Origin of the sequence: Bacillus cereus group sp. MG16, from assembly GCF_040459875.1 — a bacterium.
Taxonomy (GTDB): domain Bacteria; phylum Bacillota; class Bacilli; order Bacillales; family Bacillaceae_G; genus Bacillus_A; species Bacillus_A paranthracis.
In genome coordinates, this window is record NZ_JARVHE010000001.1 from 2,165,108 (window position 1) to 2,280,450 (window position 115,343).

Below are 115,343 nucleotides of genomic sequence, written 5' to 3' on the forward strand. Positions count from 1 at the left end.
CAAAACTTTCGTAGTTTTAAAAGCCTACTTGTGGGAGTAGGCTTTTTTTATGTTGAGAGTGTAATGAAGGTTTATGGGAATCATAATGAAAAAGGATGGTGATAAAAATGACAATCGATCGAATTTGTACAATTGGGCCAGCAAGTAATAATAAAGAAACGTTAGCGCAGTTAATAAGCAATGGTATGAAAATTGTTCGGCTAAATTTATCACATGGGACGCATGAAAGTCATAAAGATATCATTCGTTTAGTGAAATCGTTAGATGATTCTATTAAAATTTTAGGCGATGTACAAGGTCCTAAAATAAGATTAGGTGAAATAAAAGGAGAACAAATTACACTTCAGGCGGGAGATTCTTTTATTTTGCATACGCAACCAGTTACAGGGAGTAGTACGGAAGCAAGTGTTGATTATGAAGGAATCGCGAATGATGTGAAAGTCGGAAGTAGAATTTTAGTTAATGATGGTGAAGTTGAGTTAATCGTTGAGAAAGTAAGTACGGATAAAATAGAAACGAAGGTGAAAACAGGTGGTAATATCTCATCTCATAAAGGGGTGAACTTACCAGGCGCAATCGTTCGTTTACCAGCTATTACAGAGAAAGATAAAAAAGATATTCAGTTTCTTTTAGAAGAAGGTGTTGATTTTATCGCATGTTCTTTCGTAAGAAAACCTAGTCATATAAAAGAAATACGAGATTTTATACAACAGTATAAAGAAACGTCACCTAATTTAATTGCAAAAATAGAAACGATGGAAGCGATCGAGAATTTTCAAGATATATGTAAAGAAGTAGATGGAATCATGATTGCAAGGGGAGATTTAGGAGTTGAGTTACCGTTTCAATTTATTCCGCTCTTGCAAAAAATGATGATTCAGGAATGCAATCGAACGAATACATATGTTATTACAGCGACACAAATGCTTCAATCTATGGTAGATCATTCTATTCCAACAAGGGCTGAGGTAACGGATGTGTTTCAAGCTGTACTGGACGGAACGAATGCCGTTATGCTTTCTGCTGAAAGTGCATCAGGCGAGCATCCGGTCGAGAGTGTAAAAACATTACGTCTCGTTTCTGAATTTGCTGAGCATGTGAAAATAGACGGTCCTTTTGTGATGAAAGATGTACTGGAATTACTACATAAGTCTTTGGATGCGTGATAAATAAAAAGAGGGCGGATATGCATCCGTCCTCTTGTGTTTCATTTCTATTCTTGCTCTTGCTCATCCAAAATCTTTTCAAATGCAGCAGATACTTTTTCAAATTCCTCGTCATTCTCAATATATGAGAATTCACTATCTTCTTCTACTTTTAAAAAGAAAATATCAATGTCTTCCTCGGTTTCTGTTTGAATGTCTTCAACAAAGGCAACTGCAATATATTCAGCACCTTCGACATCCATCGCTCCAAGCACTTCTACTTCTTGCTCTTCGTTATTCTCATCACTAAGAGTAAACACTTCGCCAACTTCAATATCAGACATATTCATTCTCCTCCTGTCCAACTCTAATAAATAGAGTGTTTCAACTGCATACATACTAATATATCTTTCCATGAAAAACCAATTTCATACATAGGAAAAATCAAATTCTACTTCTTTCGTATGGGTATGCAGCTATAAGGAGCGCATGTTATCTTATAAAATCCATTCAACAATTGCATCCATAGTCTGTCTTGTTTTATCACGTTTTGGCTCTTCTTTACGGTAACCAAAGGCAACCATTACAGATACTTCAAAATTATCTTCTTTAATAATGCCTTCTTGACGAAGTAAAGAATCTACTTTCTCTTTATCAAATCCTTCTATTGGACAAGAATCAATGCCAATTTGAGCTGCGCTCGTCATCATATTCCCTAAAGCAATATAAGTTTGCTTAGATGCCCAATCAAATACAGCACGGTCGGATTGTAATAAGTTAAAATCTGTTTCTTGGAACTTTTTGAAGAATTCATATCTAATTTTTTGCGCGTCTTCAGGTAATTCAATAATATCATTCATCATATGTTTAATATAATCTGCATTATAATGCATATCTTTAATATTTCTTGAAAGAACAATGACAAAGTGGCTTGCTGTTGCAAGTTGCCCACCAGCACCCCATGAATATGGTCGTAGTTTTTCTCTTACTTCTTTATTTTGTACGACAACAAATTTCCAAGGTTCATATCCGAAAGAAGAAGGAGATAATCTGCCTGTTTCTAAAATGAATTTAAAGCCTTCTTCTGAAATTTTGTGCATAGGATCGAACTCTTTACATGCATGTCTGAAATGAAAAGCATCCATAATTTTTTCTTTTGTAGTTTGATTTGTATTTGTCATAAAAGTTCCTCTTTTCATTAATTTATTTTGTAACCAAATTATATTTTTAAAGTAACATAGAAACAAGTACGCACATTTATGTGGTATAGTATCAAAAAAGATACTAATGTTAAGGGAAGGGATTTATTATGGATTGTTCAAACGAAAATAATGTAAATTACCCATTTTTAAATAAATATTCTTGTCCAGTGGAAGCGATGGTTGAGGTCATTGGAGGGAAATGGAAAGGGGTAATTTTGTATCATCTATTAGATGGGACAAAGAGGTTTAATGAATTAAAAAGATTAAAACCTAATATCACGCAAAGAATGTTAACATTACAGCTGAGAGAACTTGAAGCAGATGGCATCATACATCGTGAAGTGTACCGTGAAGTACCTCCAAAAGTAGAATATTCGTTAACGGAGCTTGGTGAATCGCTTCGTCCAATGATTCTATTAATGATGGAGTGGGCGACTCATAATATGGAGAAAGTTTTGGAGAGTAGGAATGCACAAAATAATAGTAAATAGTTGAATTTGGTATAGTAGAGAGAACGGATGAGAAGTGATGTTAAGAAATAATATTATTGCACTGCTGATTCCTCTTTTTATTGGCGTTTTCAGGTGGTTATTATCAAATAAATATATTAAATACGCGTAGTTTTGAGTAGAGTGTAATTGTTTTATGTAAACTAATTATTGAGTTGCTCTCATCTATATAAAAACTTGTATACGTGATTCTATAATGGTAGGAAGGCACTTTTAGTTTAATACATAATACATCCATTGCTTTTAGGGAACAGTAATTCAAAACTTAAAACAATGGAGGTTATACTAATGCAAAAAGTACTTTTTTCTTTCTTTTGTATATTTTGTTTCGTAATTGGAAGTTCTTTCACTGTTCATGCTTTTTCTCCAAAGCATTTACCGATTTCTCAAACGTCAGATCGATGGAAAATAGAAATTAAGCAACCTGATAAAAAAACTGGTTTAGTTACATATAAAAAGGATGTTTTTGATACGTATGGTTTCGAGGTTCAAGATATTGGGAAGGACGCTTATCATGTAACCGTTGAAGTATTTCGAAATGAACCAGATTCTCAAACGAAGTATGAACTTTTCACTTCTAAAAAAGATCATGTGTTAAGTAAAGAAATTGCTTTTAATCATGCGAATTTTCCTATATCCGTTCAGTCTAATGAACTTGAAGTTATTATAACTTGGCAAGAAAAGCCTTCTAAAGTGTTGGAAAATGGACAAAAAGACTGTGAGGCGGAAAGAAAGTATAAACAGACATTTATATTTAAACAAAATTAAATTGTGCGAAAAAACTCCATTAAAAATAATGGAGTTTTTTATTATAACATTTACATTTTGAAAACACTTCACAATCATAACGTAGTAGGCGTATTAAAATACTTATTTAGTGTATTGTCTTTTAAAGAAGAAAGCGGAACCTTCACCTCACTACCTTCCTTCATATTCCGCAGCATAGCGGTTTCTGTACTAAGTTCTTCTTCTCCAATAATAAGCACATAAGGGATATTTTCTTTATTGGCATAATTCAGGGCACGTTTTAATTTGCGTCCTGCTAGTTCGAGTTCGATTTTTAAGGAAGTGGTAGAACGTAATTGCTGGGCAAGTTGTAAGCATTGTAATTCTGTCCCGAGCGGGATGATAAATACATCCGCTGTAGATGATATCGTTTCTTTCTGCGCTAGTGCTGTATAAATAACGTCTAAGCCGAATGAAATACCGACTGTTGGATAGTTCATATTATCACCGCGGAAAGCCCCAATAATATTATCGTATCGCCCTCCGCTACCGATGCTGGATGTAATTGATCCATCTTTTAAAAAGATTTCATATACGGTACCTGTATACATTGTGAGTCCTCGCGCTAAAAACGGATTAAATATAGCATTTTCATTTATTCCAAGAGCGATTAAATATTGCTGTAATTGTTGTAATTCGTTTACCCCATCTGCAACGAGTGGATTATTGAAAGCTTCTTTAAAGTCAGCAATTGAAAGCTGTAGACAAGATAATACGGTATTACATATCGTATCAGCCATTTCTTCAGAAATTCCGCGCTCTAATACATCTTTTCGTACGCCATCAATCCCAATCTTTTCGATTTTATCTAATGATAAAATGACGTCACTTGTTAATTCAGTAGGGATGTTAATGACCTGAAGAATACCATTTAACAATTTGCGGTTATTATATTGGATTGTTACTTCTAAGTTTAACGTTTGGAACAGCTCAAACGCCATACTCATAAGTTCAGCTTCTGCCATGACAGACTCAACACCGACTATATCAACGTCACATTGTATAAACTCACGAAATCTCCCTTGTTTAATAGGGCCATCTCGAAATACTTTCCCAATTTCATACCGTTTAAAAGGAAGGCGGATATTCGGATTCATTGCCACAACTTTTGCGAATGGAATGGTTAAATCGTAGCGTAAGGCAAGGTCACGTTTTCCTTGATCCTGAAGTGTATATATTTCTTTTAATATTTCATCACCACCGCCGTACTTGTATGACATAAGCTCATACATATTTAACGTTGGTGTTTCTAACGGTTTACAGCCATAACGTTCAAACGTATCCTCACACGCTCTTTTAATTTTATTTCGCAGTACTTGTTCCTCTGGTAAATAGTCTTTCGTTCCTTTTACATTTCTCATTTCCATCATAATCACTCCTTTTTAAATTAAAAAAAGCTATGCAGGTATAAAAATACCCACATAGCTTTATGAACGCTTCGTGGGTCAACAGGAAAAGCCCTGTACCCACGAAGAAAAATTTTTCTTCGGATACACGGCGTTACGTATGATGATGAAGTTGGAAAGAAATATTAAAATTTTGCATTACAAATCTCTCCTTAACATAAGTTTTTCCAAATTATATCAAATGATTTTTGAATTATCAATATTTTTAGTTTTGAAATATACGTGAAGTTATGTAGGAGAAATGGAAAAGGGTGTATAATAAAACTTAATAATATGAAATAACTTTTTTAAGGAGAACGCTATGAAAAAAGATAAAACAAATGCGATGCGAATATTAGATAAAGAAAAAATTGAATATTCGATGATGACATATGATCCAGAAGATGGGAAAATTGATGGCGTATCAGTAGCTGAGAAAATTGGACGAGAAGTGAGAGAAGTATATAAAACGTTAATCGCTCAAGGGAATAGTAAAAATTATCATGTGTTTATCATCCCGGTAGATGAGGAACTAAATTTAAAAGCTGCCGCAAAAGCAGTAAGTGAAAAGAAAATTGAAATGATTCCTGTTAAAGATATTACGAAAGTGTCAGGATATATTCGCGGTGGTTGTTCACCAGTCGGAATGAAGAAGTTATTTTCTACATGTATCGATGCGAGTGCCCAATTACTTGAAACGATGATAGTAAGCGGCGGGAAGGTAGGTATACAAATTGAGCTGAAAGTGGATGACTTGGCGAAAGTGACGAGAGCGCAGTTTGGTGAGGTAACGAAATAATGATACATAGGGAAAGAAGTTTTAGTTTTATTAAGTTTAGATAAAGATTTATAGGATAGTTAGTCCATTATGAGGGCGGATTATCCTTTTTTATTTACAAACTGGATAAACCAAATAAAGATTGAATGTTCAGTTTGATATAAACATATAATCTGAATCGTTTGTTTGGATTTTTGGGGACGACAAAGCCTCGGTGCGAGGACTTTAAATAAACAAGCAGAGTTACTCTTAAAGATAGACAAGTGACGGGAGAGTGTTTAATAGGGGTTCAAGAAATACTCAATCTTAGCTAGATGGGCATGGGGTGCTACCCTTGAAAGAGGATGTAGTGATTAATCATAGTTTATTGGGTTCTTCTTGGTTGATAGTAGTATAACATTATCATTAGTGATTCTAAATGTGATTATTCGTATATATTACTTTGGTTTTGTTATGTTTATATCTATGTTTTCTCTGCTTATAGATGGTGCATAACTTGAAATTGTATAATGTCTTTCCATAAATATTCCCTCATTGAGTAGAAGGAACGCCTATACTAGGAAATGAAAAAAAGGGATATTTTAACAATGTAACCGGATTTTATAGTAAAATAGGTATCATGGTATAAATGTACGTTTTAGATATGAGCCCAATGAAACATAGGCTTATAGAATTGAGAAAGACCTAAAAACAAATAAGTTATATATTTTAAGACGGTAATACTTTAAGTGGTATATTTAGGGAATTAAGTAACTTAAATGATTTAAAATTCAAACTATATAAAAGTTAAAGTATATGACTAAGGAAAAGAAGGTTTTGTAGTGTGCCACACATTCAAGAATTAATTCTTACATAGGAGTGCTTATATGAAAACTTTGAAGCATGTAATATTAGTATTATGTTTCTTATGTCTAAATGGTTGTAATCAAGAAAATGGAGCTGAGGTACAAGAATATATAAAAGAAAAACACGGTATTGATGTTGTTGTAACAGATTGGAGCCCGATAAATGAAAATAATGGTGGTAATACCTACCATACTGTACAAGAAAAAAATAACAAATATCTAAAATTTCGAGTAAAGGTACAAGGTCTCCTCTATTCGTATCTAGTAGGTGATGAATACCAATATGGGAAAAAAACATTTGAGGAATATAAGAAATTCAAACCAACTCTAGAAGAAATAAAAAAATTAGGATACGTGGAATCTGAAACGGAAAATCCTCTTCAATATATATTAGATAATAAAGATCCAGATGAAGGAAAACCTACTAATGAATTATTATTAACTTTGCAAATGAGTAACGAGATTGACTTTAGCCAATTGAATTCCGTAGAATTAGATCGTTTATATGCTCTATTTCTACTCATTCAGGAGAATAATAAAAAGATAACAGAACTAGAGATTAAGGATCAAAATGGTAAATCTTTAGGTGGTCCTTTTAAAAATGTGCAAGAAAAGATAACAAAAGAAGAACTGTTACGAACAATGAAATCTACGATGTCAGATGTCATAAACAAATATTAGTAAAATTGGATTAGAGTGCACAGCACAGTAGGGGTAAGATTATATGAAATGCAAAACGATTGATTCGCAATTAATAAAATCACTCTATAATCTGGCCCAATTGCTGAAAAATATGACCGGTATTTTTATAGCACTCTATTATTTCTGTACAAAAGGAGATTTTATGAGAGGGATATCGTCAGGTTTTTAGAAAATTCCCAGGTTAAGAATATGCAAATTTTTATGTGGATTTTCAGCTAATTCAGTAACAAACGAGAATTTTAAAACTGAGCTAGGATAGGAATGTATAAAAAATACATGGATCCATGTAAAAAAGAAGGTTCTCTTGTGAGAATATGTTTTCCTCTTTTCATTGACGCCGATAATGAGACGTTTTGATAACCTCACATGAATACTCCATTCATGTGAGGTTATCAAAATTGTTTTTGCTGATGGTATAATCAAAATCATGGAGGGATATTATGTTGATTTTTTATGTAATACCATTGTTTCTTATATCCGGTATTTCAATATTTTTATTTTTCTTATCTGTTTCACCAAAAATTAAGGCTAAAAATTTATCATTGATAATAATCTGTTTAGCGATAAATGTACTTACAATTCCAATTTCTTGTTTGGTAGGTTCGTTTGTTTCTTATAAACATGAGGCGTCAACAGAATTTATATATAATAATCCACTTTATTTTTGGAAAGGATTTTTCTTTATTCAAATAATACCGTTTTTCGTGCTATTTGTGGCTTTGATATGGTGGTTTATCCGTAAGGGTAAAGAAAAAATCGAAACATAGAATTTTAAAATAACTTCCGCTTTCGAAAACTATATAAATAAGCTGTTCAATGGATTCCCATAGAAAACTATGGTGAGATGAAATGTTTGATTTTGCAGTACTTCAAAATCTTAGCTAGATGGCTATGTATCGGTACCCCACAATAAAAAGGCAGGGACATATCAAATATGTCCCTGCCTTTGATTTTAGAGACATGTTTCCTAACAGTTGATTTTGTTAACGAAAGTCGACTTCAAATCCATATTTTGTTTGAAATAAAAGCATATAATAAAAGTATGAGGTGATGATGTGAAGGAGATAAACATTCATAAAAAAATTGCGGATAAGAGAAAAGAAAAGGGAATTACGCAGGAAGAGTTAGCGGCGTATATCGGTATTACAAAAGCGTCTGTTTCCAAATGGGAGACGGGGCAGAGTTATCCGGATATTACATTTTTACCACTGCTAGCATCGTATTTTAATATAAGTATAGACGAACTAATCTGTTATACACCGCAAATGGAACAGGAAGATATTAAGGATTTATATCATAGACTAGCGGAAGCTTTTAGTGAAGAACCGTTTGATGAAGTAATGATGGAGTGCAGGGGAATAATCAAAAAATATTATTCTTGTTTTCCGTTAATACTTCAAATGGGACTACTTTTTATTAATCACCATATGTTAACAGAGGATACGGATAATAGAATTGAAATTTTAGAAGAGGCAATGTCTCTCTTTAGCCGAGTGCAGGAAGAAAGTGATGATGTGTCTCTTGTGAAAGAGGCGGTATCGTTTCAAGCAACTTGCTATCTTATACTCAATAAACCGAATGAAGTATTGCAATTGCTTGGCGAAACGATACGTCCTAACGTTCCAGAGGAAGATTTAATCGCACAGGCGTATCAAATGCTTGGAAATACTGAAAAGGCGAATGAAATAATGCAAATTAGTATGTACCAACATTTAATACAACTCTTTGCGACCATACCGAATTATGTAGTAGTAAATGCCTCAAGAGTTGAAAAAGTAGAGGTGATTTTAAATAGAGCTTTTATGTTAATAGACATATATGAAATAGAAACATTACATCCTAATATGACTTTAAAAGTATACTATGCTGCTGCGCAAGTATATTGTATGCAAGGCAATTTTGAAAGAGCCTTAAAAATGTTACGGAAATATGCAGCGGTTTGTGCGGCGAGCTTTACAGTAAATAGTCTACATTTACATGGGGATTCCTATTTTGATGCGATTGATGAATGGTTTGCAGAGTTTCCACTTGGTGCTAAAACAGTTAGAAATGAAGAGATTATAAAGCGAAGTATGTTACAAAGTATTGCAGAGAATCAAGTTTTTGCTCCAATGAAAGATGTAAGAGAGTATAAAAATATAATAACGAGTTTGAAATTTAAATTGGATATAAAAGAATAGGGGGACAAAATGATGACTTTTGATGAATATGAAGTAGCGATTAATAGTGAGTTTACTTTGCAAGGTACACTCACTAAACCGAAAGCTGACGGGAAGTATGCGGCTGTTGTCATTATCGCGGGATCTGGAGAAATTGACCGTGATGGAACAATCGTACCGCTAAAGCTTGAGGCGAACATATATAAAGATTTAGCGCATGTAATGGCGAGACTTGGGGTAGTGACGCTCCGCTTTGATAAGCGCGGAGTAGGAAAGAGTGACGGAGAATTTCTGAAGACTGGAATGTGGGATTTAGTTAGTGATATAGAGTCTACGATTACGTATTTAAAAGAACAACCATTTGTTAATCCGGAAAATATCATTTTAGCTGGTCATAGTGAAGGTTGTATGTTAGCAACTGTAGTAAACGCAAGAACACCAGTAAATGGACTCATCCTTCTTACAGGAGCTGCGGAATCGTTAGAAGAAGCTACGAAAAGACAAAGAGAGATTGCTTATAAAGAATTAAAAGAACAAAAAGGAATAAAGGGAAAACTAATGCGCCTTCTCAATGTGGAGAAACGTGGAGAAAAGCAGATGGAAAAAATAAAAGAGAAAATGATGAATACAGAAAAAGATACGATTAAAGTTGGTTTTAAACCGATGAATGCAAAATGGTTTAGAGAGCATTTTCAGCATGACATTTATAAAGACTTACAACAAGTAACATGTCCAGTGCTAGCTATCGCTGGTGATAAAGATATTCAGGCTGACCCTGAAAGAGCTAAGCGGATCAGTGATTATGTGAAAGGTGATTCTGAAGTATATGTAATAAAAAATATGGATCATAGTTTGAAAGTTTTTGAAGGTGAGTTTAAAGCATTAGATTTTAAAAAGAATTATGAAGAAGGGGCAAGAAAACCACTTCATCCAGAGCTGGAAGAAATAATTATAAATTGGCTGGAATCATATTTTATCCCCGGTAGTAGGACTCTTACATCAAAATTAGGTGAATATGAGGAAGATGGAAGGGAGAGTAACTGCCTGTAAAAGACAAACTGGTGTGGGGGAATGGTAGGTGTAAGTACTTCTGTAGTTTCAAACATATTCCCCTGAGTGTAGGTTCTATAAATACCCTATAAATAATCCAGGCTATTTAATATTAGGAGGAAGCCAACTATACACATAATCCATGATAGGACTGATCCTGTACTATTAGCAATTTTCATTCGAAGCCTCTCGAGAGGTTTTTGCATCCACCGACCAAATAGGAGATAGAAGAGAAACAGCAGGAGAGAGGGCAGTACCATGATCAAGTTGTATCCCGCTAAAATAGAAGACCATTGTATCAAGGATAGATTAGAAGTAGTAAGTATACCAATTGCTGCAAAATAAGGAAATGCAGTACCCACTTCAATTAATGTAGTAGTGAATCCTAGCGCGATCATTGAAAAAATGTTTTTTGATTTTGGTAAGGGGATCTCTGAATTTTTCTTTGGTGGAATATAGAAGCTTGCAATGAATAATATGACACCAATAATGAAGAACGACCAGCTTACGATTCGGTTTTGAAGTAAGCCAGAAATAAACTTAAACAAAAAATCTAATCCTAACATGAGTGAAACGCCAACAGCAAAATAAAAGCCTGCTACCGTCAATAAATAAACGAATAAACGTTTCGTGAGACGCTCTTTATCTGTTAAAAGTAGATATATTGTTACTCCTATTGTAGTAGGGCTTAGCGTGTCTAAAATAGCTAAGCCGCCTATTAGGAGAAGTTGCTCTGTACCCATTGTGCCTTCCCCCTTATTCCGGCTCAGGATTATTTTTTTTAGTCATAAAAATGGCATATGCCTCGTTCATAAACTGAAGCACATCTTGATCAATTGGATATAAACTTAGCTTCTCTGATTGTTTTGGGGACATTCGTATCTCCCAAAGCTTATTTAGAAATTCATCCTCACCTTCAAATTCTTCTAAGCGTTTTTCCTCCATTCGTCTTATGATATTTTGAACTTTCGTTGCTTTTGGGCCATCCTTCATATAACGCTTTAACTGGCCGATGAGAGCAATCCATTCAAGTGAATCAGAACAGTCACTTGCCATTTTAGGAACCTTTTCCAATAGTTTTATTTCTTTTTCTTTAAATACAGATTCGCGATAATACTGTTGTATATCTTTATCTTTGCTGGATAATTGCATGATTTTTTGAATCGCGATCCAGCTTTCTTCTCCCTCTAACGCAATTCCATTTATCATTTCTCGTAAGGATAATTCTATTTTCTTTAAATTTTTCTGCTCATTTATTACATAAGATAATTGGCTCTTTAAACTATCCGACCAATCCCACTCATTGAAGTCGAGCATATGTTTAATCTCTTGTAACGGAAATCCAACCTTTTTTAAAAATTGAACTTGCTGAAGTTTTTTTATTTCTTCATTTGTATATAAACGATGGCCACCCTCTGTTTTGGATGCTGGTTTTAATAATCCGATTTTATCGTAATAACGCAGTGTCCTTACTGTAACGCCTGTCAGTTCTGCAACTTTATTAATGTGTATCAACTGATAAACCTACCTTTCTGTACGTTAAGATTTTATCTTTAACGATTATTTTCTTATTTCGCATCTAACCTTCTTTACTAAGAAGATTTTTAAGTAAGTAGCCTGCTCCTAATCCAATTAGTGCACCAGGAAATGCATGATCCAGTAGCAGTCCAATACCTGCACCTATAATGACACATCCATAAATAATAATATCGCCCTGTTTCATATGAAAACCTCCTATTTTTCTAATTTCTTTTATGAAATTGCTAAATAGTAGCTACTTAACAGTATATAAAATGACCCAACGTCAACTTCAAGTGTTTTTGATTATTATTAATACATTTATATAAACCTTTAAAGCGCCCTCTAACGGAAGATTTAATTTCAAAATATTTTGCGGGCTTATCGTTCCAAAATATTTATACTAAAATATATAATACGGGGGTGTGGTTAATGGGTAGAAAGATTAGTTTTAATAAAGAGCAAGCTTTAAATAAAGCTATGTATTTATTTTGGGAGAAAGGTCATAAGCCGAGCTACTCTCTACGATAGTTTTTGAGGTAAGGATGCACTATTTAAACTAGCTGTGGAACATTATAAAAACTTTGGTGCCTTAGCATACAAAATTCACGTATTGTTCTTGCTATCCTGAGGTGAAATGGGAGGGAATGTCTTTTGGGAAGCATGCCTGTAAAGTTATTTTTTAAATCAATCCTATTTTTTTTCTTATGCGGTATTGTTGTTTATTCTATATTTCAGATTATGTTTGTCTGGAGTGCTTCGACAGGATTAGGAAGGGATGATATAGTCGGATTTTCTGATAATAAGTATGTAATTGGTCGTCCACCTGTTAGCTATAATTTATATAAAAAAGATAGTGGGGAAACTATATTAGATAATGTTATTGGTTATAAAAAAGGAAAAACGAAAAGCTATGTTCGGAATGAAATCGAATTTGTAGTGATAAATGAGATAAAGGGTAGCTATGAATTGTATAAAATAGAAAAGGCTTCAGAAAAGGATATAGAACGGCTGAAAGAAATGCAGAAATTGGAATGAAAGAGACTATTTGAAGGATAAAAATGCTATTGGGTTGAAATAAAATTTAATAAAATACTAACTTCAGGATTTTTCATTTTTAACAAACTTAATTGGAATTTTACAAATGCACACATGTTATTGTTAAATCTAAAAAATGGTTTAGACTGATAACTGAGTTTTATTTCATGAAAAAAGTCAGCATAAAAATAAAGCATTAGGAGTTCAGTCCCATGTCTATCAAACTAATTAAAGTTTTTTTTTCAGAGATAGAAAGGAAATGAAATCATGGAAAAATCAATAAAAAGTGAATTAATTGGAATGTTTATCTTTAATGAAACTTTACATACATATGTACAAAACGAAGGAAAAGTACATTGGGAATTGGATGTTAGAAATGAGCATGTACAAGTACATGAAATGCTGAAAAGAGCAGAAAAGCTTTATGTATATTTAGAGGAATTTGATAAAAAAGCTAAGCTTGCTATAGCGGAAGAATTAATAGAGTATAAAAATGATTTTTGGCCTGAATATGATGAGAATGATGAACATTTAGATTGGGATGCTGTAGATGCAGGAGAATATGATATGACGAAAGAAACATTTGAGCAATCTATTACTCTTATGGACATTGTAATGAGAGAAAATGATATATATTGCGAATACAATGATGGAGATGTATTTGGTGGCCATAGAATCCATGCTTCTTTTGACAATGAGTACAATTTATTAGCTGCAGAGATTTAGCTTTGAGAGATGCAAGTGAAAAGGATTGATTACTATAATCAATCCTTTTTTTCATTATTATAAGATAACGGTGAAATCATAGGGAGAAAGTTTCATAGTTTTAATACGGTCCCCACTCAATATTCACGCCAACAATAAGAAAAATAAGTCCAATAATAAACCAAATGAATGCAAGTGGAGCCATAAATCGAATCCATTTTCCATAAGAAATACCGCTCGCTGCGAGAACGCCCATTAAAACACCGGAAGTTGGATTGAGGCAGTTCACTACACCTTCGCCGAGCATAACAGCTTGTACTGTAACTTGGCGTGTAATGTGCATGAAATCAGCTAATGGAGCTAATATCGGAATGAAAATCACAGATTCACCTGTTCCGGATGAAATAAGGAAATGTAATGCAGCACTACTTACATACATACCGATAACGCCAAATACAGGGCTTTGTCCTTCGAGAGACTGTGCGAGTTGGTTAACGATTGTATCAAGTAATTTTCCCTGTTCCAAAATGACTGAAATACAGCGAGCCATTCCGACGATTAAAGCACCGTATATGAGATTTTGGCAGCCTGTTAGAAAAGTAAAAGCGATATCGTTTGCTTTCATGCCACCTATGATTCCCGCTGTAATTGCTATGAAAATAAAAGTGGCAGTCATTTCTGCGTCTGTCCAATGTAGACGAAAAGCGCCGATTAAAAATGCAATTAACGATAAAGCTGAAACGAGTAAAATTAATTTATGACGTATTGTCCAAGGAACTTCTGTTTTCTGCGCTTCTTTTCCACTTGAAAGAGCATTACTTGGAAACCAGTTATCTCCGAGTATGCTTCCTTTATTCGAATTTTTTAAGCGTTTTACGTACCAATTAATATATAGAATGGTAGCAAGTAAAAAAGAGAGATAAATTGCTGTGCGTAAACCAATTCCTGAAAACATTGGGAGTTCCGCGATTTTTTGTGAAATGCCTAAAGGTGAAGGAGATAATATAGTAGCATTAAAACCAGCATAAGTCCCTAAATAAATAATTGCTACGCCGACGATAGCGTCCCATTTTAATGTGCGTGCAACGATGATGCCGATGGGGATAAAGCCGATAACCGAGTTAACGATAATACCAGTCGTTCCGAGAATAGAAAAGAGTGCGGCGACAATACATATGAAAAGTAATTGCTGATTACGAAATTTGTTAATAACATGATAGATTAAACCGTCAAGAGCACCTGTTTTTTCAAGAATAGCAATAGCGCCACCCGTAAATAAAATTAAGAAGATGATCGGAGCAGCAAGTGTCATTCCTTTTTCAATAGCGGTAAAAAAAGAAACAAACCCTACCGGTGATTGCGGAACAGAATGATAACTTCCTGGTATTGTCGTTGTAACAGTCCCGTTTGTAACTCTTTTAAATTCTCCAGCAGGAACGAAATAAGTAGCTATTGCACATAGTAAAGCAATAAAAAATAGTAGTACATACGCATCAGGCATTTTAAACTTTCGTTTACTAGGTTGTTTTTTTACTTCAGTTTGTAATTGCATAAAACCCCTCCTTTTTCACCTAATTAATTTTTAATATTCTGAAATTTATCTGTGAAATAGATTATAATAAAGGTGGCTTCTTAAGGCAATAGTTTTTGTGTCCTTTTCCTGCATATATAAATTATCGCAACAATAGACAGGGAAACGAAAATAATCCAAGAATATGTTAAATAGAAAGTAAAAAGAAAAGAGGGAAAAAGATGTGGAAAACTACAGATCTATGTGATGAGTTTGAAAATGAATTACAAATATGTCGCCAATCTTTTCGGTCTTTTGGGAAGAAAGAACAATTCCACGGGAAAATTGCAACGGTAAAAGTGAAGGATGATAATGTACTAGTGAAGGAAGGATTGCAAACATTACCAGAAGGAACGGTATTAGTTGTTGACGGTGGAGCCTCTACGAATTGTGCGTTACTCGGTGGTAACTTAGCAGCTATTGCAGAGGAAAGAAAGTTGGCAGGGATTATTGTGAATGGATATGTTCGTGATTCTAGTGAACTAAAGAATATAAATATAGGTATTTTAGCGTTAGGAACAATGCCGAATAGAAGTGTTAAAGAAGGGAAAGGAGAACGAAATATTTCATTGCAATTTGGACAAGTAGAATGGAAGCCGGATGAATATGTGTATGTGGATGAAGATGGCGTCATTATTAGTGAAAAGAGTTTGCATCGTTAAAGGTTAGTAAGTTACTATTCTTAGAAAATAAATCCGATAAAGCATGGACAAAATTCTTTGTCAATAGTAAAATAATACAGAAATTTAAAATTAACAGAATGTATAGGTTTATCGTTTTACGATAACTTAAATGGAAGTAAGTTGTGCCTAGAAAAGTGAATGTTATCACAATGATACGTTCATGAACAAAATTATTTTTCCTATACAAATATAGCCGCGAATGATGCGGGTAGGAGGTGTTGCACAGTTTGTTCGACACTTACAAAAAAAGAGTGTCAATTGCACGCCCTTGAAGGGCCTTTTTTTGTGTGAATAGTAGTAAGGGAGGGAATTTTGGGATGGCAATGTTAAAAAAATGGCTGCTTACGTCGTTAATGGCAGTTACACTTGTATTTGTTTCTTTTGCGAATACAGTACATATTACGTTTGCTGAAGGAAATACAGCAAAACTTGCAATTATTGGTGAATCACAAAAGGGCATTATGTTATGTCCGAAAGAAGAGCAAATTAAAGATGGGGAAACAGCTTTAAGCTTGCTACAAAAAGTCATGGGGGACAAAGTAGAAGCTGAAACGATGTCGTTTGGAACGTATGTAAAAGGCATTGATGGCTTAATGGCCGGGGCTACAAGCGGCTGGCTATATGATGTAAATGATCAATCTGCAGAAGTTGGAGCGGATAGTTATAAATTAAAATCTGGAGATGTCGTTGTTTTCCGATTTGTTTCAGATTGGAACAATATGAGTCAAGAAACATTACAACAAACATTAGATAAATTTGGTACTTGTAAAACTGTAGAAGAACCAAAAACAGATGATCCAAAACAAGAAAAACCAGAAGAACCAAAGACGGATGATCCAAAACAAGAAAAGCCAGAAGAACCAAAAACGGATGATCCGAAACAAGAAAAGCCAGAAGAACCGAAGACGGATGATCCAAAACAAGAAAAACCAGAACAACCAAAGCAAGAAAACATTCAAGTTCCAGCAGCACAAGTAAATGACGCGATCTCTAAAACATCTGAAAAAATGTTACAAGATGGAATTGAAAGTGATTGGGTAGCGCTAGGTCTTTCTCGTTCTGGAAAGGATATACCAATCGAGGCGAAATTAAATTATGTTAAGGCTGTAACTGAAAAGGTAGAAAAGCGCGTTAATCGTTTTTCAGCGACAGATTTAGCTAGAACGATTATTATGATGAATGCAATGAATGCAGACCCAAAAATGGTAGGCGAACATAATTTAGTTCAAAAATTGTACGAATCAGATAAAGTGAATTCTGTTACAGGTTATACATTTGCTTTACTTGCATTTGATACGAAAAAATATGAAATTCCAGTAGATTCAAAATGGAATCGAGTTGCTTTAGTAGATGCACTTTTAAACGCGCAACATACAGATGGCGGCTGGACTTATGATAGCGCAAGCAGTAAAGACAGCGCGAGTAGCGTTGATGTAACAGGTATGGTTTTATCAGCATTAGCTCTTTATCAAGACCGAGCAGATGTGAAACCAGCAGTGCAAAAGGCTGTCGCATACTTATATAATGAACAACTAGAAAATGGCGGTTTCTCTGCTGATGGACAAGAAAATTCTAATAGTGCTGCGCAAGCTATTATTGGATTATCCCTTGTGAAAGATGTAGATCAAAACCGTCTTCATAAGGCAGTGCAAAATCTATTGTCATATCAACTTCCAAATGGTGAATTTAAATGGTTACCAGGCGATCAAACCGGTAGCGGAATGGCAACAGAGCAAGCATTATTAGCTTTACTTCAGTTTAGAGACCTTGGAAAATCGATTTATGACTGGTCAACTGAATCTGTTATTGAAATCGATAAGAAACCAAATGTAGATTCAGAAAATGTTGTAGTAGAAAAAGAAGTTACTGAACAACCAGAAGAACAAAAACAAGTGCAACAAGAAACAAAAGATGACAATTTAAAAGTTGTTGTTGATAACGAACCGGTTAAACATAAAAAATCCGGAAACGGTAGCACATTACCAAAAACAGGAGCATCTTCTCATAGTGCAGCGACAGAAGTAGGTATGGGTGTATTATGTATTGCTTCTGCATATGTATTATGGAGACGTAAAGCAGCTTAACAAAAATTAGGAGCAATCATTTGCTCCTAATTTTTAATATGAAAGGTGAGAGACAACATGAGTAAGATGAAGTGGTTTATTTCTTTACTGCTTTCACTTGGGTTACTTGCCGGATGTGAAGAGGCAGCTGTAAAGCCTGAGAAGAAAGTAGAACCGAAGCAAGAAGAGGTAGCAAAACAAGAAGAGAAAAAAGATGAAGCGAAACCGGAAGAAAAGCCGGAGGAAAAACAAGCTGAACAAGAGCAAAATAAGCAAGAAGAGCAAAAAGAGCAAAAAGAGCAAAAAGAGAAACAAGAACAAAAAGTAGAAGAGAAGCTAAAAGAAGAAAAGCCACAGACACATCCAGAAGTAAAGAAGGAAGAAAAACCTCAGGAACAGACTGCTGTTAATAAACAACCAGAACAGCAAAAAGCACAAGAAGAGAAACAACAAGAGCAACAACCGAAAGCACCAGAAGTAAAAGAAGAAGCGAAGGTTGTAAATCAGCCGAAAGAAACACCGAAGCAGGAGCAAAAGAAAAATCCAGAAGAGAACAATAGTGTACCAACTCCGCCAACACCGGTACCACCACCAAAGCCAGTACCACCAGTACCACCAGAACCTAAAGCAAAACAAGTCACTATCTCAGTAAAAGGTAATGAAGGATACTTATTGGCTGCGAAAAAGGTTGATGTACAAGAAGGTGATACTGTTTATAAAGTATTGCAACGTACAGGTTTAGATGTGGATGCGAATGGATCTAAAGGCGATATTTATGTAAAAGGGATTAATGATTTATATGAAAAAGATATTACCGCTACTAGTGGATGGAAATATCGTGTGAACGGTGCATTCCCAAACCATAGTGCAGGTGTAGTTACAGTAAAACCAGGCGATACAATCGAGTGGGTGTTTGTATTAAAATAAGAAAGGCATTCGGTAAAGGACTATGAAAATAAGTTTTTCTTCTTTACATCCTTTTGTGAATTTTTCCTATTATATCGGGGTGATGATACTATGTATGATGTGTCTTCATCCTCTTTTTTTAATTGGAGCAATACTATTAATCGTTATTTTAAATGTGATGCAAGGGAATAGCGAAAAGATAAGAAAGATGTTACCGAGCACAATTGTATTCTTTTTTATGGTCATTTTATTTAATTCGTTATTAACGCATAGAGGGCGAACTACATTATTTTGGTTAGGTGATAGTCGTATTAAACTTGAGGCAATTATGTTTGGGCTAGTAATGGGGTTATTACTAGTGGCGATTATGTTTACGTTTGCTTCGTATAATGATATTATTTCAAGTCATAAATTTTTATATTTGTTTTCTAGAATTTCACCAAAAGTAGCACTGTTAACGATGATTACAGTGAGGTTTGTTCCTTTGTTTATGAGGCGATTACAGAAAATAACACTTGTCCAAAAAACGAAAGGTGTACAAGTAGATGCAGGTTTCATTGTGGAACGCGTGAAAAATGGTATGCAACTATTGCAAGTATTATTAATTTGTTCGTTAGAAGATGCACTGCAAACGGCAGATTCTATGCAAGCTCGTGGATTTTGTGTAACGAAGCGCACGACATATATTCGGTATAGAATGGAAAGACGCGATTGGTACACGCTCAGTTATTTAAGTATTCTATTTATAGCTGCTATTATATGTAGTACGTATGGCGGGGGAAAGTTAATCATTTATCCGAAAGTCGAATCTATTTTATTTCAGCAATACGATGGGATGATGTTTGTCGTATTTACTATGTTTATTAGTTTACCAATTATAATGGAAGGACGGGAATGGATATGGTGGCGCATGCAGAAATAAACAATTTATCATTTGTATATGCTGATGAAAACGAAAAAGCGTTACAGCATATTTCTCTTTCTGTTCAAAAAGGAGAGTTTATTGTACTTGCTGGAGGATCAGGATCCGGGAAGACGACTTTATTAAAACATTTAAAAAAAGAATTACTTCCAATTGGTAAGCGTACTGGGGATACATATTATGATGGTACTTTATTAGAAAATGTACCGGATTTGTTATCTGCCCAAGAAATTGGCATGGTATTTCAAAATCCAGAAAATCAGCTCGTAATGGATACAGTTATTCAAGAATTAGCATTTTCTTTAGAAAATATCGGGTTACCATCACATATTATTCAAAAACGAATAGCAGAGCTCATTAGTTTCTTAGGATTTCAAGATTTATTGCACCAATCTGTTCATACGTTATCTGGCGGACAGAAGCAACTTGTTAATTTAGCTGCCGTATTAGTGATGCAACCGAAATTATTATTATTAGATGAACCGACAGCGCAGTTAGATCCAATTGCCGCAAAAGAGTTTTTAGGATTGTTAAAGCGTATTAATGAAGAACTTGGAATTACAATCGTTTTAAGTGAACATCGTTTAGATGAAGTAATACCACTTGCAACGCGCGTTATTTGTATGAGTAACGGCCAAATCGTGTATGACGGTAGTCCGAAAACGGTTGTAGCAAATATGTGGGAAGTAGAAAAGTACCGGCCATTTATTCCGCAAATTCCAAGATTGTTTTTAGAGTGGAATGCGAAAGATATTCCGTTTACAGTGCGAGAAGCACAAATGAAAATGAATGATTTTTCAGCGATATCATATGTAAATGAGCCAATAGTACAAAGTGAAAAGCAAGAAGTCATTTTAAGTGCCGAGCATATTTCGTTCCAATATGAAAAGAATAGTCCGCTCATTTTACGAGATTTAACAGTATCGATTGAAAAAGGAAAATGGGTAGCTCTCGTTGGAAAAAATGGTACAGGGAAGTCTACACTGTTAACGATTTTAGCAGGGTTACAAAAAGTGAGAAGAGGGAAAGTAAAGTGGAATGGGAAAGTGATACATAAAATTGATTCGAAAGAACGATTTAAAAGTATTGGGTATGTATCACAGCATCCGTATTATCATTTTACATTTGATACAGTGTGGGGCGAGGTGTATGAACGAGCACGTGAATTATATGGAGAACAAGGAAAAGAAATAGCAGAACATCAGCTTAAAAAGTTTTGGCTATATGCACTTAAAGAACGCCATCCACATGATTGTAGCGGGGGAGAGCAACAACTACTTGCATTATGTACAACGTTATTATCAAAGCCGGCGTTATTATTACTAGATGAACCGACAAAGGGACTAGATCCGTGGAAGAAAGAAAGAGTAGGAGAGCTATTTAGAAAACTGCAAAAAGAAGGTACAACAATTGTAATGGCAACGCATGATATTGAGTTTGCAGCGAAATACGTGGATCAATGTATGATGTTATTTGATGGAGCAGTCATTATGAATGATGCACCGAAAGAATTTTTTAGTGGCAACTTCTTTTATACAACATCTATCAATCGATTCATTCGAAAACAATTGCCATATGCATTAACGTGGGAGGATGTGTACGAAGCGTGTCCAAACGATATGTTGCATTCATAATATGTATTTTTGCAGTAATAATAGGCACATTACTCTTTACTACACTTATCATGGATGGGTATTACATGTTAAGTAGTTTGTTTTTATTAGTCGTTATTATGTTACCTTTCTATATCCGCTTTGAAAGAAAGGCATTTGTTTCACGTGAAATTGTTCTCGTTGCTGTGTTAGCGGCAATTGCAGCAGTAAGCAGAGTACCATTTTCTATTTTACCAAGTGTACAACCAACTTCTTTTGTTATTATCGTTTCTGCGATCGTCTTTGGAAGCGAAACTGGTTTTATGATCGGTGCAACAGCAGCTATCGTATCTAACATCTTTTTAGGACAAGGTCCATGGACGCCGTGGCAAATGTTTTCATGGGGTATGATTGGTTTTATAGCTGGATTATTACGTAATACATTTTTAATGAAAAAGCTATGGGGAATACTACTATACGGATTGTTTGTTGGATTTTTATTTGGCTGGATCATGAATTTCTGGGGGCTTCTCGGTTTTATACGAGAGGCAACGTGGGAAACAGTCATTTCGTATTATATCGCAAGTTTTTATTTCGATTTGAGCCATGCAATTTCGAATGTTGTTTTCTTACTATTATTTAGTACGTCTTGGATTACGATTCTTACAAGATTTAAAAAGAAATATGGCATATTGGATAAGCATAACATGGTATAGAAAAGCATACTCATATAAGGTAGGGTCGCGACTTACATATTCGTTTGCCTCTTTCATGCTTCTTACATATTGTAAGGAGCATTTTTTATTGTCAAAAAATAGTCCAATATATATCCGTTACTATATAAAATTATTTGTATAATAGTAGGTGAGAATTATTTTCAAAAGGGAGGTGTATAGTTAATGAAGTTAGTTATTCCGAAGCAACATGGTGCATGGGCGATGCTTGTTATACCATTTCTATTAAGTGTCATACTTGGGAAACCTACTATGTATCATATTCCATTGTTTTTAGCTTGGTTCTTTATCTATTTAGCTACGTATCCATTTCTTATGTACATAAAACAAAAACGGAAAAAAGAGTATTTACATGCTTCAATTGTATATTTTATTATTGCGTTCATATTTGGGATGATTTCTCTATTATATGAATGGCGCATTCTTTTATTCGTAATAGTCATGATTCCATTCTTTATAGTAAATATGTATTACGCTCGTCAAAAAAATGAAAGAGCATTATTAAATGACGTTAGTGCAATTATTGTTTTCTGTATAGGTGGTTTAGTTAGTTATTATTTTTCAATGAAACTGATAGATAAAACAGCATTATTTATTGTGCTTATTTCATTTTTATATTTTTTAGGAAGTACGTTTTATGTGAAAACGATGATACGTGAGAAAAATAATCCGAAGTATCGTTATATATCTTGGGGTTATCATATCATGTTAACGGTCATCGTATTTGCTATTAATCCGTGGTGTTCTCTTATTTTTATACCAAGTGTCATTCGAGCCATTATATTGTATGGCAAAAAAATTTCAATTATAAAAGTAGGGATTTTAGAAATTGTGAATTCTGTATATTTTTTAATCATAACGGCAATAATTATGAAGTATGCCATTTGAAAAAACTTCCCACCTTATGATGGGAAGTTTTTTCAATCTTGTTCTAAAATGTGAACGGTGTAGTCGCAGCGTTGAATAGCTTGTTCGATTGCATAAAGAGATTGTTCAATACGAGCGCGATTAAAATCTTTTTCAACAGTCTGTAGTGCTGCTTCTAAACAATGTTTTGCTTCTTGTAATGATTGAAAAGAGTCTTGGACATATCCGCGGGCATTTTCGTGCATTTCATAATCCTCCTTGCATATTCATATATGTATAGTATGAACAGTAAAGAAGAAAATATAATTTGTTATATTTGTTTGACAATTAAAATGAAATTACGTATAGTAAGAATTAAGTGAATATTTTCTTATCCAGAGAGGTGGAGGGACTGGCCCGATGAAACCCAGCAACCGCGATGCAGGTGCTAATTCCAGCAGAACATATTTGTTCTGGGAGATAAGACGAAGATATACGTAACTTCTTCTTATCGGAGAGGTTTTTTTATTGCAAAAAAACCGATTACGAAAATTTACATTAAAAAGAAAGGGGTTGCGCATTACTGTGACACTCGAAAAATACGTAAAACTGCGTAGTACAGTTTATGAATATATGATAGAGCAAGATAAGCCAATATCATTGTTAGATATTCAAGAACATATCGTTTCGCATCATGAAGGAAAATTCACGAAAAAGATGTTACATCAATTTTATTTATCAAGATTATTAGATGAACTGAAACTGGATGGGAAAATTACATTAGCTGATGAATATCTCTATACTGAAAAAGGGGTATTTTATAAAGCGAGAAAAGGGAGCTAAGCTCTCTTTTTTTGAAGTATGTAGAGTAAAAGACTGCTTAAGCAGCCTGATACAGGGAATGGTGTTGAGTGTGTAGTGTCAAAAATTGAATGTGCCTGAAAGAGGCAATTCATATCGGCTGCAAATGAAAATAGACACCTTCGCCGAATAGGTGTCAGTCGTTTTGTCACATAGACTTGCTATTTGACAGTTATTAGAATAACATGCACAGGTTTGGAAGTCAAAAGGGAATTAAAGGAAGAGGTGTTGTTATGTACGCTTATTTAATAAAAGAACTATATAGGCATATTCCGAAATATATTATTGATAGAGGATATGAATATTATGAAGATGGACATGTAGAAGATGTTGAAATACATGATAATAAAGTATTTGCATTTGTAACTGGAAATGCAGGGAATTATGAAGTGGTCATCGATCTCGAAGATTTTTCAGAAAGTAATTGTGAATGTCCATATGAAAATTATTGTAAGCATATGGCGGCAGTTGTTTATGATATGCAAGATGCTGGTGAGAGTAAGGTGAAAGAGAAACTGAAAGATTTAGAAAAGGAAGAGTTACTCACAGTATTAAATCGTTTATTGCAAAGTTCAAAAAACGTACAAATTGTAGAGAAGATGTTAAAGAAGGGGAAACTTTAACTTATAGAGGGAGTTGTTTTGTAGTGAATGTACTCATTGTATACGCTCATCCTAGTCCTTCAAGTTTTAACGCGGCAATTTTAAATCATGTGCAAAAAGGACTACAGGAAACAAATCATTCAGTTACCGTACTTGATTTATATAAGGAGCAATTTGATCCAGTCCTTGTATTTAATGAAGAGAAGAAAAGACGTGATTTAGTAAATGAAGAAGAAACAGCCAGGTACAGAACATTAGTAGAAGAAGCAGATATGCTTCTATTCATCTATCCGATATGGTGGTGGGGGATGCCAGCTATTTTAAAAGGGTTTATTGATCGCATTTTCGTAGCTGGATTTGCTTATAAATATGAAGGGGCCCTGCCGAAAGGCTTATTGAAAGGTAAGAAGGCATGGGTAATTAATACGTTAGACTCACCGTTATGGTACGTCGCATTACTATATCGATCAGCAGATTGGATTATAATGAAGAGAGGTGTTTTACGTTTTTGCGGCATTCGCGATATAAAACGGTCAGTATTTCAATCTGTGAAAACGAGTAAACGAGAGAAGCGGGAAAAGTGGTTATTACAAATAGAAGAAAAGGCTCGTACATTATGAATGAAATCGATCGAATTATAAACTGTTGTGGGTATGATAACGAACTTTTTCGAACGTATATTACATGTTTACTTCAATTGAAGAAATGTAGCGAAACATTTCAGCAAATTCAAATACAATTAAGAAATGATTACTTAATAAGAGGAATTTGTGAAAGAGAAGTTGATGAAGTAGTAAGGGGAAGTAAGGAGTATGAAATGCATTTTCTTCCTAAAGCTTTACAGTGGAACTTCTTGAGGGAAAATCCACATCAGATTGAAAAAGTATGTGAAGACTTTTTTGCATTTGAGGCATTACATCTTACAGAGATAGAGTGGAAGACCATAATAAATTGCATGGGAAATAAATGATTTATTATATAAAAAAGCTAGTATAAAACTAGCTTTTCGTTTAAATAAATAAGAAACATAGACTAATGATAAAACCTGCATATAGTAAGTTCACAACGCAAAATCCCATAATATCACGAGCGCCTAAACCTGCTATCGCTAATGCCGGTAATGCCCAGAATGGTTGAATTAAATTCGTCCAAGCATCTCCCCAAGCAATGGCCATCGCTGTTTTTGCAGCAGGTACACCAAGTTCAGCGCCAGCTGGAATCATAATGGGTGCTTGCACAGCCCATTGACCGCCACCAGATGGAACGAAAATATTAACGATGCCAGCACTTAAAAAAGTAAAGAGCGGGAAAGTTGTTTCGTTTGAAATGCTAATAAAGAAATTCGAAATAGCTCCTCCAAGTGAAAGGCCTTCACTATTTGCTCCAATCATCATCCCCATAATTCCTGCGTAAAATGGAAATTGAAGTAGAATGCCAGAAGCGCTTTTCGTAGAGTCTGAAAAAGCGCGAATATATTGAATCGGAGTACGGTGGAAAACGAGTCCAGCAATTAATAACATAAAAATAACGATGTCTAGCGTAAGGTTAAAGCCTTTCGTATAAAAGTAGTTGAAAATATAAATGAGACCTAACAATCCAACGCAAAGTGTAATAATGATACTATTTTCCATTTTCTCAGCGAACGTATTTTTCCCTACCTCTTGAGCGGCAGCTTCTTCATGGAACACGCTAGGGTCTACTGTAATCGTATGTTTTTCATCTGGATGCATTGCCTTATTAATGAGAGGCATCGTAACTAAAAAGATAATAACTGGAACTAGGGCGTATGGTGAGAATAACGTTTCAGTGATTGGAATCGCTTCTTTAATACTTCCAGCTGTCGTTTTCATTAACGTTTCTCCGCCTGTTGCTAACGTAAGAGGGATAGAAGCAGAAAGCCCCGCATGCCAAATAAGAAATCCAGAGTAAGAAGAGGCAATGGCTAGCCTATAATCTAATCCTTCCAGCTGCCTTGCTACTTCTTTTGCGTATAAAACAGATACAACAATACCAAATCCCCAGTTTATGTATGCCCCTAGTAAACTTACAATTGAAATGGCAATAATACCTTGTCCATTCGTTTTTGGTAGTCTTGCCGCTTTCGTTAATCCTTTTTTAATGAGTGGCGCGTTTGCTAAAGCAGATCCTGTCACGAGTACAAGTGCCATTTGCATAGAAAAGGCGAGAAGTCCCCAAATACCATTACCCCAGTGATTAATCATTTCCACAGGTGTTTGATGCGTTGCAAACATACCAAAGAAGATAACGAAAACAGTTAATAAACATGATAAAATAAACGGTTCTGGTAAGAAACGTTGCACTAAAGCGACGCAACCATTTGTAAAAGAACGAAACAAAATAGATCAACCTCCTTATGTATATGTATTACAATTATTCGAGATTGTTTCGTTCATAACCTCTCAAAAATAGAAAATTCTGATATTTTTTAGAAGGATTGAAATATGTTCAAGAAGAGTGGTAGCATCATCACCCTGACAGAAAAAGTTGCTTTTTCCCTAATATGAAATATTGCATATAAAAATGAATTGATGCAAATGTAAAAGCTTATTATAATGAAAGCATAAATATACAACACATTTTAATACAGCAAAGAGGAGGAAGGAATATGGAAATCGCAATGGCAGTTTTAAAATTTTTAGGTGGAGTAATTCCTTTAGTTCAAGAACTTTTAAAAGCGTTTATGTAAGTTTATTCGTTAGCTATCATGTATCAATCTATTATTATATCTTATTAAAAATAGAATGGGGTGATTTTTCTGAATAATAAGAAAAATTCCAAGAGAAGAAAGTTCCTTACATGTGTATTAGTTAGTCTATGCACTCTTAATTATTCATCTATTTCTTTCGCAGAAACACAAATCGGTCATGCAAATGATATAAATAAAAATGCTCGTAGCATTGATACTGGTATAGCAAACCTTACATATAATAATCAAGAGATTTTAGCTGTAAATGGTGATAAAGTAGAGAGTTTTGTTCCGAAAGAAAGTATCAATTCAAATGGTAAATTTGTAGTAGTGGAACGTGAGAAAAAATCACTTGCAACGTCACCAGTCGATATTTCGATTATTGATTCTGTAGCGAATCGTACATATCCAGGAGCTGTACAACTTGCCAATAAAGCTTTTGCAGACAATCAACCGAGTTTATTAGTGGCTAAGAGAAAGCCTTTGAATATTAGTATAGACTTACCTGGTATGAGAAAAGAAAATACAATCACTGTCCAAAATCCGACATATGGTAATGTGGCTGGAGCAGTAGATGATTTAGTATCTACTTGGAATGAAAAGTATTCCACAACACATACGTTACCTGCAAGAATGCAGTATACAGAATCTATGGTTTATAGTAAAGCACAAATCGCAAGTGCTCTTAATGTTAATGCTAAATATCTTGATAACAGTCTAAATATTGACTTTAATGCAGTTGCAAATGGAGAAAAGAAAGTGATGGTGGCGGCATATAAACAAATATTTTATACTGTAAGTGCTGAACTGCCTAATAATCCATCTGATCTCTTTGATAATAGTGTTACTTTTGATGAGCTAACTCGTAAAGGAGTAAGTAATTCGGCTCCACCTGTTATGGTTTCAAATGTAGCTTATGGTAGAACGGTTTATGTAAAATTAGAAACAACATCTAAGAGTAAAGATGTACAAGCTGCTTTTAAAGCTTTACTTAAGAATAACAGCGTCGAAACGAGTGGACAGTACAAAGATATTTTTGAAGAAAGTACCTTTACTGCTGTCGTATTAGGTGGAGATGCGAAAGAGCATAACAAGGTTGTTACAAAAGATTTCAATGAAATCCGAAATATCATTAAAGATAATGCTGAATTAAGTTTTAAAAATCCAGCACATACCCAATTTCATATACAAGTACTTTCTTAAAAGATAATGCAACTGCTGCTGTTCATAACAATACAGATTATATCGAGACGACAACTACAGAATATTCAAGTGCAAAAATGACACTTGATCATTACGGTGCTTACGTTGCGCAATTTGATGTATCTTGGGATGAATTCACATTTGATCAAAATGGGAAAGAAGTACTAACACATAAAACATGGGAAGGTAGTGGCAAAGACAAAACAGCTCATTACTCTACAGTAATCCCTATTCCACCAAATTCAAAAAACATAAAAATCGTAGCAAGAGAATGTACAGGTCTTGCATGGGAATGGTGGAGAACAATTATTAATGAACAAAATGTTCCATTAACAAATGAAATAAAGGTTTCAATTGGAGGAACAACATTATACCCAACTGCTACTATTATTCATTAGGTTGGAGCAAATTGCCCTGTTTATAGGGCAATTTTTTTACTTAAGTGAAAGTAGATCGGCGTTTCTTAAATACATCATAATCAATTCGCAAATCTTGTCACCATATTTTTAAATGTTATCAGTTTTCATTATTAATTTATTGCGCATCAGCATTTGGATATTTTTATTGGGAATAGTAAGGGTGAGAGGAGGTGCATTACATATGGGAAAAGGTAGAAGTAATAATGCTGGTAAAAAGCAGCCAAATTTCGATGATTCATCTAATTTCGCTAAACAAAGTCAACCGACAGAAAAGAAGAAGAAATAAAAAAAGGAGCTCTCTTTATGAAGAGAGCTCCTTTTTTTAGATATATTGATGTTTCAACACAACAGATTGTGTGTTCAATCAAATAGTCATACATGTAAGGTTTAAACTCCTGCTTCCACTACTGTGGAAGCTTCTCTAAATGATGTGCAATATCAATATACATATTGGAGTAAACGGAATGGATTTCATTACTTGGCGTAGCGTTAGAAGAGAAGTGGACAATTACCATATTCGCTTTCGGATCGATGTAAAGTGTTTGTCCGTAACTACCTAACACTTCAAAAGCACCTTGTTCATTGTGCGGAATCCACCATTGATTATGATAAGAAATGGAAGCGCCAGGGCCAACTGCAAGTTCACCTTCTTGCACATTTTTTATATCTTCAGTAATAGAAGAAGGGAGAATTTGTTTTCCGTTATAATCCCCGTTATTTAATAATAATTGCCCGAATCTCGCCATATCTCTAGCAGTTGCATTTAAACCAGCGCTTGCTTGTTCAACTTTTGTTTCATCTGTTACGTAATACGCGTTTTCTTCCATACCAATTTGAGACCATATGCGCTCGCTAACATTTTCAGCTAATGATTTACCTGTGATCGTTCGAATCACCCAAGCGAGTGTTTCTGCTGATCCGTTATCGTAAGAAAAATCGGAACCAGGCGGTGCAGTTTCTTCTGCTTCTCGTAACATATCATAAATTTTCATCGGGCCATCGTAATTTTTACCTCGAGGTAAAATATTGCTCGCTAAATATAGTTGTGCATCTTGATTTTCTAACGCTGGGTGTTCATAGCCGTGAGTGGGGTATTCCACAGAAACTTGCATGTCCATTAATTGCTGTAGTGTTGCTTTTCCAAATGGTGTATTTTTTAATTCTTTTATATATGTGTCAGCTGTTTTTTCTAAATCAATACGGTTTTCTTCAGCGAGAGATTGTATTATTGCTCCGGTAAATACTTTTGCTAATGACGCCATACCATGCGGTTCGCTCTCGTTATATCCATTGAAATATCGTTCATAAACAAGTTGTCCATTGTGTACAACGACAAAAGCATCCGTTTTGTTATCGTCTAAAAGTTTTTTTAGAGGAGTTGTATTTCCAAATCTACGCTCCACAGCAAAATCGTCTAAGTTTTGCAATGCGGTAGAGAAGTGAAAAACGTGATCCGGGTTATTTTTCACCTCGTTAATTAAAGTGAATTCTTTCATATGTGTATACGACCAACGCAAGTACGGGTCATCTATCCAATTTTTCTTCGTCACGTTATTTTTCGATGGAGTCGTTTTATTATGTTTGAAGTATGTAAAACCGAGCCCTGTAATTACAAATATGAATGTGATTATGAGTAAGAGTAGGGGAGATTTTTTAAGTTTCATATCGGTCCCTCCTTTTTATTCCTACTATTAGTATACGCGTCTATTGAAAGAAATACAAAATAAAGAAAGTAAACGGGGAAGTTTACTTTCTTTATTTATGTTAAGCGGAAACTTTTCCGTCTGTATGTTGTTTCTTGAATTTTTGTTTTCGTCCGTGTAATCCATAATAAAGAAGTAAAGTGAACGCAACGATAATAGCTGCGATGAAATACATATTATGGTAACTTGATTTCGCTGCGACGATACCTAAAATGAAAGAACCAAAACCGAGACCACTATCAAAGAATGAGAAGTACGTAGCTGTCGCAGAACCACGTCGATGGTTTGCAGCGGCAGAGATCGCAATCGTTTGGAAGCTTGGAATTAACGTTCCGTAACCTAAACCGATTAACATACCTGCGCCAAGGAACCAAAACGGGGTTTGCGCTTGGCTTAAAATGAACATACCAATTGTGAAAATAATGATAGCTGGGTAAACAAGTACATTTTCACCGAAGCGATCAAAAATCTTTCCTGTAAATGGACGAGAAATGACAACAACGAGTGCGTATAAAATAAAGAAGTAACTAGCAACTTCTCCTAAACCGAGCTCTTTCGCATAAATAGGAATAAAGGATAAAATACCACTATAAGAAAAGGCTAAAACAAATCCTGTCAGAGCAATCGGAATGGAAGCAGGTTCAAGTAAGTCTTTCCATTTCATTTTTTCTCGTTTTTGTTTGCTCACTGGTACTTCATGCGGAATATTTACAAGTAGTCCTAATAAAAATGCAAGCAATGAAAATACGGAACAAACGATAAATAGTACAGTGAATGAAAAATGAGAAATAATTGTTAAACCTAAAAAAGGACCAATTACCATTGGCAGACTCATAAATACGCCGAAATAGGCAAGTGCTTCGCCTCTTCTATGAGCTGGCGCAACATCTGTGACAATCGTACCAGTTGCAGTTGTTGCCATACCGAACCCAATACCATGTAAGAAGCGAAGGGCAAGTAATAAAAATAAACTTTGTGCACCGAAATACATAACGGTAGCAGCTAAAAATAATGAAAGTGAAATAAATAAAATTTTCTTTCTCCCTAATTCATCAAGCCATTTTCCTGTAAACGGTCTACATAAAACAGATGAAATAAGAAAAACAGTTGCAACTAAACCAATTTCCTCAGGTTTTCCTTTTAGGCCGTCTATTACATAGACGGGTAAAGTAGTCATAAGCATATAAAATGTTAAGAAGAGAAATAGACTACTAAAACAAGTTCCGAGGAAATCCTTCGTCCAAAGTTTTTCACTTTGCATCGTCATCCCTCCAATTTAATCTAAGTTTTTAATAATTTGTTGTAACACTTGAAATGCTTGATGTAAATCATCTTCGTTAATACCTTCTAGCGTCTTTTCTTCGAAAGTATCAACTTCTTCTTGCCATACCGGAATCATTTTTATCGCTGTTTCTGATAAAGAAATGAGCTTCTCACGGCGATCTTTTCCTTCAGTACGAATAATCCATCCCATCGTTTCCATACGTGTTAACGTACGAGTCATCGTTGGTGACTCAACATTTAAATACTGACATAATTCTGTTTGCGTACAAGAACCAGTTTGATTAATACGGAAAATTACAGCCCATTGCGCACTAAATAACCCAGTGGGAGATACGCGTTCATTAAATTTCTTCGTAAACTTGCGAGAAGTCTGGCTGACAATGTGAAAAAAATGTTGTTTTTCGTCCATGTATGTTGATCCTTTCAAATTAGTTACCTAGCTAACTATATACTTTTTTATTATAATTGTCTAGTAATAGACATGTTGATTTATGTAAAAATTTCGTATCGCTTTTTTGTTGAGAACATACATTCTGCGTGTTATTCTTTAATTAAATAAAGAATTTTCTTTCTATTAAAAAGAATGGGGGAACTTGTGATGATTAAGCCTGCAACAATGGAGTTTGTTTCACTATCGAACGGAGAAACGATTGCGTATCAGGAAGTTGGAAGGCAAAATGCAGAAATTCTTGTACTCATTCACGGAAACATGACATCGTCACAACATTGGGATTTAGTCATTGAAAAGCTGCAAGATCAATACCATATTTACGCTCTTGATTTAAGAGGATTTGGTCAATCAACATATAATAAAGCGATAGATTCAATACAAGATTTTGCAGAAGATGTAAAACTATTTATTGATCAATTAAAACTAGAGAAATTTTCATTAATGGGCTGGTCAATGGGCGGTGGTGTTGCGATGCAATTTACAGCGAATCATCCAACGTTTGTCGAAAAGTTAATTTTAGTAGAATCGGTGGGTATGAAGGGATATCCAATTTTTAAAAAGGATATAAACGGGCAACCAATCGTATCAAGCTTAGTAAAGACGAAAGAAGAAATTGCACAAGATCCCGTACAGATTGCACCAGTGTTAGATGCGATAAAAAATATGAATAAATTATATTACCGTACAGTATGGAATTTATTAATATATACACATAATCAACCTGAACCAGATCGTTATGAAAAGTATTTAGACGATATGTTAACGCAACGTAATTTCGTAGATGTGAATTATGCGCTCATTACATTTAATATTTCAGATGAACATAATGGGGTTGTAGAGGGAAGTAAGCAAATTCATCATATTAAAGCGCCAACACTCGTTATACAAGGTGACAGAGATTATGTCGTACCACAAGTAGTCGGTGAGGAGTTAGCAAAACATTTGCCAAATGCAGAGTTGAAGGTATTAGAAGATTGCGGTCATTCGCCGTTTATTGATTGTTTAGACGTATTTATAAAGCATGTAGAGGATTGGTTAGAACAGAAATAATCCCCGAAATGAAAGGTATTGCATATACTATAACATTGTAAGTAAAAGGGGAGATTATCCATGCACCATCCGTTCTTAATTGCGCATTCTCCATATAATCATCATGTGTATACAAAAATGATGATAGCTCCGCTGTATATGCAAGTTTCACCAGTTGTAGTTCCGTTACAAATACAACAGCCACCAATTGTTCATTCGCATCATTATTTGTATGAAACTGCTTTTTATAAACATCCGTATTTCAAGCAATTCCATAACAATGTGAAAGCACAAGTTTGGGAAGGATAAGAAGCTAAAAGATTCATTCTTTTAGCTTCTTTTTTATTGCGAATATTCGTACACGCATTTGCAGAAACAGTTTATAATGAAAAGTGGAAAGCGTGAGAAGGAGAGGGAAAGGGAATGTCAATGCGTTTTACTTTTTGGATTATGGTTGGGATTGTAGCAATCTCGGGTTTGTCACAAGGAATGCTTTTACCGGCCATTGCAATGATTTTTGAACAAGAAGGGGTTAGTTCAAGTATTAACGGTATTCATGCGACAGCACTATACATTGGGATATTAGTAATCTCACCGTTTCTTGAAAAACCGATGCAAAAGTTTGGAATGAAGCCAATTATCGTCATTGGTGGGTTTCTCGTTATCATTTCATTATTCTTTTTTACACAAACATTTTCGTTTTGGGTATGGTTTATCCTTAGATTTCTAGTTGGAGTCGGAGATCATATGCTTCATGTCGGAACACAAACATGGATTACGACAACAGCAGACCCGAGTAAAATAGGGAGACAAGTATCGATATACGGTGTATTCTTCGGAATTGGTTTTGCCGTCGGTCCGTATTTAGCAAGCACTGTGCAGTACGGTCTTGCAACGCCATTTATTATATCTACTATACTTTGTCTAATAGGTTGGCTGTTATTATTACCAACAAAAAATGCATTCCCGGCGCAAGATGAAAGAGAAGTGAAGAGTGAATCATCATTTTCTCGTTATAAACAAGTTGTTGGATTAGGATGGATTGCACTGCTGGGACCACTTGCATATGGCGTACTGGAAGCAATGTTAAACAGTAACTTACCAGTATACGCGCTTCGAAAAGGATGGTCCGTTTCAGAAGTATCCTTCTTATTACCAGCATTTGCAGTTGGGGGCATTATTACACAAATTCCGCTCGGTATATTAAGTGACAAATACGGAAGGGACCGTATTTTAACGTGGACGTTCAGCATAAGTACGGGCATTTTCTTACTTGCAGCCGTATTTGATCAATATTACTGGATCGTCTTTGCCTGCATGTTGTTAGCGGGTATGGTCATTGGATCGTGCTTTTCGTTAGGACTTGGATTTATGACAGATTTATTACCGAGACACTTATTGCCAGCAGGTAATATATTGTCTGGAATCGCCTTTAGTTTAGGAAGTATACTGGGACCTGTATTAGGAGGCGTATTTATAGAAAAAATACAGTATACAAGCTTTTTTATTGCGGTTATGATTATAATAGGAATTCTCGCAATGTTATATATGATCTACATGAAGAATCAATTCGCATCAAGAAAAATAGAAAGTAGGTTAGGGCATGACAAAACAACCTAATAAAAAGAAATTTGAAGTACTCGAAAACGAAACAATTACAGACTGCTTAGCACGTATGGAACAAGAAGGTTACGCACCGTCTCGCCGCATGGAAGAGCCAATCTTTCATGAAGTGAAGAAAGACGGCAAAACAGTAGTGGAACCGTGCGGTAGGAAGATTGTTTTTGAGGGGAAATTGAAGTAATACAAATAGCAAATTCTCTTTATAGTATAGAGCCACCCAATTCATTTGAATTGGGTGGCTTGTTTTGTTACTGAGTAATGAAGGAATAGGTAGATTAGGAATTGAATAGAATGAATGGATATTTTCTAGAGAGGATGAAGTTAGTTGTTCGGGTATGGATTATAGAGCTAAAACTATAAGAAGCTAAAATTTTGCAAAGGGAAATAGGTAAATACGCCGAGTGCTGGTTAATCCGTACGTCATCAATTTTGTCATTTGGAAGAAAATAATAATATCATAAAGCATACTATAAATAGTTATATTTTTTTGTATAGAAAATGCGTAATTGTAACGTTAAATCTTCCTGGAAGAGCAGTTACACTAGCTTTGGATTTTTGTTAATTCAAAATTCAGTGTGCAAACGAGGTGGAGTTCAAAAATGGAAGCAAATCAAAATGAGCGAATTCTCTATGCAGTTTTTGAGAATGAAATGAAAAATGAATCTGTTTTGTTCTCACAAAATAATTCACACATCTAGTCATATAAGAAAACGCTGTTGATTCCAATATCAATAGCGTTTTTATTTTTAGTAAATATATAGATCAAAATGAATTTCTGCTTGAATCGAACTAGCGAAATCAAGTATATCTTTTTGTAAATACATTGCGGGTGATTCGTTATTCTCAATTTGAATGACTACCATAAATAGAAATTCTAAATCATATTTTTTCTTAAGCTGTTTTAATGGTTCTGTTTTCTCTTCAAGTGATTTTAGAATAACATACAACTGATTATTTATATCGTATGATTCTTGATAGCCAGTGCTTAAATTCCAATCCGTCTCTTTTCTATATAGTTTTTTTGTGGATACAAGATTCGGATTATCACGTCTTGCGACAATATCACCTTTTTTATAAGTTCTTGTAGGTTCGATATTTAGGACGTCGGTAATTGCTTCAACAGGGAATATATCACCCGTTATACTAAAATAAGCCATAACTTTAGTTTTATCCAGAACGGTTCCTCCTCTATTGTTAAGATGTCACTCTTATTACATTATAAAAATTTAAGAATGTATTTACTAGAATGTAAATGTGTTTTTGATTGAAATTTGGTGTTGGGATATAAATGATAATGCTAGATATATACCTTTGTAGTAAGGGGGAATTATACAAAAGTAGGATGATTTCAAATGTATTTATTTGTATGATAAAAACAAAATGTTTTTAAAAAATTGGAATGTAGGGGAGGGGGAATCATAATGATACAAAGCATATATGAAACGCATTTACATGTGAAAAATTTAGAAAAGGCGATAGATTTCTATCAAAATAAGTTAGGTTTAATATTAGCAAAAAAACTATCGGAAAGGCGGGTTGCTTTCTTATGGGTAGGAGAAAATAAAGAACAAATGCTTGGATTATGGGAAGTACATAGTAATGAAGATTTTGAGATGAAACACTTCGCCTTTCGTGTAGATGTAGCGTTTTTAAAGAATTCTAAATTGTGGTTAGAGAAACGTGGAATAGAGGTAGTAGGGAGTCAGGGGAAAGGAAATGAAGAGCCAATTGTCCAAAGGTGGATGCCAGCTGCAAGCGTATATTTTCTAGATTGTGATGGAAATAAATTAGAGTTTATTTCTATGTTACATGATAATCCAGATGAATTAGAATATGCAACGTATTTAAGTGAATGGGAAGCGGAGCACTAAGAAGAATAAAGTTTAATCAGTAGGAGTCTTATAGCTTTGTATTATGTTAAATAGATAGAGACAAAAAAATCCCTCAAGAAAAGGCATGTTCTTGAAGGATTTTTTTTATTGTTTGTAACTTATTAACGATCTTCACGTTTAGATATTTCAGCGCGTTGAATATAACCATCAGAGAAGCTGAAATAAAGAGAATAGCTTCCTCGATTATATATAAAGCCTTCGCTAGTCATATCCTCTCCGATTAAATCGGGCTCACCAAACCACTCTTTTAATTCATTGATAGAAATATCCATTTTAACCCATATATATCTAGCGTCCCAAGGGTACATGTCAATATTATAATCGCCGTATACCGCTATATTAGGTGCATCACATTCTGTACATGGTGCTTTTTTCAAAACATCAGGCACTCCATATTCTTTTTTTACTTCAGATATATCTTTACGCAATGAATTTAATGTAAATGGACCAAACGTCCCATTCTCTAAAGCTGTTGTTAACATTTGTTTCAGTTCTTCTTTTGAATTGATGTTGAAATTATAATTTCTGTTTTTTGCTATTGCATTATAGAAAAATTGTGCATACTGCTCACGCTTCACAAATGTGTTTCCGTTAAAATTACCTGACTCGTCACCTTGTGCTATACGGTTACTACGCAGTGTATTTACAGCTTCATAAGCCCAATGACCTTTTGGTACGTCTTTAAATTTTCCTTGTTCTTTTGATTCTAAATGAAATGCTTTTTGTAATATTACTGCCATCTCATATCGAGTTAATACATCATCTGGACGGAATGTACCTGTTCCATCACCTGTCATAATTCCCGCTTGCGCAATGGCTTTAATATCTTTTTCAAACATATGATTTGTAATATCACTAAACATATTTCCTTGTTTATCGTCTACTTTTAAACCTAAATGTCGATTGACTAAAGAAGCTACCTGTCCTCTAGTAACATTGTCGCCAAAACCAAATTTCCCATTTCCATACCCCTTATAAATCCCTGCTGCTGCTAAGTAATCAATAGCATCTTTTGACCAGTGGTCCTTTGGTACATCTGTAAATACAGTGTTCGTATTGCTAGCTACCTTATAGCTATTCGTAGTTGTTTGTGCATTAGCTGTGCCTACCATCGTTGTAGTTACTAGTGCTGCGGTGATTACGAATCCGAAAAAAATTTTAGCTTTGCTTGTTTTCTTCCCCATTTGCGCAAGCCTCCCCAGTTTCATTTAACTTTATTAAATATACTCATTACGATGCATGCATTTAATACAATTAAATGCATGCATCGTAATTGTAACATGTAAGTTATAATTATTTGTCATTTATTTCCGTAATGTGGATGGAATTTTGATAATATAACCAAAAATGTGGATAATTGATATTCAGCGTTATTTAATGATGATACATACAGTAAAATGTTCTGTTTTCCATTCTACGATAGAAAACAGAACGTATATTTGGTATAATCGAAATATACTATATGAAACGATGTACATGAGTTTGACATGTATGTATTAAGGTACGTACTACATAACAATAACTACGCTTTATACAAATCAATCGTTAGAAAGGAAAAGAAGTAATGAATCAAATTTCATTTGAAGATTTATTTGAAGAAGAAAACGCGAAGGAAAAGGTGGAGGTAGCTGAAATACCAGTACCTTTATCACCATTGCAAAGAGATATATTGGAATTAATGGATTCTGAAGAAATAAGTGCACTTGAGCTGTGTGAACAATTAATACGAGCTGGAAAAATATCAGATGAAAGATTCACAACGAATAAGCCGAAAGCATATGGAGAAGTATGCTTACTATTAGAAGGATTTGTTAAAGAAGGAAAGCTTATTTTTGTCAAAAGTGATGAGAAAAGAGATAGGGTTTATAAATTGAATGAAGAAATGTTTAACGGATAAGGTGTGCAGGGGGAATTCATTCATTTTTCTCATTAAAAAAGGGTGTCAATCTTACTTAGATTGACACCCTTTTAATCATCTAACACCTTACATGTTTACGCTTGAAACCAAGTCTTCCTCTATCAAGTTCTTTCTGAATACTCTCTGCAGCATTTAGCAAACTACTTTTTTTATTATCACGTTTTATTTCAACTATACCAACTTCTTTTGCAATCTCGACTGCTTTTTCGTGTAGTGGTACATAGGAAATTGCTACAGTGTTTAGAAAATTATTCATAGCGGATTTAGTTCGTTCTGGCGAATCATGGATTGTCTTTTTCACCATTTCAAGCATATCGGAAAGTTTGCTTTCAGAAAACTCATCGTCTTTGCGATTTCCTAAAAGCCAGCAGTAGCAACTCCAGCCTGCAGACATTTTAAGCTCTTCACCACTTGCAATCCATTTATCAGCAACTTCTTGAGCGATATTTGATTCGGATAAAGTAACTGCCACCACATAATCAGACAACATATAAAAATACGCTCCGTCTATCCATCGATCAAAATCAGACTCCTTCATAGCTTTCGGGTCCGCAATAATGCCTGCAAAATACATAGCATCGTAGTTGCCTGTGGCATAAAGTTCTTCTGCTAACTCTTGGTTTATTTTTATTTTTTTTGCGATTGGTTTCATAGCACCTGTAGCTACGCCGAAAACTGGTTCCTGCGCACCGTTAGATATGTATATTTTTTTCGTTCGTTCCTTGCCTAGAGCTTCAAGCTCTTGCATAACTGTTTTAAAATCCAAAGCTGTGCACTTCCTTTCTTCATGTAAAAACCATTTTAATTGCGAACAACTAACCTATATTTTTTATCATGTTTTCCATACTTCCTAATTTTAAATCTTATGTGAGTAGGATGTCTACTTTCTATCATTTGTTGATAATTCAGTTAGTGATTTTGAAAATTTAGCTTTTTACATAGAGTTTTAGCATAAAAAAACTAATGATTAAAATTTCACTTTAACTTTGACTCTTTCTCGGTATTATCATGTTATTATTTGGTAAGGGGATAAATGGAATGTAAAGTTAAACATGTGAGGTTGGTTATAAATGATAAAGAAATTTACGAGAATAGTATTAACTGCAGTGATGCCAATTAGTATGATTGTGGGTTGTGGAAATACTGAAAAAACTGAAGCAAAAGAGCCGAAAGCGATACAATCGGAGAAAAAGGATTATACGGATTACTCATATGGAGGCAAAGGTATAGTAGTAAGCGGAAAAGCGAAAGAACGTCAACAATACGAGGTGGGATATATGGATGATAACAAGTTAATTGGGATTGACGAAAATATTGAGGACTGTATTGTGTTAGATAATAAAGATGAAGCGGGTCTTGTTTGGAAGCAAATAGAGCGTGGATCGATTATTGAAGTGCAATATGGTAAGGACCGCAATGATATTGTAGGTGTACAATTAGTAGGAGATCGTGAGCCATACGAAATTAGTGATAAGTTTGATCGAAATACGATAAACGAGATTGTCGAAAATGTTAAAGGGAATTTGTAATAGAAGCTAAAATGAAAAAATATTTAAATTTACTATTAATAAAGTCGATTCCTTATGGAGATAAGAAATCGACTTTATTAATTATCTTTTTTGTAAGTTGTCTTTCCAAAAATTATAGCTATTATCAATAACTTCTTTTAATTTGAAATAGTTTTCCCAAGTATCTTTTACGTGGTAGAGAGTTTCTTCGTCTATAAAAACGTCTGAGTAATCACTTATATACTTCCATTCCTCATCATTATTAAAGTAATACATCGCGAATTGATTGCCTTCGTCATTTAACATGTCGTCTGCCAAAACGCCATCCCAGTTCATATAAATTTCTGTGCCAGTCATTTGTCTAAGTTTAAACTGTTTAATTTCGTCTAGGGACTCTTCTTCAAATTCTTCACTAAATAAATTATGTTCAAGTATCCATCCTAAAAACATCCCAGTATGTACAAAAGCTTGATCAATTGGTAAGTCTTCAGGAAAATCTCCTTCATAATGGTACTTCGCTTTATCGTAAACAATCGTATGTAACAATCAGTTCATCCCCTTTAAATAACGTATTCTCTAATAAATTTGTACTGTTTGTTTTAATAGTTCAACTATGTTTTCAAGCCATTCTAGCTGTGTTATTTCTAGTCCTTCAAAATATATACCATCTGCTGAATATCATGTGTACCCTCGTTTTTCTTCATCATTTTTTGGTCTTCTTCATTTCAGGTATCAATATGAGAAATCTTTTCCAAATAAAACTCATTTCAATGTAAAAGGTTACATCTATATTATCGTAAGAATGTAAAAATGTTAATATTTTTAAAGAGAACAAGTACAAAGAAACAGGATTTATTTAATAGATACTTGATAGTTATGAAAAATTACAAAGATCCTTCTTGTTGAAGAAAATCAGTAAAAGGTATCCGAATCTATTTTTGAGAAGTAGTGGTGTGTAAGGGAAGAAGTACTTTTGACGTCGATTGCAATTGGTTATAAAATAATGTCTGTTAAGGGATTTTCTAGAAACTATCATTCGCCTGCTGGGGATAAAATGAAAAGGCGGAATAACCATATTTTTATACATAGTAGATTCATAGTCTTTCACGAATGAGAAAATAAAGGGAGGTTGAGATATTTACACGAACAGTGTAGATATCGATTACAGCAATGAATATTAAAAAACGAGTAATCGCACTATCAACAAGTCTAGTAATTTTAGGGAGTGCACCTTCATCAATATCAGCAGAAGAGATAAATAAATCTCATACTGACCAGCTTCGTATTGCACAAGGGGAGCGTGGAACGAACGGATTACGTTATTCTAATTTCAATCTAGAAACTCCAGATTACATGCAAATTAATGAAGCAGAAGTATCAGAGAACGAGGAAATTCTTCTAGAAGAATATAAACATAAACATGATGAAACAGAAGAGTTACATAAAATGAAAGAAGCGAAAAAAGGTGAAGTAGCAGAAGATGAAGCTATTTCAAACATTGAAAAGGCATTTGAACATGTAGACGGTCGAAATGATGGCTCTACTCGTGAAATGAAGCCGGTTGAAAAACGAAGAGCTATTCAGTATAGTGCATCGATGACTATAAAGAAATATGGAACACTTGCAGGTGTCCCGTTTGTAGAGTGGATTGTTCCAGCTGGAAATCCTGATATTCGTCCTGCAAATCCGATGAAAGCACGCTACATTACAATTCATGAGACTGCAAACACAGCTCGTGGTGCAAATGCTGAAAATCATGCTAAATATTTGTATAAACAAGCAACGGAAGGTACGTTCCGAACAGCTTCATGGCATTTTACTGTAGACGATAAACAAATTTATCAACACTTACCAACAAATGAAAACGGTTGGCATGCAGGAGATGGCGATGGTTCCGGAAATAGAGAATCAATCGGTATCGAGATTGCGGTTAACCAAGATGGAGATTACAATAAAGCGCTAGAGAATGCAAAGAGACTTGCAGGTTATTTAATGAACAAAGAAGGTATTAGTGCGGACCACATTTATAGGCATCAACAATGGAGCGGGAAAAACTGTCCTGATATTTTAATTTCTCGTGGGAATTGGACTGGCTTCGTACAAGGTATTCAATGGTATGCAAATGTTAACGCACAAATTGATTCGCCTTTACAAGAAAGAAATGAGCTATTTGATTCCAATGAATATAATCCAGCTGAACCTAATATGGAACTTGTAGTGAATGGTGATGGTATAAACGTACGTAGTGGTTCGGGACTTGAACATCATATCGTTCGTAAAGCTTCAAACGGAGATCGTTACAAAGTGTTAGCAGTTAAAAATGGTTGGTATAAAGTAGGTAACGATGAGTGGATTTTCTATAACCCAAGTTGGATTAAAATAAACTATAATATGCCACATAAAGAAGTACAAAAACCAAAAGATGATATTACAGGTGGATGGTTTGAAGGGAACATTCGTAAGCTGAATAGCCTAGGAATTATGAACGGTGAAGGAAATGGTGTATTTGCGCCTTATCGTAATGTTACGAGAGCTGAGTTTGCAACATTAATCTCAAATGCTCTAAAGCTACCAGAAGGAAATAAGTCATTTGTAGATATTAATAAAGCGCATCCATCACTTCATAGCGGCATTAAACGTAGTGCAAGTGCAGGAATTATTAACGGTCGTGGCGGCGGGATTTTTGATCCTACCGCATCTATCACTCGTGAAGAAGCATCGATCATGATTGACAAAGCATTACAGTATAAAGGTGTTACAGGTGAATTAGTTGCATTGTCATTTAGGGATAAACATTTGATCACATATAAACAGCCTGTTCAACGATTATATAGCTTAAAAGTAGTTACTGGTGTTGGAAATAATGAGTTTAATCCTAAAGGGACAGCAACTCGTGGTGAAGCAGCTGCCTTTTTAGTGAAGATGTTAGATGCAAGGCAAAAATAGAAAGAATGATAAAGGAGCTATCCAAAATGAGAATTTGGAACAGCTCCTTTTTATATAAGCCCTTATTAAGCCCCTTGCAAGCCCCTTATAAGCACCTACCAAGTAATAAATCACTAAGAAAAAACAAAACAAAAACAACTACAAGAACAAAAAAGCGTGAAAAAATAAAACCGTCGTTGTAGTAGTTAAAAAAATTTGGAATTCAACTGCAAAAATCAATTCCTCACTCCTATATGTATATTGAAGGATTGAAATCTGCCTTTTTATAAGTGCGAGGGGGAGGTAAACATATGGCGGTGTACCGTAATGTGCAAGTGAACTTTTGGCAAGATGAATTCATATTAGATTTAACGCCAGAGGAGCGTTATTTTTACATATATTTGTTAACTGGTACGAAAACGAAAACGAAGCAATGTGGAATTTACGTATTACTGAAGCGTGTGGCAGAACTTGAAACAGGCTACAGTATGGAGACTGTCGAGAAGCTGTTAAATAGGTTTGTTGCATATGGGAAAATTTTATACGATGCGGAAACGAAAGAGTTATACATACTAAATTGGTTACACTATAACCCTATTTTAAATATGAATGTAGAAAAATGTGTGTTACGTGAGTTAAAGACTGTAAAAAATAAAGAATTCATACATATGTTTTTACGTAAATGTCTGAAAGAAGAATGGAAGATTCCATTGTTGTTACAGCATTTTGGTATGCCAGAGGAAGAGGATACTAGTAGTTTACAAGAAGTTGTTGAAAAAATAGAAGATATGGAAGTGGAAGAGGATACTCAACATAGTGAAGTTTACAAATTTTACGAACAAAATATAAGTAGTCTATCTCCATATATTGTGAAGGAATTGAAGGGGTGGATACGAAAAGTTTCAGGAAATACCGTACTAGAGGCACTTAAAATTGCGTTTGAACAGAATAAGCGAACGTTTGCTTATGTGAAGGGGATTTTGAGGAATTGGTGTAAGAAAGGACGGGGGGATTTCAGTGGAAGAAAGGAAGGTGAAGTCTGTTTACATGACCCATAACATGAGAAAAGAAGGATTTTTCCTATTCAAAAAGGTTCTTTCAAAATAGAAGCGAATAGTTTGAGAAAGGAGGGGTTATATGGAAGTTGTTATAAAGAAGAAACGAACTAGGGGTAAGAGAATTTTCATTTGGTCTAGTAGTATTGTTCTTTTGTTAATGATTTGTACAGCTATTTTTTTGAACATATATACGCTTAGATCTGTGCCAAAGATAGATGGAACGATAAAGCTAGAGGATTTACAACGTGCTGTTACGGTAAAGCGGGATAGTAAAGGTGTACCGCATATTAAAGCGGAAAATGCACATGATTTATATTTTTCGCAAGGGTATGTACAAGCGCAAGATCGATTATTTCAAATGGATTTAAGTAGAAGGCAAGCTTCTGGGATGTTAAGTGAAGTTGTAGGGGAAGCAGCTGTTGATCGAGATAAGTTGTTTCGAACGCTCGGTTTACGGCGAGCAGCCGAAGCGTCTGTTAGCCAATATGATGGAGAAGCGAAATTTGCTCTGCAGTCATTTGCTGATGGGGTGAATGCCTTTATACGCGAGGCAAAAGGGGAAAAGAAATTGCCAGTTGAGTTTACTATATTAGGCTATGAACCTGCTGAATGGTCAATTGTGGATACGTTAACGATTGGAAAGTATATGGCGTTTGATTTAGGCGGACATTGGCACGGACAGGCGTTTCGGTATTGGGCGCTAAAAAATCTACCGAAAGAGCAAGCAAATGAGCTGTTTCCTACATATCCGAAAGATGCCCCTAGATTGCTAGCTGAACTGAAAAATACAAATGTAGACGTAGCACAAAGTTTTGCAAAAGCAATCATTCCACCAGAGTTTAATGGTAGTAATAACTGGGTTATAAGCGGTGAGAAGAGTGCGTCTGGTAAGCCAATTTTAGCGGATGATCCTCATTTATCACTTGCGACACCTTCTATTTGGTATCAATCGAAACTTGAGATGAAAGATTTACATGTGAGTGGCGTTATTTTCGCTGGCGTACCCGGGGTTATATTAGGACACAATGACAAAATAGCATGGGGCGTTACGAATACAGGTCCTGATGTGCAAGATTTATATATTGAGAAGAGAAATCCTAATAATGAAAATGAATTTCTATATAACGATAAGTGGGAAAAAGCGACTGTTGTGGATGAGTCTATTAAAGTAAAAGGCGGAAAGACAATACCGTATAACGTTACCGTTACGAGGCATGGTCCAGTTATTTCAGAGTTTGCGGATAAAGGGAAAGAGAAGACGAAAACAGTATTTGCTTTGAAATGGACTGCTTTGGAGCCTTCCGCTGAATTAAAGGCTGTATTAAATATGAATAAGGCGAAAGACTGGAATGAGTTTGAAACGGCACTGCAAGATTTTCATACACCAACTCAAAATTTTGTATTTGCATCAAACGACGGCACAATTGCTTATAAAGCAAATGGAAATATACCAGTGCGTAAAAAAGGTGATGGTAGTCTGCCAGTGCCAGGATGGACAGATGAATATGAATGGGAAGGGTATATCCCGTATGATCAGCTACCAAAAGTAATCAATCCAAAACAAGGGTTTATTTCAACTGCGAATAATAAAATTGTAGATGATAATTATCCGTATCATATTAGTAATACGTGGGCGCAGCCATATAGGCAAATGCGTATTCAAGAGTTTTTACAAGAGAAGGAAAAATATACAGTGAAAGATTTAGAAGAATTACAGATGGATCAAAAAAATTTATACGGGAAAGAGTTTACTCCTATATTTTTAAAAGAGTTAAATAAAGTATCTTTAAATGAAGTAGAGAAAGAAGGTGTAAAACAATTAGCGAAGTGGAATTTTTACGATAGTAAAGATGAGGCGGCACCGTTACTATTCCATTTATTAATGAAAGAGATTTCAAATACGTTATTTTCAAAAGAAATACCGAAAGATGTGATGGAGTTATTTGAAGGAAAGGCACAAGTTGTTGATGAATTAATTCGAAAAGAAGTAGCAGGAGAACATAGCGCTTGGTTTATGAAGTACGGAGGCTTCACAAAAGTTGTGCATACATCATACGAGAATGTAATGAAGAAATTACAGAAGGAATATGGACCAGATGTTACGGAGTGGAAGTGGGGTGATTACCATCAACTTGCTTTTACTCATCCAATTTCAAAATCATCTAGTGTGTTAGCACTACTTGCATTTAATCGTGAGAAAACAGTTCCAATTGGCGGAAGTCAAGTTACCGTTCAAGCAGCGAGTTACGGCGATAACGGTATTGTCAATCATGGAGCGTCTTGGAGATTCGTCATTGATACGAAAGATATGTCAAACGGTTATCATATTGTAGGGCCAGGACAATCAGGACATTTTAGAAGTGATTGGTATCATGATCAAATAGATGATTGGGTAAATGGCACGTATCATACGACTACATTGAATACGGAGGGGATAGAGGGGAAGGTGTTAAATTTGGAGCCGAAGTGATAGAGTGTTTTTGTTTGTGGAGAGGACTAGTAATAATCTTTTTGATAATGAAAGCTTATCATTTAGAACATAACCCAGTTCTTAAATCATTTTAACAGCCAGCCTACTATCATTTAATCTGATAGTAGGCTGTTTCCATCTTCGAAATACGCTGTAGCAACTTCTTCAGGATTACGATTATTTCCATATGCTGCAAGTGCTGTAACTAATAAAGCCATTACAACTATTAACATGATCATTCCAGTTTTAAGCGGAATTAGTTAACAAAGACCAGATATTATTTGCAACAGAACTGTTCCTCTGTACCCCTTGTTTCATCATTTTTCTAGGCCATCCAACTTGACAAATGTTTTTTTATCAAACTACAATGAAAATCATTATCAATAATATAGGGAGGATACTTTTGTCAATAAATGAAAAACAATATATTTATAGGTTAATAACTAGATGTTGTTAAGTCGTATGTACTATTTTTAGTTTAGCGTTGCCCAGAATGTACACCAATTAATCTCACGAATTACAAGAAAACTATTATTGAAATGAGGCTTGCATTGTGAAGTTGGACGTGAATGAGTTAGCAGAGTATCTTGCCAATACTCCTTTCCGAGTAGAAGGAGTATATCGTTATGCTAAAAATCCAGGTGTGCCTTGTGCTGAGTCTACAGATTCTTTCCCAGGATTTGTATTTCCGCTTACAGGGAAGACGGAATTTCAATTTAATGGTACGCCGTATACCCTTTCCCCAGGAAAAGTTATACATGGGGGTGCAAAAATGACATTAGCCCATAAAATGCTTGGTGAAATAAACTGGGAATATATTCTTGTTTTATATCGGATAAGCAATTCAGAACGAGAAGACTCTGGCTTTACTCATCAGCATTTTGAATTATTAACAGGACAATCTCCTCGTCTTGTCGAATTACTTATGCGTCTTTGGGATGTGTATAATCAGCGAGGAGGCATTTCGATGTTTCAGACTGAAATGCTATTTCGCGAAGCGTTGAATGAAGCTTTATTAAGTGTTGTCAATAGAGAAAACAACTATGAATCGCATACTTTATTCGAACGAATATCTAGTTACGTTCATAAATACTATTATAAAGATATTACAATACATACGCTTACAGAACAAAATAATGTTAATCGAAATCGTCTTTCTTACGTGTTTAGAAAGCATGCAGGTATGGGGCCAGCAGAATATTTATTGAACTATCGTATAAAGATGGCTCAAAAAATGTTATGTACAAGTGGTGTGTCTGTACAACAAATTGCGCAGGCTGTTGGAATCGCAGACCCTTTTTATTTTAGTAGAGTTTTCAAGAAGCGAGTGGGTATTTCGCCTACTAAATATCGCGAGAAGTTCATCAATAATCCATACTAATGTCAACAGGGGTCCATTCTTATTTGAGAATCACTGTTCTATAATTATGGAGAGTTAAAGGAAACATTGGATTGAAAGTACTTTCATTGAAATCACTCCTTTGTACTATCTGAATGAAAAGTTCTGGCCTGAGCATTTTCTTTTTAAGCGTAATAACGACTTTTTTACTTAGATTACTGTAATATAGTGGAAGTTGAAAATAAGGAGGGATCATTATCCATTACCAACCTATTAAACTAAATGACGAGTTATCTAAAATTAACGATTATTGGTATCCACAAGTGATTAGTGAAATGAATGACGATCAAATTCAGCTTTTTAAAGCTAATGGAGATTTTATATGGCATGAGCATCCTAATACGGATAAGCTATTTATTGTGCTTGAAGGGGAGATGTTCATCGATTTCCGTGATGGACAGGTGAAAATTTCTAAGGGCGAGATGTTTATTGTCCCGAGAGGCGTTGAGCATAAACCTTTCACTGAAAAGGAATCCCACATCATGTTGGTAGAGCCTAAAAGGGAAATGGATTGATAATCGTAAAAAGATAAAAAAGGAGCGGAAACCCGTTCCTTTTTTTATTTATCTTACTATTTTTAGGAGGTTAGTATGAATAGCATTTTTATCAATAAAAATTTATTGGTTTTTTTGTGGAATATATATGAAACGTTGTATAAAATAATCAAGAAAGCCAAAAATTATAGGGGGAAAGTTGTGAAGAAAAATAAGAGTTTAATAAGTTTTTTAGGAGTGTTTATTATGCTGTTTTCTTTTTGTTTTCAAGGAAATGTACAAGCAGATGTAAATACTGTTCAATCTGGAAAAATCAAATCAGGAAATGTAACGGTATGGGAAGTTGGAAATGTAGCGAAAGTGTTAGCTGATGTAGAGCGCTTAAATTTAAATACAGTAAATGTACCGATTCAGGTAGATATTCCGAATGTGACTTCTACGAATATGGTAATTAATCAAGCCCAAAAGCAACAGGCTATTATTTTAATTCAAGAATTATTAAAGCGTAATATTCAAGTTATAGTCGAACCGTTCCCATATATTCAGCAAGGGAATGTTGGGGAAACGGAATGGAATCCAAGTAATATTAATGATTTCTTCTGGAATTGGAAAACGGTTATTTTGCAAGACATCTTTAACTCGATTACAAGTAAATACAATGTGTACGGGCTCAAGATTGCTTCTAATTTCGTTAATATGGAGTATGCAGAAGGATATTGGAACGATACGATTGATTTCGTCCGTCAGCAGTATAAAGGAAATGTTTTGTATCAAATGAATTGGTGGCTAACAGCAAGCTGGGATCCTTCTTATGAAGCGAAGTTTATAGAGAAAATAAACCGTCCTTATTTAAAGAAGGTAGACATTGTTAGTATCGATAGTTGGTTTGAAGTTTCTGGAAAAAGAAATCCATCATATGAAGAAGTGAAGCAAAGTTTATTTGCGACGACAGTATATAACCGTGGACAAAATGTTGTTCAGCAACTAGAACAATTACATAAAGCAACAGGAAAACCGGTTTACTTTGGCGGATTTAACGTTCCAGCGCGTGAACTAGGCTTGCAAAATCCGTGGAATCCAGATGTTTCTAATGTGTTTTCAAAAGACGTACAATTAAACGGATGGCGCGCTTACCGTGACGTATTAGAACCAAAGCCATATTTTAAAGGTTTTTCAATTTGGTTTATTGGTTCTAATGATAGTACGCATGCGTATCAAATACATAGTCAAGAAACGGCGGCAGTTATTAACGGCTGGTACCGAAAATAATTTTTATAAAATAGGTAAGTTTTAAAGTTTACCACATATATTTCTAGTGAAAGGCCTTTCACCATCTTATCACCTAGGGGGCAATCATAATGAAATTTTTGTCTTACCTTACAGTAATTTTGGTGATTCTTGGCGGTTTGAATTGGTTATTTGTAGCGTTAGATTACAATGTAGTTGAGAAATGGTTTGGTTCTATGCCGGCGCTTGTGGACACTATTTATTGGCTCATTGGTCTTTCGGCAATTTATCAAATTTTTGATCGGTTCTTTACGGATAATTAGCTATTATTCTTTTATTACTAGAGTGTTAAGTACGATTATGTACTTAACACTTTTTTATATGTTTATAAAAAAGTTTACACATGCAAGCGATTCCATTGCTTCTTGCGCCGTAATACTAGAAAAGAAATTGACCGTGTCTTGTATTGTGGGTTATAATTCAGAAAGTTTAAAAATATTAAAATGAGAAATAGGGAGGTCATCCGGGTGATGGAAAGAGTGTATAATTTTTCAGCAGGACCATCAATACTCCCTTTGCCAGTTTTAGAGAAAGTGCAAAAGGAGCTTGTAAATTATAACGGGACAGGCATGTCTATTATGGAAATGAGTCATCGATCTTCTTATTTTCAAAGTATTATAGAGGAAGCGAGTAGCTTGCTTCGTGAATTAATGAACATTCCTGATGAGTATGAAGTATTGTTTTTACAAGGCGGTGCGTCATTACAATTTTCTATGATACCGCTGAATGTAATGAATACGTATAAAAAAGCAGGATATATATTGACTGGTTCATGGTCTAAAAAGGCGATGCAAGAAGCTGAAAAAGTAGGAGAAGTGCAAGTGATTGCTTCTTCTGAAAATGAGAAGTTTACTACAATTCCTAAACTGGATGGTTTACTAGGCGATGAAAAACTAGATTATGTACATATTACAACGAACAATACAATTGAGGGAACGAAGTATGTGGACATTCCACATGTAGATAAAGTACCGCTCGTTGCGGATATGTCCTCAAATATTTTATCAGAACGATATGATGTTTCGAAGTTTGGTCTTATATATGCGGGAGCGCAAAAGAATTTAGGGCCAGCAGGCTTAACGATTGTAATTATAAAAAGAGATTTAATTGGGGGAGCAGATCGCTCTTGTCCTACGATGTTAAACTATGAAACTTACAGCAAAAATAACTCCTTATATAATACACCGCCGTCCTTTAGTATTTACGTAACGAAACTTGTACTAGAGTGGCTGAAAGAGCAAGGTGGGGTATCTGCGATTGAAGAACAAAATAGAATGAAATCTTCACTTCTTTATAATTTCTTAGATGAATCAAAATTGTTTACTTCACCAGTTGATCCTACGTATCGATCACTTATGAACATTCCGTTTACAACACCGTCAGAAGAGCTGAACAGTGAGTTTCTACAAAAAGCGAAAGAACGAGGACTTGTTACGCTAAAAGGGCATCGATCAGTCGGTGGTATGCGCGCAAGTATTTATAATGCGATGCCAGCACATGGCGTACAGCAATTAGTAAATTATATGAAGGAATTTGAGCTTGAGAATAGATAGGGAGATGGGGATATGTTTCGTGTTCAAACGTTAAATCAAATTGCAGAAAAAGGTTTGCAAGTGCTTAGCGGAGAGCGCTATGAAGTAGGGGAGAGAATGGACCACCCAGACGGTATTTTACTTCGCAGCTATTCTTTACATCAAGAAGAGTTTTCAAAAGATTTAAAGGCGATTGCCAGAGCTGGTGCTGGTGTAAATAATATTCCCGTCGAGCGCTGTACAGAAAAAGGGATTGTAGTCTTTAATACGCCAGGGGCAAATGCTAATGCAGTAAAGGAACTCATTATCGCCAGTCTTATTATGTCTTCACGTAACATTATTAACGGAGTAAGCTGGACGAAAAATTTAGAAGGTGAAGAAGTACCGCAGCTTGTTGAATCAGGAAAAAAACAATTTGTTGGATCTGAAATTGCGGGAAAACGTCTAGGAGTTATCGGGCTTGGTGCAATAGGTGCTTTAGTTGCGAACGATGCGTTAGCTTTAGGGATGGATGTTGTCGGATATGACCCTTACATTTCAGTTGAAACAGCTTGGCGCCTTTCTCCACATGTGCAAAGAGCATTTAGTTTAGATGAAATTTTTGCAACGTGTGATTATATTACCCTTCATATTCCTCTTACGAATCAAACGAAGGGGATTATTGGAGAACACGCTGTAGAGAAGATGAAAAAAGGGATGCGTCTATTCAATTTTTCTAGAGGTGAACTTGTAGATGAAAAGGTTCTTCAAAAAGCGTTAGAAGAAGATGTTATTGCACATTACGTAACGGACTTCCCAAATGAAAATGTGATAAAGATGAAAAATGTAACTGCGACGCCACACCTTGGTGCATCTACGTCTGAATCAGAAGAAAATTGTGCGGTCATGGCAGCGCGTCAATTACGTGAATATTTAGAGACAGGAAATATTCGTAACTCAGTCAACTATCCAAACGTAGAATTGCCGTATATCGGAAAGAAACGTATTACAATCATGCATCAAAACGTTCCGAACATGGTAGGACAAATTACAGGATGTTTAGCAGAACATCATATAAATATTGCGGATATGATTAATCGTAGTAAACATTCTTGGGCGTACACGATGATTGATATTGATAACGGAATTGATGATATAATAAAAGAGAACATTGTGGAAAATATAAGCAAAATTACAGGTGTTGTAGCCGTTCGAATGATTGTGTAAAGGAGAGAGGAATGTGGCAAAAATCCGACCGTTTCGGGCCATTCGTCCAGTAGAAGAAAAAGCAGCACAAGTTGCAGCTTTACCATATGACGTATTAAATAGTGAAGAAGCAAGAGAGGTTGTAAAAGGGAATCCGTATTCTTTCTTACACGTTGATAAAGCAGAAATTGATTTAGACCCAGCGCTTTCACCGTACGATGATCGCGTATATGAAAAAGCGGGTGAAAATTTAAATCGATTGATACGAGAAGAAGTGTTCATTCAAGACGAAGAGCCAGCACTATATATTTATGAACTGACGATGCAAGGTAGAAAGCAGTCCGGCCTTGTCGTTTGTACGTCTATTGATGAGTATGAAGACGATACAATTAAAAAACATGAAAGAACGCGTCATGAAAAAGAACTAGATCGTATTCGTCACGTAGATGTATGTGACGCAAATACAGGTCCTATCTTTTTAACGTATCGTACAAAAGAAGAAGTGAAACGTTTCATCGCAAGCTGGAAAGAAGAACATGCGCCAATCTATACATTTACAGCAGAAGACGGGGTTAGGCATGTTGCTTGGAAAATAACAGATGAAGAAGTAATTGCAGGCCTAGTAAACGTATTTGAAGACATTCCTAATCTTTACATTGCAGATGGACATCACCGCTCCGCATCAGCTGCAAAAGTAGGGCTTATGCGAAGAGAACAATATCCGAACTACACAGGAGAAGAAGAGTTTAATTTCTTCCTATCAGTTTTATTCCCTCACGATGAATTATCAATTTGGGACTATAACCGAGTTGTGAAAGATTTAAATGGCTTGTCAGAGGAGCAGTTTTTAAATCAAATTACGCAGTACTTTTGTGTAGAAGAAGCATCTGTTTCTCCGTATAAACCAAATGAACCAAAAACATTTGGCATGTATGTGAACGAGAAGTGGTATAAGCTCACAGTGAAAGAGGAAACGTTTGATGCGAATGATCTTGTGAAAGGTTTAGATGTATCTATTTTGCAAGATCACTTATTAAGCCAAGTACTTGAAATACATGATCCGCGATCTGATTCACGTATCGACTTTGTCGGAGGAATCCGCGGATTAGAAGAACTAGAACGCCTTGTAAATAGCGGTGAATATAAAGCGGCGTTCTCATTATATCCGACATCAATGGAATCTTTATTAGCAATCGCAGACGCTGGAGAAGTTATGCCGCCAAAATCAACGTGGTTTGAACCGAAACTGCGTAGTGGGTTATTTGTACATTCGTTAAAGTAAATAGACTTCATTAGTTTGAAAAACCGAAATGATTTTAGTTTCGGTTTTTTTATTTTAAAAGAGTTAAGGACATTCCTAGTATTACAAGAAATGTCCTTTCCACTAATTTATAGGATGTTTTGCTAAAATTTAAACTCTAAAATTAGTTTACTAGTTTGACCTGTAAACTGATAATTATAGAATCCTCGTAGGTTTTCTAAGTTACCGGTAGCTTTAATAATTGTTCCTGGGGAATCTAAATTTCCTTTATCAAATATTCCTTGCTCTATAGCTGTAAATGTCCCTTGTTGCCCCTTATAAATCCCTTCAAAGTGTAAAAATCCAGAAATTTTAGCAGTAGCCAAGTGACCATCATTTATATTTGAGTCTAAATAATATAATAAGTATTCAACAAAAGCTTTTCCTTTTAATTCCCCATCAATATCATATTCAACATGAGCAATATTAATAGGAAAATCTTTTCTAGTGTCATCAATTGGTTTTTCATCCCATTTACTTACTGTAAATGTTACTTCCATACACGTAATCTCCCTCCAATTATATACTTTTAAAAAGTACCAATTCACAGACATATCTCATAGGAGTGTTTTTATTCATTCCACGCCACTCTCTAAAATAGAAAAAGATACATTTTCACAATCAATTTCTGCCATTGCGCCGTAAGGTAAAATAAACTTCGGTTCAGTATGGCCAAAATTAAAATTATAAAGAATCGGCAAATCTTCTAAGTTATGTTCTTTCATTACTTGCAGTATTTCGTGTTTATATTCTTCATAATACATTTCGTCTTTTGGTTTACCAAAAATGATACCTTTTGCTTTTTGCAGAATGCCTTGCGCTGCATAATTTCGCAACCAATACTTTATATAACTTGGTTCTGGATGATCTTCAGAAGTTTCAAAGAAGAGAATGCTATCCTCCCAATGTTTTTTCTCAGGCTAAAGTTCCGTTCCTTTTGCAAATTCCAGTACTTCTATACATCCGCCAATTAAACGCCCTTGTACAGTAGTAGAACCTTGAAGTACCTCATATCCATTGTTTTGCTGCATCGTCCGTCTTGTATCCTTATTTACTTCTATCCATTCTAAACGCTCACTCGTCCATTCATGAGCTGGTTGAATTTCGCCAATCGTTTCATTGGAAAAGAGAGTTCGATTTACCATTTCAATTGTATATGGATCCATTTCTACATTTTCGGCAAAGTCGGTCAAAATTGCCGGACCGTATAAAGAGGAAAGGCCTGCTTTATGACAAAATAAATGTGAAATAGTAACGTCAGAGTATCCCATAAAAATTTTCGGGTTTTCACGTATTACATTAAAATCTATATAGGGAAGTAAGCGAATGCTATCTTCACCGCCAATATTCGCAATAATTGCTTTCACGCGCGTATCTTGAAATGCTGTCATTAAATCTTCCGCACGAGCTTGTGGGTTGTTATAAATGAATTCGCTACCTTTTAAACTATTTGGCATGGGAACAACCGTAAGACCGAAAACTTCTTCTAATCTCTTTACCCCTTGCTCATATCGCCATCTTATTTCAGGATCACCTGCTCCTCCCCATGAAGGACTTACTGTTGCCACAACATCTCCTGCCTGTAATCTCTTTGGTTTTATTAACATGTTAACTCCGCTCCTACATAATGTAATGGACTACGATTATCAAACTGTAGTATTGAAAAATATGATGCATGACATTAGTTTCTTCATCATCAATTCGTTTACCTGCTGGTGTACAAGAATTTAGCAGTAGTATTGAATATAGGGAAAAACGCTTTATATTTAAAAAGTACAGTATGCAACATTGCATAAGAAAGAGGGTTGCTATTTTTTATAACTTGTAACTATAATGGTTACAGGTTGGTCGTATCCAATCAAATATAAAATCATCATGAATGGAGATGTTTCATAATGGGTATGAAAAAATTAATTTTAGCAGGTGCTTTAGGAATCGCAGCATTATCAGGAACAAATTTACCAGGACTAGAAGTAACAAAAGCGAGTGCAGCTTCTATTGAATCGAATTTCTCGACGTTAGAAGGACGAGTAGTAGAAGTAGATAACGGTGTAATTGTTGTTAAATCTAAGCAATATGAGGAACCTGTTAGTGTATATATAGATTCACTTTCAAATGTGAAAGTAGGAGATGAAGTAAAAGCTACTGGATCTATGATGCGTAATTTTACAGAATATATGGTTGCAACTGCAATTGAAAATACAACAAACAAGTTAGGTATGCATATGAAAGAAGATGGCTCACCTGATTATGTAATTGGAGAAGTAGCAAAAGTAGGAACGATGGAAGATGAGGGAGACGGTGCTACTAAATATGTCGTAGTGGAATATCCATCGCTAAACGGGAAGAAAGTGATTATTGATGTTTTCTTAACAAAGGGACAAGTATTTCATACGGGTGAGAAAGTGAAAATTGATATGAAGTATGTAGGCTGGGGCGGAAGTTCTATTAACTGGAACACAGTTGACCATATTGAAAAAGTTCATGAGGTAAAGAGCAACGTTGAAAATAATGATGATGTTTGGATTTGGTCTTAATTAGATTTCTGTAAATAATAAATGGATTATTCCGTACCTAGCAAATGGTCATACACATGACCATTTGCTAGGTACTTTTTTGTTTTGTATTTTTTGAGAATAAGGTATTCCTGACTAGAATATGATGTTTAAATCGGAGTGAATTTAAAAAATACAATAATGAAAGAGGTGTTTATATATGGAGCGAGATGAGAAGTATTTACGAGCTAAAAAAAGGGTGGAGAATTTAAAAGCGTTTTATATTCATTTAACGGTGTATATACTAGTTAACTTAATGCTTTTTTTCATAAATATAAGTTCTGATTCAAGTAAATTATGGTTTTTATATCCACTTGGAGGTTGGGGGATTGGTATCGTTATACATGGTTTAACAACTTTTCCATTTGGGATATTCGGAAAAGAGTGGGAAGAACGAAAGATTAAAGAGTATATGGAGAAAGATAAGTGAATTTATTTTTGGAATGTATGAATATAAATCTCTACAATCAAATGCTTGATGCGAAGCCTATTCTATAGCTTCGCCTATTTGTTTTGTACTCGAAGTTTGCGCGAGTGAGAGTGTTCCTATTCACTTTTCAGCGTAAATTGCATATGAAATCAAAACTTTACTTGTAGTACATAATAAATACAGTTGTTACCCTTTTAAAATTACATGTGGATATAGGATAAAGTTAATTTATCACCCTATATTAAAATAAAAATAAACTACTGTTCGATTTGAATATTCCACGATATAATGGTGAGAGTTTATGACAGAATAAATATTTACATAAGAAGTGAGGTACTGTATGAAAAAAAGAACGACAGACATTATTTTTATTATTATCGGTGCATTTCTTTTTGCGTTAGGTGTCAATTTGTTTGTTATCCCGAACGAGTTTGGTGAGGGTGGGGTAACAGGTATCACGATTATTACGTACTATTTATTTGAATGGTCACCAGGTTTAGTCAATTTAATTTTAAATGCGATTTTGTTAATAGTCGGTTATAAATTTTTAAATAAAATCACAACGATTTATACGATTATCGCTGTAGTTACGAACTCGCTATTTCTTCATTTAACAGAAGGATGGACGATTGCTTCTGATGAAATGCTCGTAAATGCCATTTTCGGTGGAATATTTATCGGGTGCGGGATTGGTCTCATCATTCGCGTTGGTGGAACGACAGCAGGTACTACTATCTTAGCAAGAATGACGCATAAGTATTTAGGCTGGAGTATTAGTTACGGTTTACTGTTCTTCGATTTAATCGTTGCATTTTCATCTTATTTCATCATTGGTGCAGAAAAACTGATGCTGACAATTATTATGCTATATGTAGGAACGAAAGTAATGGAATTTGTAATTGAAGGTTTAAATCCGAAAAAGGCCATTACAATTATTTCTGATAATCCGGATGAAATTGCCGGGAAGGTGACAACCTTAATGGGCAGAGGGGTTACCGTGTATTCAGGTCATGGCTATTACACGAAAACGCCGAAGGACATTCTATATGTTGTTATTAATAAACAAGAAGTAGTGAAGCTAAAGCGGATTGTTCAAACTACAGATCCAGCTGCGTTCATTGCTATACACGATGTTCGTGACGTATTCGGAGAAGGATTTGTTGATATTTCTAAGGCTTAAAAATTGTTTTTGATTAAAATAATCTTAATACTGAAACGTGAGAATCTATTTTGAATAGTCTTTTTTCAAAATAGATTCTTTTTTATTAAACACCATTCACTTTAAGTTCAAACTTTTACATTTTAAAGAAAACTGCCGAGAGAACGCTCCAGTCTGTTCTTTAATTTTGAAATGTGAGAGTTGAATAACGATGGTTTATATGTGATTTTTTAATCTACTCCCCATGAGTTCCGCCATTTGGTTTGCATCTGGATTTTCTTCATCGTACAATTTTTCAATAATATTAATATAATCTGTCTCATTTCGATTTTGACTTAATTTATATGCAGCCTGAATGTCTCCTACTTTAATTTTAAACCCAACTATACCTTTCAGTTCATTTTCTAAGAGAGTGGGGGAAAGTTTATTCCATAATACTGGATTTTCACGATGCTCTTCATATTTTTTCAGCATTGTTGTTAATTCATCTATTAAATCCTCTTTATCTAAAATACTTGCTTTACCATATATGTGAAAAGCTTGATAATTCCATGTTGGAACTTCTTCATTTTCATACCAAGAAGAAGAGATGTAAGAGTGCGGTCCCTGAAACATTACAAGAACATCTTCACAAGTTTCAAATGTTCTCCACTGGGGGTTCCCATAAGCCATATGTCCAGTAATAAAATAATCATCACCTTGTTTAGTTAACCCAAAAGGCAAATGAGTTGCGATTGGCTTTTCTTTTTTTGTTGTGACGATTGTTCCAAAAGAGTTTTTTTGAACAAAATCCCAAATTTCATCAACTTTTGTGACTTTAAAATACTTTGGAATATACATAATAGCCCACCTTTCAAAAAAGTTATATGAGTGTTTTAATCATGATAAGGTCAACTTGTTCGTCATCTCCCATATAAAAGGAGTGAGAGCCAGCTTGTACAAACCCTAACTTCTTATAAAAAGCAATAGCATTTTCATTTTTCTCCCATACGCCTAGCCAAATATTCTTTTTATTCTTTGCTATTGCAATTTCAATAGCGTTATTTAGTAGATACTTACCAAGACCATGTTTTTGAAAGGAGCTCTTTATATAAATTCTCTCCACTTCAAGTGATTCATTGCCCATTTCTTCAGACTGAGCATCATCAGTATTGATCTTCAAATACCCAGCAATTTCATCGTTGAAGTAGACAAAAAAGAATTGAGAAGAGATATTGGATAATTCTTTTTCTAATTGCTTTAAGTTAAATGCCTTTTCCAAATAATGATGCATATTTTCGGGTGAATTTTGATGTTTAAAAGTTTCATTAAATGTTTCATAACTAATTTCTTGAAGTTTGTGTATATCTTTAAGGGTGCACTTTTCTATATATGTAGTCATATTAATAGTTCGCTCCTTTATATAATCAATAATCTCTCTTATTTCCCTTTTTTACAAATTCCCAATCTTTTTCTATATTTTTTCTTACTCTTTGAAGAAGGTTAGAAATAGTTTCCGCTTCTGTTTCCGAAAATCCCTCTAATGCAACAGTATTGGAATAATCATTTTCTCTCTTAATAAAAGGATAAACATTTTTTCCTTTTTCTGTCGGGAATAGTTTTTTAATTTTTTTGTTAGATTCATCTTCTTTCTTTTCGATAAATCCATTAATTTCAAGCTTTTTGATAGCCCGGGCTGCGGTTGTACGATCTACTTTTATCATCTCGGATAGCTTCTCTTGAATGATTCCTGGGTTTTCACATATTCGAACAAGGTACAAATACTGACCTTTTGTAAGCTCATATTCTTTAAATTCTATATTACTAATAGAATCTAATGCCCTTGCAATCATGCCAATTTCACGAAGAATTTCTTTCATAATGAGCTCCTTATCTTTTATTTTTATTGCAAATGCAACAATTTGAAGTTACATTTAATATAAAATATTTTTGTTGTAAATGCAATAAAAATAACAATGAAGAGGTTGATTAAAATGAAGTATGTTTTTTATGTATTAGGAATTTTAATATTAACCCTTGGTATTTCTTTCACAATACAATCAGATTTTGGTACTTCACCTTTTGATGCACTTTTAGTAGGACTTTCTTTAAATGTAGGGCTTACTGTGGGGAGTTGGGAAATAATAATAGCTTTATTATTAATATGTTGTAATTCAATATTAAAAAGACAAAGACCAGAGGTACTAGGGTTGTTAACAGCATTCATAACGGGCATTGGTATTGATGTGTGGCTATTTTTATTACGTAATTTAATTACATCAGAAATATGGTACAGTAAAATGATTTATTTTGGAATTGGCTTAGTTATTACAGGATTAGGAACTGCGATATATTTACAAACAAATTTTGCTCCCATTCCAATTGACCGATTAACTTTAATCATACAAGAATTAACGAGAACGAATATCTTTATATCACGAACATGTATTTACCTTATGTTCTTGATAATGGCGACGATTTTACATGGACCAATTGGTATTGGAACTATATTAACCGTTTGTTTAGGTGGGCTATTACTGAATTTCTTTATGCCACTTACTAAAAAAGTATTAGATCACTTATTCGTACACCAGAGTACATCACCAAGTTATAAGAAAAATAAAGCAGCTGACCACAATGATAACAAGAGTATCTTCTAAGGAATCCTTTTCTTTTTCTTGCAAAAAATCCAATTGTTTCTTAATGTAGTGATGTAGAAGGATGAACGAGAGAGGGTTTAATGAAGATGATACATATTTTATTAGCTGATGATGATAAGCATATTAGAGAATTATTGCATTACCATTTACAAAAAGAGGGGTTTACAGTTTTTGAGGCGGAAGATGGAAAGGTGGCGCAAGAAGTATTAGAGAAGGAAAATATTCATCTTGCGATCGTAGACATTATGATGCCGTTCGTTGATGGCTATACGTTATGTGAAGAAATTCGGAAGTATCATGATATTCCTGTTATTTTATTAACAGCAAAGGATCAGTTAGTCGATAAAGAGAAAGGTTTCATTTCTGGTACGGACGATTATATCGTAAAACCATTTGAACCAGCTGAAGTCATTTTCCGTATGAAAGCTTTATTACGCCGTTATCAAATGCTGAGCGCTGACATAATTACACTCCATGGAACGACAATTGATCGTAAAGGTGTTGAAGTGAAGTGTAACGGGCAGACGATTTTGCTTCCGTTAAAGGAATTTGAATTATTATCACAATTAGCTAGTTATCCTGGGAGAACATTTTCAAGAGAAGAGTTAATTGAGCTAGTATGGGGAATGGATTTTGAAGGGGATGAACGAACGGTTGACGTTCATGTGAAAAGGCTCCGAGATCGTTTCTCCAAACGAACGGATGATTTTCAAATTACGACAGTACGCGGACTCGGGTATAAGTTGGAGTTGAAATAAGATGAAATCACTATATTCTAGATTTGTATTTATGACGGTCGGTATTATGCTACTTAGTAGTATTATCGGCTTTTTATTAACGAACGTATATTATCAAGTGAAGTTAAAGCCGTATAATAGTGAAAAGATTTTAAAGTATGCGGAAGAAGTTAAATCGTTATATGAAAAGCAAAGCGAAGAAAATCAAGAGGCGTACTTACAATCTATTGCGAAGCTAGGGTATGAAATTTATATTGTAGATGATCAAAAGAATGGAAAGCGTATCGGCAATGCGTTTCGTAAGACGTCTATTAGTGATGATACCGTTCACAAAGTATTGCAAGGTGAGACATTTAATGGTGTTTCTACATATCCGACCCGCCTATTTATTACCGGTTTTTTCGATAATGAATTAATAAATAGTGTCGGTGTACCGCTAAAGCACGGTGATAAACAGTACGCGTTATTTATTCGTCCTGACATTCAAAACCAATTTGGCGAGATGCGAATTTTCTTAGCGGTATTACTTGGGTTTATCGTACTATTAAGTATTATTTTTATAGCGATTGCAGCAGGATACATCGTTCGTCCGATTCGTAAATTTACGAACGCGACGCAAAAAATTGCGAGTGGGGAATATGAAATCGAATTAGATGTAAAACGAAAAGATGAAATAGGAACGTTATCTACAAGCTTCCAAAAGATGACGAAAAGTATTAAGGAACTAGATGAAATGAGACAAGAATTCGTTTCGAACGTTTCACATGAATTCCAGTCACCGCTTTCTTCTATACAAGGTTTTTCGAAGACATTACAAACAGAAAAGATGAGCATGGAAGAAAGAAACCATTACTTACAAATTATTGAGGGCGAAAGTAAGCGAATGTCTAGTTTATGTAAACAGTTACTTACGCTCGCTTCATTAGATAAAGAAGAGAAAGTGTTACAAATAAAAGAATTCAATTTGCAGAAGCAAATTAAAGACGTCATTTTTATGCTTGAGTGGAAATGGCGGGAAAAAGATATCGCCGTTGAATTTGATGTGCCGGATATTACTATAAAAGGTGATGAAAACTTACTTCATCAAGTATGGAGTAACATTTTCACGAATAGCATCAAGTTTTTAAATGATGGTGGGACCATTGAGTTTTTTGTCGAAGAGTTAGAGTCTAGCGTTATCATCTCTATATCCGATAACGGAATCGGAATGGAAAAAGAAGAGATGGAACGTATTTTTGATCGTTTTTACAAAGTAGATACAGCAAGAGCAAGAAATGTAGAAGGTAGCGGTTTAGGGTTGTCGATTGTGCAGAAGATTGTTGAACTGCATAACGGAAACGTTTCGGTATATAGCACGAAAGGGGAAGGGACTACTGTACGGGTTGAACTTCCGAAATAAATGAAAAAGAAGACAATTTCTACTTTGATTATTTAGCTGATTTATTGGATGAAATTACGCTTAACTTCGGAAATAAGGCCAAAAATACAACCCGTAAAGAAACAGTAGAAGAATTAGATAGAGTTCAAGGGAAAAATAAACGTATTGTCAATTTGTTAAAAGCAACCGTTGATCACCCAGAAGGGATAATTCAAGATACTCTAGGTGCAAGAAGTGCTTTATGACAATAATCAATATTGGTTGAAGAAAATGATTCCAGAAGATTTTAGGGGAATAACGTCTTTATTTTATCATCATGTCAATCCATACGGAACTTTTGAACTAGCTAGGTATCAACGAATGCCTATTAAGTTAAAAGTGTTGTAATTTCAAGTATTCTCGAAAAAATCTTTATTTCAGAAAAGCGCTCGTTATTTGAAAACACAGGCTATCTTGTCCCCATTTTAGGTACAGCCGAGATAAGTGTAAAAACAGGTCATAGAATTACTTTTATTTCCAATTGCGACCTGTTGAGCCCATAGAGGGATTGTTTCTTTTATAGTGTGAGATTTTTTTGTAAATCAATTACATAATCCCAAAAGTGTTTGTGACTGCTAAACCAATTCTTCTTGACGGTTCCATCCTTCTACCTAAAAAAAGAGTCCTATTAATTTAGGACTCTCACACTAATTTCACAGAAACCATTTAAAGAATTCAATTGACTTTTTTATATTCATAAATTGATAATATTAAACCTACTACGAAAATAAAGGAAATACTACAAATACCAATAGGATAATTAATAAAAGTTCTTCCGATTCCTTCATGAGGACTGAATAATAATGGTACTATCCAGGGATACAAAACGTTTCCAGGTACATTAACTAAAATTAAATTCAAAAATAAAACTATACACATTAACAAGACTACTGAAAGAAAGCTTTTCCACTTAATTGCAAAAAAAGATGCTATAGGTATTAAACAGAAATGCATAATTGCCATTAATGAAACTATTTTAAGCTGTTGAATAAATAAACCATATGTAAAAGGAAGATTAGTAATTAACATACCTAAAAAGAAGGGAAGAATGAGCAGTATAACCATTGTAAAAACAATAAAGCTAAATATAATTAACAATTTACCGCAATAAAATTTTAATTTAGGAATAGGACTTGTAAATAAAATAATATTTGTTCCTTCTTGATATTCTCTAGCAAATATATATCCTCCAAAAATATAAAAAGTAGCAGTACCTGTCATAATGTTAAAAAACATATAAACTGTCTTATAGTATTCGCTCCAACCTGTTTCAGTAATAGAATATTTAGGATTAACGGCGTAAATTAAAAATACAAGTAATATGGGAATCAATTGCAGAGCAGTAGTAATATATATTAATTTAGAACCCTTAAATTTAATAAGTTCTGATTTTATTATAGATTGCACCGATTAATCCCTCCACCTCCAGTTATTTGCATGAAATAATCCTCTAATGTTTGTTTTACAGTTACAATTTCATAAACATCGATTCCTGCAAAATTTAATAATTTATTTAATTCTGCAGTATTTCCTTCAAAATGATTTATCAGAATATCTGTATTAGAAAATCGATAATCTAAATGTTTTACATTTTCTTTTAAAATCTCAATACATTTATTAATATTGTTAACCTTAATTCTTATATATTTTCCAAATTTATCATCTAATTTATTCATAGAACTTTCTTCTAAGAGTCTCCCCTCGTGTATAATTCCAATATTATCTGCTACTTGCTGTACTTCACCAAGTATATGACTTGATACTAAAATTGTCTTTTGATGCTCTTTAGCTAATTCAATGAGTAGTTCTCTTATCTCTTTAATTCCAGCTGGATCTAAGCCATTTGTTGGTTCATCTAATAATAATAAATCAGGATTATGTAATAACGAACGAGCAATACCTAATCGCTGTTTCATTCCTAAAGAGAAATTCTTTACTTTTTGATGCTGAACGTTTTGCAAATTAACAATATTTAAAACACGGTCGATGGCCTTAGAATCCTTAACTCCCATGTAATTACTACTAATTTTCAAATTATCAGTAGCACTTAAATTCCCATAAAAACCTGGATATTCTATAATAGCTCCGATATTCCCCAAAAAGGAACGATTATTAATATCTAACTTATTTCCAAATATATATACATCTCCACTTGTTGGCTTTAATAGCCCCATAATCATTCTAATTGTTGTTGTTTTTCCAGCACCATTTTCACCTAATAATCCATAAATTTTACCTTTTTCTATATGCAATGAGATGGAATCAACTACGGTATTTGATTCATATATTTTTACTAATTTAGATGTTTCTAGTATATATTTCATAGTTTTCCTCCTCGTAGTATTTGTAAATTTCTACTAATAACTTACCAAATAAAAGTGAAATACACCATATTTTTCGGAAATATCAGAAAAATTAATTTTTTTGATTGTCCATTTGTTATTTTTTGGTATATAATTATCTCGAAGCTAGTTTCACAAAGAAATCTACAAGATTGGGGGGAGAAATATGTTAAAAGCACTTAATAATATAACTAAGTTTGGTGAACCAGTAGTTAACAAAGGTTGCTCTGCAAATGATATGTGTTGGTTCTGTGATGCAAATGACCTTTGTGCAGCATGCGATGTAGTTGACATGTGTATCATGTCAGATACGTGATTCATATGAACCACCTATTAAAGAGGGGTCAGGATATAATCTTGATCTCTCTTTAGCATACTCAATTAATATTGGGAGCAATTTCATGTGGATGAGGTAAACAGAAAACTATTACAACATGTATTCTGTTAAGTTAAGATAGTCTCTCTTGTAGATTGGATTTTAAATAAATTAACTATACATCACACTTATAAGATGTGGAGGAAATGAAATGAGTAATCTTACAACTGTTGAAGATAAACCGATTAATTTTTTTACATATAGAACTTTTAAATCAAAAGAAAAAAAATATATGTATAACACTGTTAGTAATACTGTATTTGAAGTTGACTCTTTAATATTGGATATTTTAAAAAATAATGGAAAAACCCTTGGTGAAATAAAAGGGAATTTAGAGCCTAGATACACTTCCGAAAAAATAATCGAAGCGATTCATAATATGGAAGAAGCATATATTATAGCTTCCGAAGAAAACAAATCCGTTATAAATAAAGCTATTAGTATTAAACCTACGGGAAAATTATCAGCTTTAACTCTATTTATGATTCAAGAATGTAATTTAAGATGTACGTATTGTTATGCTGAAGAGGGAGAATATCATGATAAAGGGCGTATGAATGAAGATGTGGCATTTGCAGCTGTAGATTATTTAATAGAAAATGCCCCAAAAGAACTAGAAGAATTAGGTCTAATTTTTTTTGGAGGAGAGCCATTACTTAATTTTCCCCTAATACAAAAAACCGTACAGTATGCTTTAGATAAAGGGAAACAACTAAACAAAAACTTTACTTTTAGTATGACTACTAACGGTACATTGATCACTCCTAAAATTCAATCATTTCTTGATCAATATAAATTCGGCGTGCAAATCAGTATAGATGGAAATGAAAAAACACACGATTTTAATCGTTTTTATAAAGGTGGTCAAGGTTCTTATAACATAATTCTTGAAAAAACTAAGGACATGAGAGAAACACACAGACTGAGAGCACGTGGTACAGTAACCCCAGCGGAATTAGAGGTGTTAAAATCTTTTGAACATCTAGAAAAATTATGCTTTACTTCCATAGCACTTTCCCCTGCCGCTTATACATTATCTGACCAACATTATAAGGTCCTTACAAAAGAAATGGTAAAGTTAGTTAACTACTTCAAACAACTAATAGAAGAAGAGAATTATAAGCAAGCATTTAAAATGTCAAACGTAATCGGAATGCTATATAAGTTACATCAGGGAGGGACGAAATCTCATTTTTGTGGAGCCGCTACTAATTTCTTAGCTGTTGATGTACATGGAAATTTATATCCTTGTCATCGGTTTGTCAGCGAAAAAGAGTATAGTTTAGGAAGCGTATTCAGGTACGATGCACTTGAAAAACAGCAAAAATTCATAGAAGACTCACATGTTCAAAATCGAAATACCTGTACGACTTGTTGGGCTCGGAGCTTATGTGGAGGTGGATGCCATCACGAAAACTTATCAGAGACTAAAAATATCCAAGAACCGCCAATAAATTATTGTAAGATGACAAAAACTTTTATTGATGCTGTAATGAAGTTGTATGTCGGATTAACTCCTGAACAAAAGCAAAGAATTTTTGCTAGTTAGTTTTAGGTGGTGACTAAAAGTGCTGAATTTTGTGAAAAAATATGCAAAACCCCTATTAACATTACAAATAGGGGTTTTCATTCTAATCTTAGTTAATCTAGGAGTAAACCTTGCACAACCTCTTATTATCAAAAAAGTAATTGATGCTTATGAAAGCAAAATACTTTCTTTAATTAGCGCTGCTGGATTATGTTCTATCTTTTTAGCTTTAGTACTTTGTGAGTTTATAACAGGAAGTATGAGAGATATTCTTATTAATAAAACAAGAGGGCTTTTACAATTTAAACTTAGAAATGACATTTATCAAAAAAGTTTAAGGGTATCTAATAAACATTCTTCAGGCAAAATTACATCGATGATATATCAAGATGTGGATGCTGTAGTTGGCCTTTTGAATATCGCGATTATTTCTATTGTAACAGACTGTATTTTAATTGTATTTACCCTTGGTATATTATTCACCTTTAGTTGGAAACTAGCAATAGTGTCTATTCTTATAATCCCGATTTATTTTATGCTATTCTATCTATCAAGAAAAAGAATATACAATCTAAATATGATATACAAAGAACAAATAGGGCAAATGACCGAGACATTACAAACAGGTATTCAGCAAAAGTTTCTTGCGACAAAATTCAATCGACAAAAAAATAGTGGCGCAATGTTTTGTCGGGAGCAAGCTCAAACTGTGCGACTATCTTTAAAGTTATATAATCAACAATCTTTTTTATACAACTGTAGCAATTTTCTTACAAACGTATTCCCTTTTTTATTACTGATTTTTGGAGGGTATTTATTGGTTCAAGGTTCTATTACTTTAGGTACATTAATAGCCTTTAGTACTTATATTGTAAAACTGCTACAACCTGTGTCTCGTTTAACACAAATTAATGTAGCAATTCAATCAGCCCTATCTTCTGTACATAGACTCTATTATTTTCTCAACGATAACGAAAATTGGAAGGGAACGCATGAATTTGATACTTTAAATTCTGGGATTTCAGTAAAAGACGTATCTTACACTTATGATGGGGAAAATGTAGTCCTAAACTCTATAAATTTTGATGTAGATAAAAATAACATGGTTGCAATTGTAGGGAAAAGTGGATCGGGAAAGAGTACACTTCTTAAGTTATTAACTGGCGAACTTAATCCGACATCAGGTGTAGTTGAATATAGTGGTTTGAAAGTTACTGATATACGCAAGGAATCTTTTTATAACAAAATAGCTATTGTTAATCAGGAGGAAGAAGTTATTCCAGGGACTATATATGAAAATATTGCTTATGGGTGTAAAGTTACTTCTATAAAAAATGTTGAAGAAGTAGCTAGAAAAGTGGGGCTCCATGATTTTATATGCTCACTTTCTAAAGGTTATAATACGTATATTAAACCCGGAAGCATAGAATTATCAGTTGGTCAAAAGCAAAGAATTGCCATTGCAAGAGCATTAATACACCAAGCAGAAATTTTAATATTTGATGAAATGACTTCTGCACTAGATGCACAAACAGAATCTATCATTTTAGAGTTACTTAAGGATATAAAAAAAAGATATACTATTATATTAATTGCGCATAAATTTCAAAACGTAATATTTGCCGATGAAATTTTTGTTTTGGACAACGGCATAATAGTTGAAAAAGGAAATCATGAACAATTAATGAATAATAAAGGTATTTATTTTGAATTGTATAATAAACAGCAAGCTAATTTAATGGTCCCAAGCTACTAAATATATAGTGTAGTTTTTAAGAATTTTATTTGTCAGTAATTAAAAATTCACTGTTGGATAAAGAAAAGCTTGATGTTGCGCTACGGATGTATGACAGTGAAGAATATTCCATAAAGGAGATTGTCTCCACAACTGGAATATCATAAGGTTCCCTATATAGAGCTGTTAATAGAAGAAAGCTTGAGGAACTAAAAAAATAGCGTTTTATTTTTTCTTCAAAGTTACTTTGCGGTCTACAGCAGGAACCCTGTCACTAAGCCTGGATAAGAGAGCCGCAATGACTTCATAATATTCATCAATCTTTGAAGTTTTATTCTTTGTTCCTTTTGGCATGAAACCTTCTATCTTATCAATCAATCTAATGATGAGAAAGAATGGAAGAAAGTCGTTGAACGTTCTGAAGATGCTCAACATAATTTAAGACAGGTATTAAGTGCAATTTCCGAAAGAGAGCTTGAGCAAAATTCACTAGAGGGGAAATTACTGGATATCATGCTTCATGATGCTTATCATACAGGACAAATTATTCAATTAAGGAAAATGCAGGGGGCTTGGCCATCAAAGCGTTAACTGCCGTTTTAGGTTGGTGCTTTTGTTGAATAAAATTTAGATATTCAAACGACTTTATTATTATATTTTTAACCCCGTCCCAAATTTAGAACGGGGTTATGTTTGCTTGCTATAAAGCAGCACCTTTCCCGCGCTCCTCCTTAAACTGCACCCCAAAAGTATCCGCTGTAATCTCATCAGCTTTCGGCAATGCCCGTAATTTCGGATGAAGTAACCATACGAGAGAAATAAATAAAATCCCGATGCTAGCGAGCGCAAAAATAAGTTGGCTACTAAATACATTTGCAACATATCCGCCAATTAAAGAACCAAGCGGCATAGCAATTGTGCTCATACTTCGCATGACTGAATTGATGCGGCCAATATATTGGTTTGGAATTACAATTTGGCTAATTGCCGCAAATAATATGTTGGTTGCACCAATTGGAATCCAAGCTAGGCCGAATAAGAGAATAGATAGCCATTGAAACGGTACGATTGTAGAGAGAAACCAAAAGGTAGCGCCAGCCGCAAAGCCAATAATAGAGACACGGCCAACATTACGTTTACCAACCCATGAACTGAATAATGCACCGATGAGACTACCTGCTGATATAGCAGCTAAGAAGAATCCGTATGATTTCACGCCTCCTAAAGAATCAGCGAAAGAAGGGAGTACGGCCATCGTCATACCAATTGAAAAATTAGCGACAACGGAACCGATTAAGAATACGCCCATTAAGGAACGGAAGACGATTGAAAAACCTTCTTTTAAATCAGAGAAATATTGTTTAGTTGAAAGTGTTGCGCCTGTTTCGGTTTGCTTTGGTATTTTCAATGAAAAGAACAAAAGGGCAGTAATCGCGAATGTGAAAGAGTCAATTACATATAAAGTGATCGCGCCAAATAGTGCTACTAATATTCCAGAAAGCGTCGTACAAATTAAATCAATGCCTTGATACGCAAATGAAAAGAGTGAGTTTCCTTTTAATAATTGTGTTTTATGCAGTAGAAGTGGTAAAGCTTTTGACTGTGCAGGATAGGCGAATTGTTCGATAAAGGCTACAATTGGCATAATGATGAGTAGTAGTTGGACTGTTAATAGGTCGAAGTAGTGTGTAATAGGAATGATTAATATAAGAATGCATTGCAAAACTTGTGTGATGACGAGGGTGTTTTTAATTGGCCATCTATCAACGAATGGGCCGGTAAGAAATTGTAATGCAGAAGGTAGTAACGTAAGGAAACCAGCCAATCCAGAATAAAAAGGATTACCACTTAGCTTATATACGAGCCACATTGCTGCTACGTAGTACAAGCTATCTCCTATGTTTGTAAAAATTCTCCCTAAAAATAATAAGAGGAAATTCCGGTTTTTTAATATGTCCATTTAATCTACTCCTTTATAATAAAGTGAAACTTTAATCAGTGGGAGGTTCATCCCCACTGATTATTAGTTGAACCAATCGGACGTTTACGGGCAGTTAATCTCCCACTTAACTTCTTTTTTTAGTTGAATTTTGAGGTTGGAGTTTTACTGCCCGTTAATGTCGGATAAATTTATTCGGTAAAATAAATTTGACCGTTTATGTAAAAAAAATCGTATTACGATTTTTCTTCTTCTTTAACAAATTGCTGCATTGTTCTCTCTGCGATTTGAAGTGCAGTAGTAGAAATGTAATAAGATTTACTATTTGGATCTTTATCCGCGTCTTTTGCGATTTCATTTAATTCAGCCATCAATTGATGAAACTTTTTCACCCACACTTGAAATTGTTCTGGCGTAGCATCAAACTCCCAGCAAGATGAAACGTAATTCCAATCAGCAGGATCTTCGCTTTCTTTTCGTAATGTAAAAGCTTCTTCTGGTGCAGCGAGAATTTGGCTTTTCGTTCTTTCTATCATTTGTAAAAAGATTTGGCGGCCTGATTCGCTTACTATCTCTAAATGAGGTAATAGATCTGCAGCAGGGGTGAAGCCTTTCGCGACAGATTGATAAAACTTTTGAATAATCCCATTCTTTTCTTCTGTATAAACAATCTCTATAAGACCATTCTTTTCTAATTCTTTTAAATGATAATGAATTTTCGCCCTTGAAATGCCGAATTTCTCAGATAGTAATTGTCCAGTATAAGGACGTTCGCATAGACGTATCATCATTTCGGCACGTAGTGGATCGCTTAATGCTTTTAGTTGGCTATAAGTAGTTAGTGTTAATACGGGCTTCAAAATGATCAACTCCTTAAATGAAATTACTCGGTCAAGATTATTTGACTGAATTGTATCAAGGATTTCAATTATTTTCAATACTTTCTGAAAATTAAATCTTACCCTCTGTAATCTTCTGTTCATATTCCGTTCATATTTCTTTTTTATGATAAGTGCATAGAAAGAAAGAGGAAGGAGCGAGCGAAATGTTTTTAGCTCTGCGTGAATTAAAACAATCAAAATTACGATACGGATTAATCGGACTTATTATGGTGTTATTATCATTTTTAGTCCTTGTTATTTCAGGATTAGCAAATGGATTATCATATGATAATGCTTCATCGATTCAAAATATGGAGGCAAATAAGTTCGTTTTAGCAGATGATGCGGAAAATAAATTACTTCGTTCACAAATTAAGAAAGACGATGTAGATAAAGCAGTAAATCAAGTAGGTGACAAAGAGGCAGTTCCGTTTCGTGTGAAAGTTTCAACATATGAAAAGAAAGATAGTTCGAAAAAGGTTGATATCGCTATTTTCTCAAGCGAACGAGATTCATTTTTAGAACCGAACATTGTAAAAGGTGAGAAATTAGGTACAGCAAACAACGAGATGGTTGCTGATGAATCGATTAAAGAGAAGGGAATCGATATTGGAGATACAATTATCGATCCTGTTTCAAAGAAAGAATTTACAATCGTCGGATTTACGAAAGATCAAATGTTTAGCCATACACCAGTCGTTTATGTAAATGAAGACGTATGGGGATCTATTTCACAACCAAACCAAAAAGATTATAGTGCAATTGCACTTAACACAGATAAAGAAATTAAAAATGCTCACGTTATCGATAAAAAAGAAGTACTGCAAAGTATTCCAGGATTTAAAGAAGAGCAAGGAACGTTAACGATGATCATTGCGTTCTTACTTGTGATCGCTGCGTTATTAATTGGTGTATTCTTCTATGTTATTACACTACAAAAAACACAGCAATTAGGTGTATTAAAAGCAATTGGTACAAAGAACTCATATTTAGCAAATAGCTTAGTCGTACAGGCGTTATTCTTATCAGTCGTTGCGATGGTAATTAGTATCGTTCTTGTACAAGGGTTAGAACAAATTTTACCAGCGGGTATGCCGTTCTTATTAACAACACCGATGATTGCACAATACGCAGCAATCTTTATCGTAATTAGTATTTTAGGAACACTTATTTCGTTATACCAAGTATTAAAAGTTGATGCATTAGAAGCAATTGGAGGCGGGATGTAATGACTTCATTATTGAAATTAGACAAAGTAAGTAAAGTGTACGGAGAAGGGAATACGGAAGTAACAGCCCTTCATCCGATGTCGCTTGATGTGAAAGCCGGAGAGTTTATCGGCATCGTCGGTCCTTCTGGATCAGGGAAAAGTACGTTATTATCAATCGCGGGTGCATTATTATCACCGTCAAAAGGGGATATTTACATTCGTGAGCAAAATATTACACAGTTATCAGAAAAGGAAATGACAGATATTCGTTTGAAAAAAATCGGCTTCATTTTCCAGTTTGCAAACCTTGTTCCATATTTAAATGTGAAAGAACAATTGCTTTATATTGCTAAGCTGAAAAAAGAAAGTAAACAAGAATCAGAAAAGCGTGCGGATCATTTATTAGGAGCATTTGGATTAGGAGAAAGAAAAAATCATTATCCAAATCAACTATCTGGTGGGGAAAAACAAAGGGTAGCAATTGCTCGTGCGTTCATGAATAACCCAGATTTAATATTAGCGGATGAGCCAACGGCAAGCTTAGACTCAAAACGCGCACGTGAAGTTGTTGAAATGATGAAACGTGAAGTGAAAGAGAGCCAAAAAGCAGCAATTATGATTACACATGATGAAAGAATGCTTGATGTATGTGATCGCATATTGACGCTTCGAGATGGACAGTTAATATAAAGAAAAAAGGCCAACCGTACATGCGGTTGGCCTTTGTATCATTGTTTTTAATAAGTATAATGGCTTTATTTTGAGAATAATGTTTTAATTTTATTTCGTGTTACTAATAAAACGCCGCCTAATACAGATAACATACCTAAAGCCATACTATTTGATTGCTCACTACCAGCATTAGGAAGTTCTTTAGCGTTATTGTTTTTAGTACTATTATCTGCTTGCGTTTGTTTAGACTGTGATACTTCATTAATCTTGTTATCAACATTTTGCTTCGTTGTATGTAACTCAGCTAATTTGTCATCAATTTTTTTCTCAGTATGCTTAAAGTCGTTGATTTTAATATCTAAGTCTTGTTTTTTCTTTGTTAAATCGTCTGAAACAGTTTGTTTCGCTTGTTTTATTTCGTTAATTTTATTGATTAAATCTTGTCTAGCTTCTTGTAATGCAGCAAGTTTGTTTTTCACATCTTGTTTAGCTAGTTCTAAGTTAGCGGAAAGGTTATCTAAATTACCTTTAATTTTCTTAAGTTCCTCTAACGTGTTCCCAGTATGCGGCTTATTTTCTTTTAGCTCAGCAAGTTTGTCCTCAGCAGTTTGTTTTGCTTTCTTTAACTCAGCTAATTTTTCATCTACTTGTTTTTTAACTTCCTTAAGTTCATTAACCTTTTGATCGATGTTCTCTTTATGTTGTTTCATTTCATTCACTTTTTCATCGACAGTTTGTTTATGTTCTTTAATCTCATTAACCTTATTATCGATATTTTGCTTATGTTCTTTCACTTCAGCAACTTTATCTTCTACTTGTTTTTTATGCTCTTTTATTTCAGCGATTTTATCTTCAGCGATTTGCTTGTCTTGCTGAAGTTTTGCATCGAACTCTTCTTTACGTTGCTTAATTTCGTTAATTTTTTCATCGGCAACTTGTTTACGCTCGTGTAGTTCATTCACCTTCGTATCAACATTTTCCTTAACTTTGTTAAGTTCATTCAATGTTTGATCCACGTTTTCTTTGTGTTGCTGCAATTTCGCATCTAACTCTTGTTTATGTTGCTTAATTTCAGCTAATCGATCTCCCGTACTTTGCTGAGGAGTAGCATCAGTTACTTCCGCATGAGCAGAGTTTGCGCCAGCAATCATTGCTAAAGCTAGTGTAGACGCAGCGATTGTTTGTTTTGTTTTCATATTTTTGTACCTCTTTTCTTTCATATGCATGAACTGTTTTGTGTAAAAATGAGCATATAGAAGTAGATTATCTTATCATTATATACTATGTTAGGCGCTTAGAGGAAGGATTTGCATAATAATCTATCATTATGTAATTCTTATAGTCTCTTATTTTGGAGTAGGGGATAAATCTTTAGCTAGATGAACAATTTCTTCAATAGTAAAGCTTACATCTTTACTATTGCGAATAGCAAACAAATAATCAGCCTCGTTTTCTATAGGATCTACAACATCTTCGTGAAGTGACTCGGCCTGTTGGCGATTCAGAACTTCTTTGAAACTAGAATAACTACCTCTAAAAATATTGGTATTTCGTGTGCTTCGAGCCACTCTTTCGTAAAGTACATCATCTGGAATGTCAAAATGAACGAGTATGCGTACATATTCATTTTGTGGAAATAATTCGTTTAGTAAATATAACCTTCCGTTTTTACTGCGATTGGAGTTACTAATAATAAGGTGTAAATTTGTATGACCTTTCGCATAATCAACAATGAATTTCGAAAGACCGTGCTTAAATGTATTAGGGCCTTCAGCCGGCTGTAATTTTTCGTAATGCGTGTTAATAAATTCAGCTTGGTTATCTTGATCCATAACGAAAGAGTGGGGTAACTCTTTTTCTAAAGCTTTTGCGAATGTAGTTTTACCGCTGTGTGTTTTTCCTACTGTAATAATGACGAGTCGTTTCATATTGGCCTCCATGTGTGTTGTTATAGTCTGGAATATTCAATGTAGATTGAATATTTTCCTGCCAGAGAATATACAAAGTGCCGAAGTGATAGTAGGCTGGAAACTTGACAAAAAAACTTATTTATGCTATAATTTACCAATATAAAAATAAAGTGTATAATAGGGTTCTCCTGGCCAGGGGGACCCTATTTTTATTGTGAAAATGAAGGAGTGTATGTGCGTGAAAAAAGGTGAATCAAGTGTAACATCGTTAGTATCAGCTTTCAGCAGGGCATATCATAGTGAATTTGATAATCCTAAAATCTTTGATGATTATGTAGCTAAAGAGTTCATTTCTCAAAAAGAACGTAACGACATTGAAATGAACATGGTTCAAGGAATACATTTTTTCAATACAGACATTGCAAAGCAGTTTCAAGATAATCCACAAGAAATATTAAAATGGATTACACAAGTTCAATTATCACCAACACCTTTAGCACGTGCGGCATATTGTGAAAGAGTATTACTACACGAGATTACGCTGGGAACGAAACAATACGTTATACTCGGTGCGGGATTAGATACATTCAGTTTTAGACACCGAGAATTAGAAAATAAAATAGAAGTATTTGAAGTGGATCATCCTTCTACGCAAAGGTTTAAGAAGGAAAGAATAAAAGAAGCGGAACTTGAAGTTCCAAATCACCTTCATTTTGTTTCAATGGATTTTACGAAAGGATTTTCCTATGAACAGTTAAGGAATGAAGGATTTGAAAATAAAAAGACTTTCTTTAGTCTATTAGGCGTAACGTACTATTTAACGAAAGAGGAACTTTCCAGTTTAATAGAATATCTATTTGCGATGGTTCCAGAAGGGAGCTCTATCGTTTTCGATTATCCAGATGAAAACTTATTTGCAGAAAAGGGACTATCCAATCGAGTGGAAAATATGGTAAAAATGGCTGCGGTAGGCGGAGAACCGATGAAATCATGTTTTTCTTACGCCGAAATGGAAGCACTGTTAGAAAAGGCGGGCTTACTCATTTATGAGCACTTATCGCCAAAAGACATAAATACATTCTATTTTGAAGGACGAAACGATTATTTAAAAGCTTTCGAGACGGTGCATTATGTGCATGCGGTGAAGAAGTAGGAATTAGTAGACATGGGGAGGAATCTCTGTGTCTTTTTTGTGGGAGAACAAGTGGGAAACATTAATAGGAAGGGAAATTCGATAATTTAAAGAATATGAAGTATGAATGTAACAAATTAAGTAGTGATGCTAAAGGAGAACAGAATGTACACAATTGGACAAGTCGCTAAATTTTTAGGTGTATCTAGGGATACTTTGAAGTTTTATGAGGAAAAAAATTTGGTCAAGCCGAAGCAAGATATTGAGAATGGGTACAGAAAATATAATCATTTTGATATATATGATATAACAACGGTCAATTTCTATAGGGAAATAGATATCGAAATAAAAAAAATTCAGGAATTAAGAAAAAGTAAGAGTATAGAGGGAATAAAAGCATTGTTGGAAGAGAAAGAAAAAGAAGTTTTAGAGGAGATAGAGTATAAAAAACTTCTTTTAAAAAAGCTTCAAATTGTAAAAGAAGATTGCAAAAAAACAAAGCAATTCTTAGGGGAATACGTAGTAAAAGAAATGAAACCTTTAGAAGTAAATGGAGAAATAGAGCATTTTACTGCGTATGATGAGTACGAATCTTTGAAAAAGAATACGGATCGTTTAAAGAAAGCAGTTACTTTAACATCTTTACGAAGAGTTATAAGTTTTAATGAAGAAGGTATTATAGAAGATAAATTTATAGTTGTAAGAAAAGTAGAGGAATTTGACAAAGAGTTAGAAGGGGAAATTTTATCGCATCCAAAATGTATGTATACAGTTATTGAGGATGGAAGGTGGTCAACTGGTGGGAAGAGTATTGATCATATCGTGGAATCGAGTTTAAGAAAAGCAGCAATAGAACAAGGGTATGAACTTTTGGGGCTAGTGTATATAAATATATTACTTACCACATATGAAGATGAACTTGAGCGTATATTTTTAGAAATTTATGCACCTGTAAAATAATGCAGACATGTATTGACCTGTGAGTAACCCCCAGGTTTAAGCTAGAAGTATCTGTAAATATAAATACTATTATATTTGCGAAATACATAGTTTGAAATGGGGATTGTGCATGAATAGGGAAAAGAAATTAAAAAAGCCAGTAGCTAGTTTTATTGTACTAACTAATATTATTTTTCTACCACTTTTTTTACTTGTAGGAGCTACAAGTATGTTGGGGTTCCCTGTATGGGTTTTTGATGTAATGTTTTGTATATCGTCTTGGTCTTCAACTTTTGCTTTTGTAATGCTATTTAAAAAAATTTATCCGGGGCAGAGCGTTATACAATTTGTAAAAGATAAATTCAGGACTAAACTTAAATTATCTGTGATTCTTACTGCAAGTATGATTCAGGCTTTTATATTTTTATTGATTTTGTTTCTAATATCTAAAAATAGTGAAGTAGGCTCTATTTTTACTGTATCTTCATGGGGAATACTAATCTATTTCTTTGTTAAAAATTTTCTTGCGGGGCCATTGGGAGAAGAACTAGGATGGAGAGGATTTGCACAAATTGAGCTTCAAAAGAAGTATTCACCATTAAAAGCTTCAATAATCATTGGATTTTGGTGGGGGATGTGGCATCTACCTATTTGGTTTACTACAGGATTTGTTGGCATGGACCTAATTAAATATATTCTATTTTTTATGATCTCTATCATATGTATAAAAATCGTCATGACTGCATTTTACAACTTGAATCAGAATTTAATTATTCCAATCATTATCCATCAATTCTTTAATTTTTTTATTGGTATTATAAACGGAAATTTAATAAATCTAATCATGTATAACGCGATATTTTATTTAGTGGTAGCAGTTGTAATGATTGTTATAAATCCAAAGAGAGTTTTGTATGGAGCGGAAAATATAAATAGTAGCAATCGAAAGTATTAAGTATATTGCTATTGGTAGGCGAGGAATTATGAAAATTATATAAGTATTTATATAGAATTAGTCGTTGCTATAAGCATTTTAATCCTTTCAATTGTTTTTCTATATTTCAACCCGCATAGCAACCAAATGCTCGATAAGGGAGTATATATTACTGTATTTTTCATGCCCTTACTCCCTTCTTTTCTGGCAGTTATTAGGAGAAAAGCTTTTATGATTTTTTACGGCATTTGGTTGTTACCAAGAACTCTTTATTTGAGTGTAGCTGCGATATCTACGCTATGGAATTTATATATTCTATCTTGAATGATTTATTTTACTAAGTTTTTGAAAGGGAAGGATGAGGAGTATAATAAAACAAGAATTATCTAAATTAGCAGATATACTAGTTAACCATTCTACGAAAGTACAGCCTGGTGATCAAGTGTTGATCCAAAGTGTTACAGAAATAAATCCTGAAGTAGTTCGTGAAATTATTAAGTCAGTGGAAAAAGCAGGTGGATATGCACATGTATCAATGCGTGACGTTTCTGTTACGAGGCAATTAATTTTATCAGGATCTGAAGAACAATTTAAGTTATTAGCAGGTTGGGAATGTTATCGACTAAGTAAAATGCAAGTGTATATTAATCTCCGTAGTCCCAGAAATGCATATGAATTAGCAGATGTACCAGCAGAAAAAATGAAGTTATATCAAAAGATATTTGGAAAAGCTCATAGTGAAGCTGTATATAAAACGAGATGGGTGACAACTCGTATTCCGAATGCGGCTTCTGCACAAGAAGCAAATATGAGCACGGAGGCTTATGAAAAATTCTACTATGATGTATGTACGCTAGATTACAACAACATGTCGAAAGCGATGGAGCCATTAAAAGAATTAATGGAAAAGACAAAACGAGTGAGGATAATTGGAGAAGGAACAGATTTGGAGTTTTCTATTGAAGGAATAGGCGTCTTAAAGGGGGATGGTACGGATAATATCCCGGATGGCGAACTATATACAGCACCTGTCAAAGATTCAGTAAATGGAGTAATAACATTTAATACAGTATCTGTTCAACAAGGTTATGCGTTTCAAAATATTAAGTTACATATTAAGAATGGAAAAATAATAGAGGCAAATGCAAATGATACAGAGCGAATAAATCACATTCTTGATACGGATGAGGGAGCAAGATATATTGGAGAATTCGCGTTGGCTTTTAACCCCTACATACTATATCCGATGAATAATACGTTATTTGATGAAAAAATAAATGGTAGTTTTCATCTAGCAATTGGAGATTCGTTGCAAGGGGCAGGCAATGGAAATACATCAGCGATACATTGGGATTTAGTAAACATTCAAAGACCAGAGTATGGCGGGGGTGAAATTTGGTTTGATGATGTATTGATTAGGAAAGATGGGTGTTTTATTTTACCAGAGCTGTTAGGATTAAATGAAGAGAATTTAAAAAGGTAAAGTGCTTTTTGATAGTTGTGTAAAGGGGATTAAAACCCTAGGACAGGGGTAATATAGGAGGAAATTAAAATGGGAAAGAGTGAAATGTTTCAAGATTTTAATTTTAAATTAGTGGTAATTGAAGCTTTGTTAGATAAAGAGCCACTATTTCTAAAAGAATTGAAAGACTTAATAGATAAGCATACGAATAATTTTGAATGGTATTCAGGAGCTGGGCCAATTGTTGAAATCAGAGATTTTTTAGAAGAGTTAACTTTGAAAATAAGTGATTTGGAAAAGATTGAATCCCTTTGCTTTGATGGTGGGAATGAAATTTATCATATTTTAAAGCCTGATTGGGATGGTGAAGACAGTTTATTTGATGTTATATCTGTTGAAGGATTTCAAAATTTAAAAAATCTAAAAACAGTGGAATATATTTCAATGTGTTACCCAAAAGTATTAGAACCATTTAAACAAGCTGGAATTGAAATTGAGGATTAATGAGAGACAAGTTATATAATAATGGAAGTGATTCTTATTAAGAAAGAGTCACTTTTTCTTATGCAATGAACAAAGCAGAATGGAGGATACTATGATAATAATCGATAATGATGGTGAAGGCTACTGGAGTAAAACTGTTGATTTAGGCATTTTAGGTAAATTTAATAGCATTTTTATAGATTTAGATGGATGCGATATAACAGGGGCGACGGACAATATGAATCAAGAAGAAAAGGTAGAAAAAGCTACAAAATATTATGGTAATAGATTCAAAGAGTTAGAAACAAATGTTTGATTTATCATATTTCGATCTCGATAGAATAATAAATAGGTATAAAAGATATGAAGATACATACTTTAGGTTTTAAATTACAGTAACTTTTGTGGAAACAAAAGAGAAAATAGAAGATGTTTAAATGAGATGTATATACGCTCCATATATTTATATTTGCTGCTCAATAAACTATCATCTCTCATAAGTTTGTACCACATATTCACTTTTATTTACAAAAAATACTATTAATTATTTTCGGATAATTGTTATAATATAGTTAAATTGATATAAAAATTTTTTCTAGATTATGTATTTGAAGAATTCTCATGCGAAAAGAGCCAGTTCTCAAGTAGAGAACTGGCTCTTTGTTGAAGAGAAATAGGATTAGATGTACATAATGGGATAGCAGAATTCCACAAAAAAATCTGTATGTATCCACAACAGTAGTTATATATGACGGAATTTTTGAATTTATAAAAAGATTAAGAGGCGATAGAAAATGAAAAGATATATTAGTATAAAAGGAATTGGCACATATCTTCCAAAGCGAAAAGTAGATTCTCTTGAAATAGATCGTATGCTAGACGTACCAGAAGGCTGGACATTAAAAAAAGCTGGGGTAAAAACACGATACTTTGTTGATGGGGAAACGTCTTCTTATATGGGGGCTGAGGCTGCAAAAAAAGCTGTAGAAGATGCGAAGTTAACATGGGATGATATCGATTGTATTATTTGCGGAAGCGGAACGATTCAACAGGCGATTCCTTCTACTGCATCACTTATTCAAGAACAGCTCGGGCTACAGCATTCTGGTATTCCATGTTTTGATATCAATTCAACATGTTTAAGTTTCATAACAGCACTTGATACAATTTCATACGCAATTGAATGCGGGAGATACAAAAATGTTGTTATTATTTCTTCTGAAATTTCTTCTGTTGGATTAAATTGGGGACAAAATGAAAGCAGTATTTTATTCGGTGACGGTGCGGCAGCTGTTGTCATAACAAAAGGCGATCATTCATCTTCTATTATTGCTTCCCATATGGAAACATATAGCTCTGGTGCGCATTTATCAGAAATTCGTGGCGGTGGAACGATGATTCATCCTAGGGAGTATAGTGAGGAACGAAAAGAAGACTTCTTGTTCGATATGAATGGAAGAGCCATTTTTAAACTATCTTCTAAGTATTTAATGAAGTTTATCGACAAGCTCCTTATGGATACTGGTTATTCTCTAGTCGATATTGATTTAATTGTTCCTCACCAAGCAAGTGGACCAGCTATGAGACTCATTCGTAAAAAATTAGGGGTAGATGAAGAACATTTTATGACTATTTTTGAAGACTACGGCAATATGATTTCCGCATCTATTCCAGTCGCTCTTTTCGAAGCGATTAAGCAAAAGAAAGTGCAACGTGGAAATAAAATATTATTATTAGGTACTTCTGCGGGACTTTCTATCGGGGGCATCCTTCTTGAATACTAAGAAAACAGTATTAATTACAGGGGCACGTGCACCAGCAACTTTGCATTTATGCAGACTGTTTCATAACGCTGGACATACCGTTATTATTGCAGATAGTATTCCTTATCCGTTAAGTAAAGTTTCAAAGAGTACGGATTACTTTTATGAAATCCCATCTCCAAAGTGGAAAACAAATGAAAGTATTCGTGCGCTACTATCCATTATTCAACGTCACAATGTAGATTTGCTTATTCCTACTTGTGAAGAAGTATTTTATATATCTAAATATAGAGAGGAGTTAAGTGTATTTTGTCATGTATTAGTAGATGATTTTCAAAAACTTTCATTCCTGCATAATAAGTGGGAATTTATTCAGTTCGTAGCGAATTTAGGGTGGCAAGTACCTGCGACATGCAGAATAAGTAATGAAGAAGCGATAAGGTCAATGATGCACAAAACACCAGCTCATACTCCATTTGTATTAAAGCCGATTTACTCCCGGTTTTCTGATAAAGTGGAATTTATTACAAAAGAGGTTGTTATAAAAGAAAGCGTGATACGTAAGCCGAATTATATTATGCAAGAGTTTATACAAGGGACGCAGCATTGTTCCTATAGTATTGCACAATCTGGGGAAGTGTTAGCTCACTCTACGTATAAAACGGAATTCACGGCAGGCTTAGGTGCTACCATTGCGTTTCAGCATATGAATCATCCTAAAATTGATCAGTTTGTTACGCATATTGTAAAAGAGTTAAATTTCTCAGGACAAATTGCCTTTGATTTTATCGTTACAGAGAATAGAGATGTGATTCCAATTGAATGTAATCCACGTACTACAAGTGGATTACATTTATTCGATGAGGAAATATTGCCCGCGTTTTTTAATGAAAAAGTAAACAATTCATTCGTTCCAAAACAAAATTCGGAGTGTGCAATTCGGTTAGCGATGCTTCTATATGGATTTCCTTATTTAAAAAGTAAACAAAAACGTAAACGATGGTTAAAAGTTCTATGCTCTTATCCAGATATCGTTTATCGTCACAATGATTGGAAACCATTTTTTTATCAGTTTTTTAGCATGTATAAATTATGGCGTGAAAGTTATAAACATGAACGGACTATTTTAGAGCAAACAACATATGACATATCGTGGGATGGTGAAGATTTATGAAAATGCTAGTAACTGGTGGAACGGGCTTTCTAGGACAAAAACTCGCCTTTCGACTGAAAAATATGGGCTATGAAGTAACGGCAACGGGAAGAAATAAAACAATCGGTAAGGTATTAGAACAAAATGGGATCGAGTTTGTTCATTGTCCTCTTGAAGACAGGGAGCGTGTGGTACAAGTTTGTAAAGATAAAGATTATATTTTTCATAGTGGCGCACTTTCTTCCCCTTGGGGCAAATATGAAGATTTTTATAATGCGAATGTGTTAGGAACGAAACATATTATCGAGGGAAGTCAAAAGTATGGTATAAAACGCCTTATCCACGTATCAACGCCAAGTATTTATTTTTATTATGATGAGCGACAAAATGTAGTAGAAAATGCGAAACTTCCTGATACGTTTGTAAATCATTATGCAACAACGAAGTACATGGCTGAACAAGCTATTGATCAAGCTTTCGCACATGGTTTACCAGTTATCACAATACGCCCGCGTGCTTTATTCGGACCAGGGGATAACGCAATTCTTCCGCGTCTTATTAAAGTATGTGAAAAAGGGGCTTTACCGAGAATTGGTACAGAAAATGTTCTTGTTGATATTACGTATGTTGAGAATGTTGTAGATGCTTTACTTCTTTGTATGCATTCGCCAAAACATACATTAGGGCAAAAGTATAATATAACAAATGACGAACGTATCAATTTATATGAGGTCATAGAAAATGTAATGAAGCGCCTTGATAAGGAAGTACGATATAAAAAAATTTCCTACAAAACTGCCTTTACACTAGCGACTATATTAGAAGGAATCTCAAAAACTATTTTATTCGGAAAAGAACCTATTCTTACAAAGTATACTGTTAGCGTCCTTTCAAAAAGCCAGACGTTAAGTATTGATAAAGCAAAAGAAGAACTAGGATATGCTCCAAAGGTCAGTATAGAAGAAGGAATTACAAAATTTGTAGACTGGTGGAAAATACAATGAAAATCAAATCTTTAAAGCTATATGATACAGGATATTGCACACATCCAGAAAAAATTGCATACTCCAAGGGCAGTTGGAAACAAATCTGTTTTCCAGCAACAGTAGGATTACTCCAGCATCCAGAATTAGGATATATTTTATTTGATACTGGATATGCAGGACACTTTAAAGAAGCGACAAAAAAATTCCCTTACTCTGTATATGCAAAACTGACGCCTGTTCATTTTACGGAAGAACAATCTATTAAACAGCAACTTCTTCTTGATGGTATTCAGCCAGAAGAAATTAAATATATTATTCTTTCTCATTTTCATGGCGATCATACAGCGGGTTTACCCGATTTTCCAAAAGCAAAAATATTAACCTTTGCAAAAGCTTATGAGGATATTAAAAAGAGAAGTAAATTTGGTGCTCTATTAAAAGGGTGTTTAAAAGATACACTGCCGGTGGATTTAGAGCAGAGGATGTCATTCATTGATCAAACTCCATCTCTTAACTTACCTTCTACATATGGAAAGTTTGAAGAGGGGTATGATGTATTTGGTGATGGCTCATTATTTGCTGTTGACTTAACAGGACATGCAACTGGTCAATTTGGTATATTCATCCATTTACAGAGTAATAAAATTGTTTTTCTTTGCGCAGACGCAGTGTGGCTAAGTAAAACGTATCAAAACCTTGTATTTCCTAGTAAGATTGCCAACCTTTTAACGAGCGACCGAAAATCTTACCGAAAGAATATTGAGAAGTTACACCATTTATCACAAACATCACCTGAGATTGAAATTGTACCAACGCATTGTGAACATACATGGGATAAAATTAAAGCAGGGGTGTACTATGAATAAACTACGGATTCTCAAGCAATACTTGAAAACAAAATATGGCTTGAGATTTTCAAATCGCAAACAATTGGAACAGTTTCATAAACAACAAATAAAAAAACAACTTTTGTTCACGATAGAGGCGTCGCCTTTTTATCGCCAGTTATATAAGCCGTTTTTACATGAAATTCAAAAGGGAAATTTGTCTGCACTCCCCATTATTGATAAAGAAGTAATGATGGAACATTTTGATACATTAAATACAGTCCATATTTCAAAGGAAGAAGCGTTTCATATAGCATTTGAAGCAGAGAAGACCCGGAATTTCTCACCAACCATTCGTAATATAACTGTCGGTTTATCATCAGGCACTAGTGGAAATCGTGGGGTTTTTCTCGTTTCCGAGGAAGAACAAACGTTGTGGGCTGGCTCGATTATTGGAAAGGTGCTTCCTTCTAGCCTTCTACATAAACACACGATTGCTTTTTTCTTACGTGCAAATAGCAACTTATACGAAGCGACAAAAAATAAGCGAATCTCATTTCATTTTTTTGATTTACTAGATTCGTTTCAACAGCATATCACGCGATTAAATGAAGTGAAGCCATCTATTTTAATTGCACCTCCGTCTATGTTACGGAAAATTGCTTACTGGCAGCAAGAAGGACTGATTACAATTTGTCCTAAGAAAATTATCTCTGTAGCAGAAGTGCTTGAAGATATTGATAGAGACTTTATTTCTGCAACTTTCAAGCAGACAGTACACCAAGTTTACCAATGTACAGAAGGTTTTCTTGCTACCACCTGCAAGCATGGGACATTACACATGAATGAAGACCTCGTTCATATTGAAAAAGAATACTTAGATCAAGAGAAAGGGATATTCGTTCCCATAATTACTGATTTCATGAGGAAAACACAGCCTATTATACGCTATCGTCTCAATGACATATTAATTGAGAAAAAAACGCCGTGCAGCTGTGGCTCACCTTTCATAGCATTAGAACGTATTGATGGTCGATGTGACGATATATTTATTGGAGTAAGTGAAGTGGATCATAGCGAAATATTTATTTTTCCAGATTTCATTAGAAGAGCAATTTTGTTTGCATCTAGTGACATTCAAGAATTTAAAGTAATACAGCACAGCGTAGATAAAATTGAAATGAAACTTAAAGCACTACCTGAAAATCTCGAATTATGTCAATCAAAGGTAATGCAAGAATTACATACACTATGGTCTACGAAAAAGTGTGCGATACCACATGTTTTCTTTTCGCATTACGATATTCAAGTATATGATAAAAAATTAAAAAGAATAGAAAGTTTTGTAAGGCGTGGTGAACATAAATGATTCAGTTACATGATGTTCATTCCTTGCATAGCATTGATTGGGAATCCAAAAAAGATGGAGCGTATGTACGAGATAGTTTCTTGCCTCTTTTTCAAAAGGGCGTTACAGCATTTATTGAAAATGTGAACACGCAGCTCTTTCTATTAGAAATTGATGATCTCATCTTACCAGTTACTCTTAATAACGCAGAGTTCGAAAATTCATATGTATGTTCTCCTTATACACATTACATATCTTATGCGTTAGAAGAGCTATGGGAGTTGAAAAAACCATGGCTTGAGAAGCTACTAACCTATCCGATTCATCTTATGGGAAATTGGCTAAGACGAACGAATATAAATAAAGTCATTGTCGTAAATAATTGGATGCTTTCAACAAATCTGTATCACTCTATCAACGAACAACAAATCGAACAAATAACGAAATTATTAGTTGAGAAATTTCCAGAGCATACCATTCTATTTCGCTCTTTAAATAACAAATTATATCCTGCAACGACAGAAGCACTATCTACAGTCGGTTACAATAAAATTATGTCTCGTTCTATATACTTATTTGATCCGAAACAGTATAAAAAAATGAATCGAAAAAAACGAAAAGATTTACTAAATGATAAAAGTTTATTAGAGAAAAGCAATTATGAAATCATTACAAATGAAGAATTAACAAAAGATGATATTTTACAAATTTCTCAGCTATACAACCAACTATATATTGAAAAATATTCTGCCCATAACCCAATGTTTACACCCGCTTATTTATGGAATGCTCTTCAGCATCGTTTATTTGAGATAAAGGCCATAAAAAAAGGGAATACAATTGATGGTATCATTGCTTATTTTATTAGGGATGGAGTTATGACAACGCCGATCCTTGGTTATCATACAAACACTGACCAGCAACAAGGTTTATACCGTATACTGTCCCTCCTTATTACAATGGATTCTATTGAAAAAGATTTAATTTGTCATTGTAGTGCTGGGGCTGGAGAGTTCAAACGAAATCGTGGTGCAACACAGCAAATTGAATACAGTTATGTATATAACGCTCATTTACCACCTAGCCAACAAAAGGTATGGAAAGTATTAATGTGGATATTAAATACATATATAGAACCGATGGCAAAAAAACATCGCTTTTAAACAAAAAGACTTTTATGATTGCTTGTTACCTGAAACTTTTTATTTAAGTGTAGCTGCAATACCTACGTTATGGAGTTTATATAGTATATTTTTAATAATTTATTTTATATGTATCGTTTGGATGAAAGAGAGAAGTGCTTGAAGAGTAGTTCTCTTTTTTATTAAGTTTTTGAAACAGCGCATTATGTACATACAGTAAAGAAGTAGAAGATTAGTAGGCATGGGGAGAAATCTTTATGTCTTTTTTTATGAGGATTTTTAATTTTGAAAATATATTGTAAGAAATAATTTACAATTTGTAAAAAATAAATTACAATTATCTAAAGAGGTGTTGCTATTGTTGCATAATAAAATTGTAGTTTGTCGAGCAGAAAAAGGTTGGACCCAAGAAGAACTGGCAACAAGAGTGGGAGTTAGTCGTCAAACTATCGCTACTCTTGAAAAGAATAAATATAACCCTTCTCTAATTCTTGCCTTTAAAATCGCAAATGCATTTGAAAAGCCGTTAACCGACGTATTTGATTATCTAGAGGAGTGATACATATGTTGTTGTTAAAAATTTTGTTATTTGGTTTAATAGTGATAAGTAAGATGTATGTAATAAAATTTCAATCAAGTGATGAAGCAAATGACGAAAGAGGAAGAGAAATTCTATATAAAACAAATAATGCTTTGTACAATATTTTATATTTAGGTATCCTTGCCATTATTGTTTTACAATTAATTGATATTATTCCTTTGCAATTTCTACCTGATTTGTTGTTATATTTTGCACTTTCATTAAGTGTGTTAGGCAGTATTTTTATATTTATTAACAGAAACAGTAAAAATTACTAATATGAGCTAAGTGTTTCATCTTGTTCTGTTAGTTGACTGAACAAAATGTTTTTTTAGTAAGCTACATAAAATAATCAATCTTTTTCATAAAAACTTAGGGAAGCCAAAAGAACCTCACACATTTTAATCAAAATATGTGGGGTTCTTCTTTTTATAAAATGAATATTTGTAGTGTAGAATATATCCAATTGATTAACCAAACTAGTATTTTAGGGACATTAACTGAAACCATAAATATAACTGCATGTCTATCTTTTTTATGAATTTCATGCCCGCGGATAAAGGACAATAATAGTAGAACTTTGATTTTTATTACAATTTTGTAAGGTTAAGTAATAAAAATCGATAGAACTAGATAAATGAATGGGATATTCTGAGTGTCGGAAAGAATATTCTGAAAAAAAGGGGTAGGACAAATGAAGAATAGACAAAAAGCGTCGATAATATGTAAAGGTATTTTATGTTTAATTATTTGTATGCTAATTACAAATGAAGTGTGGTTTATGAAAGTAGCGAGGGCAGAATCGGGTACATTGACTGATAGGAATATAGAAAACTTTAAAAAAAAGCTGGATGAACAGGTACCAAAATGGCAGGAGAATTATGAGGTACCAGGGGTTGCAATCGGGATTGTACATGAGGGGCGTATTGCTTATACACTTAACTACGGTTATGTAGATAAAAAGACAAAAAAAGCGGTGAGTGATGATACTTTGTTTCAGGCTGGTTCCATATCTAAAAGTCTTACAGCGTGGGGAATCTTGCACCTTGTAGATGAAGGGCGTTTATTACTAGATGATCCCGTTGGAAAATATCTGAACAAATGGAAATTACCTAATTCAGAGTTTAATAATAATGAAGTAACCATAAGAAGATTGTTAAGTCATACAGCAGGGCTATCTGCACATAAAGGATACCTCGGGGTTGCACCAGGGAAACATCTTGACTCTATTGAGGAGTCTCTGTCTGGAAAAGGATGGCTTAATGAACCAGTGGAGGTTACCAATAAACCAGGTTCAGAAACAATTTACTCTGGTGGCGGATATACAATTTTACAACTTGTAATTGAAGAAGTTACCGGAATACCGTTTGATCGTTATATGGAAGAACAAATTATGAAACCTTTGGGAATGAAATCTAGTTCATTTTTACAACGTCCTGAAAACCATAACCTTTCAAAAGCTTATGGATATTTTGGAGAGGAGCTCCCTAGTTACCAATTTACCGAACAGGCTGCTGCAGGTCTTAAGACAAATGTTATCGATATGATGACATTGATACTTGCAAGCATGGATACAAATAATAAAGGGAATGGTGTCATCAAAAGTGAACGTGTTGAGGAAATGCAAAAGCCAGTATTAGGGGAGAACGGTTTAAGTATATTTGAAAAAAAACTATCTAATCAATGGAAATTACTTTATCATTCTGGTGACAATCGAGGCTGGCATTCTTTTTATGGTTTTATTCCTAATACAAAGGATGGATTGGTAATCCTTACAAATGGTGAAGGTGGTATAGACTTACGACAGGATATTTACCACGCATGGATTGAATATGAAACGGGAAAATTACCTGAAAGTTACTTTTCTCTAGCAGAGCAGAGAAAAACTAACTTCATTACATCAATTGTTATTGGCGCCACACTTAGTATATATTTGCTACTATTTGTGATTAGATTGTACAAAGGTAGAAGAACTTTCATTTTTAAGCAAGAGAAGAAATCTTACATCGGATTAGTAGTTAGGACATTTTTACTTGTTGTTACTGCTGTTCTCATTTTTTGTGCTGCTTATTTGTGGAGAGTTTTTAGTTTGAATTCCGGTAATACAATAAATTTCATTCTAATAATGGCATGGATTATAACGCTATTAATTAGTGGGTTTTTCCCGAAAATTAAAAGTAATAAAAAACAACGTATGAAACGAAAAAAATTAACATCAAAATTTACATGTATGTAATGTTAAAGGCTAGAAAGCTAGATTGGCGTGAATCATTAATTGTGGAGTGCAAAAAACAACAAAATCTTTTAAAAAACACTTAATTTTTTACTCCATCTATCTTTACAATCCCTCCTTATAATGTGAATTGGACAAGCACCTAAGAGAAAGCAGAATATGTCGGTTTGTACATTCTATTATTAGGGGGAGAATTTGTATGAAAAAGACAGTTGCTTCGTTAGCAGTTATGACGGCATTATTGCCGACGTTTTCAGTGCATGCAGAAGGGAAAGAGCAAGCTCGAAAATCAGCTACAACTTTTAACGTTATTAGTGACATTCAAGGTGATTTAGGAGATTTTGATCATGTATTAAAAGATATGAATAAAGTAACGCCACTTTCTAGAGCACTTATTATGAATGGGGATATAACGCCAACTGGACAACAGTCCCAATATGATGATGTGAAGCGAGTATTAAACAAAAATAAGCATCCAGAGAATGTATGGTCAACTGTTGGGAACCATGAGTTTTACGCTGGAAAATGGACAGCTGATGGGAAGCTCTCTCAAAGTACATGGCCAAATGGTGTAACGGAAGAAACGTTATTTAATCGCTATTTACAATTTAGCGGACAAGAAAAGGTGTATCATAAAAAAGAATTAGACGGTTATCCGCTTTTATTTTTAGGAACTGAAAAATATATGAAATACCACGATTCAAAAATGTGGGATGAAGTATATATGAGTGATGAGCAATTGGGTTGGTTAAAACAAAATTTAGAAGAGTATAGCCAAAAAGATAAGAATAAGCCAATTTTCATTTTCTCTCATCACGTTTTACCTGATACGGTGTCTGGATCAAGACAATCACCGTACTTACAAGATTATTTAAACGTCGATAAGTTATACGATATATTAAAAGACTATCCGCAAGTTGTTTTCTTCACGAGTCATACGCACTGGGATTTAAACTTGCCAGACTGGGCTGGTAAAAAGAAAATTGCAGGCGGAGATAAAAAAGGATTTACTGTTGTAAATACGGGCGGGATTGAAACGGGCTGGATGTCGGCTGGACCAAATGGAGGAGAGAAGACTGCTCCTGATGGCTCTTCATTCAAACAAGGGTTGCAAGTAAAAGCATATGGTAGCGATGTAATGGTGACAGCTTATGATTACAAACGTGATAAGGAAATAAAGAAATTATTAATTAGTAATTCGAAAATTGCACAAATGGCACCAAATGTAACGGCAGATGATAGTAAAAATATAATCATCGGTGCAACGGAGTATATGGAGTACTCTGTAAAAGGAACGAACGAGTGGCTGACGTATAATCCAGGAAACCCGCCCAAATTTGACGGGGACAAAATCGTATACGTACGCCATAAAGGTGAAATGAATTTAGAGCCAGGATTAACACAGTTACTCCGTTTTTCTGCAAATAAGTGATTGGAAGAGGGCCTACTTTTTATCGAGTGGGTCCTTTTGTGTTGTCAGGTTTTGTCGGTAAGTCGATATATTTGAAAAATCGCCGATATAAATTAAGAATCGCTGATATATTTTGAAAACCGCCGATATAAGTTAAGAATCGCTGATATATTTGAAAAACCGTCGATATAAATTTCATGTACCGTATTGAAATTAAAATTTCATACACTGTACTAGAATCAAAATTCATAAGTACAATTCCATTCACCAAAGCCGAATTCCAATACATTTTTTCCCCCAGAAAGATGACTTCATCATTTTTACATGTAATAATAGTATCGTTACATACATTGTGAAAGAAGTACAAAAGGAGCGTTATTAATGAATTTAGCTAAATTCCCGAGAAAAAAATATACAGAGTCATATACACCAATTGAAAAATTAAACAATTTTTCAGAAGCACTTGGTGGGCCGACTATTTATTTTAAACGAGATGATTTACTTGGTTTAACAGCTGGTGGTAATAAGACGAGAAAGTTAGAGTTTTTAGTTGCGGATGCACAGGCAAAGGGTGCAGATACGTTAATTACAGCTGGTGGTATTCAGTCAAATCATTGCCGCCTAACACTTGCAGCGGCGGTAAAAGAAAAAATGAAATGTATCCTTGTATTAGAAGAAGGGCTTGAGCCAGAAGAGAAGCCAGACTTTAATGGAAACTATTTCTTATATCATTTACTAGGTGCTGAAAATGTCATTGTTGTACCGAACGGTGCAGATCTTATGGAAGAGATGCATAAAGTCGCGAAAGAAGTTAGTGAAAAAGGGAATATACCATATGTCATTCCGGTCGGTGGATCGAATCCTACTGGCGCAATGGGATACGTTGCTTGTGCGCAAGAAATTATGGTGCAATCATTTGACCAAGGAATTGATTTCAGTTCAGTCGTTTGCGTAAGTGGTAGTGGCGGTATGCACGCTGGTTTAATTACAGGTTTTGCTGGAACACAAAGTAACATCCCCGTAATCGGAATTAACGTAAGTAGAGGAAAAGCAGAGCAAGAAGAGAAAGTAGCAAAACTTGTAGATGAAACGTCAGCTCATGTTGGTATTCCAAACTTTATCCCGCGCGAAGCGGTTACATGCTTTGATGAATATGTAGGACCAGGTTACGCGTTACCAACGCCAGAAATGGTGGAAGCAGTGCAGCTGTTAGCAAAAACAGAAGGTATTTTACTTGATCCAGTATATACAGGCAAAGCAGTAGCGGGATTAATCGACTTAATTAGAAAAGGTACATTTAATAAAGAGGATAACATTTTATTCGTACATTCAGGTGGTTCACCAGCTTTATATGCGAATACATCTTTATTTGCGTAAGTATGAAAAAGCATTGGGTATCCAATGCTTTTTGTTATATACTGGAATTATCACAGTGTGGGAGGCGGAGTATATGAGTTCAAATTTAAAATGGATCATATATACAGTACTCAGCATTTCGATTCTATTCATTTTATTTGTGGCTTATGGAGTTTATTTATATTTCACTTAAGTAAAATGGTAACCGAACCAAAGGAAGAATAAAATAATTGCTGTATTAAATAGAGTAAAGCATAAACCGATAATTGCTAAAGTTTTCTTCTCATCTTGGCTACAAAAAGAGATAATAGCTAATAGAATTGCTATAACAGCGGAAGCTAATATGAAGTAGGCGAAAGGCACGACATATTCTATCCCAACTCTGTCTAAAATAGGTGTGAAAAGAAAAAGATTAATTGTAACGAATATACTTACAATGAGAAACGTATAACTTTTCCAAGTGTATGTTTTTAACTGCATAGACGGTACTCCTTTCTTGTTACTCTTTATATTGCTAACTATAAAATCATTTCCTTTATTTTACAATATTCATATTTTGATTGAAATGAGGTTGATGAATATGAAGGGGAGAAATGTATCTGTAGTTTTTATTGCCATAGTTATATTCATAGTAACGGGCTGTTCCAATATAATAGGAAATGAAGATCAAACAATCGAAGTGCAAAAACATGTAGATAATAAATATGAAGATTTGAAGGTAGTTACAGATAATAAGCAAGTTCAGCAAGTAAAGAAAATATTAAATGATGCTCATTTTGAAAATAAAAAAGTGCAAATGTCGCGTCCAGCTGATTATCATTTTGTTTTTCAATTTAAAAATCCGAAAATAGAGGCGAAAGCTACGTTGTATCAAATTTGGGTAATTCCTAATAAGGATAAAATAGAAATCATAGCGGGGAATAGCCAGTACGTTCAATTAGAAGGGAAAAATGCATCCACGTTGTTTCAGATTGTTACAGGGGAGAAGTTAGTTGATTAAATATATATGGAGTCTACAGTTTTTTATTTTGGGAGATACTTAGTTTTCAACAAAAATAGCTATCTTTTTATATTGGAATAAACATTGAAAATCGGATAAAATGGAAATTGGATATTGACTTACTGAACATGAGGTTCTAGGGTTGTAAGCGGATTTATGCATCTTAAGATATCCGTTAAATCGCCGATGAATAATAATACTAGGAAATATATTGTTTTTAGAAAGATTCGATGTTATGTTTAATTTTCTTAATATAATATTTCGCTTATGTAGGAGTGGCTATTTGAAGAAATTAATATTATTAGCGTTATTGGCTACATGCTGTCTCACTATTGCAGGATGTTCTAATAATAGGGTTACAACAAAGAATGATTATAAAACTTCAACACCTGAAAAGAGTGAACGTATCAATAAAGCGTGGTACAAACATATATAATAGCTTAAAGTTGTTGATGATAAAAGGGCATAGGGTGAAATGAGTTAGACCAATAGTAGAAGTTGTGAACCTTGGTGAAAAGCGGGAAGTATAGGGGGAATTCTTTTTTTATAAAAATACGATATTAAAATGTTCACAAAAAAGAGTCTACATGTAGACCCTTTTTTGTGGATATTTTTCATAAATAGAAGACATTCTAAGGTGCTATCCTCTAACTTGAACCTTCTGACATTTATTTCATTAAGTTAAAGTTCATTGAGAGTATTACTCTTTACAATTCGGGGAATGCTAGGAGCCCTGTAATAGCTCACTTGGTGTAGTTCCTTTTTCACTTTATCTACCATATTTATATATCTTTCTATAAAAAATCTAACTTTTAACGATTAAATGAAATAAAACCTACTTAAAAACAATGAAATTTCAGGGAAAATAAGGTACACTAATCAATGGTTTTGGTTTAAAATCGATTGACGTTAATGTATACGGGGGAAGATTGATGAATAACAATACAGTAAATGAATCAGTTGAAGAAGTTGAGAAAAAACGGGTAAGATCAAAAAAACGTTTTACAAATTGGAAGCTTATCGCAGCGGGTGGCGGTGTAATTGCACTTCTTATTGGGGGAATGAGTTATTATCAGGCAACTCACTTCAATTCAAATGTTACGATTAATGATACAAAAGTCGGTGGTATGAGCGCTGATGAGGCAATACAGAAATTAAAAACATCTGGACTAGCAAACAAAGTTTATATTGATCAACAACAAATTTTAGATGAAAAAGAGACAAAAACGGAACTGACGGAAAAAGATTTGCCGCAAGTTAAAAAACTATTAAAAAGCCAGTGGACATTTTTCCCTTCTTCAAAGGAAAAAGATTATTCATTGCTACCAAAAAAGGCAGAGCAGTATCGTAGTGAAACGCTGAAAAAACTTGTAGAAGAAAAGCTCGTGTCTATGAATGAAAAATTAAAGGCGCCTCAAGATGCTATGGCGAAGCTTGAACAAGGAAAAGTTGTAATTTCTAAGAGCGTTGATGGAAAACAGTACGACGTTACGAGTTTACTAAAAGATTACGATAAGCAGAAGCATAAAAGCGAAATTCATTTAAAGTCTGCATACATACAGCCTATTAAAGAAAACGATCCGATTATTAAAAAAGAAGAGAAAGCATTACAGAATCTTCTTACGCAGTCTGTTGATTATAAAGTGCAAAATGAAGTGTATTCATTAAAAGCAAAAGATTTAATTCAAAATGCCTCTATGTCAAAGGATATGAAAGTGACAATCGATGCGAGTGATATTAAGAATAAGGTTGCTGAAATTAATAAGGCTAAATCTACATTACATAAAGACTTCGCTTTTAAAACACATTCTGGTTCGGTCATATCAGTAAAAGGACAAGGATACGGCTGGGCACTAGATGTGGAAAAAGAGACAAAACAAGTTGGGCAAGCCTTTGAGAAAGGCGAAAAATCACTTTCTGCTTCTAATATTCACGGAAATGGTTGGGAGAAGGAAGGGATCGGTTATAAAACAACATCGAATAATGGCATAGGAGACACATATGCAGAAGTATCCATTGCAGACCAACAAATTTGGATTTATAAAGATGGCAAACTAGTCGTTACAACAAATGTAGTAACGGGTAAACATAGCACGGGTGAAGATACATCACCAGGTGTGTGGTACGTTCTATACAAACGAACACCATATACGCTAAGAGGTAGCGCAGTAGGGAAAGCTGATTATGCAGTGAAAGTAGATTACTGGGTTCCATTCACAAATAGCGGTCAAGGATTCCACGATGCCGGCTGGCGAAAAGACTGGGGAAGTAATGCTTATTTAACAGGAGGATCAGGCGGTTGTGTAAACCTTCTTCCTAACGTTGCAAAAACTGTGTATGATAGTTTGAATACGTATGATCCAGTTATCGTGTACTAGAAAATAGCTACGTATTAAGAACTTAAACGAATAAATAAAGCACCTGATGGTACATGAAAAAACACCTCTTGCATTCGCATACAAAGTGTGCAAATGCAATGGAGGTGTTTTTATTTGAAGGCAAGAGTTCATTGTTTATAAGAAACAAAGTGGGAAGAGATTGAGATGGAAAACTAGGTGTACAAATAATCAATAAAATTGACACTGAATATCATTTTCATTTATTATGGAATCATTGCATTTAATTAGACATGACTTTTTATTCATATAATAGATTTCTAATAAGTGTCCTATTTAAGAATTAAAACGTAGGAAAGGGAATATAAAAATGAACTGGAAAAAAGGCGGATTATGGATTATTATTTTTTTCATTGTAAAAGGTACAATTTCAACACTTTTAATCGTCACAGGTGCTAAATATTTTGATTTATCATTTATGCAACTTTTCGTACTAATACTGGTCTTATTACTGATTTCTCTCATAAGCCGAAAATTGTTGTATAGACATAAACAAAACAAAAAGCAAAAAGAGCTAAATATATAATGAAGCCCCAGAGACCTTTGGATTTCTAGGGTTTTATTTATTCAATAGTGAGTTTTGGAACCGCGATACAAATGATACACGCCATCAGTTTTACTGGTTATAAATCAAAAATGTGATAATTTTATTGAATAAATAGAAAACACTGTTCTTTTTCTTTTATTTCATTTAATATCAATAAGGGCACCAAAAAATAGATAGGGGTGCTAGAATGTACGGTATTATTAATTATGAAGTGTTTTTATTAACAGGGATTGGAATGTCAACACTAGACTGGACAATTTTTATAAGGTCTGTTTCTTATATTCCACTGGCGTTAAATAGCCTAGTGTTCCGTGAATTCGAATGTTGTTAAACCAATGAACATAATCATCAAGTTCAAGAGCGAGCTGTTCAAGAGAAGCGAAGTGTGCTCCGTTTGCGAATTCTGTTTTAAACACTTTGAACATCGCTTCGGCCACAGCGTTATCGTAGGGGCAGCCCTTCATACTTAATGATCGTTGAATTCTGAATGTTTCTAAAGCCTCTGAAATCAGTTTATTATCAAACTCTTTTCCTCGGTCTGTATGAAACATCTTGATGTTATGTAAATTTCCTTTAATACTCGCTAATGCTTTATACACAAGGTCTGCTGTCTTATTTGGACCAGCACTGTAACCTATAATTTCTCGGTTGAAAAGGTCCACAAATAAGCATACATAGTGCCATTTTTTTTCAACACGGACGTATGTTAAATCACTGACAACTACAGCTAATTGCTCTTCTTGTTTAAACTGACGTTGTAACTCATTTTTGATTGGTGCTTCATTACAGGTTTGTTTATACGGCTTGTATTGTGACACCGTATAATTTGATACAAGTCCTAATTGTTTCATAATTCGACCGATTCGACGTCTAGAAACGACCATCTTCTGTTTCTTTAATTCTACTTTGAGTTTACGAGTACCATAGTTACTACGGCTTTCTTTAAAGAGTCGTTCTATTTCGTTGGAAAGCTCAACGTCTTCTTTTTCATGTGCGTCTTGTTCACGCGGCTTGGCGTGATAGTAGTAGGTACTTTTGGCGATGTTAAGGACGTTACACATTGCTGATACTGAATATTTGTGAGTGTTATTTCGGATCACATCTATTTTCGTCCCATGATCAGCGCTGCTTGCTTTAAAATGTCATTCTCCATCATTAAACGTTGATTTTCTTTACGTAATCTGATTAACTCATTTTCTTCTTCTGTCCGATTTTCTTTAGCAGTAAATGTCCCAGTTTCTTGATGATTCTTAATCCAGCGATCCAACGCAGAAGGCGTTATTTCATATTCTCGACAGATATCTGCACGGGACTTTCCATTTCCATATAGCTTTACTAATTGAAGTTTAAATTCTGGTGTAAAAGTTCGACGTTGACGTGACATAGTAGCACGCTCCCTTAGGTTAGTATGTTAAGTCTACTAGCCCTTATAGTATCTGTCCAACTTAGTGTAGCCGATTCAGATTCTACTAAATCTAATTCCTGGTGCAGACACTATGTATATTGTGGGGAGAAGTATTTCGCAAGGTAGAAAAGCAGGTGTATATTCTGTTTTTGGTATTATTACTGGTTCTTTAGTTCATACGTTATTGGTTGCTTTTGGTTTATCTATTATACTTACAAAATCTATTGTGTTATTTAACACTATTAAGGTTATAGGTGTTATTTATCTTGTATATTTAGGAATTAAAATGATACTTGATAAGACAAATGTAGCTTTTGAAGCCTCATCCAATAAATTGAACATTAGAAAGATATATTTACAAGGGCTTTTAACAAGTCTTACAAATCCAAAAGTCTCTTTATTCTTTATTGCGTTTCTTCCGCAATTTATAGATACAAAGGCTTCAGGTCCTATGCCTTTTATCATTTTAGGAATTACTTTTACAGTAACTGGACTATTATGGTGTTTGTTTGTTGCTTTTTTCTCTTCATATGTCACGAAAAAATTAAGAGGAAATCAAAAGGTAGGAATAATTCTAAATAAAGTAACAGGACTGATTTTTATTGGTATGGGGTTAAAGTTACTTCAAACGAAGGCTCCTCAATAAACATGAATAATAAAAAAATGCCCCCCTTCAAGAGTTGTTATCTTTGCTTTAAGCTAATTTCTATATATTAAAAAGCTCCTTCAAATTTGAAGGGGTTTTTTGCAAGTTATCGGTTAATTATCTTTTTTTGAATTTACTAAAAGTTCCTAAATCCAAGCCCAATAACGATACTATCTCTAGCGAAATAATTAACATATCCTATGTAAGAAAGTTGAGGTAGCTAATAGCATATATTTTACTGAAAGGATGTGAATGAATGATGGAACGACCGAATTGGGGAATTGGAGGATTAGTATTCGTTGGTTGCATGTTTCTTGGCGGAGGAGTGGGGTCTATGTTAGGGAATGCCCAAACTGGATGGCTCATAGGAATGGGTGTTGGATTTCTTGGGATGGCTTTAATGAGACTGATCAGAAAGTAATATAACGGAGATTCTTAATACCATATGAGCTCCATACATTACAGTTAGAAGTTTCTCTTTTATATCGGTCTTTTTAAATTTTTTCCATACATAGATAGGATTCTCAAGTCGGAGGATGGCACCTTAGGGTGTATTTTTTTATGCTTTCTAAAATGTCTTACTATATAATAGATTTCGTTAGGTTCTGATAATCTTTTTTGTAATAGAATAGATTCATTACCGTTTAAGGAACTGTTGAGCGGCAATAAAGTTACTCCACTAAAGGGCCATATTGTGGTACTGTTAAGGAAAAGCGAGTAGTTGCGTTATATAAGGGGGGTGTTGGGGTGAATGTAATTGCGTGGTTGATCGTTGCTTGTGAAATAGGGTTTTGGGTTGTTATAACTTTAGGTCTGCTCACACGATATATCCTTAAGAAAAATAAATTAGGATTGTTTTTCCTAGCTTTAACACCTGTTATTGATTTAATTCTATTAGTCGTTACGGGTGTCGACTTGTATCGTGGTGCGACCGCTACCCAAGTGCATGCAATAGCTGCTGTTTATATTGGAATCTCAATCGCATTCGGTAGGAGCATGATTGGGTGGGCTGATATACGCTTTCAATATTATGTGATGAAACAAGGAGCGAAACCAGTTAAAAGATTTGGCATTGATTATGCAAAACACTACTTTAAAAGCTGGGGACAACATGTGCTTGCTTTTCTAATAGGTGCCGGAATTTTATTTGTCTTAATCTATTTAATTAACGATTCTTCTCGAACAGAAGTGTTGGCTGGCTTTCTAAAAGTATGGACACTTGTGTTGGGTATCGATCTTTTGATTGCCATAAGCAATTTTATTTGGCCGAAAAAAGAAAAAGGATAACAATTCAATAATATCGCAATTAGGCGCGATTGTTGAGCAAACACAGGTAGATAAATGATTAAACTTTTTTATGAAAAATTATTCACTAATAACAAAAAAACAAGCATTTTGATCAATCTTCTTTCAGAATATTTTGTTTTTTACATCGAAAAATCAATTTTTGTATCATGCTTTTGATCAAACTTTATTACAAACCAACAGCATTCATGGCAAGTTTATGGGTTAATAATTAATCCACGGCGAAGGTATGTTGATTTACGTTAATATTGAAGACGTTGATGATCCACTAAGCTTCGTAAGGAAAGTTAGAAGAGCGTTATGCAATTAACCTATTTATTAAGTTAGATGAGCAATAGGAAAGGATCTTTCGATGGAAGATCCTTTCCTATTATTCGTAAGTAATAGATTATGCTAATTAAAATATCTCGGATTATTAATGCTTTTTCAATGGTTTCACTAAATACTGGAGAAAGCCTCTTTCCATTTTTTGCTTCAAGTTCTTTCATACATAAGATGAAGATTTTTATGAATTAGGTTTACTTGACTAGCAGACGAACGTATTTTTTGCAAGAATCGAAATAATAATCTCCATTTTTATTGTAGTATCAGTGTCTTAGTAGAAAATAAATATATACGACAAATTTTGACAAAGAAAGGATTGTATTTTTGTTATGCTATGAAAGTTATTGATTTGTAATGTGTATATAGGAGGATTTTTAAATGTCAAAGAAATTGTTATTATTTGCACTTATGAGTTTATGTGTAATTGCTTTAAGTGCTTGTAAAGGTAATGAAAAAAAGTTAAAGGGCGCGCCAGATGAGCAAAAAGTGGATGAAGACAAAAAAGTAGAAGAAGAAAAACGTAAACAAGAAGAGCAACAAAAAGCAGAAGAAGAAAAACATAAACAAGAAGAGCAACAAAAAGCAGAAGAAGAAAAACGTAAACAAGAAGAGGAACAAAGAGCAGAAGAAGAGAAACGTAAACAAGAAGAGGAACAAAGAGCAGAAGAAGAGAAACGTAAACAAGAAGAGCAGCAAAGAGTAGAAGAAGAAAAACGTAAGCAAGAAGAGCAACAAAGAGTAGCTGAAGAAAAACGCAAGCAAGAAGAGCAACAAAGAGTAGCTGAAGAAAAACGCAAGCAAGAAGAGAAGAAAGCTCAGCAACAGCAATCTACACAACAGGAGAGAACACAAAAACAAGAAAAATCGACACAAGCAACAGGTGGGAAACCAACAAGATCACAAATTTCAGTTGGTTCGCATGTAGTTATTCAATTGGATAATGATTATAGTAAAACTGTAAGTGGCGTTGTGAAAGACATTTTGACACATAGTGAAACACATACATACGGCATTAAAGTTCGATTACAAGATGGACAAATTGGCCGTGTTCAAAGTGTTAAATAATGAAAAAAAGGTTTGACTACTTTTCAAATAAATTAAAATTAAAAAACCCGGTTCTTTCGTAAAGGAACCGGGTTTTGCATTTTGTTGGTGCTACTACACCTCTATTGATTTATCAGATACAAAATAGATGTTTTTATAATTTGAAAGATGAGGAAACGAACTTGTAGGGAGTATTAGAAGCATGTATAAGAAGATGAAATCAATGGAGAAAAGGAACTGGTTTTTAAGTCTGGGCTATGGACCTATCCTCTCGTTCTCATTCACTAAAAGAAGAACTTCCCCATACCCATTAGACTACTAAGCATTCCAATTCCATTCATAGTGCCTTTTCCTACTGTAAGTAAGTTTCCAAGCATTCCTGGCTGACCGTAACCTCCGTTATTGCCCCATCCCATGGGGCTTACCTGTCCTCCCCATCCTGGAGAGTTTCCGAAAATACCCCAGTTATTGTTACTGAATTTAAAAGCTTTAGCTGGCGGTGATAGTAAAGCGGCAAGATGTCCTTGTGCAAACATCCCTGTATGATTGAATGGTTGGGCCCAGGGGATGGGAGGTTTTTGATAATTAAAACCTGCATGGCTTGGTAATGGAGTCCAATTAGCAGGATGTCCTTGGGGCATCATCCCTGCATAATGGATTGGCTGACCAAAAGAGAAGGGAGGAGGCTCGGGAGTGAAAGTCGTATAATTGGCTGGTGAATCCCAACCAATTGGATAGAAGCGACAACTCCAATCCTCACAAATCTTCAAACCACTCGCTTCATCAGCTTTATTTATTTGGGGCTGTGAATATAATGATGACATTGAATTTTGGTTATTATATTGTTCCTCGTTTTCCTTTGAATTCACATACCAATATTGGTGCATAAGCTTATTCCCCTTACTTTAAAAAATGTAATGTTAGACTTAGCCTATGTAATATTCCTTTTTATGGATGGTTACATAACTAGATTTCCAAGCCTGTATTTAAAGGAATGGGTATGTGGACTTGTTGGTTTATCCCGCTGTTTGTTGTGGGCTGTCAGTAAAAAAACATGGATTAAAGTTTCGTTTTATTTTAGAAGGGTATTTTCATTAGCTCTTTTTGTTTATTTTAGCCTAATTTAATTTCGGTTAACAAACGTGTTTACATATTCATTCAAAATTTTAAGCTGGGTAAGTAGAATTGCTAAAAAGAGAATATCCATTCGAAGAGTTTGGCAAAATACTGCAAGGGTAATAAATTCTCGTGCAAATATGCAAACGAGTTAAATTAATCAATGGAATTGATAATGAAGGGGCAAATCAATCTATGAGTGAAACGTTACATAAAAGAAAACCACCATATGTAATGCTTGTAATCCTTTTTATTGGGGCTTTTGTTTCATTTCTAAATAACTCGCTTTTAAATGTGGCCTTGCCATCAATAATGAAGGATTTAGAAATTCAAGATTATTCAACGATCCAGTGGCTTTCTACAGGCTATATGCTTGTAAGTGGTATATTAATTCCGGCATCAGCATTTTTAATAACCCGATTCTCCAATAGGAGCTTATTCATTACATCTATGGTGATTTTTATTCTTGGTACGGCTTTAGCGGCTGTAGCACCGAACTTCGGTTTATTACTTACTGGTCGGATGGTGCAAGCAGCAGGTTCTTCAGTGATGGGACCTTTGTTAATGAATATTATGCTAGTAAGCTTTCCGAGAGAAAAAAGGGGAACAGCAATGGGGATTTTTGGGTTAGTTATGATTACAGCTCCAGCAATTGGACCGACACTATCGGGTTATATTGTAGAGTATTATGACTGGCGTTTGCTTTTTGAAATGATTTTACCGTTAGCAATCATAAGCTTACTGTTAGGGATTTGGAAATCTGAGAATGTCATGAGACAAAACAAAAATGCAAAACTTGATTATCTCTCATTACTATTATCTTCAGTCGGTTTTGGCGGTTTGTTATATGGATTCAGTTCTGCAAGCTCAGATGGTTGGACGAATAAAGTTGTCTTAACAACCTTAATCATAGGCGCTATTGCCCTAATTGCTTTCATTATCCGTCAATTAAAAATGAATGAACCGTTGTTGGATTTACGTGTTTATAAGTACCCAATGTTTGCGCTTGCGTCTGTAATTGCAATTGTCAATGCGGTGGCTATGTTTTCGGGTATGATTTTAACGCCAGCTTATGTACAAAATGTCCGCGGTATTTCACCGCTGAGCTCTGGGCTGATGATGCTTCCAGGTGCGGTAATAATGGGAGTTATGTCACCAATTACAGGTAAACTATTCGATAAATATGGCCCTCGGATTCTTGGTATAGTAGGACTTTCCATTACAGCTGTTTCAACTTATATGCTGGCAAACCTGCAACTCGACTCTAGTCACACACATATTATTCTTATTTACACATTGCGGATGTTTGGGATGGCGATGGTGATGATGCCACTTATGACAAATGGCCTTAATCAATTGCCAACTCGCTTAAATCCGCACGGTACAGCTGTTAATAATACAGCTCAACAAGTGTCCGGTTCAATTGGTACTGCTATTCTTGTTACGATTATGAATTCTGTAACAAAAACAAAAGCTGAAAGTCTAATGTCTGAATTAGATCCAACAACCTTCACAGAAGCTACGAAGGCAATGTTAACGCAGAAGGCTTTATTATCCGGAATTCAGCATTCATTCTATGTAGCGCTTGGCATGAATGTCGTTGCACTACTATTAGTTTTTTTCGTTAAACGTGTAGATACAAGCCCGGAATCTGTTGAGAGGTTAAATCGGTAGAGCAAAATAAAGCTCGAGATAATGATTCCTACAAGTTGTTTTGCTACTAAGAAGCTGATAGTTAAAACGGGAAAAGAACTGAAAGAAACAGTAAAATAATTACACATAGTGAAAAAAGGATCTGATCTTCATATCAGATCCTTTTTCATTAGAAACTATTGGCTTTCCAAATACTACAATCTTTAGTTTTCAATTTCTGATAAACATTATACTAATACGCTTCATTTTAATTTCGTATTTTTTCTGCAAGTTATAAATCTAATAGCAACAAACGACTTAGATTACCAACCTTATAAGCAATATCATAATCGTGAATAGTTATGGAAAAGATAAAATAAGGTAATCAATTACATATCTTTTGTCCCATGCGATTCATTGCTATCTTCTTTTTATTGAATGGGATATTTTAGTATTTTTTGAAAGGGTGTTTGTAATGGATAAAAAAGTATCTGCCATTCCTCAGCCGAAAACATATGGACCGCTAGGGAATCTCCCATTAATTGATAAAGATAAACCGACTCTATCGTTTATTAAGCTGGCAGAAGAGTATGGTCCTATTTTTCAAATTCAAACTTTAAGTGATACCATCATTGTCGTTTCTGGACATGAACTGGTAGCGGAAGTTTGTGATGAAACAAGATTTGATAAAAGTATAGAGGGTGCTTTAGCAAAGGTTCGTGCCTTTGCTGGAGACGGATTATTTACAAGCGAGACTCACGAACCGAACTGGAAAAAAGCTCATAATATTTTGATGCCTACATTCAGCCAACGGGCAATGAAAGATTATCATGCTATGATGGTCGATATTGCCGTGCAACTCGTTCAAAAATGGGCAAGACTGAATCCGAATGAAAACGTAGATGTCCCAGGGGATATGACTCGCCTTACATTAGATACAATTGGTCTATGTGGTTTTAATTACCGATTTAATAGCTTTTATCGTGAGACCTCTCATCCTTTTATCACTAGCATGACCCGTGCTCTAGATGAGGCGATGCACCAATTGCAGCGGCTGGATATAGAAGATAAACTCATGTGGAGAACGAAACGTCAATTTCAGCATGATATTCAATCTATGTTTTCTTTAGTAGATAATATTATTGCTGAACGTAAAAATAGTGGGAATCAGGAAGAAAATGATTTACTTTCCCGTATGTTACATGTGCAGGATCCGGAAACTGGTGAAAAATTAGATGATGAAAATATTCGTTTCCAAATTATTACCTTCTTAATAGCTGGGCATGAGACGACAAGTGGATTGTTATCTTTTGCAATCTATTTTTTATTAAAGAATCCGGATAAATTGAAAAAAGCTTATGAAGAAGTAGACCGTGTTTTGACAGATCCCACTCCAACATACCAACAAGTTATGAAGCTTAAGTATATACGGATGATTTTAAATGAATCACTACGTCTATGGCCGACTGCTCCAGCATTCAGTCTCTATGCAAAAGAAGATACAGTAATTGGTGGAAAATACCCAATTAAGAAAGGCGAAGATCGTATCTCTGTTCTTATTCCACAGCTACATAGGGATAAAGATGCGTGGGGAGACAATGTGGAAGAATTCCAACCTGAACGATTTGAAGAGCTGGATAAGGTTCCTCACCATGCTTATAAGCCATTTGGAAATGGCCAGAGAGCATGTATCGGTATGCAGTTTGCACTTCATGAAGCTACACTCGTAATGGGAATGCTTCTTCAACATTTTGAATTCATTGATTATCAAGACTATCAGCTGGACGTAAAACAAACATTAACGCTAAAGCCTGGTGATTTTAAAATTAGGATTCTACCCCGAAATGAAACTATTAGCCATACTACTGTTCTTGCGCCTACAGAGGAGAAATTGAAAAACCATGAAATCAAGCAGCAAGTTCAGAAGACTCCTTCTATTATTGGGGCCGATAATCTTTCTCTTCTTGTTTTGTATGGATCGGATACAGGGGTAGCAGAAGGCATTGCAAGAGAACTAGCAGATACAGCTAGTTTAGAAGGTGTTCAAACGGAAGTGGTAGCTCTTAATGATCGAATTGGAAGTCTACCGAAAGAAGGAGCGGTTCTTATTGTAACTTCTTCTTATAATGGAAAACCGCCAAGTAATGCAGGACAATTTGTGCAATGGTTGGAGGAATTAAAACCAGATGAGCTAAAAGGTGTTCAATACGCAGTTTTTGGTTGTGGAGATTATAATTGGGCTAGTACTTATCAGCGAATTCCAAGATACATTGATGAGCAAATGGCTCAAAAAGGAGCAACAAGATTTTCTAAACGCGGAGAAGCAGATGCAAGTGGTGATTTCGAGGAACAGCTCGAGCAATGGAAACAAAGTATGTGGTCTGATGCGATGAAGGCATTTGGATTGGAACTTAACAAAAACATGGAGAAAGAACGCAGTACTTTGAGTCTTCAATTTGTTAGCCGTCTTGGAGGTTCTCCTCTTGCGCGAACATATGAAGCAGTTTATGCATCTATATTGGAAAATCGTGAACTTCAATCATCTAGCAGTGAAAGAAGCACGCGACATATTGAGATATCATTGCCGGAAGGCGCTACGTATAAAGAAGGTGACCACCTTGGGGTGCTGCCAATTAATAGTGAGAAAAATGTCAACCGAATTTTAAAACGCTTTGGATTAAACGGGAAGGATCAAGTCATACTGAGTGCAAGTGGACGAAGTGTAAATCACATACCTTTAGACAGTCCTGTTCGTTTATATGACCTTCTTAGTTATAGTGTTGAAGTGCAAGAAGCAGCCACTCGAGCACAAATACGAGAAATGGTGACATTCACAGTATGCCCTCCTCATAAAAAGGAATTGGAATCATTATTGGAAGAAGGAGTTTATCAAGAACAAATATTAAAGAAACGTATTTCAATGTTAGATCTTCTTGAAAAGTATGAGGCTTGTGAAATCCGATTTGAACGCTTTTTAGAACTTCTTCCTGCGCTCAAACCGCGTTACTATTCTATCTCAAGTTCTCCACTCGTTGCCCAGGATCGTCTGAGCATTACGGTTGGTATTGTTCATGCGCCTGCATGGAGTGGGGAAGGGACATATGAAGGAGTCGCTTCTAATTATTTAGCTCAGCGTCAAAATAAAGATGAGATTATTTGTTTCATTCGAACGCCACAATCAAACTTTCAATTACCTGAAAATCCAGAAACACCAATTATCATGGTTGGACCAGGTACTGGAATTGCACCATTCCGTGGATTTTTACAAGCGCGTCGTGTTCAAAAGCAAAAAGGTATGAACTTAGGAGAAGCACATCTATACTTTGGTTGTCGTCATCCTGAAAAGGATTATCTCTATCGTACAGAACTAGAAAATGATGAAAGAGATGGATTAATCTCTTTACACACAGCTTTTTCTCGCCTAGAAGGACATCCTAAAACATATGTACAGCATGTAATAAAAGAAGATAGAATCCATTTAATTTCGCTATTAGATAATGGAGCTCATCTTTATATATGTGGTGATGGAAGTAAAATGGCTCCAGACGTAGAAGATACCCTTTGTCAAGCCTATCAAGAAATTCATGAAGTTAGTGAACAAGAAGCAAGGAATTGGTTGGATCGTGTGCAAGATGAAGGGCGATATGGAAAAGATGTTTGGGCTGGTATATGAATGTTTCTTAATTAGATAAGTAATATGTAACGAATGAACTTCTTTCGAATAAGTGAATAACTCATTTATAAAAATCCCGTATTTTTATTGAATACGGGATTTTCTTATTTTTAATAAGCTGGACTCATACTGTAGAAAAATAAGAGGTAGTTCATTTGACAATTAAAATGACCTACTATAATATATATGCCATAGCATATAATTAATAAAATGAATACATTCACTGTGAATAATTGACTGGTATGCTATACTCTTTTATATATTAATTTATAGAGGTGATATATGAACTTACATGATTTAATAGGCTATCTTGTTCATCGTACTGATGTGAAAATGACGAATTATTTTACGAAGAAATTAAAGCCTTTTGGAGTTACGCCAGAGCAGTGGGGGATTATTAGTGTTCTTTGTAGCCAAAGGGCCACTACTCAAAAAGAGTTAGCAGAAGCAATTGATAAAGATCAAACTACTGTCGTAAGAATGATACAGTCAATGGAGAGAAAAGGGATTGTAAAGAAGGCTTTGAATGAGCAAGATCGACGTTCACATAACCTTTTTTTAACTGAAAAAGGCGACGAGTTAAAGAAAACAATTTTGCCTGTAGTGACAGACGCTCACCATTTCGTTACGAGTAATTTGAGCGAGGAAGAAATTAAAGTATTACAATCATTATTAAACAAATTGTATGATACACGCTATTAATACTTGTTCCTTATTGATGCCATGCTATTTATAAGGAACAACCTCTGTTTTATATCTTATATATGCTATAGCATATATTGTGTTTCGGGGAATGGTAGAGATAGCTTTATTTTGTATAATATTTAATTCAGATCACTTTTTTTCTAGTACCAGTCAAAATTTCGTATTGTATATGCTATAGCATGTAAATGTATCAAATAAATAAGAAAGATGTGATTGCTATTTTAATATTAATCAATGTAGTAAAAGTTGTATTATTTCTGTTCTTTTTAATGACAGGAACGAAAATTATATCTGGGAAAATGGCAGATGAGTTTAAGCGATTTGGTTTACCTTCGTTTTTTAATTTCTTAACTGGAGCTTTTGAAATTGTGGGAGCAATTGGAATGTTGATAGGGATTTGGGTTCCAATGGCAGCTTTATTGGCAGGATTGTTGTTAGGCGGTACGATGCTTGCAGCTGCATTAACCCTTATTGTATTAGCGAGAGATCCTTTTAAGAAAGCAATGCCTGCACTTGTTTTGTTCGTCCTTAGTGTAGGGATAAGTTTGTATCATATTTTTTAAACATAACCTAAAGCAGTTAAACTGTATGCGTTTAAGTTGCTATCGTTTTGTAATTATTTTATAAAAGGGGTTTTGAAAATGTAGGTGAAATTTCAAATGAGTGCAGGAATAATAGCAGCACTCATTTAAGATATTATCTGCATTCGAATTGAAAAATATTGAAAATAGGAGTGAGCAAAGATGGCATATTTATTACAAGTTGATTTTCCGTTTGAAGGTCCTTTTGGTGAAGAAATGGAAAAAGGATTTTGGGATTTAGCAAACAGTATTAACGAAGAAGAAGGATTCCACTGGAAAATATGGACAGAGAATCAAGAAACAAAAGAAGCTGGAGGCATCTATGTATTTGAAGAAAAACAAGATGCTGAAAAATACGCTGAAATGCACAAGAACAGACTTGAAGCAGCTGGTGTTAAAGATATTAGAGTAAGAATTTTTAACATCAATGAAAAGTTAACAGAACTGAATCGTGGGTATACGAAATAATTCCGAAAGTCAGGCAAGCATAAAAGGAGGGGGATAATCCCCTTCTTTTTTTATTTCTTAAATTGATGGTGAGGGGCTCGCGCAAACAATCCCTATATAGATAGGGATTCGTGTATCAGTATATAGTTCCTTGGAAAAGGATGTATAAAGTCTAATATATGAGAGTTCCTACATTTGTGAAATTGACGTAAAAGTACTTTGAAGAAATCTTATTGAAATAATTTCTTCTCCTTTAATTCTTGCAGTCTGCTTTTCCTTAACGTCTCATGCCCATCAAGCTAAGAAAACAGATGAACCCCAAAACAAAAAAATCCTTCGCAAAATTTGTGAGAGAAAAGGAGAGATAAAGGTATTTTAACCTTATCTCTCTTTTTCTATATTCATTTATTTTCAGGTAAGGAGTTGATTAGTTATTACTATTTATAAGAACGTGAAGAAGTGTTGATGCCAGTTGGAACTTGAGGGGGCATCCAAGGAAATATGAGAGATTTGCATGATGATTTGGCGCAGGGTTATGAATCCATCTTCTATGAAATTGTGGGATTATATAAGCATTTATTATCCTGGAGATTTTAAAAGAAAACCTACCCAATTATAGAAGTGATTTGAACGTAAGGAAATTGTAAGAAATGCATAAGAAAAAAGAAATTTTTATTGTGTAGGATACAAATATAGAGAAGCACAAAAGAGGGAGGATAAATAGGATTTATTTATACGAAAACCAAACTAGTAATAAGCGCATTCTAAATAAAAAATCATTTATGGTACTAACGTACATGTGAAACAGAGAGGTTTTACCGTTTGTTACGACAGTATGGATAAAACCAGAATAGTAGTTTATGTGATGTTTGTAATTGAACAAATAAAAGATAAAATTGATCATTTATCTAAGGGGGCATTTTTTTATGGAAAATAAATTATCTGGGGTGTTAGCCGCTACTTTGGCTCTAACGATGAGCCTACCAACAGGAGCAATAGCGTCTTCTAGCAGTAAGACTCCGGTTGTATCTAGCCAAGAAGTTGCTAGCCAAGATTTGGAGAAGATTGCTGCAGAGAACGCTGAACTGCTCACGAAGTCCTATGAGACGACTAGTGTACAGTATGCGCTGATTGATAATGGTAAACTTATTTTGTCGGGGCAGACAGGTAAGAACGACATAGAAGGGAAAGAACCACTAACTAAAGATACTCTATACGGAATTGGTTCAACCAGTAAAGTATATACGGCTGCGGCTGTTATGAAACTAGTAGACGAAGGAAAAGTTGATTTGGATGCTCCTGTTGCCCGCTATATTCCTGATTTCAAAATGAAAGATAAACGATATAAGCGCATTACACCGCGTATGCTGTTGAATCATTCCTCGGGTTTGCAAGGTTCGACGTTCAATAATGCATTTTTATTTAAAGATAATGATGCTTATGCCCATGATATCTTGTTGCAACAATTGTCCAACCAAAACTTGAAGGCAGACCCTGGCGCGTTCTCAGTATACTGTAATGACGGTTTTACGCTGGCTGAGATCTTGGTAGAAAGAGTCAGCGGTATGAGTTTTACTGAATTTCTGCATCAAAAGTTTATAGAGCCATTAAAACTGAATCATACGATAACATCGCAAGACAAATGGGAAGACAAAAAGCGGGCTGGACAGTATTCTCCGTCATACCAGGGACAGCTTCCAAGTGAAATGGTAAATCTGATTGGTACGGGAGGAATCTCTTCTACCGCAGAAGATGTGGTGCGATTCTCACAAATATTTATGGGACAGGGAAAAGAAATTCTCTCTAATAAAGCAGTCAAGGCGATGGAACAAGAAGAATATAAAAAAGGAATGTGGCCGGGAGATAGCGGAAATGTGTTCAACTATGGTCTTGGCTGGGATAGTGTGAAACTATACCCATTCAGTGAATATGGGATAAAAGCGTTGACTAAGGGTGGGGATACGATACTGCAACATGCTACATTGGTTGTACTTCCAGAACAGAAGATGGCAGCAGCTGTATTGTCCTCCGGCGGCAGCAGCATGACAAATCAACTGTTGGCAAACAAATTACTGCTAGCTAGGCTTAAAGAGAAAGGAACAATTAAGGATATAAAACCAGACAAATCCTTCGGCAAGCCCGTCAAGGCTACAGTGCCTCAAGACGTGGTAAAAAAAGCGGGTTTTTATGGAAATAGCCGCAGCCATTTCAAAATAGAAATTACGAAGAAGGGAGAACTGTTTTTACCAACTAAACCGGAAGAAAAATATGTATATACGGCGGATGGAAGCTTTATAAATGAGAAGGGTACTTCCAAGCTTAACTTCGTTACTGAGAAGAATGGAAAAGTTTATTTGAGAGAGAGCACATATGAATTATCGCCGGGATTGGGGCAAACTGTGCTGACTCAATATTTAGCCCAAAAATTAGAAAACAATGTGTTACCGAAGAAAACAGCTGCTGCATGGGCGAAGCGCGAGGGCGGAAAGTTCTATCTCGTTAACGAAAAATTTAACTCTATAAATTATCTAGGACAATTAATACCTCTTAACACACAAATTACAACCAAGGATGGGTATTGGGACGGCAAAAAAATTACAGGTCCGAATACGGCGACGCATCAAATTCAGATTCCTGTGATGTATGGGCGGGATACGACGGAAGCTCATTTCTATACAGAGAATGATAATGAATATATGGAGATGGCCAGCTTTTTATACGTCAGTGAATCTAACGTAAAATCCCTTGATGCAGGTCAATTATCGAAAGTTACACTGCAAAAAAATGGGCATGCGAAATGGTTTACGATTCCGCAAGAGGCAGCAGGGAAAACAATGAATGTGGAGTTGCCATCAGGAAGTTCATTCGCGGTGTATGATGAGAATGGAGTATGCGTCAATTTTAGCGTTGTTAGTAATAATAACAAAGTGAAACTACCAGAGAACGGAACGGTTGTATTTGCTGGCGCACCGAACTCAGAATTTACAGTCGCATTGAATTAGTTACAACTCGGGGTAGACTTTAATAAAACAGTATCACTTGGAAAAGATATTTTATTTGTATCTTAAGTATTCCCTTAAATGATATTACACTTAAATTCTTAGTTTAATAGCAATGGGATCCCGCCCACGTTTTAACGAAAATATACGCTAAGCAAATCCCAACATAAAGCGAGCCGAATTTTCTACTCTTAAGAAAAATTTCGGTTCGTTTTATGGTTTCATGACAAGTTGTTTACTGAACAATAAAGTTCTTTATTGGAACAGGCTACTTTCTTCAACAATCGGGCCAGATTGTTGAAGAAGAAATATAATAAAAATGCTTTTGATTGTTTTATTAAACGAATTAAACCGCAAAAAACAAGAAGAATTCTCCACCCTTTACTAGTACACTAAATCCTATAAAAGGAGGGAGATCATGAAAAATAAAGCCATTGGATTATTTCAAGGAATTGCGTTATACATTTCAGCTATTTTAGGATCAGGTGTCCTATTTTTGTCAGGGGTAACGGCCTCAATAGCGGGCCCTGCATCTATTGTATCCTGGTTTATCGTTATTATAATTAGTTTTCCGCTTGCGTATTCCTTTGCTAGTTTGGCACGGATATTTCCTGATTCCGGTGGAGCAGCAACCTTTGTTAGAAATTCTTTTGGATATCATCTTGGCAATATCGTTGGGTGGTTTTACTTTGTAACAGCAGCAGTTGGTCAAACGATTGTATCTTTAACTGGTGCTTTTTACGTCAGTCAAGCATTTGGATTTTCGCATTTTGAAACAATTTTAATTGCCGTCTTTATTTTGGTAATTGCAGGTGTTTCCAATTATTACGGCGTAAATGTTAGTGGTAAAGTTGCATTGATTTTAAGTTCTTTATTACTGATTCTTTTAGCGTCAGCTGTATTTGTGGCGTTTCTAAGAATACAATGGGGAAATTTTAATCCCTTTGTTCCAAATGGATGGTTTTCTGTCGGGAACGCTATAACGGTTATCTTTTGGTCATTTTTCGGTTGGGAGGCGATTTGTAATCTGGCTGAGCACTTTAAAAGGCCAGAAAAAGATATTGTCAAAGGAGCAGTTATTAGTGCAGTTGTCATTGGATTATTATTTTTAGAGCTAAGCCTTGTCACTATTGGAACGGCCACGTATGGCAGTCAAGAAAGCAACCTGTCTCCTATTGGTGTTATAATGGGAGATACAGTAGGCGGAGGTGCCAAAGTCGTTACAGCTGTTTTAGCTTTAATTATTTGTACAGGGACAGCGAATGCTTTTGTAGCCAGCCTAACGCAATTAGGATATTCATTAAGCAGAGATGGTGCTTTCCCAAAATTTTTCTCAAGGCTACATGCAACTACTCAAATTCCAAGACAGATGGTATTGTTTGTTATCTGTTTTTCGGTAGCAGGTGTGTTAGTGACAAAAGCTTTGTCACTAACGTTTGATGATATTTTGTTTATACCGACTTCTCTTGGGATTCTAGTTTATGTTCTTTCAATGGCAGCAGGCGTTAAATTATTTAGGAAGAACACACCGGCATGGTGGGCATCGTTAATCTCTTTCATTTTATGTTTGCTGGTGATTCCATTTTTTCAATTGTATATATTTGTTCCGTTAATTGTCGTGGCTATATATACGATTTATATGATTTTGAGTAATAAGATTTTCGCCTACAAGGGAGGATTAAAATCTAATGAAGGATCAAAATAACCTTTCCAGAGATACCATGTGGAAAGCAACAGTAACATGTGATTCAGCGTATGACGGGATATTCTTTTACGCAGTCAAGACAACTAGAATTTTCTGCCGGCCTTCTTGCAAGTCTAAGGTTCCTAATTATGAAAATGTATCCTTTTTTTCAAATGCGCAAGAAGCTCAAAGGGCAGGCTATCGCCCATGCAAAAGATGCCGATCAGATCTAAATATAAAAATATACGATCCGTTCGAATGCGTTTTGGAAGATACTATGCGATTGATAAAAAATAATTATGTTCAAAACATGTCTTTAAATGAAATTGCATCAAGGGTAGGAGTTAGTCGTTTTCATTTAAATCGGATTTTCAAAGAAAGAACAGGGTATACTCCTCGAATATATTTAGAAAGGATCAGAGTTAAGAAAGCAAAGGAACTTCTCTTGACAACGGTCTTTAATAGTACAGAGATTGGTTATCAAACAGGCTATCAAAGTGTATCTAGCTTTTATAATGCATTTAAAAGAAATACAGGATTTTCACCGAGTCAATTCCGTGCTTTCCATAGTG

At 34.6% G+C, this 115,343-nt stretch carries 112 protein-coding genes, 7 pseudogenes and 1 riboswitch (2 of these 120 running past the window's edge); of the genes and pseudogenes, 88 read left to right on the forward strand and 31 right to left on the reverse strand.

What is annotated here, in order from left to right:
* Positions 1-14: the 3' end of a hypothetical protein gene (locus QCI73_RS11110; RefSeq protein WP_327922944.1), read on the forward strand. 691 nt of this gene lie to the left of the window's left edge; 14 of the gene's 705 nt are visible here — the last part of the coding sequence; the start codon falls outside the window, past its left edge; its stop codon occupies positions 12-14.
* A gap of 81 nt (positions 15-95) precedes the next feature.
* Positions 96-1,166 carry a pyruvate kinase gene (locus QCI73_RS11115; protein ID WP_262725427.1) on the forward strand — a complete coding sequence of 357 codons (1,071 nt, stop codon included), beginning with the start codon at positions 96-98 and terminating at the stop codon, positions 1,164-1,166.
* Between the two features lie 47 nt (positions 1,167-1,213).
* On the opposite strand, the gene QCI73_RS11120 is transcribed toward QCI73_RS11115, so the two are convergent.
* Both QCI73_RS11120 and QCI73_RS11125 read right to left on the reverse strand, forming a co-directional pair.
* The gene (locus QCI73_RS11120; protein ID WP_001997837.1) at positions 1,214-1,495 is read right to left on the reverse strand and encodes a DUF1292 domain-containing protein; all 282 of its coding nucleotides are present in this window, start codon (positions 1,493-1,495) and stop codon (positions 1,214-1,216) included.
* 147 nt (positions 1,496-1,642) lie between these two features.
* Entirely contained in the window at positions 1,643-2,326 is a 684-nt protein-coding gene (locus tag QCI73_RS11125; RefSeq protein ID WP_353822920.1) for an NAD(P)H-dependent oxidoreductase, read from the reverse strand.
* 128 nt (positions 2,327-2,454) lie between these two features.
* Here QCI73_RS11125 and QCI73_RS11130 point away from each other — a divergent pair, with 128 nt between their 5' ends.
* Both QCI73_RS11130 and QCI73_RS11135 read left to right on the forward strand, forming a co-directional pair.
* Positions 2,455-2,838, forward strand: coding sequence for a winged helix-turn-helix transcriptional regulator (locus QCI73_RS11130; RefSeq protein WP_000340660.1), 384 nt, complete (start codon positions 2,455-2,457; stop codon positions 2,836-2,838).
* Positions 2,839-3,144: 306 nt separating this feature from the next.
* Positions 3,145-3,624 carry a hypothetical protein gene (locus QCI73_RS11135; protein WP_262725430.1) on the forward strand — a complete coding sequence of 160 codons (480 nt, stop codon included), beginning with the start codon at positions 3,145-3,147 and terminating at the stop codon, positions 3,622-3,624.
* 74 nt (positions 3,625-3,698) lie between these two features.
* Here QCI73_RS11135 and QCI73_RS11140 read toward each other — a convergent pair whose 3' ends face one another.
* A complete protein-coding gene (locus tag QCI73_RS11140) occupies positions 3,699-5,009 on the reverse strand; it encodes a histidine--tRNA ligase (protein WP_353822921.1) in 1,311 nt (436 codons plus the stop codon).
* Positions 5,010-5,349: 340 nt separating this feature from the next.
* Here QCI73_RS11140 and ybaK point away from each other — a divergent pair, with 340 nt between their 5' ends.
* The 5 genes from ybaK to QCI73_RS11165 all read left to right on the forward strand — a co-directional run bounded on the left by ybaK (position 5,350) and on the right by QCI73_RS11165 (position 10,561).
* Complete coding sequence (ybaK, locus tag QCI73_RS11145; protein WP_353822922.1) at positions 5,350-5,826, forward strand: Cys-tRNA(Pro) deacylase; 477 nt, start codon at positions 5,350-5,352, stop codon at positions 5,824-5,826.
* An 845-nt stretch (positions 5,827-6,671) separates the two neighbouring features.
* A complete protein-coding gene (locus QCI73_RS11150) occupies positions 6,672-7,331 on the forward strand; it encodes a hypothetical protein (protein ID WP_483299569.1) in 660 nt (219 codons plus the stop codon).
* A 461-nt stretch (positions 7,332-7,792) separates the two neighbouring features.
* Complete coding sequence (locus QCI73_RS11155) at positions 7,793-8,119, forward strand: hypothetical protein (RefSeq protein WP_098946583.1); 327 nt, start codon at positions 7,793-7,795, stop codon at positions 8,117-8,119.
* A 288-nt stretch (positions 8,120-8,407) separates the two neighbouring features.
* Entirely contained in the window at positions 8,408-9,532 is a 1,125-nt protein-coding gene (locus QCI73_RS11160; protein ID WP_353822923.1) for a helix-turn-helix domain-containing protein, read from the forward strand.
* 12 nt (positions 9,533-9,544) lie between these two features.
* Entirely contained in the window at positions 9,545-10,561 is a 1,017-nt protein-coding gene (locus QCI73_RS11165) for an alpha/beta hydrolase family protein (protein ID WP_000141803.1), read from the forward strand.
* A gap of 86 nt (positions 10,562-10,647) precedes the next feature.
* Here QCI73_RS11165 and QCI73_RS11170 read toward each other — a convergent pair whose 3' ends face one another.
* The 3 genes from QCI73_RS11170 to QCI73_RS11180 form a co-directional block, all read right to left on the reverse strand.
* Positions 10,648-11,304: a GAP family protein gene (locus QCI73_RS11170; protein WP_353822924.1), complete on the reverse strand. Its 657-nt coding sequence runs from the start codon at positions 11,302-11,304 to the stop codon at positions 10,648-10,650.
* A gap of 13 nt (positions 11,305-11,317) precedes the next feature.
* Positions 11,318-12,076 carry a MerR family transcriptional regulator gene (locus tag QCI73_RS11175; RefSeq protein WP_327922956.1) on the reverse strand — a complete coding sequence of 253 codons (759 nt, stop codon included), beginning with the start codon at positions 12,074-12,076 and terminating at the stop codon, positions 11,318-11,320.
* A gap of 64 nt (positions 12,077-12,140) precedes the next feature.
* The gene (locus tag QCI73_RS11180; RefSeq protein ID WP_262725438.1) at positions 12,141-12,284 is read right to left on the reverse strand and encodes a hypothetical protein; all 144 of its coding nucleotides are present in this window, start codon (positions 12,282-12,284) and stop codon (positions 12,141-12,143) included.
* Positions 12,285-12,511: 227 nt separating this feature from the next.
* Between QCI73_RS11180 and QCI73_RS30845 the strand changes: the two are divergent.
* The 3 genes and pseudogenes from QCI73_RS30845 to QCI73_RS11195 all read left to right on the forward strand — a co-directional run.
* Positions 12,512-12,614: pseudogene (locus QCI73_RS30845) on the forward strand (TetR/AcrR family transcriptional regulator); the annotation flags it as partial.
* Positions 12,615-12,742: 128 nt separating this feature from the next.
* On the forward strand, positions 12,743-13,117 hold the full coding sequence (locus QCI73_RS11190) for a hypothetical protein (protein WP_012644490.1): 375 nt from the start codon (positions 12,743-12,745) through the stop codon (positions 13,115-13,117).
* 267 nt (positions 13,118-13,384) lie between these two features.
* The gene (locus tag QCI73_RS11195) at positions 13,385-13,843 is read left to right on the forward strand and encodes a DUF2262 domain-containing protein (RefSeq protein WP_327922957.1); all 459 of its coding nucleotides are present in this window, start codon (positions 13,385-13,387) and stop codon (positions 13,841-13,843) included.
* 100 nt (positions 13,844-13,943) lie between these two features.
* Here the strand turns inward: QCI73_RS11195 and QCI73_RS11200 are convergent, their stop codons facing one another.
* The gene (locus tag QCI73_RS11200) at positions 13,944-15,374 is read right to left on the reverse strand and encodes a YfcC family protein (protein WP_353822925.1); all 1,431 of its coding nucleotides are present in this window, start codon (positions 15,372-15,374) and stop codon (positions 13,944-13,946) included.
* A 200-nt stretch (positions 15,375-15,574) separates the two neighbouring features.
* Between QCI73_RS11200 and rraA the strand changes: the two genes are divergently transcribed.
* The 7 genes from rraA to QCI73_RS11235 all read left to right on the forward strand — a co-directional run bounded on the left by rraA (position 15,575) and on the right by QCI73_RS11235 (position 23,180).
* Positions 15,575-16,054, forward strand: coding sequence for a ribonuclease E activity regulator RraA (gene rraA / locus QCI73_RS11205; RefSeq protein ID WP_262725441.1), 480 nt, complete (start codon positions 15,575-15,577; stop codon positions 16,052-16,054).
* A 338-nt stretch (positions 16,055-16,392) separates the two neighbouring features.
* Positions 16,393-18,159 carry a DUF4430 domain-containing protein gene (locus QCI73_RS11210; RefSeq protein ID WP_353822926.1) on the forward strand — a complete coding sequence of 589 codons (1,767 nt, stop codon included), beginning with the start codon at positions 16,393-16,395 and terminating at the stop codon, positions 18,157-18,159.
* Positions 18,160-18,216: 57 nt separating this feature from the next.
* Entirely contained in the window at positions 18,217-19,065 is an 849-nt protein-coding gene (locus QCI73_RS11215) for a DUF4430 domain-containing protein (RefSeq protein WP_353822927.1), read from the forward strand.
* A gap of 22 nt (positions 19,066-19,087) precedes the next feature.
* Complete coding sequence (locus tag QCI73_RS11220; RefSeq protein WP_353822928.1) at positions 19,088-19,966, forward strand: energy-coupling factor transporter transmembrane component T; 879 nt, start codon at positions 19,088-19,090, stop codon at positions 19,964-19,966.
* Positions 19,939-21,600, forward strand: a complete 1,662-nt coding sequence (locus QCI73_RS11225; RefSeq protein WP_353822929.1) for an ABC transporter ATP-binding protein — start codon at positions 19,939-19,941, stop codon at positions 21,598-21,600. Before QCI73_RS11220 ends, QCI73_RS11225 begins: the two co-directional genes overlap by 28 nt.
* Positions 21,573-22,274, forward strand: a complete 702-nt coding sequence (locus QCI73_RS11230; protein WP_353822930.1) for an ECF transporter S component — start codon at positions 21,573-21,575, stop codon at positions 22,272-22,274. The genes QCI73_RS11225 and QCI73_RS11230 overlap by 28 nt, the downstream gene beginning before the upstream one ends.
* Before the next feature lie 183 nt (positions 22,275-22,457).
* Entirely contained in the window at positions 22,458-23,180 is a 723-nt protein-coding gene (locus QCI73_RS11235; protein ID WP_353822931.1) for a YwiC-like family protein, read from the forward strand.
* A gap of 32 nt (positions 23,181-23,212) precedes the next feature.
* Here the strand turns inward: QCI73_RS11235 and QCI73_RS11240 are convergent, their stop codons facing one another.
* On the reverse strand, positions 23,213-23,404 hold the full coding sequence (locus QCI73_RS11240) for a hypothetical protein (RefSeq protein WP_000544998.1): 192 nt from the start codon (positions 23,402-23,404) through the stop codon (positions 23,213-23,215).
* Between the two features lie 122 nt (positions 23,405-23,526).
* Positions 23,527-23,625: riboswitch (SAM riboswitch) on the forward strand.
* A 98-nt stretch (positions 23,626-23,723) separates the two neighbouring features.
* On the opposite strand from QCI73_RS11240, the gene QCI73_RS11245 reads away from it, so the two are divergent.
* The 4 genes from QCI73_RS11245 (at position 23,724) to QCI73_RS11260 (ending at position 25,571) form a co-directional block, all read left to right on the forward strand.
* Positions 23,724-23,981, forward strand: a complete 258-nt coding sequence (locus tag QCI73_RS11245; protein ID WP_000171478.1) for a hypothetical protein — start codon at positions 23,724-23,726, stop codon at positions 23,979-23,981.
* A 251-nt stretch (positions 23,982-24,232) separates the two neighbouring features.
* A complete protein-coding gene (locus QCI73_RS11250) occupies positions 24,233-24,622 on the forward strand; it encodes an SWIM zinc finger family protein (protein WP_062923344.1) in 390 nt (129 codons plus the stop codon).
* Positions 24,623-24,645: 23 nt separating this feature from the next.
* Positions 24,646-25,221, forward strand: a complete 576-nt coding sequence (locus QCI73_RS11255; RefSeq protein ID WP_001101676.1) for an NAD(P)H-dependent oxidoreductase — start codon at positions 24,646-24,648, stop codon at positions 25,219-25,221.
* A complete protein-coding gene (locus QCI73_RS11260; protein ID WP_353822932.1) occupies positions 25,218-25,571 on the forward strand; it encodes a group-specific protein in 354 nt (117 codons plus the stop codon). The genes QCI73_RS11255 and QCI73_RS11260 overlap by 4 nt, the downstream gene beginning before the upstream one ends.
* A gap of 40 nt (positions 25,572-25,611) precedes the next feature.
* Here the strand turns inward: QCI73_RS11260 and QCI73_RS11265 are convergent, their stop codons facing one another.
* Positions 25,612-26,958, reverse strand: a complete 1,347-nt coding sequence (locus tag QCI73_RS11265; protein WP_046198436.1) for a short-chain fatty acid transporter — start codon at positions 26,956-26,958, stop codon at positions 25,612-25,614.
* A gap of 410 nt (positions 26,959-27,368) precedes the next feature.
* Here QCI73_RS11265 and alo point away from each other — a divergent pair.
* Positions 27,369-28,909: pseudogene (gene alo, locus QCI73_RS11270) on the forward strand (anthrolysin O/cereolysin O family cholesterol-dependent cytolysin Alo).
* A gap of 425 nt (positions 28,910-29,334) precedes the next feature.
* On the opposite strand, the gene QCI73_RS11275 reads toward alo, so the two are convergent.
* The 3 genes from QCI73_RS11275 to QCI73_RS11285 all read right to left on the reverse strand — a co-directional run bounded on the left by QCI73_RS11275 (position 29,335) and on the right by QCI73_RS11285 (position 32,326).
* Positions 29,335-30,594 (reverse strand): serine hydrolase domain-containing protein, encoded by a 1,260-nt coding sequence (locus QCI73_RS11275; protein WP_353822933.1) that lies wholly within the window; start codon positions 30,592-30,594, stop codon positions 29,335-29,337.
* Between the two features lie 100 nt (positions 30,595-30,694).
* A complete protein-coding gene (locus tag QCI73_RS11280; RefSeq protein ID WP_098922557.1) occupies positions 30,695-31,894 on the reverse strand; it encodes an MFS transporter in 1,200 nt (399 codons plus the stop codon).
* Between the two features lie 15 nt (positions 31,895-31,909).
* Positions 31,910-32,326: a MarR family winged helix-turn-helix transcriptional regulator gene (locus QCI73_RS11285; RefSeq protein WP_000343680.1), complete on the reverse strand. Its 417-nt coding sequence runs from the start codon at positions 32,324-32,326 to the stop codon at positions 31,910-31,912.
* A 174-nt stretch (positions 32,327-32,500) separates the two neighbouring features.
* Here QCI73_RS11285 and phaZ point away from each other — a divergent pair, with 174 nt between their 5' ends.
* The 4 genes from phaZ (at position 32,501) to QCI73_RS11305 (ending at position 35,201) form a co-directional block, all read left to right on the forward strand.
* A complete protein-coding gene (gene phaZ, locus QCI73_RS11290) occupies positions 32,501-33,418 on the forward strand; it encodes an intracellular short-chain-length polyhydroxyalkanoate depolymerase (RefSeq protein ID WP_242261215.1) in 918 nt (305 codons plus the stop codon).
* A gap of 60 nt (positions 33,419-33,478) precedes the next feature.
* Positions 33,479-33,706: a hypothetical protein gene (locus tag QCI73_RS11295; RefSeq protein WP_226640479.1), complete on the forward strand. Its 228-nt coding sequence runs from the start codon at positions 33,479-33,481 to the stop codon at positions 33,704-33,706.
* A 114-nt stretch (positions 33,707-33,820) separates the two neighbouring features.
* Positions 33,821-35,017: an MFS transporter gene (locus QCI73_RS11300; protein WP_353822934.1), complete on the forward strand. Its 1,197-nt coding sequence runs from the start codon at positions 33,821-33,823 to the stop codon at positions 35,015-35,017.
* A complete protein-coding gene (locus QCI73_RS11305; RefSeq protein ID WP_000166303.1) occupies positions 35,001-35,201 on the forward strand; it encodes an NETI motif-containing protein in 201 nt (66 codons plus the stop codon). The genes QCI73_RS11300 and QCI73_RS11305 overlap by 17 nt, the downstream gene beginning before the upstream one ends.
* Before the next feature lie 565 nt (positions 35,202-35,766).
* Here the strand turns inward: QCI73_RS11305 and QCI73_RS11310 are convergent.
* Positions 35,767-36,177, reverse strand: a complete 411-nt coding sequence (locus QCI73_RS11310) for a DUF4279 domain-containing protein (RefSeq protein WP_353822935.1) — start codon at positions 36,175-36,177, stop codon at positions 35,767-35,769.
* A gap of 264 nt (positions 36,178-36,441) precedes the next feature.
* Here QCI73_RS11310 and QCI73_RS11315 point away from each other — a divergent pair, with 264 nt between their 5' ends.
* Positions 36,442-36,891 carry a VOC family protein gene (locus QCI73_RS11315; protein WP_048555421.1) on the forward strand — a complete coding sequence of 150 codons (450 nt, stop codon included), beginning with the start codon at positions 36,442-36,444 and terminating at the stop codon, positions 36,889-36,891.
* Positions 36,892-37,013: 122 nt separating this feature from the next.
* Here the strand turns inward: QCI73_RS11315 and QCI73_RS11320 are convergent, their stop codons facing one another.
* Positions 37,014-38,096, reverse strand: a complete 1,083-nt coding sequence (locus QCI73_RS11320; RefSeq protein WP_353822936.1) for an S-layer homology domain-containing protein — start codon at positions 38,094-38,096, stop codon at positions 37,014-37,016.
* A gap of 380 nt (positions 38,097-38,476) precedes the next feature.
* Here QCI73_RS11320 and QCI73_RS11325 point away from each other — a divergent pair, with 380 nt between their 5' ends.
* Positions 38,477-38,809 carry a DUF3895 domain-containing protein gene (locus QCI73_RS11325; RefSeq protein ID WP_001071912.1) on the forward strand — a complete coding sequence of 111 codons (333 nt, stop codon included), beginning with the start codon at positions 38,477-38,479 and terminating at the stop codon, positions 38,807-38,809.
* Between the two features lie 79 nt (positions 38,810-38,888).
* On the opposite strand, the gene QCI73_RS11330 is transcribed toward QCI73_RS11325, so the two are convergent.
* Entirely contained in the window at positions 38,889-39,596 is a 708-nt protein-coding gene (locus QCI73_RS11330; protein WP_262725163.1) for a DNA alkylation repair protein, read from the reverse strand.
* A 304-nt stretch (positions 39,597-39,900) separates the two neighbouring features.
* Between QCI73_RS11330 and QCI73_RS11335 the strand changes: the two genes are divergently transcribed.
* On the forward strand, positions 39,901-40,359 hold the full coding sequence (locus QCI73_RS11335; protein WP_353822937.1) for a hypothetical protein: 459 nt from the start codon (positions 39,901-39,903) through the stop codon (positions 40,357-40,359).
* Between the two features lie 81 nt (positions 40,360-40,440).
* On the opposite strand, the gene QCI73_RS11340 is transcribed toward QCI73_RS11335, so the two are convergent.
* The gene (locus tag QCI73_RS11340) at positions 40,441-40,884 is read right to left on the reverse strand and encodes a DUF7832 domain-containing protein (protein WP_242261222.1); all 444 of its coding nucleotides are present in this window, start codon (positions 40,882-40,884) and stop codon (positions 40,441-40,443) included.
* A 624-nt stretch (positions 40,885-41,508) separates the two neighbouring features.
* Here QCI73_RS11340 and QCI73_RS11345 point away from each other — a divergent pair.
* The 10 genes from QCI73_RS11345 (at position 41,509) to QCI73_RS11390 (ending at position 53,970) form a co-directional block, all read left to right on the forward strand.
* Complete coding sequence (locus QCI73_RS11345) at positions 41,509-43,284, forward strand: S-layer homology domain-containing protein (protein WP_353822938.1); 1,776 nt, start codon at positions 41,509-41,511, stop codon at positions 43,282-43,284.
* Between the two features lie 290 nt (positions 43,285-43,574).
* A complete protein-coding gene (locus QCI73_RS11350) occupies positions 43,575-44,321 on the forward strand; it encodes a DnaD domain-containing protein (RefSeq protein ID WP_353822939.1) in 747 nt (248 codons plus the stop codon).
* 79 nt (positions 44,322-44,400) lie between these two features.
* Positions 44,401-46,791, forward strand: coding sequence for a penicillin acylase family protein (locus QCI73_RS11355; RefSeq protein WP_353822940.1), 2,391 nt, complete (start codon positions 44,401-44,403; stop codon positions 46,789-46,791).
* A 553-nt stretch (positions 46,792-47,344) separates the two neighbouring features.
* Positions 47,345-48,172 carry a helix-turn-helix transcriptional regulator gene (locus tag QCI73_RS11360; protein ID WP_000762803.1) on the forward strand — a complete coding sequence of 276 codons (828 nt, stop codon included), beginning with the start codon at positions 47,345-47,347 and terminating at the stop codon, positions 48,170-48,172.
* Between the two features lie 293 nt (positions 48,173-48,465).
* The gene (locus QCI73_RS11365; RefSeq protein WP_000997182.1) at positions 48,466-48,705 is read left to right on the forward strand and encodes a cupin domain-containing protein; all 240 of its coding nucleotides are present in this window, start codon (positions 48,466-48,468) and stop codon (positions 48,703-48,705) included.
* A gap of 180 nt (positions 48,706-48,885) precedes the next feature.
* A complete protein-coding gene (locus QCI73_RS11370) occupies positions 48,886-49,953 on the forward strand; it encodes a glycoside hydrolase family 113 (RefSeq protein ID WP_353822941.1) in 1,068 nt (355 codons plus the stop codon).
* Positions 49,954-50,042: 89 nt separating this feature from the next.
* Positions 50,043-50,234 (forward strand): DUF378 domain-containing protein, encoded by a 192-nt coding sequence (locus tag QCI73_RS11375; RefSeq protein WP_000670803.1) that lies wholly within the window; start codon positions 50,043-50,045, stop codon positions 50,232-50,234.
* 207 nt (positions 50,235-50,441) lie between these two features.
* Entirely contained in the window at positions 50,442-51,524 is a 1,083-nt protein-coding gene (gene serC, locus QCI73_RS11380; RefSeq protein WP_071679866.1) for a 3-phosphoserine/phosphohydroxythreonine transaminase, read from the forward strand.
* A 12-nt stretch (positions 51,525-51,536) separates the two neighbouring features.
* The gene (locus tag QCI73_RS11385) at positions 51,537-52,709 is read left to right on the forward strand and encodes a 3-phosphoglycerate dehydrogenase family protein (RefSeq protein WP_353822942.1); all 1,173 of its coding nucleotides are present in this window, start codon (positions 51,537-51,539) and stop codon (positions 52,707-52,709) included.
* Positions 52,710-52,722: 13 nt separating this feature from the next.
* Complete coding sequence (locus tag QCI73_RS11390) at positions 52,723-53,970, forward strand: DUF1015 domain-containing protein (protein ID WP_353822943.1); 1,248 nt, start codon at positions 52,723-52,725, stop codon at positions 53,968-53,970.
* Positions 53,971-54,092: 122 nt separating this feature from the next.
* Here the strand turns inward: QCI73_RS11390 and QCI73_RS11395 are convergent, their stop codons facing one another.
* Both QCI73_RS11395 and QCI73_RS11400 read right to left on the reverse strand, forming a co-directional pair.
* Complete coding sequence (locus tag QCI73_RS11395; RefSeq protein WP_000454104.1) at positions 54,093-54,488, reverse strand: DUF3224 domain-containing protein; 396 nt, start codon at positions 54,486-54,488, stop codon at positions 54,093-54,095.
* 75 nt (positions 54,489-54,563) lie between these two features.
* Positions 54,564-55,595, reverse strand: a pseudogene (locus QCI73_RS11400) (S66 family peptidase).
* 288 nt (positions 55,596-55,883) lie between these two features.
* Between QCI73_RS11400 and QCI73_RS11405 the strand changes: the two are divergent.
* From QCI73_RS11405 to QCI73_RS11415, 3 genes are all read left to right on the forward strand, one after another.
* Positions 55,884-56,525, forward strand: a complete 642-nt coding sequence (locus QCI73_RS11405) for an ATP F0F1 synthase subunit alpha (RefSeq protein ID WP_046198458.1) — start codon at positions 55,884-55,886, stop codon at positions 56,523-56,525.
* 178 nt (positions 56,526-56,703) lie between these two features.
* On the forward strand, positions 56,704-56,973 hold the full coding sequence (locus QCI73_RS11410) for a 2TM domain-containing protein (protein WP_029438937.1): 270 nt from the start codon (positions 56,704-56,706) through the stop codon (positions 56,971-56,973).
* A gap of 340 nt (positions 56,974-57,313) precedes the next feature.
* On the forward strand, positions 57,314-58,153 hold the full coding sequence (locus QCI73_RS11415; protein WP_000747499.1) for a YitT family protein: 840 nt from the start codon (positions 57,314-57,316) through the stop codon (positions 58,151-58,153).
* A 195-nt stretch (positions 58,154-58,348) separates the two neighbouring features.
* On the opposite strand, the gene paiB is transcribed toward QCI73_RS11415, so the two are convergent.
* Genes paiB through QCI73_RS11430 form a run of 3 tightly spaced genes read right to left on the reverse strand, consistent with a single transcriptional unit; the run spans position 58,349 to position 59,991 of the window.
* Complete coding sequence (paiB, locus tag QCI73_RS11420) at positions 58,349-58,972, reverse strand: protease synthase/sporulation negative transcriptional regulator PaiB (RefSeq protein WP_327922993.1); 624 nt, start codon at positions 58,970-58,972, stop codon at positions 58,349-58,351.
* 22 nt (positions 58,973-58,994) lie between these two features.
* Positions 58,995-59,513 (reverse strand): spermidine/spermine N(1)-acetyltransferase, encoded by a 519-nt coding sequence (gene paiA, locus QCI73_RS11425; RefSeq protein ID WP_327922995.1) that lies wholly within the window; start codon positions 59,511-59,513, stop codon positions 58,995-58,997.
* A 25-nt stretch (positions 59,514-59,538) separates the two neighbouring features.
* Complete coding sequence (locus QCI73_RS11430) at positions 59,539-59,991, reverse strand: MarR family winged helix-turn-helix transcriptional regulator (protein WP_000658984.1); 453 nt, start codon at positions 59,989-59,991, stop codon at positions 59,539-59,541.
* 114 nt (positions 59,992-60,105) lie between these two features.
* Between QCI73_RS11430 and QCI73_RS11435 the strand changes: the two genes are divergently transcribed.
* The 4 genes from QCI73_RS11435 to QCI73_RS11450 all read left to right on the forward strand — a co-directional run bounded on the left by QCI73_RS11435 (position 60,106) and on the right by QCI73_RS11450 (position 63,131).
* On the forward strand, positions 60,106-60,771 hold the full coding sequence (locus QCI73_RS11435) for a YczE/YyaS/YitT family protein (protein ID WP_327922996.1): 666 nt from the start codon (positions 60,106-60,108) through the stop codon (positions 60,769-60,771).
* A gap of 80 nt (positions 60,772-60,851) precedes the next feature.
* Positions 60,852-61,529, forward strand: a complete 678-nt coding sequence (locus QCI73_RS11440; protein WP_000781974.1) for a response regulator transcription factor — start codon at positions 60,852-60,854, stop codon at positions 61,527-61,529.
* A 1-nt stretch (position 61,530) separates the two neighbouring features.
* Positions 61,531-62,907: a sensor histidine kinase gene (locus QCI73_RS11445; protein WP_327922997.1), complete on the forward strand. Its 1,377-nt coding sequence runs from the start codon at positions 61,531-61,533 to the stop codon at positions 62,905-62,907.
* Between the two features lie 44 nt (positions 62,908-62,951).
* The gene (locus QCI73_RS11450; RefSeq protein ID WP_327922999.1) at positions 62,952-63,131 is read left to right on the forward strand and encodes a hypothetical protein; all 180 of its coding nucleotides are present in this window, start codon (positions 62,952-62,954) and stop codon (positions 63,129-63,131) included.
* Positions 63,132-63,600: 469 nt separating this feature from the next.
* On the opposite strand, the gene QCI73_RS11455 is transcribed toward QCI73_RS11450, so the two are convergent.
* Together QCI73_RS11455 and QCI73_RS11460 are read right to left on the reverse strand one after the other, a co-directional pair.
* Positions 63,601-64,332, reverse strand: coding sequence for an ABC transporter permease (locus tag QCI73_RS11455; protein WP_327923001.1), 732 nt, complete (start codon positions 64,330-64,332; stop codon positions 63,601-63,603).
* The gene (locus QCI73_RS11460) at positions 64,320-65,249 is read right to left on the reverse strand and encodes an ATP-binding cassette domain-containing protein (protein WP_327923004.1); all 930 of its coding nucleotides are present in this window, start codon (positions 65,247-65,249) and stop codon (positions 64,320-64,322) included. The genes QCI73_RS11455 and QCI73_RS11460 overlap by 13 nt, the downstream gene beginning before the upstream one ends.
* 184 nt (positions 65,250-65,433) lie before the next feature.
* Between QCI73_RS11460 and papA the strand changes: the two genes are divergently transcribed.
* The 4 genes and pseudogenes from papA to QCI73_RS11480 form a co-directional block, all read left to right on the forward strand.
* Complete coding sequence (gene papA, locus QCI73_RS11465; RefSeq protein WP_353822944.1) at positions 65,434-65,583, forward strand: freyrasin family ranthipeptide; 150 nt, start codon at positions 65,434-65,436, stop codon at positions 65,581-65,583.
* A gap of 211 nt (positions 65,584-65,794) precedes the next feature.
* Positions 65,795-67,192: a PapB family radical SAM/SPASM ranthipeptide maturase gene (gene papB, locus QCI73_RS11470; RefSeq protein ID WP_353822945.1), complete on the forward strand. Its 1,398-nt coding sequence runs from the start codon at positions 65,795-65,797 to the stop codon at positions 67,190-67,192.
* Between the two features lie 19 nt (positions 67,193-67,211).
* On the forward strand, positions 67,212-68,927 hold the full coding sequence (locus QCI73_RS11475) for an ABC transporter ATP-binding protein (RefSeq protein WP_353822946.1): 1,716 nt from the start codon (positions 67,212-67,214) through the stop codon (positions 68,925-68,927).
* A gap of 53 nt (positions 68,928-68,980) precedes the next feature.
* A pseudogene (locus tag QCI73_RS11480) lies at positions 68,981-69,073 on the forward strand (recombinase family protein); the annotation flags it as partial.
* 58 nt (positions 69,074-69,131) lie between these two features.
* Here the strand turns inward: QCI73_RS11480 and QCI73_RS11485 are convergent.
* A complete protein-coding gene (locus QCI73_RS11485; protein WP_327923074.1) occupies positions 69,132-69,260 on the reverse strand; it encodes a hypothetical protein in 129 nt (42 codons plus the stop codon).
* Between QCI73_RS11485 and QCI73_RS11490 the strand changes: the two are divergent.
* Positions 69,261-69,497, forward strand: a pseudogene (locus QCI73_RS11490) (DinB family protein); the annotation flags it as partial. It lies immediately after the preceding gene.
* Positions 69,498-69,606: 109 nt separating this feature from the next.
* Here QCI73_RS11490 and QCI73_RS11495 read toward each other — a convergent pair.
* Positions 69,607-70,866, reverse strand: a complete 1,260-nt coding sequence (locus tag QCI73_RS11495) for an MFS transporter (protein ID WP_353822947.1) — start codon at positions 70,864-70,866, stop codon at positions 69,607-69,609.
* Positions 70,867-71,081: 215 nt separating this feature from the next.
* Positions 71,082-71,705, reverse strand: a complete 624-nt coding sequence (locus QCI73_RS11500; RefSeq protein WP_327923014.1) for an ArsR/SmtB family transcription factor — start codon at positions 71,703-71,705, stop codon at positions 71,082-71,084.
* Between the two features lie 185 nt (positions 71,706-71,890).
* Between QCI73_RS11500 and QCI73_RS11505 the strand changes: the two genes are divergently transcribed.
* Entirely contained in the window at positions 71,891-72,955 is a 1,065-nt protein-coding gene (locus tag QCI73_RS11505; RefSeq protein WP_353822948.1) for an ABC transporter permease, read from the forward strand.
* A complete protein-coding gene (locus QCI73_RS11510) occupies positions 72,955-73,626 on the forward strand; it encodes an ABC transporter ATP-binding protein (protein WP_353822949.1) in 672 nt (223 codons plus the stop codon). The genes QCI73_RS11505 and QCI73_RS11510 overlap by 1 nt, the downstream gene beginning before the upstream one ends.
* A gap of 65 nt (positions 73,627-73,691) precedes the next feature.
* Here the strand turns inward: QCI73_RS11510 and QCI73_RS11515 are convergent, their stop codons facing one another.
* Both QCI73_RS11515 and QCI73_RS11520 read right to left on the reverse strand, forming a co-directional pair.
* Entirely contained in the window at positions 73,692-74,804 is a 1,113-nt protein-coding gene (locus QCI73_RS11515) for an LPXTG cell wall anchor domain-containing protein (RefSeq protein ID WP_353822950.1), read from the reverse strand.
* A 150-nt stretch (positions 74,805-74,954) separates the two neighbouring features.
* Positions 74,955-75,536: an ATP-binding protein gene (locus QCI73_RS11520; protein WP_353822951.1), complete on the reverse strand. Its 582-nt coding sequence runs from the start codon at positions 75,534-75,536 to the stop codon at positions 74,955-74,957.
* Between the two features lie 220 nt (positions 75,537-75,756).
* Here QCI73_RS11520 and QCI73_RS11525 point away from each other — a divergent pair, with 220 nt between their 5' ends.
* The 17 genes and pseudogenes from QCI73_RS11525 (at position 75,757) to cuyA (ending at position 93,288) form a co-directional block, all read left to right on the forward strand.
* Positions 75,757-76,671: a class I SAM-dependent methyltransferase gene (locus tag QCI73_RS11525; RefSeq protein ID WP_353822952.1), complete on the forward strand. Its 915-nt coding sequence runs from the start codon at positions 75,757-75,759 to the stop codon at positions 76,669-76,671.
* A 144-nt stretch (positions 76,672-76,815) separates the two neighbouring features.
* Positions 76,816-77,610, forward strand: a complete 795-nt coding sequence (locus tag QCI73_RS11530) for a MerR family transcriptional regulator (RefSeq protein ID WP_060631509.1) — start codon at positions 76,816-76,818, stop codon at positions 77,608-77,610.
* Between the two features lie 109 nt (positions 77,611-77,719).
* A complete protein-coding gene (locus QCI73_RS11535) occupies positions 77,720-78,544 on the forward strand; it encodes a CPBP family intramembrane glutamic endopeptidase (RefSeq protein ID WP_327923019.1) in 825 nt (274 codons plus the stop codon).
* 349 nt (positions 78,545-78,893) lie between these two features.
* Complete coding sequence (locus tag QCI73_RS11540; protein WP_353824105.1) at positions 78,894-80,006, forward strand: aminopeptidase; 1,113 nt, start codon at positions 78,894-78,896, stop codon at positions 80,004-80,006.
* 69 nt (positions 80,007-80,075) lie between these two features.
* The gene (locus QCI73_RS11545; protein ID WP_000520202.1) at positions 80,076-80,489 is read left to right on the forward strand and encodes a DUF6892 domain-containing protein; all 414 of its coding nucleotides are present in this window, start codon (positions 80,076-80,078) and stop codon (positions 80,487-80,489) included.
* A 91-nt stretch (positions 80,490-80,580) separates the two neighbouring features.
* Positions 80,581-80,781: pseudogene (locus QCI73_RS11550) on the forward strand (hypothetical protein); the annotation flags it as partial.
* A gap of 481 nt (positions 80,782-81,262) precedes the next feature.
* On the forward strand, positions 81,263-82,252 hold the full coding sequence (locus QCI73_RS11555) for a beta-ketoacyl-ACP synthase III (protein WP_353822953.1): 990 nt from the start codon (positions 81,263-81,265) through the stop codon (positions 82,250-82,252).
* Positions 82,242-83,405, forward strand: a complete 1,164-nt coding sequence (locus QCI73_RS11560) for an ATP-grasp domain-containing protein (RefSeq protein WP_353822954.1) — start codon at positions 82,242-82,244, stop codon at positions 83,403-83,405. Before QCI73_RS11555 ends, QCI73_RS11560 begins: the two co-directional genes overlap by 11 nt.
* Complete coding sequence (locus QCI73_RS11565) at positions 83,402-84,388, forward strand: NAD-dependent epimerase/dehydratase family protein (RefSeq protein ID WP_327923023.1); 987 nt, start codon at positions 83,402-83,404, stop codon at positions 84,386-84,388. Before QCI73_RS11560 ends, QCI73_RS11565 begins: the two co-directional genes overlap by 4 nt.
* Positions 84,385-85,236, forward strand: a complete 852-nt coding sequence (locus QCI73_RS11570) for an MBL fold metallo-hydrolase (RefSeq protein WP_353822955.1) — start codon at positions 84,385-84,387, stop codon at positions 85,234-85,236. The genes QCI73_RS11565 and QCI73_RS11570 overlap by 4 nt, the downstream gene beginning before the upstream one ends.
* Positions 85,229-86,566 (forward strand): F390 synthetase-related protein, encoded by a 1,338-nt coding sequence (locus tag QCI73_RS11575; RefSeq protein ID WP_353822956.1) that lies wholly within the window; start codon positions 85,229-85,231, stop codon positions 86,564-86,566. The genes QCI73_RS11570 and QCI73_RS11575 overlap by 8 nt, the downstream gene beginning before the upstream one ends.
* On the forward strand, positions 86,563-87,708 hold the full coding sequence (locus tag QCI73_RS11580; RefSeq protein ID WP_353822957.1) for a hypothetical protein: 1,146 nt from the start codon (positions 86,563-86,565) through the stop codon (positions 87,706-87,708). The genes QCI73_RS11575 and QCI73_RS11580 overlap by 4 nt, the downstream gene beginning before the upstream one ends.
* 337 nt (positions 87,709-88,045) lie before the next feature.
* Entirely contained in the window at positions 88,046-88,246 is a 201-nt protein-coding gene (locus tag QCI73_RS11585) for a helix-turn-helix transcriptional regulator (RefSeq protein ID WP_000903048.1), read from the forward strand.
* 5 nt (positions 88,247-88,251) lie between these two features.
* The gene (locus tag QCI73_RS11590) at positions 88,252-88,545 is read left to right on the forward strand and encodes a hypothetical protein (protein ID WP_000925447.1); all 294 of its coding nucleotides are present in this window, start codon (positions 88,252-88,254) and stop codon (positions 88,543-88,545) included.
* Positions 88,546-88,961: 416 nt separating this feature from the next.
* Positions 88,962-90,503, forward strand: a complete 1,542-nt coding sequence (locus QCI73_RS11595; RefSeq protein WP_353822958.1) for a serine hydrolase domain-containing protein — start codon at positions 88,962-88,964, stop codon at positions 90,501-90,503.
* Positions 90,504-90,699: 196 nt separating this feature from the next.
* Entirely contained in the window at positions 90,700-91,932 is a 1,233-nt protein-coding gene (locus tag QCI73_RS11600; RefSeq protein WP_353822959.1) for a DUF4073 domain-containing protein, read from the forward strand.
* A 360-nt stretch (positions 91,933-92,292) separates the two neighbouring features.
* Complete coding sequence (gene cuyA, locus QCI73_RS11605) at positions 92,293-93,288, forward strand: D-cysteate sulfo-lyase (protein ID WP_327923030.1); 996 nt, start codon at positions 92,293-92,295, stop codon at positions 93,286-93,288.
* A 168-nt stretch (positions 93,289-93,456) separates the two neighbouring features.
* On the opposite strand, the gene QCI73_RS11610 is transcribed toward cuyA, so the two are convergent.
* A complete protein-coding gene (locus QCI73_RS11610; protein WP_001176313.1) occupies positions 93,457-93,747 on the reverse strand; it encodes a hypothetical protein in 291 nt (96 codons plus the stop codon).
* A 100-nt stretch (positions 93,748-93,847) separates the two neighbouring features.
* On the opposite strand from QCI73_RS11610, the gene QCI73_RS11615 reads away from it, so the two are divergent.
* From QCI73_RS11615 to QCI73_RS11625, 3 genes are all read left to right on the forward strand, one after another.
* Entirely contained in the window at positions 93,848-94,267 is a 420-nt protein-coding gene (locus QCI73_RS11615) for a YhfM domain-containing protein (RefSeq protein ID WP_353822960.1), read from the forward strand.
* Positions 94,268-95,199: 932 nt separating this feature from the next.
* Positions 95,200-96,645: a L,D-transpeptidase family protein gene (locus QCI73_RS11620; protein WP_353822961.1), complete on the forward strand. Its 1,446-nt coding sequence runs from the start codon at positions 95,200-95,202 to the stop codon at positions 96,643-96,645.
* A 328-nt stretch (positions 96,646-96,973) separates the two neighbouring features.
* Complete coding sequence (locus QCI73_RS11625) at positions 96,974-97,189, forward strand: hypothetical protein (protein ID WP_098671258.1); 216 nt, start codon at positions 96,974-96,976, stop codon at positions 97,187-97,189.
* A gap of 281 nt (positions 97,190-97,470) precedes the next feature.
* On the opposite strand, the gene QCI73_RS11630 is transcribed toward QCI73_RS11625, so the two are convergent.
* A protein-coding gene (locus tag QCI73_RS11630; protein WP_085964333.1) for an IS3 family transposase occupies positions 97,471-98,594 on the reverse strand; the annotation gives its coding sequence in 2 pieces (ribosomal slippage) (positions 97,471-98,348 and positions 98,348-98,594; 1,125 coding nt in all).
* Positions 98,595-98,667: 73 nt separating this feature from the next.
* Between QCI73_RS11630 and QCI73_RS11635 the strand changes: the two genes are divergently transcribed.
* The 5 genes and pseudogenes from QCI73_RS11635 to QCI73_RS11655 all read left to right on the forward strand — a co-directional run bounded on the left by QCI73_RS11635 (position 98,668) and on the right by QCI73_RS11655 (position 101,955).
* On the forward strand, positions 98,668-99,261 hold the full coding sequence (locus QCI73_RS11635) for a LysE family translocator (RefSeq protein WP_353824106.1): 594 nt from the start codon (positions 98,668-98,670) through the stop codon (positions 99,259-99,261).
* A 256-nt stretch (positions 99,262-99,517) separates the two neighbouring features.
* On the forward strand, positions 99,518-99,682 hold the full coding sequence (locus tag QCI73_RS11640; protein ID WP_000970616.1) for a hypothetical protein: 165 nt from the start codon (positions 99,518-99,520) through the stop codon (positions 99,680-99,682).
* 326 nt (positions 99,683-100,008) lie between these two features.
* The gene (locus tag QCI73_RS11645; protein ID WP_353822962.1) at positions 100,009-100,548 is read left to right on the forward strand and encodes a hypothetical protein; all 540 of its coding nucleotides are present in this window, start codon (positions 100,009-100,011) and stop codon (positions 100,546-100,548) included.
* Between the two features lie 250 nt (positions 100,549-100,798).
* Positions 100,799-100,876: pseudogene (locus tag QCI73_RS11650) on the forward strand (DUF1259 domain-containing protein); the annotation flags it as partial.
* Between the two features lie 392 nt (positions 100,877-101,268).
* Positions 101,269-101,955: a YwbE family protein gene (locus QCI73_RS11655; protein WP_353822963.1), complete on the forward strand. Its 687-nt coding sequence runs from the start codon at positions 101,269-101,271 to the stop codon at positions 101,953-101,955.
* Between the two features lie 263 nt (positions 101,956-102,218).
* On the opposite strand, the gene QCI73_RS11660 is transcribed toward QCI73_RS11655, so the two are convergent.
* A complete protein-coding gene (locus QCI73_RS11660; RefSeq protein WP_327923035.1) occupies positions 102,219-102,821 on the reverse strand; it encodes a hypothetical protein in 603 nt (200 codons plus the stop codon).
* 424 nt (positions 102,822-103,245) lie between these two features.
* Here QCI73_RS11660 and QCI73_RS11665 point away from each other — a divergent pair, with 424 nt between their 5' ends.
* The 8 genes from QCI73_RS11665 to QCI73_RS11700 form a co-directional block, all read left to right on the forward strand.
* Positions 103,246-104,724, forward strand: a complete 1,479-nt coding sequence (locus QCI73_RS11665; protein ID WP_353822964.1) for a DHA2 family efflux MFS transporter permease subunit — start codon at positions 103,246-103,248, stop codon at positions 104,722-104,724.
* Between the two features lie 433 nt (positions 104,725-105,157).
* Positions 105,158-108,355 carry a bifunctional P-450/NADPH--P450 reductase gene (gene cypD / locus QCI73_RS11670; RefSeq protein ID WP_353822965.1) on the forward strand — a complete coding sequence of 1,066 codons (3,198 nt, stop codon included), beginning with the start codon at positions 105,158-105,160 and terminating at the stop codon, positions 108,353-108,355.
* 282 nt (positions 108,356-108,637) lie between these two features.
* Complete coding sequence (locus tag QCI73_RS11675; protein WP_001048553.1) at positions 108,638-109,057, forward strand: MarR family winged helix-turn-helix transcriptional regulator; 420 nt, start codon at positions 108,638-108,640, stop codon at positions 109,055-109,057.
* Between the two features lie 188 nt (positions 109,058-109,245).
* Positions 109,246-109,623 (forward strand): DoxX family protein, encoded by a 378-nt coding sequence (locus tag QCI73_RS11680; protein ID WP_327923038.1) that lies wholly within the window; start codon positions 109,246-109,248, stop codon positions 109,621-109,623.
* Between the two features lie 180 nt (positions 109,624-109,803).
* Positions 109,804-110,109 (forward strand): monooxygenase, encoded by a 306-nt coding sequence (locus QCI73_RS11685; RefSeq protein ID WP_000323772.1) that lies wholly within the window; start codon positions 109,804-109,806, stop codon positions 110,107-110,109.
* Between the two features lie 905 nt (positions 110,110-111,014).
* Complete coding sequence (locus QCI73_RS11690; RefSeq protein ID WP_353822966.1) at positions 111,015-113,090, forward strand: serine hydrolase domain-containing protein; 2,076 nt, start codon at positions 111,015-111,017, stop codon at positions 113,088-113,090.
* A 415-nt stretch (positions 113,091-113,505) separates the two neighbouring features.
* Positions 113,506-114,792 carry an APC family permease gene (locus tag QCI73_RS11695; RefSeq protein WP_353822967.1) on the forward strand — a complete coding sequence of 429 codons (1,287 nt, stop codon included), beginning with the start codon at positions 113,506-113,508 and terminating at the stop codon, positions 114,790-114,792.
* A protein-coding gene (locus tag QCI73_RS11700) for a bifunctional transcriptional activator/DNA repair enzyme AdaA (RefSeq protein WP_000654824.1) crosses the window boundary here: on the forward strand, positions 114,776-115,343 show its 5' portion. 29 nt of this gene lie beyond the right edge of the window; only the first 568 of its 597 coding nucleotides appear in the window; its start codon is at positions 114,776-114,778; its stop codon lies beyond the right edge, outside the window. Before QCI73_RS11695 ends, QCI73_RS11700 begins: the two co-directional genes overlap by 17 nt.

Coding starts and splice junctions, on each gene's coding strand:
- QCI73_RS11115 (WP_262725427.1), top strand. CDS start 96: ATGGTGATAAAAATGACAATCGATCGAATTTGTACAATTGGGCCAGCA.
- QCI73_RS11120 (WP_001997837.1), bottom strand. CDS start 1,495: ATGAATATGTCTGATATTGAAGTTGGCGAAGTGTTTACTCTTAGTGAT.
- QCI73_RS11125 (WP_353822920.1), bottom strand. CDS start 2,326: ATGACAAATACAAATCAAACTACAAAAGAAAAAATTATGGATGCTTTT.
- QCI73_RS11130 (WP_000340660.1), top strand. CDS start 2,455: ATGGATTGTTCAAACGAAAATAATGTAAATTACCCATTTTTAAATAAA.
- QCI73_RS11135 (WP_262725430.1), top strand. CDS start 3,145: ATGCAAAAAGTACTTTTTTCTTTCTTTTGTATATTTTGTTTCGTAATT.
- QCI73_RS11140 (WP_353822921.1), bottom strand. CDS start 5,009: ATGGAAATGAGAAATGTAAAAGGAACGAAAGACTATTTACCAGAGGAA.
- ybaK (WP_353822922.1), top strand. CDS start 5,350: ATGAAAAAAGATAAAACAAATGCGATGCGAATATTAGATAAAGAAAAA.
- QCI73_RS11150 (WP_483299569.1), top strand. CDS start 6,672: ATGAAAACTTTGAAGCATGTAATATTAGTATTATGTTTCTTATGTCTA.
- QCI73_RS11155 (WP_098946583.1), top strand. CDS start 7,793: ATGTTGATTTTTTATGTAATACCATTGTTTCTTATATCCGGTATTTCA.
- QCI73_RS11165 (WP_000141803.1), top strand. CDS start 9,545: ATGACTTTTGATGAATATGAAGTAGCGATTAATAGTGAGTTTACTTTG.
- QCI73_RS11170 (WP_353822924.1), bottom strand. CDS start 11,304: ATGGGTACAGAGCAACTTCTCCTAATAGGCGGCTTAGCTATTTTAGAC.
- QCI73_RS11180 (WP_262725438.1), bottom strand. CDS start 12,284: ATGAAACAGGGCGATATTATTATTTATGGATGTGTCATTATAGGTGCA.
- QCI73_RS11190 (WP_012644490.1), top strand. CDS start 12,743: ATGCCTGTAAAGTTATTTTTTAAATCAATCCTATTTTTTTTCTTATGC.
- QCI73_RS11195 (WP_327922957.1), top strand. CDS start 13,385: ATGGAAAAATCAATAAAAAGTGAATTAATTGGAATGTTTATCTTTAAT.
- QCI73_RS11200 (WP_353822925.1), bottom strand. CDS start 15,374: ATGCAATTACAAACTGAAGTAAAAAAACAACCTAGTAAACGAAAGTTT.
- rraA (WP_262725441.1), top strand. CDS start 15,575: ATGTGGAAAACTACAGATCTATGTGATGAGTTTGAAAATGAATTACAA.
- QCI73_RS11210 (WP_353822926.1), top strand. CDS start 16,393: ATGGCAATGTTAAAAAAATGGCTGCTTACGTCGTTAATGGCAGTTACA.
- QCI73_RS11215 (WP_353822927.1), top strand. CDS start 18,217: ATGAGTAAGATGAAGTGGTTTATTTCTTTACTGCTTTCACTTGGGTTA.
- QCI73_RS11220 (WP_353822928.1), top strand. CDS start 19,088: ATGAAAATAAGTTTTTCTTCTTTACATCCTTTTGTGAATTTTTCCTAT.
- QCI73_RS11225 (WP_353822929.1), top strand. CDS start 19,939: ATGGATATGGTGGCGCATGCAGAAATAAACAATTTATCATTTGTATAT.
- QCI73_RS11235 (WP_353822931.1), top strand. CDS start 22,458: ATGAAGTTAGTTATTCCGAAGCAACATGGTGCATGGGCGATGCTTGTT.
- QCI73_RS11240 (WP_000544998.1), bottom strand. CDS start 23,404: ATGCACGAAAATGCCCGCGGATATGTCCAAGACTCTTTTCAATCATTA.
- QCI73_RS11250 (WP_062923344.1), top strand. CDS start 24,233: ATGTACGCTTATTTAATAAAAGAACTATATAGGCATATTCCGAAATAT.
- QCI73_RS11260 (WP_353822932.1), top strand. CDS start 25,218: ATGAATGAAATCGATCGAATTATAAACTGTTGTGGGTATGATAACGAA.
- QCI73_RS11275 (WP_353822933.1), bottom strand. CDS start 30,594: ATGAAACTTAAAAAATCTCCCCTACTCTTACTCATAATCACATTCATA.
- QCI73_RS11280 (WP_098922557.1), bottom strand. CDS start 31,894: ATGCAAAGTGAAAAACTTTGGACGAAGGATTTCCTCGGAACTTGTTTT.
- QCI73_RS11285 (WP_000343680.1), bottom strand. CDS start 32,326: ATGGACGAAAAACAACATTTTTTTCACATTGTCAGCCAGACTTCTCGC.
- phaZ (WP_242261215.1), top strand. CDS start 32,501: ATGGGGGAACTTGTGATGATTAAGCCTGCAACAATGGAGTTTGTTTCA.
- QCI73_RS11295 (WP_226640479.1), top strand. CDS start 33,479: ATGCACCATCCGTTCTTAATTGCGCATTCTCCATATAATCATCATGTG.
- QCI73_RS11300 (WP_353822934.1), top strand. CDS start 33,821: ATGTCAATGCGTTTTACTTTTTGGATTATGGTTGGGATTGTAGCAATC.
- QCI73_RS11305 (WP_000166303.1), top strand. CDS start 35,001: ATGACAAAACAACCTAATAAAAAGAAATTTGAAGTACTCGAAAACGAA.
- QCI73_RS11310 (WP_353822935.1), bottom strand. CDS start 36,177: ATGGCTTATTTTAGTATAACGGGTGATATATTCCCTGTTGAAGCAATT.
- QCI73_RS11315 (WP_048555421.1), top strand. CDS start 36,442: ATGATACAAAGCATATATGAAACGCATTTACATGTGAAAAATTTAGAA.
- QCI73_RS11320 (WP_353822936.1), bottom strand. CDS start 38,096: ATGGGGAAGAAAACAAGCAAAGCTAAAATTTTTTTCGGATTCGTAATC.
- QCI73_RS11325 (WP_001071912.1), top strand. CDS start 38,477: ATGAATCAAATTTCATTTGAAGATTTATTTGAAGAAGAAAACGCGAAG.
- QCI73_RS11335 (WP_353822937.1), top strand. CDS start 39,901: ATGATAAAGAAATTTACGAGAATAGTATTAACTGCAGTGATGCCAATT.
- QCI73_RS11345 (WP_353822938.1), top strand. CDS start 41,509: ATGAATATTAAAAAACGAGTAATCGCACTATCAACAAGTCTAGTAATT.
- QCI73_RS11350 (WP_353822939.1), top strand. CDS start 43,575: ATGGCGGTGTACCGTAATGTGCAAGTGAACTTTTGGCAAGATGAATTC.
- QCI73_RS11355 (WP_353822940.1), top strand. CDS start 44,401: ATGGAAGTTGTTATAAAGAAGAAACGAACTAGGGGTAAGAGAATTTTC.
- QCI73_RS11365 (WP_000997182.1), top strand. CDS start 48,466: ATGAATGACGATCAAATTCAGCTTTTTAAAGCTAATGGAGATTTTATA.
- QCI73_RS11375 (WP_000670803.1), top strand. CDS start 50,043: ATGAAATTTTTGTCTTACCTTACAGTAATTTTGGTGATTCTTGGCGGT.
- serC (WP_071679866.1), top strand. CDS start 50,442: ATGGAAAGAGTGTATAATTTTTCAGCAGGACCATCAATACTCCCTTTG.
- QCI73_RS11385 (WP_353822942.1), top strand. CDS start 51,537: ATGTTTCGTGTTCAAACGTTAAATCAAATTGCAGAAAAAGGTTTGCAA.
- QCI73_RS11395 (WP_000454104.1), bottom strand. CDS start 54,488: ATGGAAGTAACATTTACAGTAAGTAAATGGGATGAAAAACCAATTGAT.
- QCI73_RS11405 (WP_046198458.1), top strand. CDS start 55,884: ATGGGTATGAAAAAATTAATTTTAGCAGGTGCTTTAGGAATCGCAGCA.
- QCI73_RS11410 (WP_029438937.1), top strand. CDS start 56,704: ATGGAGCGAGATGAGAAGTATTTACGAGCTAAAAAAAGGGTGGAGAAT.
- QCI73_RS11415 (WP_000747499.1), top strand. CDS start 57,314: ATGAAAAAAAGAACGACAGACATTATTTTTATTATTATCGGTGCATTT.
- paiB (WP_327922993.1), bottom strand. CDS start 58,972: ATGTATATTCCAAAGTATTTTAAAGTCACAAAAGTTGATGAAATTTGG.
- paiA (WP_327922995.1), bottom strand. CDS start 59,513: ATGACTACATATATAGAAAAGTGCACCCTTAAAGATATACACAAACTT.
- QCI73_RS11430 (WP_000658984.1), bottom strand. CDS start 59,991: ATGAAAGAAATTCTTCGTGAAATTGGCATGATTGCAAGGGCATTAGAT.
- QCI73_RS11435 (WP_327922996.1), top strand. CDS start 60,106: ATGAAGTATGTTTTTTATGTATTAGGAATTTTAATATTAACCCTTGGT.
- QCI73_RS11440 (WP_000781974.1), top strand. CDS start 60,852: ATGAAGATGATACATATTTTATTAGCTGATGATGATAAGCATATTAGA.
- QCI73_RS11445 (WP_327922997.1), top strand. CDS start 61,531: ATGAAATCACTATATTCTAGATTTGTATTTATGACGGTCGGTATTATG.
- QCI73_RS11460 (WP_327923004.1), bottom strand. CDS start 65,249: ATGAAATATATACTAGAAACATCTAAATTAGTAAAAATATATGAATCA.
- papA (WP_353822944.1), top strand. CDS start 65,434: ATGTTAAAAGCACTTAATAATATAACTAAGTTTGGTGAACCAGTAGTT.
- papB (WP_353822945.1), top strand. CDS start 65,795: ATGAGTAATCTTACAACTGTTGAAGATAAACCGATTAATTTTTTTACA.
- QCI73_RS11485 (WP_327923074.1), bottom strand. CDS start 69,260: ATGCCAAAAGGAACAAAGAATAAAACTTCAAAGATTGATGAATATTAT.
- QCI73_RS11495 (WP_353822947.1), bottom strand. CDS start 70,866: ATGGACATATTAAAAAACCGGAATTTCCTCTTATTATTTTTAGGGAGA.
- QCI73_RS11505 (WP_353822948.1), top strand. CDS start 71,891: ATGTTTTTAGCTCTGCGTGAATTAAAACAATCAAAATTACGATACGGA.
- QCI73_RS11510 (WP_353822949.1), top strand. CDS start 72,955: ATGACTTCATTATTGAAATTAGACAAAGTAAGTAAAGTGTACGGAGAA.
- QCI73_RS11515 (WP_353822950.1), bottom strand. CDS start 74,804: ATGAAAACAAAACAAACAATCGCTGCGTCTACACTAGCTTTAGCAATG.
- QCI73_RS11520 (WP_353822951.1), bottom strand. CDS start 75,536: ATGAAACGACTCGTCATTATTACAGTAGGAAAAACACACAGCGGTAAA.
- QCI73_RS11530 (WP_060631509.1), top strand. CDS start 76,816: ATGTACACAATTGGACAAGTCGCTAAATTTTTAGGTGTATCTAGGGAT.
- QCI73_RS11535 (WP_327923019.1), top strand. CDS start 77,720: ATGAATAGGGAAAAGAAATTAAAAAAGCCAGTAGCTAGTTTTATTGTA.
- QCI73_RS11545 (WP_000520202.1), top strand. CDS start 80,076: ATGGGAAAGAGTGAAATGTTTCAAGATTTTAATTTTAAATTAGTGGTA.
- QCI73_RS11555 (WP_353822953.1), top strand. CDS start 81,263: ATGAAAAGATATATTAGTATAAAAGGAATTGGCACATATCTTCCAAAG.
- QCI73_RS11565 (WP_327923023.1), top strand. CDS start 83,402: ATGAAAATGCTAGTAACTGGTGGAACGGGCTTTCTAGGACAAAAACTC.
- QCI73_RS11570 (WP_353822955.1), top strand. CDS start 84,385: ATGAAAATCAAATCTTTAAAGCTATATGATACAGGATATTGCACACAT.
- QCI73_RS11575 (WP_353822956.1), top strand. CDS start 85,229: ATGAATAAACTACGGATTCTCAAGCAATACTTGAAAACAAAATATGGC.
- QCI73_RS11580 (WP_353822957.1), top strand. CDS start 86,563: ATGATTCAGTTACATGATGTTCATTCCTTGCATAGCATTGATTGGGAA.
- QCI73_RS11590 (WP_000925447.1), top strand. CDS start 88,252: ATGTTGTTGTTAAAAATTTTGTTATTTGGTTTAATAGTGATAAGTAAG.
- QCI73_RS11595 (WP_353822958.1), top strand. CDS start 88,962: ATGAAGAATAGACAAAAAGCGTCGATAATATGTAAAGGTATTTTATGT.
- QCI73_RS11600 (WP_353822959.1), top strand. CDS start 90,700: ATGAAAAAGACAGTTGCTTCGTTAGCAGTTATGACGGCATTATTGCCG.
- cuyA (WP_327923030.1), top strand. CDS start 92,293: ATGAATTTAGCTAAATTCCCGAGAAAAAAATATACAGAGTCATATACA.
- QCI73_RS11610 (WP_001176313.1), bottom strand. CDS start 93,747: ATGCAGTTAAAAACATACACTTGGAAAAGTTATACGTTTCTCATTGTA.
- QCI73_RS11615 (WP_353822960.1), top strand. CDS start 93,848: ATGAAGGGGAGAAATGTATCTGTAGTTTTTATTGCCATAGTTATATTC.
- QCI73_RS11620 (WP_353822961.1), top strand. CDS start 95,200: ATGAATAACAATACAGTAAATGAATCAGTTGAAGAAGTTGAGAAAAAA.
- QCI73_RS11625 (WP_098671258.1), top strand. CDS start 96,974: ATGAACTGGAAAAAAGGCGGATTATGGATTATTATTTTTTTCATTGTA.
- QCI73_RS11640 (WP_000970616.1), top strand. CDS start 99,518: ATGATGGAACGACCGAATTGGGGAATTGGAGGATTAGTATTCGTTGGT.
- QCI73_RS11655 (WP_353822963.1), top strand. CDS start 101,269: ATGTCAAAGAAATTGTTATTATTTGCACTTATGAGTTTATGTGTAATT.
- QCI73_RS11660 (WP_327923035.1), bottom strand. CDS start 102,821: ATGCACCAATATTGGTATGTGAATTCAAAGGAAAACGAGGAACAATAT.
- QCI73_RS11665 (WP_353822964.1), top strand. CDS start 103,246: ATGAGTGAAACGTTACATAAAAGAAAACCACCATATGTAATGCTTGTA.
- cypD (WP_353822965.1), top strand. CDS start 105,158: ATGGATAAAAAAGTATCTGCCATTCCTCAGCCGAAAACATATGGACCG.
- QCI73_RS11675 (WP_001048553.1), top strand. CDS start 108,638: ATGAACTTACATGATTTAATAGGCTATCTTGTTCATCGTACTGATGTG.
- QCI73_RS11680 (WP_327923038.1), top strand. CDS start 109,246: ATGTATCAAATAAATAAGAAAGATGTGATTGCTATTTTAATATTAATC.
- QCI73_RS11685 (WP_000323772.1), top strand. CDS start 109,804: ATGGCATATTTATTACAAGTTGATTTTCCGTTTGAAGGTCCTTTTGGT.
- QCI73_RS11690 (WP_353822966.1), top strand. CDS start 111,015: ATGGAAAATAAATTATCTGGGGTGTTAGCCGCTACTTTGGCTCTAACG.
- QCI73_RS11695 (WP_353822967.1), top strand. CDS start 113,506: ATGAAAAATAAAGCCATTGGATTATTTCAAGGAATTGCGTTATACATT.